The 115,343-nt window shown below is 60.0% G+C and carries 91 protein-coding genes and 4 pseudogenes (1 of these 95 running past the window's edge); 38 read left to right on the top strand and 57 right to left on the bottom strand.

Annotation, left to right across the window (positions count from 1 at the left end; genetic code table 11):
- The first annotated feature begins 367 nt into the window (after positions 1 to 367).
- From GIR22_RS05110 to GIR22_RS05155, 10 genes and pseudogenes are all read left to right on the top strand, one after another.
- Complete coding sequence (locus tag GIR22_RS05110; RefSeq protein WP_154742274.1) at positions 368 to 1,315, top strand: choline ABC transporter substrate-binding protein; 948 nt, start codon at positions 368 to 370, stop codon at positions 1,313 to 1,315.
- A gap of 73 nt (positions 1,316 to 1,388) precedes the next feature.
- A complete protein-coding gene (locus GIR22_RS05115; protein ID WP_154742275.1) occupies positions 1,389 to 2,324 on the top strand; it encodes an alpha/beta hydrolase in 936 nt (311 codons plus the stop codon).
- Between the two features lie 102 nt (positions 2,325 to 2,426).
- Positions 2,427 to 3,398 carry a prolyl aminopeptidase gene (gene pip / locus GIR22_RS05120; protein ID WP_154742276.1) on the top strand — a complete coding sequence of 324 codons (972 nt, stop codon included), beginning with the start codon at positions 2,427 to 2,429 and terminating at the stop codon, positions 3,396 to 3,398.
- A complete protein-coding gene (dtd, locus tag GIR22_RS05125; protein WP_154742277.1) occupies positions 3,395 to 3,832 on the top strand; it encodes a D-aminoacyl-tRNA deacylase in 438 nt (145 codons plus the stop codon). Before pip ends, dtd begins: the two co-directional genes overlap by 4 nt.
- A gap of 267 nt (positions 3,833 to 4,099) precedes the next feature.
- Positions 4,100 to 5,836, top strand: a complete 1,737-nt coding sequence (locus GIR22_RS05130) for a glucan biosynthesis protein G (RefSeq protein ID WP_343039636.1) — start codon at positions 4,100 to 4,102, stop codon at positions 5,834 to 5,836.
- Positions 5,829 to 8,437, top strand: a pseudogene (gene mdoH / locus GIR22_RS05135) (glucans biosynthesis glucosyltransferase MdoH). Before GIR22_RS05130 ends, mdoH begins: the two are co-directional and overlap by 8 nt.
- Positions 8,438 to 8,628: 191 nt before the next feature.
- On the top strand, positions 8,629 to 9,429 hold the full coding sequence (locus GIR22_RS05140) for a transporter substrate-binding domain-containing protein (RefSeq protein ID WP_154742279.1): 801 nt from the start codon (positions 8,629 to 8,631) through the stop codon (positions 9,427 to 9,429).
- A gap of 199 nt (positions 9,430 to 9,628) precedes the next feature.
- Positions 9,629 to 10,426 (top strand): transporter substrate-binding domain-containing protein, encoded by a 798-nt coding sequence (locus GIR22_RS05145; RefSeq protein WP_154742280.1) that lies wholly within the window; start codon positions 9,629 to 9,631, stop codon positions 10,424 to 10,426.
- A gap of 33 nt (positions 10,427 to 10,459) precedes the next feature.
- Positions 10,460 to 11,419, top strand: a complete 960-nt coding sequence (locus GIR22_RS05150; RefSeq protein ID WP_154742281.1) for an amino acid ABC transporter permease — start codon at positions 10,460 to 10,462, stop codon at positions 11,417 to 11,419.
- Positions 11,412 to 12,146 (top strand): ATP-binding cassette domain-containing protein, encoded by a 735-nt coding sequence (locus GIR22_RS05155; protein WP_178122097.1) that lies wholly within the window; start codon positions 11,412 to 11,414, stop codon positions 12,144 to 12,146. The genes GIR22_RS05150 and GIR22_RS05155 overlap by 8 nt, the downstream gene beginning before the upstream one ends.
- Before the next feature lie 60 nt (positions 12,147 to 12,206).
- On the opposite strand, the gene GIR22_RS05160 is transcribed toward GIR22_RS05155, so the two are convergent.
- From GIR22_RS05160 to ubiE, 11 genes are all read right to left on the bottom strand, one after another.
- Positions 12,207 to 14,114 carry a methyl-accepting chemotaxis protein gene (locus GIR22_RS05160; RefSeq protein ID WP_154742283.1) on the bottom strand — a complete coding sequence of 636 codons (1,908 nt, stop codon included), beginning with the start codon at positions 14,112 to 14,114 and terminating at the stop codon, positions 12,207 to 12,209.
- Positions 14,115 to 14,286: 172 nt separating this feature from the next.
- Complete coding sequence (locus GIR22_RS05165; RefSeq protein ID WP_154742284.1) at positions 14,287 to 16,203, bottom strand: methyl-accepting chemotaxis protein; 1,917 nt, start codon at positions 16,201 to 16,203, stop codon at positions 14,287 to 14,289.
- Positions 16,204 to 16,736: 533 nt separating this feature from the next.
- Complete coding sequence (locus GIR22_RS05170; protein WP_178122098.1) at positions 16,737 to 17,444, bottom strand: 16S rRNA (uracil(1498)-N(3))-methyltransferase; 708 nt, start codon at positions 17,442 to 17,444, stop codon at positions 16,737 to 16,739.
- A complete protein-coding gene (gene tatC / locus GIR22_RS05175; RefSeq protein ID WP_154742285.1) occupies positions 17,441 to 18,232 on the bottom strand; it encodes a twin-arginine translocase subunit TatC in 792 nt (263 codons plus the stop codon). The genes GIR22_RS05170 and tatC overlap by 4 nt, the downstream gene beginning before the upstream one ends.
- Positions 18,229 to 18,645, bottom strand: a complete 417-nt coding sequence (gene tatB / locus GIR22_RS05180; RefSeq protein ID WP_154742286.1) for a Sec-independent protein translocase protein TatB — start codon at positions 18,643 to 18,645, stop codon at positions 18,229 to 18,231. The genes tatC and tatB overlap by 4 nt, the downstream gene beginning before the upstream one ends.
- Positions 18,646 to 18,655: 10 nt before the next feature.
- Entirely contained in the window at positions 18,656 to 18,934 is a 279-nt protein-coding gene (locus tag GIR22_RS05185) for a twin-arginine translocase TatA/TatE family subunit (protein ID WP_154742287.1), read from the bottom strand.
- Positions 18,935 to 18,959: 25 nt separating this feature from the next.
- Entirely contained in the window at positions 18,960 to 19,292 is a 333-nt protein-coding gene (locus GIR22_RS05190; protein ID WP_154742288.1) for a phosphoribosyl-ATP diphosphatase, read from the bottom strand.
- A 2-nt stretch (positions 19,293 to 19,294) separates the two neighbouring features.
- Positions 19,295 to 19,687, bottom strand: coding sequence for a phosphoribosyl-AMP cyclohydrolase (gene hisI / locus GIR22_RS05195; protein ID WP_154742289.1), 393 nt, complete (start codon positions 19,685 to 19,687; stop codon positions 19,295 to 19,297).
- 64 nt (positions 19,688 to 19,751) lie between these two features.
- On the bottom strand, positions 19,752 to 21,356 hold the full coding sequence (gene ubiB / locus GIR22_RS05200; protein WP_154742290.1) for a ubiquinone biosynthesis regulatory protein kinase UbiB: 1,605 nt from the start codon (positions 21,354 to 21,356) through the stop codon (positions 19,752 to 19,754).
- On the bottom strand, positions 21,353 to 21,976 hold the full coding sequence (locus tag GIR22_RS05205; RefSeq protein ID WP_154742291.1) for a ubiquinone biosynthesis accessory factor UbiJ: 624 nt from the start codon (positions 21,974 to 21,976) through the stop codon (positions 21,353 to 21,355). The genes ubiB and GIR22_RS05205 overlap by 4 nt, the downstream gene beginning before the upstream one ends.
- Entirely contained in the window at positions 21,976 to 22,746 is a 771-nt protein-coding gene (gene ubiE, locus GIR22_RS05210) for a bifunctional demethylmenaquinone methyltransferase/2-methoxy-6-polyprenyl-1,4-benzoquinol methylase UbiE (RefSeq protein WP_154742292.1), read from the bottom strand. Before ubiE ends, GIR22_RS05205 begins: the two co-directional genes overlap by 1 nt.
- Positions 22,747 to 22,888: 142 nt before the next feature.
- On the opposite strand from ubiE, the gene GIR22_RS05215 reads away from it, so the two are divergent.
- From GIR22_RS05215 to GIR22_RS05225, 3 genes and pseudogenes are all read left to right on the top strand, one after another.
- Complete coding sequence (locus GIR22_RS05215; protein ID WP_154742293.1) at positions 22,889 to 23,164, top strand: polyhydroxyalkanoic acid system family protein; 276 nt, start codon at positions 22,889 to 22,891, stop codon at positions 23,162 to 23,164.
- Between the two features lie 212 nt (positions 23,165 to 23,376).
- Positions 23,377 to 23,789, top strand: a pseudogene (locus GIR22_RS05220) (phasin family protein).
- A gap of 12 nt (positions 23,790 to 23,801) precedes the next feature.
- Positions 23,802 to 24,860: a phasin family protein gene (locus GIR22_RS05225; protein WP_154742295.1), complete on the top strand. Its 1,059-nt coding sequence runs from the start codon at positions 23,802 to 23,804 to the stop codon at positions 24,858 to 24,860.
- Positions 24,861 to 24,956: 96 nt separating this feature from the next.
- Here the strand turns inward: GIR22_RS05225 and GIR22_RS05230 are convergent, their stop codons facing one another.
- The 6 genes from GIR22_RS05230 to GIR22_RS05255 all read right to left on the bottom strand — a co-directional run bounded on the left by GIR22_RS05230 (position 24,957) and on the right by GIR22_RS05255 (position 31,512).
- Positions 24,957 to 25,484, bottom strand: a complete 528-nt coding sequence (locus GIR22_RS05230) for a fimbrial protein (protein ID WP_154742296.1) — start codon at positions 25,482 to 25,484, stop codon at positions 24,957 to 24,959.
- Positions 25,485 to 25,501: 17 nt separating this feature from the next.
- Positions 25,502 to 26,458 (bottom strand): fimbrial protein, encoded by a 957-nt coding sequence (locus GIR22_RS05235; protein ID WP_154742446.1) that lies wholly within the window; start codon positions 26,456 to 26,458, stop codon positions 25,502 to 25,504.
- Positions 26,459 to 26,528: 70 nt separating this feature from the next.
- Complete coding sequence (locus GIR22_RS05240) at positions 26,529 to 29,141, bottom strand: fimbria/pilus outer membrane usher protein (protein WP_154742297.1); 2,613 nt, start codon at positions 29,139 to 29,141, stop codon at positions 26,529 to 26,531.
- 159 nt (positions 29,142 to 29,300) lie between these two features.
- On the bottom strand, positions 29,301 to 30,068 hold the full coding sequence (locus GIR22_RS05245) for a fimbrial biogenesis chaperone (RefSeq protein ID WP_154742298.1): 768 nt from the start codon (positions 30,066 to 30,068) through the stop codon (positions 29,301 to 29,303).
- A gap of 8 nt (positions 30,069 to 30,076) precedes the next feature.
- On the bottom strand, positions 30,077 to 30,853 hold the full coding sequence (locus tag GIR22_RS05250; RefSeq protein WP_154742299.1) for a fimbria/pilus periplasmic chaperone: 777 nt from the start codon (positions 30,851 to 30,853) through the stop codon (positions 30,077 to 30,079).
- A gap of 80 nt (positions 30,854 to 30,933) precedes the next feature.
- A complete protein-coding gene (locus GIR22_RS05255) occupies positions 30,934 to 31,512 on the bottom strand; it encodes a fimbrial protein (protein ID WP_154742300.1) in 579 nt (192 codons plus the stop codon).
- A 319-nt stretch (positions 31,513 to 31,831) separates the two neighbouring features.
- Here GIR22_RS05255 and GIR22_RS05260 point away from each other — a divergent pair, with 319 nt between their 5' ends.
- Entirely contained in the window at positions 31,832 to 32,527 is a 696-nt protein-coding gene (locus GIR22_RS05260) for a response regulator transcription factor (RefSeq protein ID WP_246207867.1), read from the top strand.
- 129 nt (positions 32,528 to 32,656) lie between these two features.
- Here the strand turns inward: GIR22_RS05260 and GIR22_RS05265 are convergent, their stop codons facing one another.
- From GIR22_RS05265 to argS, 5 genes are all read right to left on the bottom strand, one after another.
- Positions 32,657 to 33,034 (bottom strand): gamma-butyrobetaine hydroxylase-like domain-containing protein, encoded by a 378-nt coding sequence (locus GIR22_RS05265; RefSeq protein WP_178122099.1) that lies wholly within the window; start codon positions 33,032 to 33,034, stop codon positions 32,657 to 32,659.
- A gap of 134 nt (positions 33,035 to 33,168) precedes the next feature.
- On the bottom strand, positions 33,169 to 34,506 hold the full coding sequence (gene hslU, locus GIR22_RS05270; RefSeq protein WP_154742302.1) for an ATP-dependent protease ATPase subunit HslU: 1,338 nt from the start codon (positions 34,504 to 34,506) through the stop codon (positions 33,169 to 33,171).
- A 38-nt stretch (positions 34,507 to 34,544) separates the two neighbouring features.
- Positions 34,545 to 35,075, bottom strand: coding sequence for an ATP-dependent protease subunit HslV (gene hslV / locus GIR22_RS05275; protein ID WP_099487781.1), 531 nt, complete (start codon positions 35,073 to 35,075; stop codon positions 34,545 to 34,547).
- A gap of 201 nt (positions 35,076 to 35,276) precedes the next feature.
- Complete coding sequence (locus GIR22_RS05280) at positions 35,277 to 35,984, bottom strand: SPOR domain-containing protein (protein ID WP_154742303.1); 708 nt, start codon at positions 35,982 to 35,984, stop codon at positions 35,277 to 35,279.
- 1 nt (position 35,985) lies between these two features.
- Complete coding sequence (argS, locus tag GIR22_RS05285) at positions 35,986 to 37,722, bottom strand: arginine--tRNA ligase (RefSeq protein WP_154742304.1); 1,737 nt, start codon at positions 37,720 to 37,722, stop codon at positions 35,986 to 35,988.
- Here argS and GIR22_RS05290 point away from each other — a divergent pair.
- Positions 37,721 to 37,909 (top strand): hypothetical protein, encoded by a 189-nt coding sequence (locus GIR22_RS05290; protein ID WP_154742305.1) that lies wholly within the window; start codon positions 37,721 to 37,723, stop codon positions 37,907 to 37,909. The two genes, argS and GIR22_RS05290, sit on opposite strands and share 2 nt — an antisense overlap.
- A gap of 37 nt (positions 37,910 to 37,946) precedes the next feature.
- Here the strand turns inward: GIR22_RS05290 and GIR22_RS05295 are convergent, their stop codons facing one another.
- Entirely contained in the window at positions 37,947 to 40,166 is a 2,220-nt protein-coding gene (locus GIR22_RS05295) for a primosomal protein N' (RefSeq protein WP_178122100.1), read from the bottom strand.
- A gap of 224 nt (positions 40,167 to 40,390) precedes the next feature.
- Here GIR22_RS05295 and rpmE point away from each other — a divergent pair, with 224 nt between their 5' ends.
- From rpmE to GIR22_RS05310, 3 genes are all read left to right on the top strand, one after another.
- Positions 40,391 to 40,621, top strand: coding sequence for a 50S ribosomal protein L31 (gene rpmE, locus GIR22_RS05300; RefSeq protein WP_154742307.1), 231 nt, complete (start codon positions 40,391 to 40,393; stop codon positions 40,619 to 40,621).
- 14 nt (positions 40,622 to 40,635) lie between these two features.
- Positions 40,636 to 41,454, top strand: coding sequence for a thermonuclease family protein (locus tag GIR22_RS05305; protein WP_154742308.1), 819 nt, complete (start codon positions 40,636 to 40,638; stop codon positions 41,452 to 41,454).
- A 168-nt stretch (positions 41,455 to 41,622) separates the two neighbouring features.
- Positions 41,623 to 42,891, top strand: coding sequence for a malic enzyme-like NAD(P)-binding protein (locus GIR22_RS05310; protein ID WP_154742309.1), 1,269 nt, complete (start codon positions 41,623 to 41,625; stop codon positions 42,889 to 42,891).
- A 70-nt stretch (positions 42,892 to 42,961) separates the two neighbouring features.
- Here the strand turns inward: GIR22_RS05310 and GIR22_RS05315 are convergent, their stop codons facing one another.
- Complete coding sequence (locus tag GIR22_RS05315) at positions 42,962 to 45,415, bottom strand: penicillin-binding protein 1A (RefSeq protein WP_377664606.1); 2,454 nt, start codon at positions 45,413 to 45,415, stop codon at positions 42,962 to 42,964.
- A 221-nt stretch (positions 45,416 to 45,636) separates the two neighbouring features.
- Between GIR22_RS05315 and pilM the strand changes: the two genes are divergently transcribed.
- From pilM to GIR22_RS05360, 9 genes and pseudogenes are all read left to right on the top strand, one after another.
- Positions 45,637 to 46,290 carry a type IV pilus biogenesis protein PilM gene (pilM, locus tag GIR22_RS05320; protein ID WP_154742311.1) on the top strand — a complete coding sequence of 218 codons (654 nt, stop codon included), beginning with the start codon at positions 45,637 to 45,639 and terminating at the stop codon, positions 46,288 to 46,290.
- Entirely contained in the window at positions 46,290 to 46,838 is a 549-nt protein-coding gene (locus GIR22_RS05325) for a PilN domain-containing protein (RefSeq protein ID WP_154742312.1), read from the top strand. Before pilM ends, GIR22_RS05325 begins: the two co-directional genes overlap by 1 nt.
- On the top strand, positions 46,835 to 47,824 hold the full coding sequence (locus GIR22_RS05330) for a pilus assembly protein PilP (protein WP_154742313.1): 990 nt from the start codon (positions 46,835 to 46,837) through the stop codon (positions 47,822 to 47,824). Before GIR22_RS05325 ends, GIR22_RS05330 begins: the two co-directional genes overlap by 4 nt.
- Positions 47,825 to 47,966: 142 nt before the next feature.
- Positions 47,967 to 49,223 (top strand): annotated as a pseudogene (locus GIR22_RS05335) (type IV pilus secretin PilQ); the annotation flags it as partial.
- A gap of 4 nt (positions 49,224 to 49,227) precedes the next feature.
- The gene (aroK, locus tag GIR22_RS05340) at positions 49,228 to 49,746 is read left to right on the top strand and encodes a shikimate kinase AroK (protein WP_178122101.1); all 519 of its coding nucleotides are present in this window, start codon (positions 49,228 to 49,230) and stop codon (positions 49,744 to 49,746) included.
- 147 nt (positions 49,747 to 49,893) lie between these two features.
- Entirely contained in the window at positions 49,894 to 50,994 is a 1,101-nt protein-coding gene (aroB, locus tag GIR22_RS05345) for a 3-dehydroquinate synthase (RefSeq protein WP_154742316.1), read from the top strand.
- A gap of 10 nt (positions 50,995 to 51,004) precedes the next feature.
- Positions 51,005 to 52,531, top strand: a complete 1,527-nt coding sequence (locus tag GIR22_RS05350; protein ID WP_154742317.1) for an SPOR domain-containing protein — start codon at positions 51,005 to 51,007, stop codon at positions 52,529 to 52,531.
- A gap of 349 nt (positions 52,532 to 52,880) precedes the next feature.
- Entirely contained in the window at positions 52,881 to 57,326 is a 4,446-nt protein-coding gene (gene gltB, locus GIR22_RS05355; RefSeq protein ID WP_154742318.1) for a glutamate synthase large subunit, read from the top strand.
- Between the two features lie 125 nt (positions 57,327 to 57,451).
- Positions 57,452 to 58,870, top strand: coding sequence for an FAD-dependent oxidoreductase (locus GIR22_RS05360; RefSeq protein ID WP_154742319.1), 1,419 nt, complete (start codon positions 57,452 to 57,454; stop codon positions 58,868 to 58,870).
- A gap of 77 nt (positions 58,871 to 58,947) precedes the next feature.
- On the opposite strand, the gene GIR22_RS05365 is transcribed toward GIR22_RS05360, so the two are convergent.
- Together GIR22_RS05365 and GIR22_RS05370 are read right to left on the bottom strand one after the other, a co-directional pair.
- Positions 58,948 to 62,034, bottom strand: a complete 3,087-nt coding sequence (locus GIR22_RS05365) for a multidrug efflux RND transporter permease subunit (protein ID WP_154742320.1) — start codon at positions 62,032 to 62,034, stop codon at positions 58,948 to 58,950.
- A gap of 3 nt (positions 62,035 to 62,037) precedes the next feature.
- A complete protein-coding gene (locus tag GIR22_RS05370; protein WP_154742321.1) occupies positions 62,038 to 63,204 on the bottom strand; it encodes an efflux RND transporter periplasmic adaptor subunit in 1,167 nt (388 codons plus the stop codon).
- Positions 63,205 to 63,400: 196 nt separating this feature from the next.
- Here GIR22_RS05370 and hemE point away from each other — a divergent pair, with 196 nt between their 5' ends.
- Positions 63,401 to 64,468 (top strand): uroporphyrinogen decarboxylase, encoded by a 1,068-nt coding sequence (gene hemE, locus GIR22_RS05375; protein WP_154742322.1) that lies wholly within the window; start codon positions 63,401 to 63,403, stop codon positions 64,466 to 64,468.
- 49 nt (positions 64,469 to 64,517) lie between these two features.
- On the opposite strand, the gene GIR22_RS05380 is transcribed toward hemE, so the two are convergent.
- Positions 64,518 to 65,738 carry an MFS transporter gene (locus tag GIR22_RS05380; protein WP_246207875.1) on the bottom strand — a complete coding sequence of 407 codons (1,221 nt, stop codon included), beginning with the start codon at positions 65,736 to 65,738 and terminating at the stop codon, positions 64,518 to 64,520.
- 171 nt (positions 65,739 to 65,909) lie between these two features.
- Between GIR22_RS05380 and GIR22_RS05385 the strand changes: the two genes are divergently transcribed.
- The gene (locus GIR22_RS05385) at positions 65,910 to 66,803 is read left to right on the top strand and encodes a LysR family transcriptional regulator (protein WP_154742324.1); all 894 of its coding nucleotides are present in this window, start codon (positions 65,910 to 65,912) and stop codon (positions 66,801 to 66,803) included.
- A 710-nt stretch (positions 66,804 to 67,513) separates the two neighbouring features.
- Here the strand turns inward: GIR22_RS05385 and GIR22_RS05390 are convergent.
- The 20 genes from GIR22_RS05390 to GIR22_RS05485 are packed head-to-tail and all read right to left on the bottom strand — an operon-like array spanning position 67,514 to position 84,870.
- Positions 67,514 to 67,945, bottom strand: coding sequence for a hypothetical protein (locus GIR22_RS05390; protein ID WP_154742325.1), 432 nt, complete (start codon positions 67,943 to 67,945; stop codon positions 67,514 to 67,516).
- Positions 67,946 to 67,971: 26 nt separating this feature from the next.
- Positions 67,972 to 69,198 carry a beta-ketoacyl-ACP synthase gene (locus GIR22_RS05395; protein ID WP_154742326.1) on the bottom strand — a complete coding sequence of 409 codons (1,227 nt, stop codon included), beginning with the start codon at positions 69,196 to 69,198 and terminating at the stop codon, positions 67,972 to 67,974.
- Entirely contained in the window at positions 69,198 to 69,926 is a 729-nt protein-coding gene (gene fabG, locus GIR22_RS05400) for a 3-oxoacyl-ACP reductase FabG (protein ID WP_154742327.1), read from the bottom strand. Before fabG ends, GIR22_RS05395 begins: the two co-directional genes overlap by 1 nt.
- Positions 69,923 to 70,384: a hotdog family protein gene (locus GIR22_RS05405; protein WP_154742328.1), complete on the bottom strand. Its 462-nt coding sequence runs from the start codon at positions 70,382 to 70,384 to the stop codon at positions 69,923 to 69,925. Before GIR22_RS05405 ends, fabG begins: the two co-directional genes overlap by 4 nt.
- Positions 70,381 to 71,559 carry a beta-ketoacyl-[acyl-carrier-protein] synthase family protein gene (locus GIR22_RS05410; protein WP_154742329.1) on the bottom strand — a complete coding sequence of 393 codons (1,179 nt, stop codon included), beginning with the start codon at positions 71,557 to 71,559 and terminating at the stop codon, positions 70,381 to 70,383. The genes GIR22_RS05405 and GIR22_RS05410 overlap by 4 nt, the downstream gene beginning before the upstream one ends.
- Positions 71,556 to 72,038 carry a hypothetical protein gene (locus GIR22_RS05415; RefSeq protein ID WP_154742330.1) on the bottom strand — a complete coding sequence of 161 codons (483 nt, stop codon included), beginning with the start codon at positions 72,036 to 72,038 and terminating at the stop codon, positions 71,556 to 71,558. The genes GIR22_RS05410 and GIR22_RS05415 overlap by 4 nt, the downstream gene beginning before the upstream one ends.
- Positions 72,035 to 72,784: a class I SAM-dependent methyltransferase gene (locus GIR22_RS05420; RefSeq protein ID WP_154742331.1), complete on the bottom strand. Its 750-nt coding sequence runs from the start codon at positions 72,782 to 72,784 to the stop codon at positions 72,035 to 72,037. Before GIR22_RS05420 ends, GIR22_RS05415 begins: the two co-directional genes overlap by 4 nt.
- Positions 72,781 to 74,028, bottom strand: coding sequence for a tryptophan 7-halogenase (locus GIR22_RS05425; protein WP_178122103.1), 1,248 nt, complete (start codon positions 74,026 to 74,028; stop codon positions 72,781 to 72,783). Before GIR22_RS05425 ends, GIR22_RS05420 begins: the two co-directional genes overlap by 4 nt.
- 33 nt (positions 74,029 to 74,061) lie before the next feature.
- The gene (locus tag GIR22_RS05430) at positions 74,062 to 76,374 is read right to left on the bottom strand and encodes an MMPL family transporter (RefSeq protein ID WP_154742449.1); all 2,313 of its coding nucleotides are present in this window, start codon (positions 76,372 to 76,374) and stop codon (positions 74,062 to 74,064) included.
- Entirely contained in the window at positions 76,364 to 77,038 is a 675-nt protein-coding gene (locus GIR22_RS05435; RefSeq protein ID WP_154742332.1) for an outer membrane lipoprotein carrier protein LolA, read from the bottom strand. Before GIR22_RS05435 ends, GIR22_RS05430 begins: the two co-directional genes overlap by 11 nt.
- The gene (locus GIR22_RS05440) at positions 77,035 to 77,460 is read right to left on the bottom strand and encodes an acyl-CoA thioesterase (RefSeq protein ID WP_154742333.1); all 426 of its coding nucleotides are present in this window, start codon (positions 77,458 to 77,460) and stop codon (positions 77,035 to 77,037) included. The genes GIR22_RS05435 and GIR22_RS05440 overlap by 4 nt, the downstream gene beginning before the upstream one ends.
- The gene (locus GIR22_RS05445) at positions 77,453 to 78,997 is read right to left on the bottom strand and encodes an HAL/PAL/TAL family ammonia-lyase (RefSeq protein WP_154742334.1); all 1,545 of its coding nucleotides are present in this window, start codon (positions 78,995 to 78,997) and stop codon (positions 77,453 to 77,455) included. The genes GIR22_RS05440 and GIR22_RS05445 overlap by 8 nt, the downstream gene beginning before the upstream one ends.
- Positions 78,978 to 79,916 carry a lysophospholipid acyltransferase family protein gene (locus GIR22_RS05450; RefSeq protein ID WP_154742335.1) on the bottom strand — a complete coding sequence of 313 codons (939 nt, stop codon included), beginning with the start codon at positions 79,914 to 79,916 and terminating at the stop codon, positions 78,978 to 78,980. The genes GIR22_RS05445 and GIR22_RS05450 overlap by 20 nt, the downstream gene beginning before the upstream one ends.
- Entirely contained in the window at positions 79,913 to 80,647 is a 735-nt protein-coding gene (locus GIR22_RS05455; RefSeq protein ID WP_154742336.1) for a glycosyltransferase family 2 protein, read from the bottom strand. Before GIR22_RS05455 ends, GIR22_RS05450 begins: the two co-directional genes overlap by 4 nt.
- On the bottom strand, positions 80,640 to 82,310 hold the full coding sequence (locus tag GIR22_RS05460) for an acyl-CoA synthetase family protein (protein ID WP_154742337.1): 1,671 nt from the start codon (positions 82,308 to 82,310) through the stop codon (positions 80,640 to 80,642). The genes GIR22_RS05455 and GIR22_RS05460 overlap by 8 nt, the downstream gene beginning before the upstream one ends.
- Complete coding sequence (locus GIR22_RS05465) at positions 82,307 to 82,852, bottom strand: COG4648 family protein (RefSeq protein WP_154742338.1); 546 nt, start codon at positions 82,850 to 82,852, stop codon at positions 82,307 to 82,309. Before GIR22_RS05465 ends, GIR22_RS05460 begins: the two co-directional genes overlap by 4 nt.
- Positions 82,849 to 83,103, bottom strand: coding sequence for an acyl carrier protein (locus tag GIR22_RS05470; RefSeq protein ID WP_154742339.1), 255 nt, complete (start codon positions 83,101 to 83,103; stop codon positions 82,849 to 82,851). Before GIR22_RS05470 ends, GIR22_RS05465 begins: the two co-directional genes overlap by 4 nt.
- 9 nt (positions 83,104 to 83,112) lie before the next feature.
- The gene (locus GIR22_RS05475) at positions 83,113 to 83,382 is read right to left on the bottom strand and encodes a phosphopantetheine-binding protein (protein WP_154742340.1); all 270 of its coding nucleotides are present in this window, start codon (positions 83,380 to 83,382) and stop codon (positions 83,113 to 83,115) included.
- A complete protein-coding gene (locus GIR22_RS05480) occupies positions 83,360 to 84,172 on the bottom strand; it encodes a lysophospholipid acyltransferase family protein (protein ID WP_154742341.1) in 813 nt (270 codons plus the stop codon). Before GIR22_RS05480 ends, GIR22_RS05475 begins: the two co-directional genes overlap by 23 nt.
- The gene (locus tag GIR22_RS05485; protein ID WP_178122104.1) at positions 84,148 to 84,870 is read right to left on the bottom strand and encodes a beta-ketoacyl synthase chain length factor; all 723 of its coding nucleotides are present in this window, start codon (positions 84,868 to 84,870) and stop codon (positions 84,148 to 84,150) included. The genes GIR22_RS05480 and GIR22_RS05485 overlap by 25 nt, the downstream gene beginning before the upstream one ends.
- A gap of 347 nt (positions 84,871 to 85,217) precedes the next feature.
- Here GIR22_RS05485 and GIR22_RS05490 point away from each other — a divergent pair, with 347 nt between their 5' ends.
- Positions 85,218 to 85,988 carry a ParA family protein gene (locus GIR22_RS05490; RefSeq protein WP_154742342.1) on the top strand — a complete coding sequence of 257 codons (771 nt, stop codon included), beginning with the start codon at positions 85,218 to 85,220 and terminating at the stop codon, positions 85,986 to 85,988.
- 160 nt (positions 85,989 to 86,148) lie between these two features.
- Here the strand turns inward: GIR22_RS05490 and trxC are convergent, their stop codons facing one another.
- On the bottom strand, positions 86,149 to 86,583 hold the full coding sequence (gene trxC / locus GIR22_RS05495) for a thioredoxin TrxC (RefSeq protein ID WP_154742343.1): 435 nt from the start codon (positions 86,581 to 86,583) through the stop codon (positions 86,149 to 86,151).
- Positions 86,584 to 86,817: 234 nt separating this feature from the next.
- Here trxC and GIR22_RS05500 point away from each other — a divergent pair.
- Both GIR22_RS05500 and GIR22_RS05505 read left to right on the top strand, forming a co-directional pair.
- A pseudogene (locus GIR22_RS05500) lies at positions 86,818 to 87,088 on the top strand (type II toxin-antitoxin system HigB family toxin).
- 23 nt (positions 87,089 to 87,111) lie between these two features.
- Positions 87,112 to 87,513 (top strand): helix-turn-helix domain-containing protein, encoded by a 402-nt coding sequence (locus GIR22_RS05505; protein ID WP_154742345.1) that lies wholly within the window; start codon positions 87,112 to 87,114, stop codon positions 87,511 to 87,513.
- Positions 87,514 to 87,519: 6 nt separating this feature from the next.
- Here GIR22_RS05505 and selO read toward each other — a convergent pair whose 3' ends face one another.
- The 3 genes from selO to GIR22_RS05520 form a co-directional block, all read right to left on the bottom strand.
- Positions 87,520 to 88,983 carry a protein adenylyltransferase SelO gene (gene selO, locus GIR22_RS05510; RefSeq protein ID WP_154742346.1) on the bottom strand — a complete coding sequence of 488 codons (1,464 nt, stop codon included), beginning with the start codon at positions 88,981 to 88,983 and terminating at the stop codon, positions 87,520 to 87,522.
- A 49-nt stretch (positions 88,984 to 89,032) separates the two neighbouring features.
- Positions 89,033 to 92,416 (bottom strand): mechanosensitive channel MscK, encoded by a 3,384-nt coding sequence (gene mscK, locus GIR22_RS05515; protein ID WP_154742347.1) that lies wholly within the window; start codon positions 92,414 to 92,416, stop codon positions 89,033 to 89,035.
- A 72-nt stretch (positions 92,417 to 92,488) separates the two neighbouring features.
- Entirely contained in the window at positions 92,489 to 94,231 is a 1,743-nt protein-coding gene (locus tag GIR22_RS05520; RefSeq protein WP_154742348.1) for a potassium/proton antiporter, read from the bottom strand.
- Positions 94,232 to 94,669: 438 nt separating this feature from the next.
- On the opposite strand from GIR22_RS05520, the gene GIR22_RS05525 reads away from it, so the two are divergent.
- Both GIR22_RS05525 and GIR22_RS05530 read left to right on the top strand, forming a co-directional pair.
- A complete protein-coding gene (locus GIR22_RS05525; protein ID WP_154742349.1) occupies positions 94,670 to 94,900 on the top strand; it encodes a hypothetical protein in 231 nt (76 codons plus the stop codon).
- Positions 94,897 to 95,199 (top strand): cell division protein ZapA, encoded by a 303-nt coding sequence (locus tag GIR22_RS05530; protein ID WP_154742350.1) that lies wholly within the window; start codon positions 94,897 to 94,899, stop codon positions 95,197 to 95,199. Before GIR22_RS05525 ends, GIR22_RS05530 begins: the two co-directional genes overlap by 4 nt.
- On the opposite strand, the gene GIR22_RS05535 is transcribed toward GIR22_RS05530, so the two are convergent.
- On the bottom strand, positions 95,200 to 97,002 hold the full coding sequence (locus GIR22_RS05535; protein ID WP_154742351.1) for an acyl-CoA dehydrogenase: 1,803 nt from the start codon (positions 97,000 to 97,002) through the stop codon (positions 95,200 to 95,202). It abuts the gene before it with no gap.
- A 330-nt stretch (positions 97,003 to 97,332) separates the two neighbouring features.
- Positions 97,333 to 101,286, bottom strand: coding sequence for a trifunctional transcriptional regulator/proline dehydrogenase/L-glutamate gamma-semialdehyde dehydrogenase (gene putA, locus GIR22_RS05540; RefSeq protein WP_154742352.1), 3,954 nt, complete (start codon positions 101,284 to 101,286; stop codon positions 97,333 to 97,335).
- A gap of 460 nt (positions 101,287 to 101,746) precedes the next feature.
- Between putA and putP the strand changes: the two genes are divergently transcribed.
- The 4 genes from putP (at position 101,747) to GIR22_RS05560 (ending at position 107,153) form a co-directional block, all read left to right on the top strand.
- Entirely contained in the window at positions 101,747 to 103,231 is a 1,485-nt protein-coding gene (putP, locus tag GIR22_RS05545) for a sodium/proline symporter PutP (protein WP_154742353.1), read from the top strand.
- A 207-nt stretch (positions 103,232 to 103,438) separates the two neighbouring features.
- A complete protein-coding gene (locus GIR22_RS05550) occupies positions 103,439 to 105,463 on the top strand; it encodes a type VI secretion system Vgr family protein (RefSeq protein WP_154742354.1) in 2,025 nt (674 codons plus the stop codon).
- 47 nt (positions 105,464 to 105,510) lie between these two features.
- Entirely contained in the window at positions 105,511 to 106,236 is a 726-nt protein-coding gene (locus tag GIR22_RS05555) for a DUF4123 domain-containing protein (protein ID WP_154742355.1), read from the top strand.
- 80 nt (positions 106,237 to 106,316) lie between these two features.
- Complete coding sequence (locus GIR22_RS05560; protein ID WP_154742356.1) at positions 106,317 to 107,153, top strand: 23S rRNA (adenine(2030)-N(6))-methyltransferase RlmJ; 837 nt, start codon at positions 106,317 to 106,319, stop codon at positions 107,151 to 107,153.
- Positions 107,154 to 107,230: 77 nt separating this feature from the next.
- Here the strand turns inward: GIR22_RS05560 and msrA are convergent, their stop codons facing one another.
- From msrA to aceE, 4 genes are all read right to left on the bottom strand, one after another.
- Positions 107,231 to 107,878 carry a peptide-methionine (S)-S-oxide reductase MsrA gene (gene msrA, locus GIR22_RS05565; protein WP_154742357.1) on the bottom strand — a complete coding sequence of 216 codons (648 nt, stop codon included), beginning with the start codon at positions 107,876 to 107,878 and terminating at the stop codon, positions 107,231 to 107,233.
- Between the two features lie 73 nt (positions 107,879 to 107,951).
- Positions 107,952 to 110,645, bottom strand: coding sequence for a putative bifunctional diguanylate cyclase/phosphodiesterase (locus tag GIR22_RS05570; protein ID WP_154742358.1), 2,694 nt, complete (start codon positions 110,643 to 110,645; stop codon positions 107,952 to 107,954).
- 427 nt (positions 110,646 to 111,072) lie between these two features.
- The gene (gene aceF / locus GIR22_RS05575) at positions 111,073 to 112,722 is read right to left on the bottom strand and encodes a dihydrolipoyllysine-residue acetyltransferase (RefSeq protein WP_178122105.1); all 1,650 of its coding nucleotides are present in this window, start codon (positions 112,720 to 112,722) and stop codon (positions 111,073 to 111,075) included.
- Between the two features lie 11 nt (positions 112,723 to 112,733).
- Positions 112,734 to 115,343: the 3' portion of a pyruvate dehydrogenase (acetyl-transferring), homodimeric type gene (gene aceE / locus GIR22_RS05580; protein ID WP_154742360.1), read on the bottom strand. 36 nt of this gene lie beyond the right edge of the window; only the last 2,610 of its 2,646 coding nucleotides appear in the window; its start codon lies off the right edge, out of view; the stop codon is at positions 112,734 to 112,736.

The following is a 115,343-nucleotide window of genomic DNA, read 5'->3' on the forward strand; positions in this document are numbered from 1 at the left end:
GTCGATCACCGATCACTTGTAGCCGCTGGCGCAGCCTGCGATCGGCTGCGCAGCAGTCGTTTGGGCCTTGAGATTGTTGAAGGTCCTGCGGCCCTTATCGCAGCCTCGTACCTCGACAGCGGCTACAGGGACCGCCGACCACCGATCACTTGTAGCCGCTGGCGCAGCCTGCGATCGGCTGCGCAGCAGTCGCCTGGGTTTTGAACGTTGTGTCGATATCGATGACGCGATGACGAGCTCACAGTCGCCTCTGTGCAACAGCCTGTCGCCACAGGTCGCTTTTATCAAGGTCTCCCTGGGTAAGGTTGTGGGTACGGCGCGTCAGACGCCCTCCTCATAAAAACGACTGCCGAGTGAGACCTCTTCGATGAAAAGACTGTTCAACCGTTACCTGTTGATCCTCACCGGCGCCGCACTGATCAGTGCCAACGCCCTGGCCGTCGAACCAGCCTCCTGCAAGACCGTACGCATGGGCGTAGTCAGTTGGACCGACGTGGTCGCCACGTCCGGCATGGCCGACGTGCTGCTCAACGGCCTGGGCTACGACAGCAAACAAACCAGCGCCGTGCAGCAGATCATCTTTGCCGGTATCCGTGACAAGCGCCTGGATATCTTTCTCGGCTACTGGAAACCGGCGATGGACAACAACATCGCCCCATTCCTGGCCGCGAGGCAAGTCAAGGTATTCGACACGCCGAGCCTGTCCGACGCCCAGGCCACCCTGGCCGTGCCGCAGTACGTCGCCGACGCGGGCCTGAAGACTTTCGCCGACATCGCCCGCTTCAAGGATCAACTGGACGGCAAGATCTACGGCATCGAACCGGGTAGCGGCGCCAACACCGATATCCAGGAAATGATCGACAGTAACCGCTTTGGCCTCGGCGGCTTCAAGTTGGTGGCTTCCGGCGAAGCGGGCATGCTGGCGGCGGTGCAGCGGGCGGTGAACCGCAAGGCGTTCGTGGTGTTTGTCGGCTGGAGCCCGCATCCGATGAACATCAACATGAAGATGGCTTACCTGACGGGCAGCGAAGGTATCTTCGGCCCTGATGAGGGCAGGGCGACCGTCTCCACCGTCACCGCCCCGGGTTATGCCGAACGTTGCCCGAACGTCAACCGCCTGCTGGAAAATCTCACGTTCACCTCGGCCCAGGAAAGCCAGTTGATGGTACCCATCATGGAGCGCAAGACCCCGCAGGACGTCGCCAGGCAATGGCTTCGGGACAACCCCGAGGACTTGCAGCGCTGGCTGGCGGGTGTGACGACGCTGGATGGCAAGGATGGCGTGGCGGCAGTGCAGGCCAGCCTCAACCCCTGAGCCAATGACCGCTCCCAGGCTGCGCGTCACCAGTACGCCAGGCTTGAGCCTTGCGCTGATCAGAGGGTGAGAGATGAGTCGGTACCCGATTTCCCCACAGATGGTCGCTTTCGTCGAAAACACCGAGTCCTTCGCCCGCGACGACACGTCGCTGGCCGGACTGCGCCAGGGCTACGACCGCATGTGCCAGGCCTTCACCCCGGCGCTACCGGAAGGGTTGCGGGTGTCGGGCTTCGCCCTGGCCGGTGTCGGCGTGCGCGCTTATCAACCTGTCGCGCCAACCCCGGCAGCCGGCTGGCCGTGCATTCTATATATGCACGGCGGTGGTTGGGTGGTCGGCGGCCTGGACTCCCATGATTTCATCTGCTTTGAGCTGGCCAGTGCATTACAGGTGCTGGTGATTGCCATTGATTACCGGTTGGCGCCTGAACACCCGTTTCCGGCGGCGTACAACGATTGCCGCGCGGTTTGGCAGGCCATCCAGTCAGGCGAAGCCCCCTGCAACATCAATCTTGAGCAGCTTGTGGTGGCTGGCGACAGTGCTGGCGGCAACCTCGCTGCTGCGCTGTGCCTGGGCCTGCGGGACGACCGGCAATCGCTGCCCCGGGGCCAGGTGCTGATTTATCCCGGCCTGGGCGGCCCCGACGGCTTGCCGTCCCGGCGCGACTGCGCCGACGCACCGCTATTGAGTAGCGCCGATACCGAGTACTACCGGGCGCTGTACCTGCACAAGCCGGATAAACCCTCGGCCTATGCCATGCCGCTACTGGCCACGGATTTCAGCGGTTTGCCACCGGCCCTGATCACGGTGGCCCAATTCGACCCGCTCCGGGACGACGGTATGCTTTACGCCGAACGTCTGCGCGCAGCCGGGGTGACTGCCACGCTTTATCCGGGCAAAGGGCTGATTCACGGTTGCTTGAGGGCGCGGGGGCAGGTGGCCGAGGTCGACCGGTTGTACGAGTACCTGCTGGGCCACCTGCGAGAGGTTCTGTCGACCCAGGCCTGAAGCGTCAAGGACATGCTCATTGCACCATTCGGGTTTATGATGCCAGACGGCAACATAATAGACGTCCCCTCAGGGATGACCTCGACCCTTACGGAGCGCGCAATGCAGACTTTGTACCCGCAGATCAAACCCTACGCTCGGCATGATCTGGCCGTCGACGAAACCCACGTGCTGTATGTCGACGAAAGCGGCTCCCCGGAAGGCTTGCCCGTGGTGTTTATCCACGGTGGCCCCGGCGCCGGGTGCGATGCCCAGAGCCGGCGGTTTTTTGATCCGAACATGTATCGGATTGTTACCTTCGATCAGCGCGGTTGCGGTCGTTCCACCCCACGGGCCAGCCTGGAAAACAACACCACCTGGGATCTGGTGGCCGATCTTGAGCGGATTCGCGAGCACCTGGGCATCGAAAAGTGGGTGCTGTTCGGCGGCTCCTGGGGGTCGACCCTGGCCCTGGCCTATGCGCAAACCCATCCCGAGCGTGTGCATGGCCTGATCGTGCGGGGCATTTTCCTGGCTCGGCCCCAGGACATTCAATGGTTCTACCAGGCCGGTGCCAGCCGCCTGTTCCCGGACTACTGGCAGGACTACGTCGCACCTATCGCCCACGAAGAGCGCCACGACCTGCTCAGCGCCTATCACAAGCGCCTGACCGGTAACGACCAGATTGCCCAGATGCACGCTGCCAAGGCCTGGTCCACCTGGGAAGGCCGCATGTTGGGCCTGTGCCCGAACCCGCAGTCGGTCGAGCGTTTTTCCGAACCCCAGCGCGCCCTGTCGATTGCCCGTATCGAATGCCACTACTTCACCAACAACTCATTCCTGGAACCCAATCAACTGATCCGTGACATGCACAAGATCTCCCATCTGCCTGGCGTGATCGTGCATGGTCGCTACGATATGATTTGCCCGTTGGATAATGCTTGGGAGCTGCATCAGGCCTGGCCCAATAGTGAGTTGCAGGTGATCCGCGAGGCGGGTCATGCCGCTTCCGAGCCGGGGATTACCGATGCACTGGTGCGCGCGGCGAGCCAGATGGCACGTCGCTTGCTCGACCTGCCCCCTGAAGAAGCATGAAGGGGCTTTTGCAACGGGTGCGAGGCGCCCGGGTCGAAGTGGAGGGAGAGATTGTGGGGGCGATCGACCAGGGTTTACTGGTGCTGGTGGCCGTCGAGCCTACAGATACTCGGGCCAGTGCCGATAAACTACTGCAAAAGCTGCTTAACTATCGGGTGTTCAGTGACGACGAAGGCAAGATGAACCTGTCCTTGAAAGATATCGGCGGTGGTTTGCTGCTGGTATCGCAGTTCACCTTGGCGGCAGATACCAAGAGTGGCCTGCGTCCCAGCTTTTCCACGGCGGCGGCGCCGGCCTTGGGAGAGGCACTTTTCGACTACCTGCTGCTACAAGCGCAACAATTGCATGGCACGGTAGCCTCGGGGTGTTTTGGTGCGGACATGCAGGTGCATTTGGTCAATGATGGGCCTGTCACCTTCCTGTTACAGACTTGAACGCACTAAAAACGACTTTTAAAGCCTGAAAACGTAGGCTTTCGCTATAAATACTTCGCTCTCCCTGATGCGTTGTCTCGCAGGCTACTAGATAATCGCGCGCTACGGGGTCCAGCGTTGTTTGGTCCATTTTTGACTTAGGTAGAGACTTGTCCGGCAACTATTGGGGAATCATTTTGTCCCACGGGAGTCGGAACAATGCTCGCCAACCTGGCATATAGATAGCTGGCCGTTGGTTTATTGATCTGTTTTCGGCGAGGGTTGCTCGTGATTGTTAGTCCCTGTAATGCACCAAAGTTGTCTGCCAAACGATTACGAAACGCCCTGGTAGCGGGCTCTGCCCTGTTTTGCCTGCTTGGCGCGGGTCAGCTGTGGGCATTCAGTCTGGATGATGTGTCGGCCAAGGCAAAAGAGCTGGCCGGTCAGAAATACGAAGCTCCGCGCAGCAATTTGCCAAACGAATTCCGCGAAATGAAATTCGCTGACTACCAGAAAATTCGTTTTCGCAGCGAAAAAGCCGAGTGGGCCGATCAGAAAACCCCGTTCAAACTGTCCTTCTATCACCAGGGTATGCACTTTGATACGCCGGTGAAGATCAACGAAGTCACCGCCGACAGTGTCCATGAAATCAAATACGACCCGGCGCGTTTCGATTTCGGTGACGTCAAGGTTGATCCCAAGGCAACCGAACAGCTAGGTTATGCCGGTTTCCGTGTCCTGTACCCGATCAACAAGAAGGACAAGCAAGACGAAATCATGACCATGCTCGGCGCCAGTTACTTCCGCGTCGTCGGCAAGGGTCAGGTGTACGGTTTGTCCGCCCGTGGCATGGCCATCGACACTGCATTGCCGTCTGGCGAAGAGTTCCCGCGCTTCACCGAATTCTGGATCGAGCGGCCAAAACCGGGCGACAAGCACCTGGTGATCTTCGCCTTGCTGGATTCGCCGCGAGCGACCGGCGCTTATCGCCTGATCCTGCGTCCGGGCACCGATACCGTGGTCGACGTCAAATCCCAGATGTTCTTGCGCGACAAGGTCACCAAACTGGGCATCGCCCCGTTGACCAGCATGTTCCTGTTTGGCGCCAACCAGCCTTCCAAGGTCCTCAACTACCGTCGTGAGCTGCACGATTCCAGCGGTCTGTCGATCCATGCCGGCAACGGCGAGTGGATCTGGCGCCCACTGAACAACCCCAAACATCTGTCGGTCAGCAACTTCACCGTGGAGAACCCGCGTGGTTTCGGCTTGCTGCAGCGGGGTCGTGACTTCAGCCACTATGAAGACCTCGACGACAACTATGACAAGCGCCCAAGCACCTGGATCGAGCCTGAAGGCGACTGGGGCAAGGGTTCCGTCGACCTGGTGGAAATCCCGACCGCTGATGAAACCAACGACAACATCGTTGCGTTCTGGAGCCCGGAAAAACTTCCAGAGCCAGGCAAGCCGCTGGATGTCAGCTACCGCCTGCACTGGACCCTGGACGACGCGGCCTATCACTCGCCCGACAGTTCCTGGGTCAAGCAAACCCTGCGTTCGACCGGTGACGTCAAGCAGTCGAACCTGATCCGCCAACCGGATGGCAGCGTGGCCTACCTGGTGGACTTCGAAGGCCCTGCCTTGAAGAAGCTGCTGCCAGATGCCCCGGTTCGTAGCCAGGTCAGCGTCGGCGACAACGCCGAGCTCGTCGAAAACAGCGTTCGCTACAACCCGCACACCCAAGGCTGGCGCCTGACCCTGCGTCTTAAGATCAAGGATGCTGGCAAGCCCACCGAGATGCGTGCGGCCCTGGTGCAGGACATTGTCAATCCTGAGCCCGAGAAGGTCTCTAACCAGGTACTCAAGGCTGACAAGGTTTTGGCCAAGCAGGCCAAGAAAGACACCAAAGAGGCGAAAGACAAGGATGCCAAGCAGCCAGAAGCTGCAGCCCCAGCCACACCGGAACCGGCCAAGACTGAACAAGTCCTGAGCGAGACCTGGAGCTATCAGTTGCCTGCCGATGAGTAATTCCCCAGCCCGGCCAGAGACTCTGAGTGAGTACCTGGCGCATCTCCCGATGACCGATGAGCAGCGCGCCGAATTAGCGGGCTGCTCCTCCTTCGCCGAACTGCACGAGCGTCTGTCGTCTGCGACCTTCGATACCCCCCTCGACGCTGCCCAGGCGTCGGTGGGTCGCCGGCTGGTCCTCAACAGTGCCGAAGAGCTGCAAGATGCCGAAATGCTGGTGCTGGATGCCAGTGGTCGGGTCTGCCTCAAGGCCACGCCGCCGATCCGTCGGACCAAGGTGGTGCCTGAGCCGTGGCGCACCAATATCCTGGTGCGTGGCTGGCGCCGGTTGACCGGTCGCACCAATCCTGCGGCGCCGCCCAAAGATGAGCGTGTGCTGCCGGCCGCCCGCTGGCGTACCGTCGGTTCGATCCGCCGCTATATCTTGCTGGTGCTGATGCTTGGCCAGACGATTGTGGCGGGCTGGTATATGAAAGGCATCATGCCTTACCAGGGTTGGTCATTCGTCGATATGGACGAGATCCGCAACCAGACCTTGCTGCAGACGGCCACCCAGGTACTGCCCTACGCCTTGCAGACCAGTATTCTGATTCTGTTCGGCATCCTGTTCTGCTGGGTTTCGGCGGGTTTCTGGACCGCGCTGATGGGCTTTCTGGAGCTGCTCACCGGTCACGACAAGTACCGCATTTCCGGCGCCAGCTCCGGTGATGAGCCGATTCCGAAAGAGTCTCGTACTGCTCTGGTGATGCCGATCTGCAACGAAGATGTGCCCCGGGTATTTGCCGGTCTGCGCGCGACGTTCGAATCGGTCGCCGCCACCGGTGACCTGGATCGCTTCGACTTCTTCGTCCTCAGTGACAGTAACGACGCCGATATCTGCATTGCCGAACAACAGGCCTGGCTTGACGTCTGCCGCGAGGCCGGCGGTTTCGGCAAGATTTTCTATCGCAGGCGGCGGCGTCGCGTCAAACGCAAGAGCGGCAACCTCGACGACTTTTGCCGTCGTTGGGGCGGTGACTACAAGTACATGGTGGTCCTTGACGCCGACAGCGTCATGAGCGGCGAATGCCTGACCAGCCTGGTACGCTTGATGGAAGCCACCCCGGATGCGGGGATCATCCAGACCGCGCCACGGGCGTCGGGCATGGACACCCTGTATGCACGCATGCAGCAGTTCGCCACTCGCGTCTATGGCCCGCTGTTCACCGCTGGCCTGCACTTTTGGCAGTTGGGTGAATCCCATTATTGGGGCCACAACGCGATCATCCGCATGAAGCCCTTTATCGAGCACTGCGCCCTGGCGCCGCTGCCGGGTAAAGGTTCATTTGCCGGTGCGATCCTTTCCCACGACTTCGTTGAAGCTGCGCTGATGCGCCGTGCCGGCTGGGGCGTGTGGATTGCCTACGACTTGCCTGGCAGCTACGAAGAGTTGCCGCCGAACCTGCTGGATGAACTCAAGCGTGACCGTCGCTGGTGCCACGGTAACCTGATGAACTTCCGCCTGTTCCTGGTCAAGGGCATGCACCCGGTGCACCGTGCGGTGTTTCTCACCGGGGTGATGTCTTATCTGTCAGCACCGTTGTGGTTCTTCTTCCTGGTGCTGTCGACGGCCCTGCTGGCGGTCAACACGCTGATGGAGCCGCAGTACTTCATGGCGCCCCGGCAGTTGTACCCGCTGTGGCCGCAATGGCATCCGGAGAAGGCAGTGGCGCTGTTCTCCACCACTGTCGTGCTGCTGTTCCTGCCTAAATTGCTGAGCATCATTCTGATCTGGGCCAAGGGCGCGAAAGAGTTCGGTGGCAAGTTCAAGGTGACCCTGTCGATGCTGCTGGAGATGTTGTTCTCCATGCTGCTGGCGCCGGTGCGGATGATTTTCCACACCCGCTTCGTGCTCGCCGCGTTCCTGGGCTGGGCCGCGACCTGGAATTCGCCGCAACGTGACGACGACTCCACGCCGTGGAGTGAGGCCGTCAAGCGCCATGGTCCACAGACCTTGCTCGGCTTTTTCTGGGCACTGCTGGTGGTGTGGTTGAACCCAAGCTTCCTGTGGTGGCTGGTACCGATTGTGGGTTCGCTGATGCTGTCGATCCCGGTCTCGGTGATCTCAAGCAGAGTCAAGCTGGGCCTCAAGTCCCGTGATGAGAGCCTGTTCCTGATCCCTGAGGAATACAATCCGCCTCAAGCCCTGCTGTCGACCGACCAGTACACCCACGAAAACCGTTGGCATGCGCTCAGCGACGGTTTTGTACGCGCGGTGGTCGATCCCCAGCAGAACGCCCTGGCCTGTGCCCTGGCAACTTCTCGCCATGGCCAGGCGGAGCCGATTGAATGGCTGCGCACCGAGCGACTTCGGCATGCACTGAAGGTTGGGCCTGCCGGTCTCAACAACAGCGAACGCCTTGCCTTGCTCAGCGACCCGGTAGTGTTGGCGCGCTTGCATGATCAGGTCTGGAGCGAAGGTCACGCCGAATGGCTGGCCGCCTGGCGGGCATCGGTCAAGGCTGATCCCCATGCACCGTTGCTGCCTCTGAAACCGCAGTCGTCCCAGGTGCTACCAGCCTGATTCCGACGCCCCCGGGATACCGCCTCGGGGGCGTTTGACGCAGTCTTCCTACAACGCCTTTAGTTGCGCTAACTCATTGTTATCTAGAAACAAAATACCTTTCGTTGAACCACGCTTCCCGGCCGGGGAGTGGGGTAGGATCGCCCCCCAAATCTGACTCGTCCTCTCCTGGTTTGCACCGCAGGGTGCATAGGTGGTGCGCGGGTGCTTAACGCAACAGGGGCATTTCATGATCAGAAGGTATTTGTCGATGCTGCTGGTTGGCATCGTTGTGTTTTCTCACAGTTACCTGGCGCAGGCCGGGGCCATTGATGAGGCTGTTCGGCGCGGGGTATTGAAAGTTGGCACCACGCCCACCTATGTACCCTTCGAAATGACGGATAAACGCGGGCGCATCATCGGCTTTGAAATCGACCTGCTGCGGGAGATGAGCAAGGCCCTGGGAGTGAAGTTGAAACTGGTGTCGGTGGCGTATACCGAGTTGGTCCCGGGGTTGATGGCCAGCCAGTTCGACATGATCGGCAGCGGAATGACGGTGACCCAAGAGCGCAACCTCCAGCTCAACTTCAGCGATTCATTCATCATTGTCGGGCAGACAGTGCTTATACACCCGCGGCTGGCGGGCCTGGTTGACGGCATCGAAGATTTGAACGAAGCGGGTTACCGAATCGTTGCAACCGATGGCACCACGGGAGAAGCGGCGGCGAAAAGGTTTCTTGGCACTGCACAGTTGCGCAGCTTTCCAACCGCCGAAGAGGCGGTTCGCCAAGTGGTCGAGGGTCGGGCCGACGCTTTTATCCATGACGCGCCCTATAACCTGATTGCCATTACCCGGCCGGAAAACAGCCAACTGCTGGCCCTGGAGCAACCCTTCACCTACGAGCCCCTGGCGTTTGGCTTGAAAAAAGGTGATTACGACAGCCTCAACTGGATCAATCACTTCCTTAATCAGATTGCCCAGGATGGCACCTACGATCGTCTGCACGACAAGTGGTTCAAGAACATGGACTGGCTGGGGGAGATTGACTGATCGAGGAAGGGGAGGCTTGCGGGGCAAGTAGCCTGCTTTTTTGGTCGTCACTTTATTTGCGAGTTTTTTCTATCATATCCACCAACAAACTCAGGCTAGACCTTTGTGCTATTGGGCGAGTGAGTTAGCATCGCACCCCTGGTAGGGTGCAGCCCTTTGCGCGCCAACCTCACAATAAAATGAGTTCAGGGGACTTGAGATGAAAAAGTATCTTTCGATGCTATTGCTGGGCGTTTCGGCGCTGGTGGCGGTCAATGCGGCCCAGGCCGGCGCCATCGACGATGCGGTCAAGCGTGGAACGCTTAAAGTCGGCATGGACCCGACCTACATGCCTTTCCAGATGACTAACAAGCGCGGCGAAATCATCGGCTTTGAAGTCGACATCCTCAAGGCCATGGCCAAGTCCATGGGCGTCAAGTTAGAACCGGTTTCCACGGCTTATGACGGCATCATCCCGGCTTTGCTGACTAACAAGTTCGACATGATCGGCAGCGGCATGACCCTGACCCAGGAACGCAACCTGCGCCTGAACTTCAGCGAACCCTTTATCGTCGTCGGCCAAACCTTGCTGATTCGCAAGGAGCTGGAAGGCACTATCAAGTCCTACAAAGACCTGAACAACGAGAAGTACCGCCTGACCTCCAAGCTCGGCACCACTGGCGAGATGGTCGCCAAGAAGTTGATCTCCAAGGCCAAGTACCACGGCTACGACAATGAGCAGGAAGGTGTGCTCGACGTGGTCAACGGCAAGGCCGATGCTTTTGTCTACGATGCGCCGTACAACGTAGTTGCAGAGAAGAAAGTCGGTAATGGCAAGCTGGTGTTTCTCGATGAACCCTTTACCTACGAGCCATTGGCCTTTGGTTTGAAGAAAGGCGATTACGACAGCCTCAACTTCATCAATAACTTCCTGCACCAGATCAAAAGCGACGGCACCTACGATCGTATCCATGACAAGTGGTTCAAGAGCTCCGATTGGCTCAAGGACATGGAGTAAAGCTAATGCGGTTGATCGCTCCCGGAATATGAAATGAAACAGAAAAAAGCCCAATGGCCCTGGCACTTGCTGACCCTGCTGATCCTGGTCGGCCTGGCTGGCGCGTTGTACTACGCTACGACGCTGATGTCCTATGAATGGCGCTGGAACCGCGTGCCGCAATACTTCGTATATGAAGCTGAAGAGCCTCAGCGTGCCGCGGACATTTCCACCGTCGTCGAGTTGGTGCGCAAGGGCGATGTGGCCGAAGTCACACTGCGTAACGATGCAGGCGTCGAGCAACACCTGACCGTGGCTGGTAACAGCCTGCAAGTGTCGAGTGGTGATGATGTGGCCGAGGGTGATGTGATGGGTGTCACCCGGCATTGGGCCGCCGGCCCGTTGATGTGGGGCTTGTGGACCACCCTGTGGCTATCGGTGGTGTCCGGCATTCTCGGTCTGTTGATTGGACTGGCAACGGGGCTGTGCCGCTTGTCGAATAACCCGACCTTGCGGGATCTGTCGACGATCTATGTCGAGTTGGTGCGCGGTACGCCGTTATTGGTGCAGATTTTCATTTTCTATTTCTTCATCGGCACGGTGCTCAACCTGTCCCGGGAATTCGCCGGGATTGCCGCGCTGTCGCTGTTCACCGGTGCCTACGTGGCTGAAATCGTCCGTGCCGGCGTGCAGTCGATCGTCCGTGGACAGAACGAAGCTGCCCGTTCCCTGGGGCTGAGTGCCAGCCAGTCGATGCGCCATGTGGTGCTGCCGCAAGCCTTCAAGCGCGTATTGCCACCGTTGGCCGGGCAATTTATCAGTTTGGTCAAAGACACGTCCCTGGTGTCGGTGATCGCCATTACCGAATTGCTCAAGAGCGGCCGCGAAGTGATCACCACCTCGTTTTCGCCCTTCGAGATCCTGTTCTGCGTTGCAGGCTTGTACCTGCTGATCAACCTGCCGCTGTCAAAAATGGCCAGCCGGCTTGAGCGGAGGCTCGCGCAAAGTGATTGAAGTTCGCGATCTGGTAAAAGTCTTCGATACTCGGGGACAGGTGGTCCGCGCGGTGGATAATGTCACCACCCAAGTGGCCAAGGGCGAAGTGTTGGTGGTGATCGGCCCGTCCGGCTCCGGCAAGTCGACCTTCCTGCGCTGCCTCAATGGCCTGGAGGAGTTCGATTCGGGATCGGTGAGCATCGACGGCCTGCAATTGGCCGACCCCAAGACCGATGTGAACGCCTATCGCCGTGAAGTCGGCATGGTGTTCCAACACTTCAACCTGTTTCCTCATATGACCGTGCTGGAAAACCTCTGCCTGGCGCAAAAAGTTGTGCGCAAGCGCAGCAAGAAAGAAAGCGAGGTCAAGGCCCTGGCCTTGCTGGAAAAGGTCGGGATTGGCCAGAAAGCCAATGAGTTTCCATCGCGGCTTTCCGGCGGCCAGCAGCAGCGCGTGGCGATTGCCCGGGCACTGGCCATGGAGCCCAAGGTGATGCTGTTCGACGAACCCACCTCGGCGCTGGACCCGGAAATGGTCGGCGAAGTGCTGGACGTCATGAAAACCCTGGCCCTTGAAGGCATGACCATGGTCTGTGTGACCCATGAAATGGGCTTTGCCCGGGAAGTGGCGGACCGGGTGTTGTTTTTTGATCACGGCAAACTGCTGGAGGATGCGGCTCCGGCGCAGTTCTTCGATGCGCCGAAGGATCCCCGGGCCCAGGCGTTTTTACGCCAGGTTTTATAAAGCTCGCACATATTCCCTGCGTAGCAGCTGGTGCTCGACAGCTGCAACGGGGCGTAGTCCTCACACCTTGAATTTGCCCACCCACACCTGCAAATCCGCTCCCAGCCTTGCCAACTCAATGCTCGCGGCTGCCGTCTGTTCACTGGCTGCTGCCGTCTGTTCCGAGACATCCCGAACTCTCAACACACTGCGATTGATCTCCTCGGCCACAGCGCTTTGCTCTTCGGCCGCCGCCGCTATTTGTGGGTTCATTTCCTGAATCACCGCCACTGTACGGGCAATCTCGAACAAGGCATCTCCGGCGCTACGGGTCAGGCTGACGCTGTGGTCGGTAAGATTGCGGCTGTTGTCCATGCTGTCGGCCACCTGTTGGGTGCCGTTGTGCAGGCCACCAATCAGTTCTTCGATTTCTTCCGCCGACTGCTGGGTACGCTGCGCCAGGCTGCGGACTTCATCCGCGACCACTGCAAAGCCCTGGCCTGCTTCCCCGGCGCGGGCAGCTTCGATAGCAGCATTGAGAGCCAGCAGGTTGGTCTGTTGGGACACGGACTTGATCACCTCCAATACACTGCCGATCTTCTGGCTTTCCCGTTGCAGGCCTTGCATCGCCAAGCTGGAGCGACTCATTTCCTGGGCCAGGTGTTCGATGTGGGTAATGACTTCGGTGACCACCCGGTCTCCGGCACCTGCCTGCTGGTCGGCTTCTCTGGCGGCAATGGAGGCTTGCTCCGCATGGCGGGCGACTTCCTGGGCAGTGGCGAGCATTTCATTCATGGCCGTGGCCACCTGCTCGGTTTCCTCTTTTTGATGATTGATCCCGGCCCGAGTCTGTTCAGTGACCGCAGATAGCTGCTCGGCGGCACTGGCGATTTGTCGGGCACTGTCACCAATCCCGCTGATCAGGTTGCGCAAGTTGACGGTCATTTGCGAGAAGCTGTTCTGCAATTGACCCAGTTCGTCCCGTCGCCACACCTGTAGGTTCTTGCTCAGGTCGCCTTGGGCGATGCTGTTGGCCATCTGCAAGGTCTGGCGCAGCGGGCTGACGATCTGCCCGGCGATCAGCCAGGCGGCCAACATTGCGAACAGCATCGCGGCACCGCTCTGCGCCAGTATCACATCGCGTGCCTGATTGGCCTCCTGATCGCGTTTTTGTATTTGATCCAGAGTCAGCAGGTCGCTTTGGGCGAGCATCTCGTCCACCAGGCTTTCAATGCTGTTTTGTGCCGTCTCTGTATTGAATTGCGCATCCTTGAGGCTGACTAGCCTGGCCCGGTAGTTGAGCAAGGTGTTTTTCAGGTGGGTGCCATTCACGGGCAATGCCAGTACCGCAGCCTGCGCCTGATCCAGAGCCTGGACCGCGCTCAGGGCCGTCTCGGCATAGCTGTCCAGGGTGTTGGCGGCCCAGGCAGGGATCTGGGCGCGATCCTCGGCCTGCTCCATGGCCTGGCGCAGGTGTTCAATGGCGTCCAGAGCCTTTTCGTCGTTCTGGTCGGGCAGGTCGCTGGCCAGTTCTGCGAGTACCTCGCTGGCATTGCTGGCACTGCGCTTGAGCTGTTCGCGGGCGTTCTCACGCTGGTCCATGGACGTTCCCAGCCCCTGGAGGATGCTCTTGATACCGCTGACCTTGCTGGTGGCGTCCTGCACCTGTTGCAGATTGACCGGGTCCTTCAGTCGCAGGCTCAGTGCTGCCAGCTGTTGGCCGACCTTGTCCATCGCCAGGCCGAATTTATTCAGGCTGGCGGTATGGCCGGTCACCCGGAACACAATGCGTTCGGCGCGCATTTCTTCACCGATCAGGCCCAACTGCGATAAGGCCGTCAACGTCTGTGATCGGTAGAGCGAGGCGTTCAGCGCCTGCCAGCCGATCAAGGTGATGGCCATGCTCAGGAGCAGTACCAGGCCAAAGCCCAGCACCAGTTTGAGGGTGACGCTGACATTACCCAGCAGGTGGGTCAGCCGACGAAACATGATCAACCTCCAGCGAATCAAGTGAGCGGTTCGAGGACCCGCCTCAAGGCAGGGACAGTGAAAAGCTAGTTCGATCCGGCGTCAGACGGGCCAATGGCCGCCTGAAAAGCGCGTAGGAAATTTCAGAAGTTCGTAAAGCGCGGCGCCCATGATTGAGCGCCGCAAGAGAAGGTCAGATGCGGAAACGCCCGACCAGGCTTTGCAGGTAAACCCCCAGGCGGGCCAGTTCTGCACTGGAAGCGGCTGTTTCTTCACTGGCGGCGGACGTCTGTTCGGAGACGTCGCGCACGTTCAGTACGCTGCGGTTGATTTCTTCGGCCACGGCACTTTGTTGTTCGGCGGCGGTAGCGATTTGCTGGTTCATTGCCTGGATAGCCGAGACCGTGCGGGTGATGTTCTCCAGTGCGCTGCCGGCCCGACGAGTCAGTTCGACACTGCTGTCGGTCAAGCCCCGACTGTTGTCCATGACGGTTGCCACCTGCAGGGTGCCGGCTTGCAAGCCGATAATCAGTTCTTCGATCTCTTCAGTGGATTTCTGGGTACGTTGAGCGAGGCTGCGCACTTCGTCGGCGACCACCGCAAAGCCCCGTCCGGCTTCCCCGGCACGGGCGGCTTCGATTGCCGCATTGAGGGCCAGCAAGTTGGTTTGCTGGGCCACGGACTTGATCACGTCCAACACGCTGCCGATCTTGTCGCTTTCGCGCTTGAGATGGCCCATGGCTTCGGTGGAGTTACCCACCTCGTTGGCCAGTCGCTCGATCTGGGCGATGGCTTCGCCGACCACCTTGTCACCTTCGCGAGCCTGCTGGTCAGCGGCGACGGCGGCCTCAGAGGCCTCTTCAGCGTTGCGTGCGACTTCTTGCACGGTGGCGGCCATTTCATTCATGGCAGTGGCAACCTGGTCGGTCTCGTTTTTCTGGCTGTTGACCCCGGCGCTGGTCTGTTCGGTGACCGCCGACAGTTGTTCGGCGGCGCTGGCGATCTGGGTGACCCCATCGCTGATGCCGCCGATCAACTCCCGCAAGCCTAGGGTCATGCTTTGCATGGCCCGTTGTAGTTGGCCCAGTTCGTCGCGGCGTTGGGAGTCCAGGTTATGACTCAAGTCGCCCGAGGCCACGCGCTCGGCGACTTCGAGGGTCTGGTTCAGCGGAATCACGATCTGCCGGGTAATAGCCCATGCCGCCACGATGCCGAAGATCAACGCCAGGGCGGTGACCAGTAACAACAGCTTTTTGGCCTGCGCTGCATCGGTGTCGCGGACGAGGGTTTGTGAAGTCGTGAGTTTTTTACTGTGGTCGAGCAGGATATCGCCTTGCCCGGCCATGATTTGCAACGCTGCCGCACTGGATACCTGTGAGTCTCGGTATTGGCTGACTGCGGCGCGATAAGCCTGGAGCGAAATGCTGGCCTGTTGCAGGTTGGCCTGGTATTGCTCCGGCAACTGGCCGCCCAGGTTGGCAATTGTCTTCAGGGCATTGTCGATGGCGTCCAGGGCAGGCTGCTCAGCCTCAACCTTGCCACTGTAGGTGTAACCGCGGACCTGGAAGCGCGCCTGCTGGATCAACTTGCTCAGGCCGACCACGCTGTTGAATTGACTGATGCTGTCGCCTTGCAGCAGCGACGTTTCAACTTCACCCACCTTGAGCACCGCATTGTCGGCCGTATCACCGAGCTTGCTGCGGGCGTCTTCGCGGCGGGCGCCGGCCTGGGTCATGGCGATAAACGCGCGCTTGTATTGCTCAACGGCGGTCAACTGCCCGTCGATCAAGGCGATACCGGCCGGTTGTTCGATCAGGGTGCGAGCGGTTTTCAGGCCGCTTTCCAGTTGTTCCAGCAAGTTATTGACCGCCGCTGGCCCTTGTTCTCCACGACGCATTTCATAATCCAGGCGCGCCAGGCGCAAGTCTTTGGTCAGCTCGTTGAGGCTGGAAATAAACCCCAGCTTGTCGCCACGGCTGATCACGCCACCGAGGCTGCTCCAGCCAGTTAAGGTGATCAACAGGGTCAATATCAATACCAGGCCAAAACCCATACCCAGCTTGCGCTTGACGCTCACATTCCCCAGTTTTCCGGCTAACCAACGATACATGCTGCGAACTCCCCTGAAACAAGGCTTGGACTTATTCAAGGGCTATCGGCAGGCAGAAGGGATTCTGTAGCCGCTGTCGAGGCACGAGGCTGCGATAAGGGCCGCAGGACCTTCAGCAATTTCAACATCCAGGCGACTGCTGCGCAGCCGATCGCAGGCTGCGCCAGCGGCTACAGGTGATCGGCGTGGTCTTTGTAGCCGCTGCCGAGGCACGAGGCTGCGACAAGGGCCGCAGGACCTTCAGCAATTTCAACATCCAGGCGACTGCTGCGCAGACGATCGCAGGCTGCGCCAGCGGCTACAGGTGATCGGCGTGGTCTTTGTAGCCGCTGCCGAGGCACGAGGCTGCGATAAGGGCCGCAGGACCTTCAGCAATTTCAACATCCAGGCGACTGCTGCGCAGCCGATCGCAGGCTGCGCCAGCGGCTACAGGTGATCGGCGTGGTCTTTGTAGCCGCTGTCGAGGCACGAGGCTGCGATGCGTGTCCGCAGGACCGCCCTCAGGGACAAATCCATCGTGGCAGTTACAAGGGTTAGAACAGCCGTGCGAGCAGTGCGGTGACGGCGGTTTCGACGCGTAGGATCCGTGCACCTAATTGCACCGGCTGTAACCCGGCCTTGGTCAGCAAGTCCACTTCATAGGGAATCCAGCCACCTTCCGGGCCAATGGCCAGGGTGACCGGTTCATCCAGCCCACGGGGGCAGGGTGGATAGTCGCCGGGGTGGCCGATCAGGCCGAGGGTGTTATGGACCAGGGCCGGCAAACGGTCTTCGACGAAAGGCTTGAAGCGTTTTTCGATGACGATTTCTGGCAGTACCGTGTCCCGGGCTTGTTCCAGGCCAAGGATCAACTGTTCACGAATGGCTTGCGGTTCCAGGAACGGTGTTTGCCAGAAGCTTTTCTCCACCCGATAGCTATTGACCAGCACTACCCGTGGCACGCCCATGGATGCCACGGTTTGCAGCACTCGACGGAGCATTTTTGGACGGGGCAGGGCCAGCAGCAGGGTCAACGGAAGTTTCGCCGGTGCCGGCTGATCGAGGCTGACCTGCAACTCTGCCTCATGGGTTTCCAGGCGCAGCAATTGGGCGTTGCCCATCAAGCCACCAATCCGTCCGACGCGCAGACTGTCGCCCACCGCAGCGCGGTGGACTTCCTGCATGTGTATCAGGCGCCGGTCGCGCAGGATCACCCGGTCGGCCGCGATAAAGTCGGCCTCCTCAAGCAGCAACAGGTTCACGGTTGAGTTGCTGGTGGCTGTTCGTCGTCGGCGGGCTGGTCATCCGGATGGTCGCCACGCTTACTGACCAGGCTGCCAAACAGGATGCCAATCTCGAACAACATCCACATCGGCACCGCCAGCAGGGTTTGGGAGAAAATGTCCGGTGGCGTCAGGATCATGCCGACCACGAAGCAGCCGATGATCACGTACGGGCGGATCTTGCGCAGGTATTTGACGTCGACCACGCCGATCCATACCAGCAGCACCACAGCCACCGGAATCTCGAAGGCCACGCCAAAGGCGAAAAACAGCGTCATCACGAAATCGAGATAGCTGGTGATGTCGGTCATCATTTCTACACCGGCCGGTGTGGCCGCCGCGAAGAACTTGAAGATCAGTGGGAACACCAGGAAGTAAGCGAAAGCCATTCCGGTGTAGAACAACAGGATGCTGGACGCCAGCAGTGGCACCGCAATGCGTTTCTCATGCTTGTACAGGCCCGGCGCTATAAAACCCCAGATCTGATGCAGGATCACCGGGATCGCGAGGAACAGCGACACCATCATCGTCAACTTCAACGGCGTGAGGAACGGCGACGATACATCGGTGGCGATCATCGTCGCGCCCGCCGGCAAGTAGTCGCGCAGCGGTGTGGAGACAAAGGTGTAGATCTGCTGGGTAAAGGCAAACAACCCGGCGAAGATTACGAAGATCGCCGCGACACAACGCAGCAGGCGGGTGCGCAGCTCGGTGAGGTGCGAGACCAGCGGCATGTGCTGATCGTTTTCCGGTTTATCAACGCTCATGGGGCTCGCGGCGGCAATGTAGGGTCTTGGGGAGCGGGCGACGAGACGGGCGTCGGCGCAGGTTCTGTCGGTGTAACGGCTGGAGCTGCGGGCGGTGTGATATCCACTGCCGGGGGCGGGGCAATACTTTGCTCGGGAGCAGGCTCAATGGGCGTGACGGCCTGCTGCTGTGGAGCCAGAATCTTCCGGGCTTCCTGCTCCAGAGACAGAATGTGCTCGTTGTGCAGTTGCCGGCGAATCTCGTCGGCACCGATTTCCCGTTCAACTTCCTGTTTGATGGAGTTGAAGCTGCGTTTCAGGCGCCCGATCCACAGGCCGGCCGTGCGCGCAGCGCCGGGCAGGCGTTCGGGCCCCAATACCAATAGGGCGACGAGGCCGACGAGTAGCAGTTCAGTGAAGCTGATACCAAACATTAGTCAGTGCTCACGAGTCTTTACGGGTCGGCTCTTGGACTTTCTCGGCCTGGACATCGAAAGTACGACGCTCGCTGATCGGCTGGGGGGCCTGCGGATGGACAGGCTGCGCCGGGGAAGTCGGGTTGGCGGCAGGGTCGGCCGGCTTTTCATCGTCGTTCATGGCCTTGCGAAAGCCCTTGATGGATTCGCCAACGTCAGTGCCCAGGTTCTTCAACTTCTTGGTGCCGAACACCAGCACAACGACTACCAGAATGACGATCCAGTGTTTCCAGTCAAAAATGCCCATGCTGCAATTCCTCTCTAGAGATTATTCAGGCGGACGGCCGCGAGGCCTTTTCGGCGTGCCCGGACAAGCCGAAGCGACGGTCCAGTTCATCAAGCACGGCCTGCGGATGCTGCCCCAGTTGGGCGAGCATGACCAGGCTGTGAAACCAAAGATCAGCAGTTTCATAGATTACATCGCTGCAGTCGCCGCTGATTTGCGCGTCCTTGGCAGCAATAATAGTCTCGACGGACTCTTCGCCGAGCTTTTCCAGAATCTTGTTCAGGCCCTTGTGGTACAGGCTGGCGACGTAGGAGCTGTCGGCGGCCGCGCCTTTGCGGTCTTCCAGTACCTGGGCCAGGCGGTCTAGGGTATCGCTCATGTTCAGTGTCCTGGCGAATAGATAGCGTGGGGGTCTTTGAGCACGGGCTCGACGGTCTTCCAAGTGCCGTTTTCGAACACGCGGTAGAAGCAGCTATGACGGCCGGTATGACAGGCGATGTCGCCGATTTGCTCGACCTTGAGGATCACCACATCGGCGTCGCAGTCGATACGCATCTCGTGCAAGACCTGCACATGCCCAGACTCTTCACCCTTGCGCCACAGTTTGCCACGGGAACGTGACCAATAGATGGCGCGGTTCTCAGTGGCAGTGAGGCGCAAGGCCTCGCGGTTCATCCAGGCCATCATCAGCACGCGCCCGGTCTTGTAGTCCTGGGCAATGGCCGGCACCAGGCCGTCACTGTCCCACTTGATCTCGTTCAGCCAGTCTTTCATGTTCGACTCCGACAACCAGGGCCTGTCAGCCTCGGCAATTTACGACAGTGTATAACCGGACGGGCTACCGACGCACGATCAGATACACACCCACGGCGGCCATGATCCCTGCAGGCCAGTGTCCCAGTTGGTCCAGCGGCCCGCCGGTGGCGAGTATCGCGCCACCGGTCAGGTGAGCGGCGCCCAAAAGGCGCAGGAACCAGTCGTCCTTGCGTTTATGCCACGCAGGTGCCGGATTCTTGGTATGGGGTTGGGACATGCGTTCCAGCAGGTCGCGGGTCATATTGGCCAGGTGCGGCAGTTGCTCGACCTGGCTTTGCAGGTTGCCCAGCAGGGCCTTTGGGCTGACCCGTTCGCGCATCCAGCGTTCGAGGAACGGCTGGGCAGTGTTCCACAGGTCCAGGTCCGGGTACAGCTGGCGGCCCAGGCCTTCGATGTTGAGCAGGGTTTTCTGTAGAAGGACAAGCTGTGGTTGCACTTCCATATTGAAGCGCCGGGCAGTTTGGAACAGACGCATCAGCACCTGGCCGAAGGAAATTTCCTTTAATGGTTTTTCAAAGATCGGCTCGCACACGGTACGGATCGCCGCTTCGAACTCGTTGAGCTTGGTTTCTGCCGGGACCCAGCCCGAATCGATGTGCAACTGCGCCACACGACGGTAGTCGCGCTTGAAGAAGGCGAACAGGTTGCGGGCCAGGTAGTCCTGGTCTTCAGGCGTCAGGCTGCCGACGATGCCACAGTCGATCGCAATGTACTGCGGGCTCCACGGGCTTACGGTGCTGACGAAGATGTTGCCGGGGTGCATGTCGGCGTGGAAGAAACTGTCGCGGAACACTTGGGTGAAGAATATCTCCACGCCGCGCTCAGCGAGCATTTTCATGTCGGTGCGCTGGTCGGCCAGGGTTGCAAAGTCGGTGACCTGGATCCCGTAGATACGCTCCATCACCAGCACTTTGGGGCGGCACCAATCCCAATAGACTTGCGGCACGTACAACAAAGGCGAGCCTTCGAAGTTGCGCTTGAGCTGGCTGGCATTGGCGGCTTCACGCAGCAGGTCGAGTTCGTCGTAGATGGTTTTTTCGTAGTCGGCGACCACATCCACCGGATGCAGCAGCCGAGCATCGGCGGAGAAACGTTCGGCGGCGCGGGCAAGAATGAACAGCCATGCCAGGTCCTGGCCGATGATCGGCTTGAGGCCAGGGCGGATCACCTTGACCACCACCTCTTCGCCGCTTTTCAGCTGTGCGGCGTGAACCTGGGCTACCGAAGCTGATGCCAGTGGCTCGATGTCGAAGCGGCTGAACACTTCGCTGATCTTCTTGCCGAGCTGTTCTTCGATCAGCTTGACCGATTGCTGCGAATCAAACGGCGGCACACGGTCCTGCAACAGCATCAGTTCGTCGGCAATGTCTTCAGGCAGCAGGTCGCGGCGGGTGGACAGGATCTGCCCGAACTTGATGAAAATCGGCCCCAGGTCCTGCAGCGCCAGGCGCAGCCGGGCACCTCGGCTCAGGTCCAGTGGTTTGCGCGGGAACCAGCGCCACGGCAGTACATAGCGCACGGCCAGCAGCAACCATGGCAGCGGCAGTGCAAACAGCAGGTCATCAAGGCGGTAGCGGATTACGACGCGCTGGATACGAAACAAACGGCGGACGGCAAGCAGCTTCATGCGTGATCGCTTGAATCAAGGGATTGGCTCAGGCGCTCGAAGCGCGCCTCAAGACGTTCCAGGTCGAGTTTGGCCTGGTCGAGTTCACGAAAGCGCGCTTCGGCCTCCCGTTGACCCACCAGGGTGCGCGATTCTTCGCTCAAGTATTCGGCGAGGTTCTGGTTCAGGCTGGCGAAACCCTGCTGGTACCAGCGTGTGCGGCTGCGCAGGTGACCACTGATCAATTGCGTGGCCACCGGGCCGAGCCAGCGGGACAGTTCGTATTCCCAGTCCAGTTCCAGGTCTTGCAACACCGCGGCCAGGTCCATGAGCACCGCGCTGTCACCTTCCAGCGTGACGTCCGGGCCGTGGAGAATAGCCGTTTTGTCCCGGCTCAACGCCAGGCGCAGCAGGCTTGCAGCCGGCGCGCGCAAGGTGCAGTCGGCATCGGCGGCCCATTGGGTCGCCAGCAACAGGCCTTCATCGCTGGGCAGGATATACAGCTGCAACGCGGGGCTGGAGCAGCCGACAGCAATGACCTTGCCGTTCAAGTGCGCCATCCGCGCCAGGGCCGTGCTGTCCAGGCGCAGAACACGGTTGAGGCCGTGTTCTGCGCTGGCGAGAAGGCCTGCGAGCAGCATCAGGGCTTGATGCCGCGGTGCAGGGCAACGATGCCTGAAGTCATGTTGTGATAGGTCACGCGGTCAAAACCGGCGTCTACCATCATCGACTTCAGTGTCTCCTGGTTCGGGTGCATGCGGATCGATTCGGCCAGGTAGCGATAGCTTTCGGCATCATTGGTGATCAACTTGCCCATCAGCGGCATGAAGGCGAACGAGTAGGTGTCGTAGACCTTGGACATCAGCGCATTGGTCGGCTTGGAGAACTCCAGCACCAACAGGCGACCGCCGGGCTTGAGTACTCGCAGCATCGAGCGCAGGGCGTCTTCCTTGTGGGTGACGTTGCGCAGGCCGAAGGCGATGGTCACGCAATCAAAGTGATTGTCCGGGAACGGCAGCTTTTCAGCGTCGGCCTGGACGAACTCGATATTGCCGGCCACGCCTTTGTCCAGCAGGCGGTCGCGACCGACCTTGAGCATCGAGCCGTTGATATCGGCCAGGACTACTTGGCCAGTCGGCCCCACCAGATGGGAAAACTTCGCTGCCAGATCGCCGGTGCCACCGGCAATATCCAACACGCGGTTGCCGGTACGTACGCCGGACAACTCGATGGTGAAGCGCTTCCACAGGCGGTGCATGCCGCCGGACAGCACATCGTTCATCAGGTCGTACTTGGCGGCCACCGAGTGGAAAACCTCAGCGACTTTTTCCGCTTTCTGGCTTTCCGGGACGTTCTTGAAGCCGAAGTGAGTGGTGGGTTCGGCATCGCTGCCTTTGCGCTGATCAGTCATATCGCTGTCACCAAAAGAGAATGCGGGACATTCTAATCCCCAAGGCATGCTTTGTCTTGGCAAGGGTGAAGGTAAGATAGGCGACCACCGAGACCTTTTGCCACATGGAAGGTTTTCAAGTCTTAAAAGAGGAATGATGCCAATGGCCCGTATAACAGTTGAGCGTGCACATACGCTGGGCAAGGAAGCTGCGCGGGCGAAGGCCGAGAAGTTGGCGCAGAAACTGAAAGACCGATACGGCCTGGAGCCTTCGTGGTCCGGCGACACGCTGAACCTCAAACGCTCAGGGGTAAAGGGCAGTGTGAAAGTCGCTGAAGACTCTCTGCGTATCGATGTCGAACTTGGCCTGTTGATGTCGGCCATGAGTGGCACCATCAAGTCTGAAATCGAGAAGGCTTTGGATAAGGCCCTGGCCTGACTCAAACGCGTAGCCGCTGGCGTAGCCTGCGATCGACTGCGAAGCACCTTGAAACCGCTGAAGGTCCTGCGGCCCCTATCGCAGCCTCGTACCTCGGCAGCGGCTGCAGGCTCTCTGTTCTTAGGGTGCCGATTCTAATTTTTCTCCCTACTTTGTGCTCAGGCCCTCAACTCTGTGGGCAGTTCCTCCACCCTTTTATGCGTGAGGTACACATGGCCAACGTTATTTTGAAGAAAAAATTACTGCGTCGACTAGCGCCTTGAGTGACGTTAAAACCTATGCCCGCAAGATCTGGCTGGTGGGCCTGGGGGCGTATTCCAAGGTCGGCAGCGAATACTTCAAAGAGCTCATCAAGACCGGTCAACTTATTGAAGGTAAAGGTAAAAAAGTTGTAGTTGAACAACAGGACGCCGCCAACAGTCAGATTGAACAAGTCGGGCGCGATGTCTCCAACGTCAAAGGTCGAGTCGACAGGCAACTGGTCAAAGTCGAGAAAGCTTTTGATGCGCGTGTTGCAAGTGCCTTGAATCGAATCGGCATTGCGTCTAAACATGATGTGGAGACACTCTCTGCTAAGCTCGATGAGCTGACGGCATTGCTCGAACGTGTCGCGCGTAAACATTAAGGAGACAACGGGATGGCTGTTAAAAAGAATGCTCAGAAAGAAGGCAGCTCGTGGGTCGGGGAAGTTGAAAAATACTCCCGCAAGATCTGGCTTGCTGGTTTAGGCGTGTACTCGAAGGTCAGCAGTGACGGCGGCAAGTACTTCGAGACTTTGGTCAAGGACGGCGAAAAGGCCGAAAAGTTGACCAAGAGCACAGTGGGTAAACAAGTTGATACTGCCAAAGCGACTGCAGGTTCGCGCATCAGTGATGCGAAGAAACAGGTACTGGGTACTTGGGGTGAGCTCGAGGGGGCCCTGGACAAACGCCTCAACAGTGCCATTTCGCGACTGGGCGTACCTAGCCGTACTGAAGTGAAGGCGCTGCACAGCAAGGTCGATACCCTGACCAGGCAAATCGAAAAACTTACCGGTGCCAAAGCGACTCCGGTAAAAACCGCAGCCGCTAAACCTGCTGCCAAGCCTGTCGCTAAATCCGCTGCTTCCAAGCCAGCCGCGAAAACGGCAGCCAAGCCTCTGGTGAAAGCTGCCGCCAAGCCGGCTGCCAAACCAGCGACCAAGGCTCCGGCGAAAGCTGCTGCCAAGCCAGTAGCAAAAACCGCAGCGGCCAAACCAACTGCCAGGCCCGCCGCCAAACCAGTGGCCGCTAAAGCAGTTGCCAAACCAGCCGCTAAACCTGCGGCCAAGGCTGCAGCAAAACCGGCCGTCAAGTCCGCCGCCAAACCTGCGGCTAAAACCGCTGCCGCTAAACCCGCAGCCAAGCCAGCTGCTGCGAAACCTGCAGCTAAGCCCGTCGCCGCGAAACCCGCAGTCAAGCCAGCTGCTGCGAAACCTGCAGCTAAGCCCGCCGCCGTGAAACCCGCTGCCAAGCCTGCTGCCGCGAAACCTGCAGCAACCAAGCCAGCAGCGAAACCTGCTGTGGCGAAGAAGCCAGCTGTAGCGAAAAAACCAGCAGCGCCCAAGCCCGCTGTTGCGGCCAAGCCCGCAACTCCGGCGCCAACCGCTTCGACAGCCAACTCGGTGTCCGCCCCGCCGCCTGCTGCTGCAACTTCGACGTCATCCAGTCAGTCCTGATTTTTCCGGGGCACACAAAAATGCCCGGCCTGCGAAGGTCGGGCATTTTTTCGCGCGCGCGTCGTGTATCTGCTCAGGCGATAACGCCAGAACCCGTCAGTTGTAGGTGATAGAAACGGTAACGGCGCTGGCCAGGGTGCCTTGGGTGATCGCTGCGCCGGTTTTGTAGTACGCCGCTGTGAGCGGTAGCACGGCCTTGTTGCTGCTCGTCGCAATCGTACGGCTGCGCTGGGCGACCGTGCCATTGGCGGGGATCGCATAAGTGGGGGATGCGCGGTGTAACAACCAGAGGGCAGTGCCCCCTGAGGTCCCCGTATTGGAAAACAGCGCGGGGTTCCCCTCGGAGGGTGTCCCCGTGAACAGGAACATGACGTTGCGTATATCCGATTCGCAGTCGGCAGAGATCTCGAAATCGTACGATCCCGCGCTGGGGGCGGCATCGAAGTCTGAAACCTTGATGGTCGGCAGGGTTACGGTGCGGTTCACGTCGCCGGCGGCCAGGTCACATGTACCGGCGTTGACCTGGCCCTCAAAGCGCAGGATGCCCGTTGTAGCAGCCTGTACGGTGTTGGCGGCCAGGCTCGCAGTGATTGCCAGCAGTAGCGGCAGCGTTCGGATGCTCATAAATAATCCTCAGGGCTTCAGTTATAGGTGATGTTGACGGTGGCGGTGCTGACGAGTGTGCCTTGGCTGACCGTGCCGTTTTTGTGATAGGCAGCGCCGAGCGGCAAGACCGCCCGATTGCCGGAAACAACCAGCGTGCGTGCGTTTTCGGTGCCGTTGGCGGGAATGTTCTGGATACCCCCTCCGATGCGTGAATACAGCCACAGCGCTACTCCACCGGCAGTGCCCGTATTGGCGAAGAGTTGGTCATTCCCGGGTGCGGGGGGGCCGGAAAAGCTGAAGGTCACGTTGGAGGCATCGCTGCAGTTCGCGGTGAGCTCGAAGTCGCGTGCGCCTGCGGTGGTGACATTTTGAAATGCGCTGACTTGCACGGGGCCGAGTGAGATCGTGCGATTGACGTCACCGGCCGCCAGGTCGCAGGTGGCGGCGGGGCTGACGAAGCGCACCGGGTTGTTGAGCCGAAGCAGAAAACGGCCTGGAGTACTTGCCCCGACTCTTATTGACCAGCTGAAAAGCGTTGCGGCTGGCACTACCCCGTCTGTTACAGGCCCGGTTTTGATGAAGACTGCCTCCGCATTTGTGAAGATGGGATGCATTCCGGGCGGCTGCACGGCATCACCGCTCTGTAGCCCGTAGTAATGGGTCAATTGGCGGGCATCGGTGATTCTGATTCGAATACCAACGCCTGGCACTTCGGTGCGATGCGATTGGGTTGCCGGGTGTGTAAGTCCGCTATAGCGGCCGTAAATCGATATCAGAGTGGCGGTGGGGCAATTCATGAAGCGACCTGGGACAACGCCGCTGAAAGGCCGCCTGATGATTTCACCTCCCACGGGAAGACTATCCGGTACGGTAATAGTGGCCGGAAGGGTGAGGCCATGTTCGGAGTTCATATAACTGTCGCACGCCGCTTGTGCAGTGATCGGCATACCAAGCGTCAGCAGGGTTGAAATGAGTTTAATCGAGGGCTTCATCTTCGTTCCGGGATAAGAAATAGGGCATGTGCAGCCCGGCATCGCATCGGGCGGGCTTCTCTGTGCTTCATCAACCGTTTGCATCACCCTTCTCTCTCGTGGGTACTTGCTGCACTGCGATAGCTACATCGGCCTGACAAATGTCGGCGTGCAGATGACGCAAACGGTTGGGACCATCCGCTCCACTGCGTGCGCCCGAGTCGTAGTGGAGCCGGCATGCGGCATCGGTATTTGAGCCCCACTTGACGGTCAATTTCCCCAGGGTGCGAGACAGGCGCACAAACGCCTTGCCGCCCTGCCCGACAATCCCGACGCTGGCGCCATCCTCATCGAATACATCCGAACCAAACGGCAACGGGCTGCCATCCTCGCGCAGTGCCGTGATTAAAAAAGCCTGGCCGCTGACGGTCTCGAATTGCAGCTTCACCACCGAACCGGCTCGGGGGGCCACGTGTTGAGCTGCGGTCTTGAGTTCGACATCGACGGACAAGTCTTTGGCGTCCAATTCGACGACGTTCTGGCGATATGGGGTCAGGTGGGGTACCACGGCAAAGCCGCTTTTTCCGACCTGTGCACTGTGATTGCCATTGATCCGCGCGCCCTGGGCGTCGGGCGCCTGGACGATGCCGATGGTATCGCCTAGCTCTGGGGCGAAAATCACGCCGCCGGTATGGGCGACAATACCGCCGGTCATGCCAAGCGATGTCGAACGGTAGGCGTTGCTCTGACCATAACCTGCGGACAGCAGGCCATGGTTTGTCTGGTATTTCATGTCGGCACTGGTGGCGTTGCCGCTGCCCTGAGCCTGGCTGGCATTCACGCTGTAGCTCAACTCACTGCGCTCGCCAAGGCTGCCGCCCAGGCTGACGCGCTCGCCGCTGCTTTGATCGCCGCGGTAGGCCGTGGTGGTCAAGGTTGGCGAACGTGCGCCGTTGCCCAGTGGCAAGCTCAAGGTGAAGTCCACCTGCTTGTCGACTCTTTCGCTCAGCAAATCACGGCTGCGCTGGGCACTGAGGGTGTAATGAAACCCCTTCCAGGTGCCGCTATGCCCTGCGGTGAAGGTCAGGTTGCCATTTGTGCGGTTCCAATAGTTTTGCGAAGAGCCGGTCAGATAGACCGAGCCGTTGCCCAGGCTTTGGTTGAGGCTGATATCCATCCTGTCGCGCAGGTGCCATACCCTGTCCAGGCCCAGCCCGTCGATGGCGAGGTCACAAACGCGTGCGGCATCGCCCACACTCAGGAAGCCTTCAGTGGAGTACCGGTACGCCCCGAGGGCAAAGTGGGTGCCGGTATCCGCGAAGTTCTTGCTGTAGCGCAGTTGTACGCTTTGCCCCTCACGTGAGCCGTGACCCGGCAGATGGGCGTACGAGTGGGTCAGGTCAAAAGACAACGCACCTAATGGGGTATTGAATGCCGCGCCCAGCAACTGCGATTGGTAGTCGTCACCCATTACCGCGCCGGTGTATCCGGTCAGCAGATTGCTCAGGCCGTGCTGATACGTTGCCTGCATCAGTGTGGGTGGGTGACGCAGGCCAATCTCATCCAATTGGCCAACACTCAACGAATAGCGGTGGTAGCCGGGACGCAGCAGGTTGGCGTTAGCGGCGAACGGTACGATGAACTCGCGTTGGCGCCCATCGGCCTCGGTGATCGTGACGTTCAGGTCGCCCCCATAGCCGGTGGGAAACAAATCATTGAGTGCAAAGGGGCCGGGCGCTACAGACACTTCGTCCAATAACACGCCGCGCTGGCGCATACTGACCCGGGCATTGGTTTCGGCGACGCCGCGCACCACCGGCGCAAATCCTGTCAGGGAATCAGGCAGCATCCGGTCATCGCTGGACAGGCTGGCGCCCTGCAGACGCACACTGTCGAACAGCTCCCCCGGGGTGTAGATTTCGCCCACCATCAGCTGTGATTGCAACGTGCTCAATTCGCGCTGCACATAGGTGGCGCTGCTTTGATAACCCGAGGTGGTATCGGACTGGCTGTAGTTGCCGTTGTGGCGCCAGTGCCAATCGCCAAGATTGAGCCCGGTATTCAGGCCCAGGTAATTGGAACTGAGCGAACGACCATGGGCCTGGGTGGAAAATGTATTGGCGTTGTAACGCACAAAGGCGGCATTGATCCCGCCGTCCCAGTGTTGCGGATCGACATAGCCCCGCGCCTTGCGCGCCAGGTAAACCTGCGGCACCTGCAAGTCCAGGTGGGTTTCGCCTGAGTCAAATTGGCTGCTGGCGCCTGGCAGGTAGGTCGCAATATCGGCGCAGTGGGCAAATGGGGGCGTGGGTGGTTTATCGGCTTCGACGGGCTGCTGTTCGACAGTGTCCAAGTCGATGCCGAACCTGAGCAGCGCATCACGCTCCAGGCACAACTGCGCCGCCTTCTGGCCTTCGACCGCGGCGAAGGTCAAGGTTTCGCGCCCGATCCACTGGCCGTTGAGGTGCACGTCTGTACGGTAGCTGCCGGGCAGTACGACATTGCCTTGGCTGAATTTTGCGATATTGACCTGCAAGCCGGCCGCTCCATCCGCAAAGAAGGCCGGATTGAACTCGACATGTTCGGCACTGTGGGCGCCCACGGCATGAGCGCCGCTCACCAGCAGCAGGCTGTGCACCGTAAACTTGAAACGGTGACGTGGCAGGGACCCGCTCCTTACGCTGGCTGGTGTATTCAAACTCATGTTTAGCGTTCCAAAAACAGGTGCTGTCCGAATTTCGGCATCGGGAGGTTCTGCCCCCATAAATGGGCATCGGCCGAAGGTGTGAGATGAAGCGAATAACGTGGCCAGCCGATGGCTGGATGTTGCGAAGCTACGGTGGAATGCAGCGTGTCTGGAGTGTCATGGGGAGACCTTAGCGCTGTGGGGGACCTTTACCCCAAAATCGTCGAGGGTCTGAAACTCTACGGTTGCTGCGGTGTTCAGCGGTGTTTTGAGGCTGGGGAACTCAAAGCGGTTGCGGCCACCGGGCACCACCATATTCTCGGCGCCTGAGGCAACGGCTTCGCGAGCATGGCGTTGCCCCGCTACCAGCACTGCGACCTGTTCGAACGTCACGTGGTAAGGCGTCGGATTGAAGACTTCCAGTGCCTGGCCTTGCGCGGTCGGCGCGTGCCGCCACTGCAATTTTCCAGGCGCTGTCTCGACGTCGTAAGGCAGATTCGGCGGACGTAAAAACAGCTTGATCCGGGAGCGGAAGGCGAGCTGCAACTGATTGCTCTGTTTGGCGCCTGGCGACTGAGAGGGCACCTCCAGCACGTTGAACCAGAACAGGCTTTCCTGCGTTAACGGCAACGTTTCGCCGGTATAGGCCAGGCGCACCACCTGTTGTTTCCCAGGCTCCATGCGAAAGATTGGCGGCGTGGCAACGAAGGGTATTGCAGCCAGCTCCGGCGTTGAGTGTTCATCGCCGCTGTCGAGCCACGCCTGGATCAGCACCGGTGCCAGGCTCTTGTTTTCAAGCCTGATCGTTACCTCCTTGTCGTCCTGCGGGTAGACAATTCGGGTGCTGTTGATGACAACGCTCGCTTGCACGGCGACGGTGCCGAACAGCGCAAGCGTCAACACGATTAACTTGGCTGGCAGGAGTGAAAGGGAAGTCGCGTTCATGCAATAAGTCATCCTGCGGATGAAGGGGTAAGGCTAGCCGAATGACGCACTCGGGCACCAAAGTCGCTGACGGTGGTGAACTCGACTGTGGTTACGCCGCTGGGGCGATTGCGCAGCAGGGGCAATACAAACAGTTTCACGTCACCGGCCGGCATTAACAGGCTGTCATTGGCTGCCCTGTTCGCCGCTTTGCTGAACCGCTTGCCGTCACTCAGCAAGTCGATCGAGGCCAGGGAAATATGGTACGGCGTAGGGTTGGTGGCTTGCAGGGCGAAGCCTTGTTCGTGGGCCACCAGTTTCCATTGCAGTTTTGCCGGGGCGCTGCCGACCGGGTAGGGCAGCACCTGCGGCCGCAGGAACACCCGCAAACGGGTGCGAAACGATAATTCGATCTGATTATTTTGCGCGGCATCCTCGGAGCGCGGTGGCACTTCCAGTACGTTCAGCCAGAACAGACTTTCACGGTCGGTGGGCAGTGGTTCGCCGGAATAGCGCAGGCGCAGTGCCTGTTGCTGGTGAGGCTCAATACGGAAGATCGGTGGCGATAGGGTGAACGGTGTTTGCGCCGTCGCGGGTGTCGAGTGCCTGTCGCCAGTATCCAGCCAAGTTTGCACCAGCGCGGGGCGGGGGCCTTTGTTCTCCAGGCGCACCGCAACCTCCTGCTGTTCAGCCGGATAGATCACGCGTGTGCCATGGATAATTACGCCTGCATGGGAGGGAGGCGCCAGCAGCGATAACAACCCACAAGCACAGGTGGCAAGCACCTGGCAGGCCATCTTTTTCATAGTCTGAAGTCTCTTCGAGTCAGCGGGGAGGGACCTGCGCGGCTACCGCAGGTCCATTACATGAAAGGCCTGCTGCTCCCTTACTCGGCGTACTCGACCAAAAAGCCAACACGGGTGTTGACCGTACCTTCGGTGGCAGGCCCGCTGGCGTACATTTGTGCGGCCAGCGGAATGACTGCCTGGTTGTCGGCGATTACCACGCCTGCCGACTTTTCGGTGTAGACGTTAATCGGGGAGCCATCCCTATTAGTCACTTCGACCTGTACGTTCTTGGCGGTGGTGGTGTCGGACGGGTCATCGTAACCGTCGATGTTCAAACGGCCGGTAGCCACATCGATGGCCGGACTGGTCGGATCAAATGCAACCATAGCGGTGCGACCGTTGGTGCAACTGCCTTCGCCTGGCCCTCCGATACGAATGGTGAAGCCCGTCAGATTGGCGCGACTACCCGCGGTTGCCAGGCGTGCAGCAGAGACTCCACCCAGGTTGACGTCCTTGACCGTTGCGCCAGTGCCCGGTGCTGCACCTTCTATCGTGCAGGTCACATCGGTCACCAGACCGCTGAAATTGATAATGCCATCTGTTGCGTATGCGCAGTGTGATACAGCGGCGGTCAAGGCCAGGGCAGCCGTAACCGTGGATACAGTGTTCCCTTTCATGGTATTTCCAGTCGTGATTCATAGGTGTGGCCCGCCGCAAGTTAAAGCGCTGTTTTCTCGAATGGCGGGGAACCCTAATTTGTCTTGTAACGTGAGTTGTATCTATAGAGAAGTGACGAGTTTTATCTCGTGATTGTTCGAAAACTTATTTTATAAATTTAGGGTTTTTCTGTAGTGCTAAGATTTATCTGTAGGACGTTGCTGTAGGGCTTGAACTTATTGCTTTGTGGTATTGAACCCTGTGTATGGCTGGGTATACCGTGCTCGCAACAATGAAGGTTATTTGTGCGGTGCTGTACTCACTTATGCGGGGCTTTTTATGCCTACTTCAATTGCCAATACGTATACCGTCATGCTGTTGGATGACCATGAGATGGTTCGGCAGGGGATCGAGTTGGGCTTGAGCAAAGAGGCCGACCTCGATGTGATTGGCTCCTTCGGGACGGGTAGGGAATTGCTGGAAGCGTTCGCTCAGAGGTCGGCGGATGTAGTGGTTATGGACTTTATCCTGGCACCGTCGGACAGCGATGGCCTCAGCTTGATCCAGGCACTGATTCGGCGTTTCAGCCAGTGCAGGCCTTTGATTGTGTGTTCGCACTACACACCTGCAACCGTTTCACTGTGTTTGAAAGCCGGATGTTGGGGGATCCTGGGGAAAACTCAAAACCTGACTGCATTGATCACGGCTATCCGAACTGTTGCCCAAGGCCGGATTTACCTGCAACCCTGTATGGTGCCGGCACTGCAGGGTATGCAATCAGTTCTTGATGTCCTGAATATGAAATTGAAAATGGACTTTTCAACCCCGTTGCGGTTGAACGCCTGTCTCACTCCCAAAGAACAGGAAGTGCTGCGTTGTTTTCTTGATGGTATGTCCGTGAACTCAATTGCGGAAAAGTTTTCGCGTAGTGCGAGTACGATCAGTACACAAAAACAATCGGCTTATCGAAAACTGGGTATCGGTAGCGACAGCGAACTTTTCAAGTTCACTCACCAGTTCAGGGAATCTGGATGACCAAAAAGATTAAAGGCTCTGCTCGAGCGGCTAACATAACGCAGCGCCAACAGTGAGCGTTCGTACGCCTGCTCGGATGACCGTTGATACCGCATTAGAAAATGCCCACTAAAGAGCAAAAGGCTTGAGCTAGAGCATCAGCCTGACGACCGATTCGCTCGGGTCTCGGGTTTTTCCGGCGGCCTTGAGCTCGGCGAAATAATCGGCCCACAGCTCATCCTGACGCACGGCGAGCTGATAGAGGTAGTCCCAAGTGAACAATCCGCTGTCATGACCGTCATCGAAGGTCAATTTCAGTGCGTATTGGCCGGCGGGCTCGATCTTGGTCAAGCCGACATTGAACTTGCCGAATTGGAGGATCGGTTTGCCGTGGCCCTGGACCTCGGCAGAAGGGGAGTGCACGCGCAGGAGTTCTGCGGGCAGGTGGTAGACCTCGTCGGGACCGTAGGTCAGCGACAGGGTTTTGGAAGCCTTGTGAAGATTGATGGCGGTAGGAAGCTTGGTCACAGCGTTAATCCTTGTAGCCGCTGCCGAGGCACGAGGCTGCGATGGGTTGGGGTGCGGCATTCCGACAAAACGGTCCCTGAGGGCGGTCCTGCGGACCGCATCGCAGCCTCGTGCCTCGGCAGCGGCTACAGGGGTTACAGAATGTACCTCGACAGATCTTCGTTCTGCGCCAATTCGCCCAGTTGGCTATTGACGTAGTCGGCGTCGATCTTGATGACTTCGCCATTCTGCGCGCTGGCCATGTCGCCAGCGCTGAAAGACACTTCCTCCAGCAGGCGTTCCAGCAAGGTGTGCAAACGACGGGCACCAATGTTCTCGGTTTTCTCGTTGACCTGCCAGGCGATCTCCGCCAGGCGCTTGATCCCGTCCGGCAGGAACTCGATACCCAGGCCTTCGGTTTTCAGCAGCTCGCGGTATTGCTCGGTCAGCGAAGCGTGTGGCTCGCTGAGGATGCGTTCGAAGTCGCCCGGGGTCAGTGCTTTCAACTCCACACGAATCGGCAGGCGGCCTTGCAGCTCCGGCACCAGGTCGCTTGGCTTGCTCAGGTGGAATGCGCCGGAAGCAATAAACAGGATGTGGTCGGTCTTGACCATGCCCAACTTGGTGTTGACGGTACAGCCTTCGATCAGCGGCAGCAGGTCGCGTTGTACGCCTTCGCGGGATATATCGACGCCACCGGAGTTGCCGCGCTTGGCGACCTTGTCGATCTCGTCGATAAACACGATGCCATGCTGCTCGACCGCTTCCAGGGCCTTGGCCTTGAGTTCTTCCTCATTGACCAGGCGCCCGGCCTCTTCGTCACGCACCAGTTTCAGCGCGTCCTTGACCTTGAGCTTGCGGCTTTTCTTCTTGCCCTTGCCCATGTTGGCGAACAGGCTCTGCAACTGGTTGGTCATTTCTTCCATGCCAGGTGGCGCGGAAATGTCGACGCCGGCGACTTCGGCGACTTCGATATCGATTTCCTTGTCGTCCAACTGGCCTTCACGCAGGCGCTTGCGGAACAGCTGACGGGTGTTGGAGTCCGAGGCAGGCGCTGCGTCTTCGTTGAAACCTGTGCGTGCCGGTGGCAGCAGGGCGTCGAGGATACGCTCTTCAGCGGCATCTTCGGCGCGGTGGCTGACCTTGGTCATTTCCTGTTCGCGCAGCAGCTTCAGGGCGGCGTCGGCCAGGTCACGAATGATCGATTCGACGTCACGGCCCACATAGCCGACTTCGGTGAACTTGGTCGCTTCGACTTTGATGAACGGGGCGTTGGCCAATTTGGCCAGGCGGCGGGCGATCTCGGTTTTACCGACGCCGGTAGGACCGATCATCAGGATGTTCTTGGGGGTCACTTCAACACGCAGTTCTTCGGGCAGTTGCATCCGGCGCCAGCGATTACGCAAGGCAATGGCAACGGCGCGCTTGGCATCGTCCTGGCCGATGATATGGCGGTTGAGTTCGTGGACGATTTCGCGGGGAGTCATGGACATAGTAGTTGGCGGTCCTCAAGCGTGTATAAGCCAGCGGCTTATTCCGCGAGGTCCTGCTCCTCAATGGTGAAGTTGTGGTTGGTGAAGACACAGATGTCGCCGGCGATACCGAGGGCCGTTTCGACGATTTCCCTGGCCGACAGATCGGTTTTCTTCAATAACGCACTGGCCGCGGCCTGGGCGTAGCCACCGCCGGAGCCCATGGCGATCAGGCCTTGCTCTGGTTCTACTACGTCGCCATTACCGGTGATGATCAGCGAGGCATCTTTGTTGGCCACGGCCAGCATGGCTTCCAGTCGGCTAAGGGAGCGGTCGGTGCGCCACTCTTTGGCGAGTTCTACGGCGGCACGAACCAGGTGACCCTGATGTTTCTCAAGCTGGCCTTCGAAGCGCTCGAACAGGGTAAAGGCGTCAGCAGTAGCACCGGCAAAACCGGCGAGGACTTGGCCGTGGTACAGGCGACGCACTTTTTTTGCGTTGCCTTTCATCACGGTATTGCCAAGAGAAACCTGGCCGTCGCCGCCCATGACGACTTTGCCGTGGCGACGAACTGAAACGATGGTGGTCAAGGGGAGAGTCTCCACACTGCGGGGCGAAAATGCCCTGATGGAACTCATATGGGGGTGGTGGGGAATATTTCAACCGTAGGAAGGGAGGGCGGACGAGTGGCGTTTGTGGGAAATGATCGTTTCCAGGCTCTGAATCGACGATCCATATCTCGCTGGTTGCTCGTTCCCACGCGGAGCATGGGAGTGAGCAACCAGGCTGGATCAGCGGTTTTGGCGCTGTTGTAACAACAGGTTGCTAAACCCCGCGCCGGCCAACTGTTTTTGAGCCACAGTCAGCTGTTCCCGGTTGCTGAACGGGCCTACCAGCACTCGATACCAGGTCGCTTCCTTCACCGTTCCGGATTCCACCGTCACCGATTGGCCGAGCAGAATGATCTGCGCCCGCACCCGATCAGCGTCTGCCTGCTTGGGGAACGAACCCGCCTGCAGGAAGAACTTGGTCACCGGCGCCGCCTGGGTGGCAACCGGCGGTGCCGGTGGTGGGGTAATCCCGGCCAATGCGGCCTGAGCCCGCGCCGTGTCGATTTTTGCCGCTTGCGCGGGTGTCACAGGGGTGGTTGGAATCACCGGTACCTGCGGCGTTGGCAGGGTTTTCTCCGGTACGGCCTCCTGCGGCACGATCACTTCCGATTCCGGCAGCAGCGTGTAGAAGTCGTATTTAGGCTTCACGGGCGCAGTCGGGCTCGGTGCTGTCTTGTTCGCTTCGGCCATTCTCGTGGCTTTCTGCTGTTCTTGCTTGACCCGCTTGACGTCATCGCCTTTGCCCGGCTCCAGCTTCATCAGGAACACGATAAAGGCACCGACGGTGAGGCCGATGGCCAGCCATAACCAGCCCGGGATCGGTTGCTTTGCCGGGGCCTGGTAACGGCTGGCGCCGCGCTTGGGTGCAGGTTTTTTCTTGGCGGCCAACTTACATACGCTCCAGAGTTTCCAGGCCCAAGAGTTCCAGGCCTTGCTTGAGGGTCCTTCCAGCCAGTGCGGCGAGGCGCAGGCGGCTTTGCTTTTGTGCTTCGTCGTCTGCGGTCAGGATCGGGCAGTTCTCGTAGAAACTGGAGAACAATCCGGCGACCTCGTACAAATAGGTGCAGAGGATATGCGGTGTGCCTTTCTCGCCCACGCTGTTGAGCACTTCGCCGAACTGCGCCAGCTTGGCCGCGAGCTCGTGTTCCTGTGGCGCTTGAAGGTTGATCTGGCCTTCGACTTCGCTGAAATCCTTGCCCAGCTTGCGGAATACACCGGCTACCCGAGTGTACGCATACAACAGGTATGGCGCGGTGTTGCCTTCGAAATTGAGCATCAGTTCAAAGTTGAAGCTGTAGTCGCTGGTGCGGTGTTTGGACAGGTCGGCATATTTCACTGCGCCAATGCCCACCACGCGAGCGATATTGCGCAGGTCGACCTCGGCCAGCTCCGGGTTTTTTTCCTTCACCAGGGCGTAGGCGCGGTCCTGGGCCTCGTTCAGCAGGTCGATCAACTTCACTGTGCCGCCGTCGCGGGTCTTGAAAGGGCGGCCATCGGCGCCGTTCATGGTGCCGAAGCCCATGTGTTCCATGTGCATCGGGTGGGTGACGAAACCGGCGCACCGGGCCACTTCGAACACTTGCTGGAAGTGCAAGGCCTGGCGCTGATCGACGAAATACAGGGCGCGGTCGGCTTTCAACACGCCGCTGCGATAGCGCACGGCGGCCAGGTCGGTGGTGGCGTACAGGTAGCCGCCATCGGCCTTGACGATGATCACCGGCAGTGGCTCGCCATCGGCGGTCTTGAACTCTTCGAGGAACACACACTGGGCGCCGTTGCTTTCCACCAGCAGGCCCTTGGCCCTGAGGTCGTTGACCACGTTGATCAGGTCGTCGTTGTAGGCGCTTTCGCCCATCACGTCGGCCATCGTCAACTTGACGTTGAGCAGTTCGTAGATTTCCTGGCAATGGGACAGTGAGATGTCGCGAAAGCGCGTCCACAGTTCCAGGCATTCGGCGTCGCCGGCTTGCAGCTTGACCACCAGGCTGCGGGCACGGTCGGCGAATTCTTCGGACTCGTCGAAGCGTTTCTTCGCGGCGCGGTAGAAGTTTTCCAGGTCGGCCAGTTCGTTACTGGTGATCGGGTTTTCCTGCAGGTACGCCATCAGCATGCCGAACTGGGTGCCCCAGTCGCCCACGTGGTTCTGGCGGATCACGGTGTCACCGAGAAACTCCAGGACCCGCGCCACTCCATCGCCAATGATGGTCGAGCGCAAGTGGCCGACGTGCATTTCCTTGGCCAGGTTGGGGGCTGACAGATCGACGACCACGCGTTGGGCAGGACCGGCCTTGTGCACACCAATCCTGGCGTCGGCCAGGGCGGCGTCAAGGCGCAAAGCCAGGGCCTGGGTGTTCTGGAAGATATTGATAAAGCCTGGGCCGGCGATTTCGGCCTTGCTGACCTGCGGGTCGACCGGCAGTGCGGCGATGATTTTTTCTGCCAGGTCGCGAGGTTTCATGCCCGCGGGTTTTGCCAGCATCATTGCGATGTTGCTGGCGAAGTCGCCGTGGGTCTTGTCGCGGGTATTCTCCACCTGGATCGCCGGCGTCAGGCCTTCAGGCAACACACCTTCGTTGACGAGTTGGGTGAGGGCTTGTTGGATCAACTGGCGAATGGTGTCTTTCATGGTCTTCTCTTTCGACCGCAAGCGGCGGCGCGTCGATGCGCAGGTGGAAAAACTGGGCATTATCCGTGGCGAGGGCGGGCTTGCCAACCGTTCCGGACCTGCGGAGCCTTTTAAGGTGACACTGCTCACTGTAGGAGCGGGCTCGCCCGCGAAGATCGTTAACGATAACGCAGGTTTCCTGATTTAACGCGGCGCTCTCGGGTTTTTCGCGAGCAAGTGGAGAGTTAGTACAAATCTACCGGGTCTACATCCAGCGACCATCTCACTTGGCGACCGCTGGGCATTTGCTCCAGCGCAAGCAACCAACTACTTAATAGGCGATGCAGCGGCGCGCGCGCCGTTGCTTGCAAGAGTAGCTGAGCGCGATAACGTCCGGCGCGCCGTTCCATCGGTGCCGGCACAGGGCCGAGCAATTCGATGCCGGACAGACCCAGTTCACCGAGCAAACGTTCAGCCTCGCTGCATGCTTCATCGAGAAAACCCTCGGCCTGCCCTGGTTTATGGGCTTCGGCCCGCAGCAATGCCAAATGGGCGAATGGCGGCAAGCCGGCGGAGCGGCGTTCGCTCAGGGCCTGCTCGGCGAAGGCGAAATACCCTTGCTCGGTCAGCTGGATCAACAGTGGATGGTCAGCCAAGTGGGTCTGGATGATCACTTTGCCGGGCTCTTCGGCACGCCCGGCGCGGCCGGCGACCTGGACGATCAACTGCGCCATGCGCTCGCTGGCGCGAAAGTCCCCGGAAAACAGCCCGCCGTCGGCATCCAGGATCGACACCAGGGTTACCCGCGGGAAGTGGTGCCCTTTGGCGAGCATCTGCGTACCCACCAGAATGCAAGGCTGGCCCTTCTGGATGGTGGCGAACAACTGATTCATCGCATCTTTGCGCGACGTACTGTCGCGGTCGACCCGCAGTACCGGGTAGTCCGGGAACAGAATTCCCAGCCGTTCCTCGGCGCGCTCGGTGCCGGCGCCGACGGGACGCAGGTCGACCTTGCCGCACTGCGGGCAATGGCGCGGCACCCGCTCCACATGGCCGCAGTGGTGGCAACGCAACTCGCCGGAGCGTTGGTGCACGGTCATCCGCGCATCACAACGGTTGCACTCGGACATCCAGCCGCAGTCGTGGCACAGCAGCGTCGGCGCAAAGCCCCGGCGATTGAGGAACACCAGCACTTGCTGGCCAGCCGCGAGGGTCTGGCCGATGGCTTGTTGCATGGGGCCGGAAATCCCGCTATCCAGCGGACGGCTTTTGACGTCCAGGCGCAGGAACCTCGGTTGCTTGGCCCCGCCAGCCCGTTCATTCAGGCGCAGCAGGCCGTAACGTCCGGTGTAGGCGTTGTGCAGGCTCTCCAGGGAGGGCGTTGCCGAGCCCAGCACAATCGGGATGTTTTCCTGGCGCGCCCGCACCAGAGCCAGGTCGCGGGCGTGGTAGCGCAGGCCTTCCTGCTGTTTATAGGAGCCGTCGTGTTCTTCGTCGATGATGATCAGCCCCGGGTTTTTCATCGGGGTGAACAGTGCCGAGCGGGTGCCGATAATAATGTCGGCCTCGCCGTCGCGCGCCGCCAGCCAGGATTCCAGGCGCTCGCGGTCGTTGACGGCTGAGTGCACCAGGGCGATGCGCGCGTTGAAGCGTTGTTCGAAGCGCGCCAGGGTTTGTGGGCCCAGATTGATCTCCGGGATCAGCACCAGTGCCTGTTTGCCGGCTTCCAGGGTTTCACGAATCAGTTGCAGATAGACCTCGGTCTTGCCGCTACCGGTGACACCGGCCAGCAGGAACGCGTGGAAACTATCGAAACCTGCACGAATCGCCTCAAAGGCCGCACGCTGTTCCGGGTTCAGCGGCAGTTCTGGCTGGGCCAACCAGTGTTCGTGGCGTTCCCTTGGCGCGTGTTTGCGGATTTCCACCTGCACCAGCCCCTTGGCGAGCAGCAGGTCGAGGCTGTCCTTGCTCAGCATCAGCTTGCTTAATAGCTGATGGGCGACGCCATGGGGATGCTGGGCCAGGGTGGCCAGGGCATCACGCTGACGCGGGGCGCGGGCGATGCGTGGGTCGTCCAGGCGGGCGCCGGGAACCATCGACCAGAAGCGTTCCTGGCGGGCCTCGGCCAGTTCACCCTGACGCAACAGTACCGGCAGCGCCCAGCTCAGGGTATCGCCCAGGCTGTGCTGGTAATACTGGGAGGTCCACAGGCACAGCTTGAACAGCGAAGGCGGCAAGGGTGGCGCGGTGTCCAGCAGGGCCAGGGCCGGCTTGAGCTTTTCGGCAGGCACTTCGCTGTGATCGGTGACCTCCACCAGAATGCCAATCATCTCCCGCCGACCGAACGGTACCCGTACGCGCATTCCCGGCTGCAGTTGCGAGCGCATCACGCCTGCAGGCGCGCGGTAATCGAACAGGCGACGCAGAGGCGAGGGCAGGGCGAGGCGCAAAATGGCGTCGGGCACGCGGGGGATTCTCATATGGCGGGCGGTGAAGAAGGGCGCGAGCCTAGCAGACGGGGTGTGCGTTGGGTATGGCGCGCTTTTCTGACGAAAGGGGCTTTTCTGAACAAAGGGCCAGGGGGTTGCCGCTTGCGCGTTTGGAAAGGTCTGGTAGAATCCGCGGCCTAATTACGTGCGGTATTCAACAATAGTGTTGGGTGGCGGCACGCTAGCCTGAGGAATACACCATGAAAGCCGATATCCATCCAGCGTACGAAACCATCGCAGTTACTTGCAGCTGTGGCAACAAGTTCGAAACCCGTTCGAACCTGTGCAAGCCACTGGGTACTGACGTATGCAACGAGTGCCACCCGTTCTACACCGGTAAGCAGAAGACTCTGGATACTGGCGGTCGTGTGCAGCGCTTTGCTGATCGTTTCGGTGCTTTTGGCAAAGCCAAGACTCCTGCAGCAGAGTAAGGTCGAAGAGTCCGATGGACTGTTCCCGGCTGTTAAAAAAGGCGTCCCTTGCGGGCGCCTTTTTTGTGTCCGCGATTTGGCTTTCGGCCACCCAGGCGCAAGTGTTTTGTCCGGCGCCAGCCTCCCTCGACAGCTTTGAGGTGCAGCGGGTGGTGGATGGTGACACGCTGCGCCTCAAGGATGGCCGCAGTGTGCGCATGATTGGCATCAATACCCCGGAAACCGGCAAGAAAGGCCGTTCCGATGAACCCTTTGCCATGGCGGCTCGCCAGCGCTTGCAGGACTTGGTGGACGCCAGTGCCGGTCGGGTGGGCGTGGTGCTCGGCCAGGAGAGCAGGGACCATTATGGGCGTACCCTGGCCCATCTTTATGGCGCCAATGGAGCGAACCTGGAGGCGCAATTGCTCGCTGCAGGCCTGGGTTTCCAGGTGGCTGTCGCGCCCAACGTGGATCTGGTTGCCTGCCAGCAGGCCGCCGAACACAGCGCCCGGCAGGCACGGCTGGGCCTGTGGCGCCAGTCGCCAGTACTGAATGTTGCGCAGCTCAAGCGTCCCGGATTCGTCATGGTCAGTGGCCAGGTCAGCAAAGTCGAACGCAATCGCGGTGGTATCTGGATTGAATTGCAAGGCTCTCTGGTATTACGCATTGCACCCAATTTGCTCGGCCGTTTCGACAATGCCCTACTGAAGCTTTTGCCAGGTCAGCAAGTCGAGGCGCGTGGCTGGGTGGTGGATCGTTCCCGTCGCGGCGGCCTGGGAAAAAACCAGGCTCGCTGGCTCCTGCCACTGACGGATCCCGGCATGTTGCAACTGATGAAACAAGAAAAACTGTAGACATTTTTTATTGTGATTGTGAACAGTTAAACCCTTGTATCTCGTGGCTCTTGGCCAAAAGTCGTAGGGCAGGGCTCTTGACACCTGTGACTGCCCAGTCTTGTAGGGACTTTACGACACGCGTATCCTCGGCGGTCCGTCGTCCAACAGTAAAAGCGGAATGCCGATATGTCTGATTTGAAAACTGCCGCTCTCGAATATCACGCCAATCCTCGTCCAGGAAAGCTGAGTGTCGAGCTCACCAAAGCCACCGCTACCGCCCGCGATCTGTCGCTGGCCTACAGCCCCGGTGTAGCCGAGCCCGTGCGTGAAATCGCCCGCGACCCTGAGCTGGCCTACAAATACACCGGCAAGGGCAATCTGGTTGCAGTCATTTCTGATGGCACCGCGATTCTCGGTCTGGGTAACCTTGGCCCATTGGCTTCCAAGCCCGTCATGGAAGGCAAGGGCGTGCTGTTCAAGCGCTTCGCCGGCATCGACGTATTCGACATCGAAGTCGACTCCGAAAGCCCGCAGGCGTTCATCGACACTGTAAAGCGCATCTCCATCACCTTCGGTGGCATCAACCTGGAAGACATCAAGGCACCTGAGTGCTTCGAAATCGAAAAGGCCCTGATCGAGCAGTGCGACATCCCGGTATTCCACGATGACCAGCACGGCACCGCGATCGTCACCGCAGCCGGCATGATCAACGCCCTGGAAATCGCTGGTAAAACCCTGTCCGAGGCCAAGATCGTCTGCCTGGGTGCCGGTGCTGCGGCCATCTCCTGCATGAAGTTGATCATCAGCATGGGCGCCAAGCTGGAAAACATCTACATGGTCGACAGCAAGGGCGTGATCCAGTCCGAGCGTACTGACCTGAACCAGTACAAGGCGATGTTTGCCCATCCATCCTCCAAGCGCACCCTGGCTGACGCCCTGGACGGTGCTGACGTGTTCGTCGGCTTGTCCGGTCCGAACCTGCTGAGCGCTGAAGGCCTGAAGTCCATGGCGCCGAACCCGATCGTGTTCGCCTGCTCCAACCCTGATCCTGAAATCTCTCCGGAGCTGGCTCATGCCACCCGTAGCGACGTGATCATGGCCACCGGCCGTTCGGACTACCCGAACCAGGTCAACAACGTGCTGGGTTTCCCGTTTATCTTCCGTGGTGCCCTGGACGTTCGCGCCAAACGCATCAACGAAGAAATGAAAGTGGCTGCCGCCAACGCCTTGCGCGAGCTGGCCAAGCTGCCGGTACCTCAGGAAGTATGTGACGCCTACGGCGGCGCCAAGTTGGAATTCGGTCGTGAGTACATCATCCCCAAGCCAATGGATGTCCGCCTGATCACCCTGATCTCGGATGCTGTGGCTAAAGCAGCCATCGAGACTGGCGTGGCAACCCTGCCGTATCCTAAGAACTACCCGCTCAAGAGCGTGGATGATGTGTTCAACGGCTAAGCCGTTGTAGCACACCAAAAAAAGCCCGTATCTCACGATACGGGCTTTTTTTTGGCAACTCTATTCTCTGTCAGAACAGATCGAACGGCGCCGCCTCATCCGCCGGTAGCGGGCTACCGGGTGCCGGGCCATTGCCCAGTTCATTGACCGAGGGTGGCGTATCTTCGCTTTTGAACAGTTCGAAGTAGGCATTCGGCGTGCCTGGCGCTGCGGTGCGACCGCTGACCGGGTCGATCCGCAGGCTGAGTATGCCTTCCGGTTCAGGCTGGCTGTGGACCGGCTTGTCCTTGAGGGCTGCGCCCATGTAGTTCATCCAGATCGGCAGCGCGACGGTGCCACCGAATTCGCGACGGCCCAGGCTTTCCGGCTGGTCGTACCCGGTCCACACGGTGGTCACGTAATCGGCGTTGTAGCCGGAGAACCAGGCGTCCTTGGATTCGTTGGTCGTACCGGTCTTGCCCGCAATATCGGCGCGGCCCAGCGCCAATGCACGGCGGCCGGTGCCCCTCTTGATCACGTCTTCGAGGATGCTGTTGAGGATATAAGTGGTCCGGCCGTCCACCACGCGCTCGGCCACTGCTGGAGCTTGCGGGGCGGGTGCGGCAGGGGTTGGGGTCTCGCCCGGCGTCGGCTCGATGGTAATACCTGCATTGGCCGGCGCCGCCAGGCCGTCGGTGGCAGCGACATCATTGACCGCTTCACTCGGCACACTGGGTGGGTTGGCGGTGAACAGGGTCTCGCCATTGCGGCTTTCAATCTTGTCGATCAGGTACGGTGTGATCTTGTAGCCGCCGTTGGCAAACGTGCTCCAGCCGGTGGCGATTTCCATCGGTGTGAGGGTCGCAGTACCCAGGGCCAGGGACAGGTTGGGCGGTAAATCCTGCTTGTTGAAGCCAAAACGGGTGATGTAGTCGATGGTTTTGCCCACGCCCATCGCCTGCAACAGTCGGATAGACACCAGGTTGCGTGATTTGTACAGCGCCTCGCGGATCCGGATCGGACCGAGGAAGGTGTTGGTATCGTTCTTCGGTCGCCAGACTTTGTCCAGATAGTTGTCAACGAATACGATCGGCGCATCGTTGACCAGGCTGGCGGCGGTGTAGCCGTTATCCAGGGCGGCACTGTAGATGAACGGCTTGAAGCTGGAGCCTGGCTGGCGCTTGGCCTGGATGGCGCGGTTGTAGTTGCTCTGTTCGAAGGCAAAACCGCCTACCAGGGCACGGATGGCGCCGTTTTTCGGATCCAGCGATACCAGGGCGCCCTGGACTACGGGTACCTGGCTGAATTTCAAACTGTCGTCTTTCTGGCGCTGTACACGGACCAGGTCGCCGATCTGGGCCACATCCGACGGCTGCTTGGGCGCGGGGCCCATGCTGTTGGTGTTGAGGAACGGGCGAGCCCATTTCATGCTGTCCCAGGGCACCTGCTCTTCGCCGGTGCGGGTCAGTACCTGCACGCCATCTTTCTTCACCTGGGTGACGATGGCCGGTTCAAGCCCGCTGATCGTGCGCTGCTTGCCCAGTTCTAGGGTCCAGGCGCTCAAGGTCTTGCCCGGCAGGCGCGATTCGGGTCCGCGGTAGCCGTGGCGCTGGGCATAGGTGATCAGGCCTTCGTGCAGTGAGTGGTTGGCGATTTCCTGCAGGTTGCTAGGAATAGTCGTGGTAACGCGGAAACCTTCGGTGTAGGCATCGCTACCATAACGGCCGACCATTTCGGCCCGGGCCATTTCGGCGATGTACGGCGCGTTCACCTCGGGTGTCGGTACGTGATAGCTGGCGTTCAGCGGCTCGGCAACCGCGCTTTCGTAGGCCGCCTGATCAATCTTGCCCAGCTTGTACATGCGCCCTAGGATCCAGTCGCGACGCTCTTTGCTGCGTGCCGGATTGGCCAGGGGATTAAAGCGTGAAGGGGCCTTAGGCAGGCCGGCAATCATCGCCATCTGCGCCAGGCTGGCATCACGAATCGACTTGCCGTAGTACACCTGGGACGCGGCCTCGATGCCGTAGGCGCGGTTGCCCAGGTAGATCTTGTTGACGTAAAGCTCCAGGATCTCGTCCTTGGTCAACTGCCGTTCGATCTGCAACGCCAGGAGGATTTCCGTGGCCTTGCGGGAAAAGCTGCGTTCGCTGGTGAGGAAAAAGTTCTTCGCTACCTGCATGGTGATGGTGCTGCCGCCAGACTGAATGTGTCCGCTTTTTATCAGTTGCGTGGTGGCACGCAGCAGGCTGCTGGGGTCGACACCATAGTGATGGGCGAAATTATCGTCTTCGGCCGACAGCAAGGCATTGATGAAATTGGGCGGAATATCGGCGAAACGGATCGGGGAGCGGCGCATTTCGCCGAACTCCGCGATCAGTTTTTCGTCGCTGCTGTAGATCCGCAAAGGAATCTGCAACTGGATACTTCTCAGGGTCTCTACCGAGGGCAATCCCGGACTAAGGTAGAGATAGGCCCCGCTGAGAGCGAGCATCGGCCCGCAGACGATAGCGACAATGGAGTACCCGAAAAACTTCAGCAGACGAATCAAGGCTTTTGGATTTCCAGAGAAAAGAAAGAGTTAGGCGTCGGGGCGTGCATTGCAAGCGATGAGGCGACCCGGCCTGCGGATAAAAAGCGGGAAAAAACGCTGGGCATTAAAGCATTTTTCGGCTTGGGGCGTCATTCACGCCTCTCGCACAAACCGACCGACTGCATCGCACTCGGCAGCAATCAGGCTGTATGACAGGGAAAGTTTTGAGGAGTTTTATGAAAAATGGATTTTTCAGGCGCAGGGCTAAAATTGTCTTGGGTGTCGACATCAATGATGCAGGCGTCAGGCTGGTGGAATTGGGGCGATCAGCCAGTGGCTACACCGTCCAGTCTTATGCAATGCAGCACCTGCCAGCTCATGCGGTGGTCGACAGCACACTTGTGGATCTTGAGGGTGTGGCAAGCGCAATTTCCAGTGCGTTGTCGCGAATGCGCACCTCCCTTAGATTTGCGGCGGTAGCGGTGGCGGGATCTTCAGTCATTACCCGCATGATTGAAATGGACAGCGGGCTCAGCGATGACGAAATGGTGCGTCGGATCAATCTGGAAGCGGACCAATATATTCCCTATCCGCTGGATGAGGTGGCCATCGACTTTCAAATCCAGGATATTTCGGCCCACGATCCGTCGCGAGTCGAGGTGCTGCTGGTGGCCTGTTTGAGGTCGCAGGTCGAAGCCCGCGAAGCGGTCTTGGGCTTGGCCGGGCTGGTCACGCGGATCGTTGATGTCGAAGCGTTTGCATTGAGTCGCGTGAGCGGGCACGCTTTGACCAGCATCGCGCCGGGCCATCGAGTCGATGGTGCGCAGTGGGTCTTGGATGCTCAAGGGATGGGAGTTGCTTGCGGGCTAGCCCTGAGGAGTTTCGACTGATGACACGAATCAACCTGTTGCCTTGGCGCGAAGAGCGCAATGCACGGCGGCGCACCGGGTTCCTGATTTTCCTGGTCGGTATGGCCGGTGCGGCACTGGGCACGATTTGGCTGGCCGACCAAGTGATCGATCAGGCGATTGATCGGCAAGTGGCTCGCAATAACCACTTGAGCAAGGATATCTCGGTACTGGATTCGCGGATCAAGGCCATTGGCCAATTGCAGGAACAAAGTCAGCAACTGACGGAGCGCATGAAGGTTGTCCAGACCTTGCAGGATGATCGTTCGGTGGGTGGCCGGCTGCTCAATCAGTTGGTCCGCGCCGTGCCGGAGGGTGTGCAGTTGCAGGACATGGTTGTGGAGAACGGCTCGATCAGGATCAGTGGTACAGCCGAATCGAACCATGATATCGCCCGGTTGATGCGCGGCCTTGAAGCGGCTGAAGGCATGCAGGCGCCCCGCCTGTTGCAGGTGCAGGGCGAACAGGAAGGCGGTAACGGCTTCCAGATGATGGTTCGCCAGGAAGAGTCCGGCGGGGCGAGGCAATGAAGCTGTTGTCCGGGCTGGCAGGACTCGTCTATCGAAACGCGACCAGTTGGCCGTTGCCGGGCAAGGTTCTGCTGGGTTGCGGGGTTGTCTGCCTGTTGGTGCTGCTGGGCAACACCTTCTACCTGAGTGCATCCCGGGAGCAACTACGCCAGCAGGAGGCCCAGGAGGTGGCGTTGCGCGAGCAAATCGCCGAGAAAACCAAGGCGGCTGCCCAACTTAAAACCTTGACTCGCCAGTTCCAGGCGACGCAGGGCGCATTTGCCCAGCTCTTGCGGCACCTGCCCCTCGACATTGAGGTGCCTGGCCTGCTTGAGGATGTTACCCGGCTTGGTAACGCCAATGGTTTGGAGTTGGGGGCGATCAAGCTGCTGGATGAGCAGTCGCGGCCGCTTTATATCGAGCTGCCCATGGAGATTGGCCTGGTGGGCGGCTTCCACGACGTGGCGGGCTTCATCAGCGGTTTGGGTGGTTTGTCGCGTATTGTTACTGTGCAAGGTTTTACGGTCCGTGCGGACGAGTCTCGGGTACGCCTCAAGCTGCTGGCGAAGACTTACCGCTACAACCATCAGGATGGCGGTGATTTGCGGGCACTGATGGCTGATGTGACCCAATCGTCACCACCGCGCCTTGCCTATGATCCTGCATCCCTGCGAGATCCTTTCCAGCCGCCGTTTCGACAGCTTGAACGTGTCTTGGGGCGCCCGGCTGCCGCGCCGGACCCCGGACGGCAGCGCGGCTTTCTCGAAGGCTTTGCCATTGAGCAATTCGAGATGGTCGGGACTGTTTCCCGTGGGGCCCAGACCTTTGCCCTGCTGCGGGCAGCTTCGGCTGTCTATCGCCTCGCCATCGGTGATTACCTGGGGCCGGACTATGGACGGGTCACGGCCATTGATGACGCTCATATCGAACTGGCCGAGCTATTCCCAGGTGGCCAGGGCGCGTGGTTGGAACGCTCGAGAACCCTTGCCTTGAATGTGAATTCATAACGGAAGCAAACAAATGAAAAGGACTTTATCGTCCTGCGGTGTGGCGCTATGGATAGCGTTAACAGCACCGTCGGTCATGGCTGTGCCCGCTCGAATCGACCTGATCAATCTGCCGCCGCCGGTCAGGGTCCCAATAGGCCACGCATTCAGTGGCGAAAAGCTCACCCTCAATTTCCAGGACATCGAGATTCGTACCGTTCTGCAACAGATCGCCGACGTTGCCGGGCTCAATCTGGTGGCGAGTGACGAAGTACAGGGTTCGATTACCTTGCGTCTCAAGGATGTGCCCTGGGATCAGGCTCTGGACCTGGTGCTGCAAACCAAGGGTCTGGATAAACGGGTGACGGCGAATGTAATGCTGGTAGCCCCTGCGGACGAGTTGGCCGCGCGCGAGTTGCTGACGTTGGAGTCGCGCCAGCAGATGGCGCAGTTGGCGCCTTTGCGCCGGGAGTTGTTGCAAGTCAATTACGCCAAGGCGGCGGACCTGGCCAGGTTGTTCCAATCGGTAACGGGACATGAAGGCACGACCGATGAGCGTGGTTCGGTGGCCGTGGATGAGCGTACCAACAACATCATCGCCTACCAGACCCGAGAACGCCTGGAAGAGCTTAGGCGGATCGTGGCGCAATTGGATGTTCCAGTGCGCCAGGTAATGATTGAGGCGCGGATTGTCGAGGCCAACGTCGATTATGACAGAAGCCTGGGGGTTCGCTGGGGAGGGGTGGCCAATCGGGGTAAATGGAGCGCAGGTGGTCTGCGCAAGCCGCTGGCAGAAGGCGCTGAGCCACCTGAAAATCCGCCCAGCTCGCCGTTTGTCGACCTGGGAAGCTTCAACGGTGCCTCCGGGCTGGGCATCGCCTTCATCACCGATAACGTCTTGTTGGACCTGGAACTGACGGCCATGGAAAAAACCGGCAACGGCGAAATCGTCTCGCAGCCCAAGGTGGTCACTTCTGATAAGGAAACCGCCCGAATCCTCAAGGGGACCGAGATTCCCTACCAGGAATCCAGCTCCAGCGGGGCCACGTCAGTGTCGTTCAAGGAGGCCTCGCTGTCCCTGGAGGTCACGCCACAGATCACCCCTGACGACTGGGTGATCATGGAGGTCAAAGTCACCAAGGATGAGCCTGACTACCTGAACAAACTCAATGATGTGCCGCCGATCAAGAAAAACGAAGTCAATGCCAAGGTGCTGGTCAAGGATGGCGAGACTATTGTCATCGGCGGAGTTTTCTCCAATACCCAGAGCAAGGTGGTAGATAAAGTGCCTTTTTTGGGCGATCTGCCGTATCTTGGCCGCCTTTTCCGGCGGGATGTGGTCTCGGAGAAAAAATCCGAGCTGCTGGTATTCCTGACTCCGCGTATTATGAATAACCAGGCGATTGCTGTGAGTCGTTGATTCTGTGCGAAATTTGATTCTTGTAGGACCGATGGGGGCTGGAAAGAGCACCATCGGCCGTTTGCTGGCCAAAGAGCTGCGCCTGCCATTCAAAGACTCCGATAAGGAAATTGAATTGCGCACGGGCGCCAATATCCCGTGGATCTTCGATAAGGAAGGCGAATTGGGCTTTCGTGACCGCGAGCAGGCAATGATTGCCGAGCTATGTGGCTGCGACGGCGTAGTATTGGCCACTGGCGGCGGTGCGGTGATGCGCGATGAAAACCGCCGGGCGTTGCATGCTGGCGGTCGGGTGGTCTATCTGCATGCGTCAGTTGAGCAGCAGGTGGGTCGCACTGCCCGCGATCGTAATCGCCCGCTGCTGCGTACGGCGGATCCGGCGAAAACCTTGCGGGATTTACTGGCGCTGCGGGATCCGTTGTATCGGGAAATCGCCGATCTGGTGGTAGAAACCGATGAGAGGCCGCCCCGAATGGTCGTCCTCGACATTCTTGAGCGCTTGCAGGGTTTGCCTCCCCGTTAAAGCCTGGCTTGAAATGCGCTATCCTCGGCGTCGTGCCATGATCTTCCAGGTATGGCGTAGAGCCATCAGGCAGCATCGGATCCCGACGTTGCCAACAAACGTTAATGTAGGGCAGGACGCCTGCTTCCATCTTCAACGCGGGGACACATGCAGACACTTAAGGTCGATCTTGGCGAGCGTAGCTACCCGATCCATATTGGCGAAGGTTTGTTGGACAAACCCGAGTTGCTCGCGCCGCATATTGCCGGTCGGCAAGTGGCGATTATCTCCAACGAGACAGTGGCGCCGCTTTATCTTGAGCGTCTGAGCCGCAGCCTTGAGGCGTTTTCCGTCATTTCGGTGGTGTTGCCCGATGGCGAGGCCTTCAAGAACTGGGAAACTCTGCAATTGATCTTTGATGGCCTGCTGACTGCCCGCCATGACCGTCGTACCACTGTGATCGCCTTGGGGGGCGGTGTGATCGGCGACATGGCCGGTTTTGCTGCGGCCTGCTACCAGCGTGGCGTGGACTTCATCCAGGTGCCAACCACCCTGTTGTCCCAGGTCGATTCGTCGGTGGGCGGCAAGACGGGTATCAATCATCCGTTGGGCAAGAACATGGTGGGAGCGTTCTATCAGCCCAATGTGGTGCTGATCGATACCGCTACCCTCAACACCTTGCCACCCCGCGAGCTGTCGGCGGGCCTGGCGGAAGTCATCAAGTATGGTCTGATTTGCGATGAGCCGTTCCTCACCTGGCTGGAGGAGCACGTCGACGCCCTGCGCGCCCTGGACCAGGTGGCGCTGACCGAGGCGATTTCCCGTTCCTGTGCCGCCAAGGCACTGGTGGTCAATGCTGACGAGCGCGAGTCCGGCGTGCGGGCCACCCTGAACCTGGGGCACACCTTCGGCCATGCGATCGAAACACACATGGGCTATGGTGTGTGGTTGCATGGGGAGGCCGTCGCGGCTGGCACAGTCATGGCGTTGGAGATGTCACAGCGCCTGGGCTGGATCAACGCCCAGGAGCGGGATCGCGGGATCCGCTTGTTCCAGCGTGCCGGGTTGCCGGTCATTCCTCCTGCGGAGATGACCGAGGCTGATTTTCTCGAACACATGGCGATAGACAAGAAAGTGATCGACGGTCGACTACGACTGGTACTGTTGCGCCAAATGGGCGAAGCAGTCGTGACCGACGATTATCCGAAAGAGATTTTACAGGCCACGCTGGGAGCGGATTATCGCGCCCTGGCCCAGCTCAAAGGTTAATAAGATCCCGATGACTAGTTTGCATGCCGACGAGGCTTTCCTCGGCCATTACCAGTTGAACCATGACCCTTTTGCTCCACGGGTACCTGGCTTCAAATTCTTCCCCGCGCAACGCAAGCCGGTGCTGGGGCAGCTACACCACCTGGCGCGCTACAGCCAACTGTTGCTGGTGGTCACAGGGCCCCTTGGCAGCGGCAAGACATTGCTGCGCCAGGCGCTCGTCGCCAGTACCAACAAGCAATCGGTACAGAGCGTAGTGGTTTCGGCGCGTGGTGCCGGTGATGCGGCCGGGGTATTGCGCCAAGTGGCCCAGGCCCTGGACGTGGCCAATGCCGAGCCGAGCGCGATCCTCAAGCAAGTGGTGCAACTGGGCCTGACCGGCCAGGAAGTCTATCTGCTGGTGGATGATGCCGAGCAGCTCGATGAGTCCGCCCTGGACGCGCTATTGGCGCTGGCAGCAGGTACGCCTGAGGGCCGTCCGCACGTATTTCTGTTCGGTGAGTCGTCGCTGATTGCTGAGCTTGAGCAGCTCAGTGGCGAGGAAGAGCTCTTCCATGTCATCGAATTGCAGCCTTACGAAGAAGAGGAAACCCGCGAATACCTGGCCCAGCGTCTTGAGGGCGCAGGCCAGGGTATCGAACTTTTCTCCGCCCAGCAGATCTCTGATATTCACGAAAGCTCCGACGGCTGGCCTGGCACCATCAATCAGGTTGCCCGGGATGCCATGATCGAAACCATGATTGCCAGCCGCTCAGCGGTGAAGCGTCCAAAGATGGGGTTCACCATGCCGAAGAAACACGTATTGGCGATTTCCGCAGTTGTTGTAGTTGCAATCGCTGCTGCCTGGTTGATCCCGGGCCGCAGCAAGGCGCCGACCACCGATGCGCCAACCGAACAGGCGCAATTGCCACTGGGCAAGCCAACCCCGGACGGAGCGCCCTCCGTTGAGTTTGCGGGTTCAGGCCAACCCACCAATCTGCCAATGGTCGGCCAGCCAGTGATGCGCGAGCCGCTTGCCGAAGCGGCTGGCGGTATCTCTGAAGGTGATGACGGCGTACCGGTGGAAGGCTCCAGCGCTACACCGCCGACCGTTACCACCTCTGCGCCACCTGCTGACACTCCTGCGAGCCCGGCACCGACGCCAGCGGCCAAGCCGACCCCGGCACCTGCCCAGGTCGCCACTGCCAAGCCCGCGCCTGTGGCCAAGCCTGTTGATAAACCGGCCACCGTTGCCAAGGCTGCTACCAGTGGCGGCAGTTGGTACGCCAGCCAGCCAGCCGGGCATTACGTGGTGCAGATCCTCGGCACCAGCTCCGAAGCCAACGCACAGAACTTCGTCAAGGAGCAGGGCAGCGGGTACCGTTATTTCAAGAAAGCCCTCAACGGCAAGCCGTTTTACGTGATCACTTACGGCAACTTTGCTAACCGTGCAGCAGCCGATACCGCTATCAAGGCCTTGCCAGCGAAGGTTCAGGCTGGTAAACCTTGGCCTCGCACTGTCGCCAGCGTCCAACAGGAACTGGCAACTGCTCGCTGAAGATTCGGCGGCCTTACCCAGGCCGCCCTCTTGGCAACCTCAAAAAAACCGCAAGTGCGTGCTGCCCTCCAGGCCGCGCGCTTTGTGGTGTCTGCGCACGTCGCTTTTGAGTCGTAGCGGTCAGAATTAAAAAAGTTTTGACTAGCACAGCATATCGCTTTAAACCTTTCATAAATGCGACATAGATTTGCGACATTTCGTCGCTAAATTTGTGAGCGTCTGTGTCGGTGTGTACAATGACCTCCCTTTTGCCCCCGCTAAGCTGGCGTACGTTCGGCGCGGATAGTAACTGGTTGAATTAAAAAGAAATTTGCCTCGGTCAAAGAGGCAGCCTGGTGAGAAAGTGTCTATGAAAGCAGGTCTGTACCAACCCGATGAATTCAAGGATAACTGCGGTTTCGGCCTGATTGCCCATATGCAGGGCGAGCCCAGTCATACCCTTTTGCAAACGGCCATCGAGGCCCTGACCTGCATGACCCACCGCGGTGGGATCAACGCCGACGGCAAGACCGGTGACGGTTGCGGCTTGCTGATTCAAAAGCCCGACCAGTTCCTGCGCGCTATCGCCAAGGAAACCTTCGGCGCCGACTTGCCCAAGCAATACGCCGTGGGCATGGTGTTTTTCAATCAGGACCCGGTCAAAGCCCAAGCCGCTCGCGAGAACATGAATCGCGAGATCCTGGCCGCCGGCCTGCAACTGATCGGCTGGCGCAAAGTGCCAATCGACACCAGCGTGCTCGGCCGCCTGGCCTTGGAGCGCCTGCCGCAGATCGAACAAGTGTTCATCGCAGGTGACGGCCTGAGCGACCAGGACATGGCGATCAAGCTGTTCACGTCCCGTCGTCGCTCGTCCGTGGCCAACGCCGCCGACACTGACCACTACATCTGCAGCTTTTCCCACAAGACCATCATCTATAAAGGCCTGATGATGCCGGCGGACTTGACCGCCTTCTATCCAGACCTGAGCGATGAGCGCCTGCAAACCGCAATCTGTGTGTTCCACCAGCGCTTCTCCACCAACACCCTGCCGAAATGGCCACTGGCCCAGCCATTCCGCTTCCTCGCCCACAACGGCGAGATCAACACCATCACCGGCAACCGCAACTGGGCTGTGGCCCGTCGCACCAAGTTCGCCAACGATTTGATGGATCTGGAAGAGCTTGGCCCGCTGGTCAACCGCGTAGGCTCCGACTCCTCCAGCATGGACAACATGCTGGAACTGATGGTCACCGGCGGCATTGACCTGTTCCGTGGCGTGCGCATGATCATTCCGCCAGCGTGGCAAAACGTCGAGACCATGGACCCCGACCTGCGGGCGTTCTATGAGTACAACTCGATGCACATGGAGCCATGGGATGGCCCGGCCGGAGTGGTGATGACCGATGGTCGCTACGCGGTATGCCTGTTGGACCGTAACGGTCTGCGCCCGGCGCGTTGGGTCACTACCACCAATGGTTTCATCACCCTGGCTTCGGAAGTCGGCGTCTGGAACTACCAGCCTGAAGACGTCATCGCCAAGGGCCGCGTAGGCCCTGGCCAGATCCTCGCTGTGGACACCGAAACCGGGCAGGTCCTCGACACAGACGCCATCGATAACCGCTTGAAGTCTCGTCATCCATACAAGCAATGGCTGCGCAAGAATGCCCTGCGCATCCAGGCGACCATGGAAGACAACGACCATGGTTCGGCTTTCTACGATGTCGACCAGCTCAAGCAGTACATGAAAATGTACCAGGTCACCTTCGAGGAGCGTGACCAGGTGCTGCGCCCGTTGGGTGAGCAAGGTTATGAGGCGGTAGGCTCCATGGGCGATGACACGCCAATGGCTGTACTGTCCCAGCGCGTGCGCACACCGTACGACTATTTCCGCCAGCAGTTCGCCCAGGTGACCAACCCGCCGATCGACCCGCTGCGTGAAGCCATCGTGATGTCCCTGGAAGTCTGCCTCGGTGCCGAGCGCAATATCTTCCAGGAGTCGTCAGAGCACGCTTCTCGCGTGATCCTCAGCTCGCCGGTCATTTCCCCGGCCAAGTGGCGTTCGTTGATGACCCTGGAACGTCCAGGTTTTGACCGGCAGATCATCGACCTGAACTACGACGAGAGCCTGGGCCTTGAAGCCGCGGTGCGTAACATCGCCGATCAGGCCGAAGAAGCCGTGCGTGCCGGTCGCACCCAGATCGTGCTGACCGACCGGCATATTGCGCCGGGCAAACTGCCGGTCCACGCTGCGCTGGCGACCGGTGCGGTCCACCATCGCCTGACCGAAAAAGGCCTGCGTTGCGACTCCAACATTCTCGTGGAAACCGCCACCGCCCGTGACCCGCATCACTTTGCGGTGCTGATCGGTTTCGGCGCCTCGGCGGTGTACCCGTTCCTGGCCTATGAAGTGCTGGGCGACCTGATTCGTACCGGTGAAGTGCTGGGCGACCTCTATGAGGTGTTCAAGAACTACCGTAAAGGCATCACCAAGGGCCTGTTGAAGATCCTGTCGAAGATGGGTATCTCCACCATCACCTCATACCGTGGTGCGCAGTTGTTCGAGGCCATCGGCCTGTCGGAAGAAGTCTGCGACATGAGCTTCCGTGGCGTGCCGAGCCGCATCAAGGGGGCGCGCTTCGTCGACATCGAAGCCGAACAGAAAGCCCTGGCTGCCGAAGCCTGGAGCGCGCGCAAGCCGATCCAGCAAGGCGGCCTGCTGAAGTTCGTCCACGGTGGCGAATACCACGCCTACAACCCGGATGTGGTCAACACCCTGCAAGCCGCCGTGCAGCAGGGCGACTACGCCAAGTTCAAGGAATACACCGCGCTGGTGGATAACCGCCCGGTGTCGATGATCCGCGACCTGTTCAAGGTGAAAACCCTGGACACGCCGCTGGCCATCAGCGAAATCGAACCACTGGAATCGATCCTCAAGCGTTTCGACTCCGCCGGTATTTCCCTGGGCGCCTTGTCGCCTGAGGCTCATGAAGCCCTGGCCGAAGCCATGAACCGCCTGGGTGCGCGTTCCAACTCCGGTGAAGGCGGTGAAGACCCGGCGCGTTACGGCACCATCAAGAGCTCGAAGATCAAGCAAGTGGCCACTGGCCGCTTTGGTGTGACTCCAGAGTACCTGGTCAACGCCGAAGTGCTGCAGATCAAGGTAGCCCAAGGCGCCAAGCCTGGTGAAGGCGGGCAATTGCCCGGCGGCAAGGTCAACGGCCTGATCGCCAAGCTGCGTTACGCCGTACCTGGCGTGACCCTGATCTCGCCACCGCCGCACCACGACATCTACTCCATCGAGGATTTGTCGCAGCTGATTTTTGACTTGAAGCAAGTCAACCCGCAGGCCCTGGTCTCGGTGAAACTGGTGGCAGAAGCTGGCGTCGGCACCATCGCCGCTGGTGTGGCCAAGGCCTATGCCGACCTGATCACTATCTCCGGCTACGATGGTGGCACCGGCGCTTCGCCGCTGACCTCCATCAAGTACGCCGGCGCGCCATGGGAGCTGGGCCTGGCTGAAACCCACCAGACCCTGCGGGGCAACGACCTGCGCGGCAAGGTCCGGGTACAGACCGACGGTGGCCTGAAAACCGGCCTCGATGTGATCAAGGCCGCGATCCTCGGCGCCGAAAGCTTCGGCTTCGGTACCGCACCGATGATTGCCCTGGGCTGCAAATACCTGCGCATCTGCCACCTGAACAACTGCGCCACCGGCGTCGCGACTCAGAACGAGAAGCTGCGCAAGGATCACTACATCGGCACCGTCGACATGGTGGTGAATTTCTTCACCTACGTTGCCGAAGAGACCCGTGAGTGGTTGGCCAAGCTGGGCGTGCGCTCCCTGGAAGAGCTGATCGGCCGTACCGATCTGCTGGACATCCTCGAAGGCCAGACCGCCAAGCAACACCACCTGGACCTGACGCCGCTGTTGGGCAGCGATCACATTCCGGCCGACAAGCCGCAGTTCTGCCAGGTTGACCGCAACCCGCCGTTCGACAAAGGCCTGCTGGCCGAGAAAATGGTCGAGATGGCCGGCTCCTCGATCTTTGAGGCCAGCGGTGGCGAATTCGCCCTGGATATCTGCAACTGCGACCGCTCCATCGGTGCGCGGATCTCCGGGGAGATTGCCCGCAAGCATGGCAACCAAGGCATGGCCAAGGCGCCGGTCACCTTCCGTTTCAAAGGCACAGCGGGCCAGAGCTTTGGCGTGTGGAACGCCGGTGGCTTACACATGTACCTGGAAGGCGACGCCAACGACTACGTCGGCAAGGGCATGACCGGTGGCAAGCTGGTGATCGTTCCGCCGATGGGCAGCGTCTACAAGACCCAGGAAAGTGCCATTATCGGCAACACCTGCCTGTACGGTGCGACTGGCGGCAAGCTGTTCGCTGCCGGTACTGCCGGTGAGCGTTTTGCCGTGCGTAACTCCGGTGCCCATACCGTGGTGGAAGGCACGGGCGATCACTGCTGCGAGTATATGACCGGTGGTTTTGTCTGCGTCCTGGGCAAGACCGGCTACAACTTCGGTTCGGGCATGACCGGCGGTTTCGCCTACGTGCTGGACCAGGACAACACCTTCGTCGACAAGATCAACCACGAGTTGGTGGAGATCCAGCGGATCAGCGGCGAAGCGATGGAGTCCTACCGTAACCACCTGCAACACGTGCTGGACGAGTACGTTGAGGAAACCGGCAGCGAATGGGGGCGTAACCTCGCCGAAAACCTCGATGATTACCTGCGTCGTTTCTGGCTGGTCAAACCGAAGGCAGCGAGTTTGAAATCTCTGCTTTCCAGCACTCTTGCGAGTCCGCAGTAACGACGCAGCTGCAAGCGGCAAGTTTCAAGCCGCAAGTTAAATGCAGTGCGCGATGTGCCTGCTACGGTGATTGTCCTGCAGCTTTAAGCGTGTAGCTTGAAGCTGTCGTAACGAGGTTCAACAGCATGACCGAACGTCTCAGCAACGACTTCCAATTCCTCGATGTCGGGCGCAAAGATCCGAAGAAGAAACTGTTGCGTCAACGCAAGAAAGAGTTCGTGGAAATCTACGAACCCTTCAAACCCCAGCACTCGGCCGACCAGGCCCACCGTTGCCTGGGTTGTGGTAACCCGTATTGCGAATGGAAGTGCCCGGTGCACAACTTCATTCCCAACTGGCTGAAACTGGTGGCCGAGGGCAATATCCTCGCCGCCGCCGAGCTGTCGCACCAGACCAACACCTTGCCGGAAGTCTGCGGCAGGGTTTGTCCCCAGGACCGTCTGTGCGAGGGCGCTTGCACCCTTAATGACGGTTTTGGTGCAGTGACCATCGGTTCGGTGGAGAAGTACATCACCGACACTGCGTTCGCCATGGGCTGGCGCCCGGACATGTCCAAGGTCAAGCCGACCGGCAAGCGTGTCGCGATCATCGGCGCAGGCCCTGCGGGCTTGGGCTGTGCCGACGTGCTGGTGCGTGGCGGCGTGACCCCGGTGGTGTTCGACAAGAACCCGGAAATCGGTGGCTTGCTGACGTTCGGCATCCCCGAGTTCAAGCTGGAAAAGACCGTGCTGAGCAACCGCCGCGAAGTCTTCACTGGCATGGGTATCGAGTTCCGCCTCAATACCGAAGTCGGCAAAGACGTGACCATGGAACAACTGCTCGAAGAATACGATGCCGTGTTCATGGGCATGGGTACCTACACCTACATGAAGGGCGGCTTTGCCGGTGAGGACCTGCCGGGCGTCTACGACGCCCTGGATTTCCTGATTGCCAACGTCAACCGCAACCTGGGCTTTGAAAAGTCGCCGGAAGACTTCGTCGACATGAAAGGCAAGAAGGTCGTGGTGTTGGGCGGTGGTGATACAGCCATGGACTGCAACCGTACCTCGATCCGCCAGGGCGCCAAGTCGGTGGCCTGTGCCTACCGTCGTGACGAAGCCAACATGCCGGGTTCGCGCAAAGAGGTGAAGAACGCCAAGGAAGAAGGCGTGAAATTCCTCTACAACCGTCAGCCGATTGCCATCGTCGGTGAAGATCGCGTCGAAGGCGTGAAAGTGGTCGAAACCCGTCTTGGCGAGCCGGACGCGCGTGGCCGTCGCAGCCCTGAGCCGATCCCGGGTTCCGAAGAGATTATCCCGGCCGATGCCGTGGTCATCGCTTTCGGTTTCCGCCCAAGCCCGGCGCCGTGGTTCGAGCAGTTCGAAATCCAGACTGACAGCCAGGGCCGTGTTGTAGCGCCGGAACAAGGCCATTACAAGCACCAGACCAGCAACCCGAAAATCTTCGCCGGTGGCGATATGGTGCGCGGTTCTGACCTGGTGGTGACGGCGATCTTCGAAGGCCGCAATGCCGCCGAAGGGATCATGGATTACCTGGGCGTTTAATCTTCAGTACGCTAAAACGCAAAAGCGGGCTTGTTCCTTACGGACAAGCCCGCTTTTGCGTTTTAGCGGCACTATTTTCAGCCACTACGCTGTTTCACGCGTTTCATCACCACCCAAAAAAACACCGGTACAAACACCACTGCCACTGTCGCCGTGATCATCCCGCCGATTACGCCCGTGCCGATGGCCTGTTGACTTTGCGAACTGGCGCCGGTGGCGATGGCCAGCGGCACCACACCCAGGATGAATGCCATTGAGGTCATCACAATCGGCCGCAAGCGCAACCGTGCGGCTTGCAGCGTGGCATCGACCAGGTCGTGGCCCTCGTCGTAAAGTGTTTTGGCGAACTCAATGATCAAGATCGCGTTCTTCGCCGACAGCCCAATGATGGTGATCAAGCCAACCTTGAAGAACACGTCGTTGGGCATCTCACGCAGGGTGACCGCCAGCACCGCGCCAAGCACCCCGAGGGGTACTACCAGCAACACTGAGGCCGGAATCGACCAGCTCTCGTACAGCGCTGCCAGGCACAGGAACACCACCAGGAGTGACAGGCCAAACAGGATCGGCGCCTGGTTTGTGGACACATGCTCCTGCAATGACTGCCCCGTCCACTCCTGACCCAGCCCTGCTGGGCCTTGTGCTACCAAACGTTCGATTTCTGCCATGGCTTCACCCGTGCTGTAGCCGGGTGCCGGTTCTCCGGAGATGCTGACCGAGGGGTAGCCGTTGTAGCGGTTCAATTGCGCAGGCCCCTGGATCCATGTGGCTTGGACGAAGGCTGACAGAGGCACCATTTGTCCCTGGTTGTTGCGTACGTGCATCTTCAGCAGGTCTTCAACTTGGGTGCGCTGCTCGCCTTCAGCCTGGACTACCACCCGCTGCATTCGCCCCTGATTGGGGAAGTCGTTGATATAGGCCGAACCGATGCTGGTGGACATGACGTTGCCAATGTCGGCGAAGGATACGCCCAGTGCGTTGGCATGGCGGCGGTCGATTTGCAGTTTGACCTGAGGCGCTTCGGCCAACGCGCTTTCGCGTACGTTGGTCAGGACCGGGCTGGTTTGAGCGGCTTCCAGCAAATCGCTGCGCGCCTGCATCAATGTTGCGTATCCAAGGCCGCCCCGGTCCTGCAGGCGCAATTGAAAACCGCCGGAAGTGCCGAGGCCGCTGATCGGAGGTGGCAAGACGACGAACACTTGCGCCCCTTTGATCTGGCCCACGACCGCGTTCGCCCGTTCAGCGATGGCTGCCGCTGTGTCGCTGCTGCCCCGTTGAGACCAGTCTTTGAGTACCGTAAAACCCAAACCGGCGTTCTGCCCGCTGCCGGAAAAACTGAAACCGAGTACAAACGTGGTGTTATCCACACCCGGTTCAGTGGCGTTATGCGCCTCAATCTGTTTGATGACCTCGACTGTGCGACTTTGGCTCGCCCCCGGGGGCAGTTGAATATCGGTAATCGTGTAGCCCATGTCTTCGACCGGAACAAACGAGGAGGGCAGGCGGCTGAAACTCACTACCAGCACGATGAGGAGCGCGCTATAGATGAACATGTAGCGCCCACTGCGCCTCAACGCGTGTGCGACCCAACTTTGATAGCCCTCGGTCAGTTGTTCGAATTGGCGGTTGAACCCTGCGAAGAAACCGCAGGTAGTGTGATCCGGTGCAATGGGTTTCAGCAGCGTTGCGCATAGCGCCGGGGTCAGAGTCAAGGCGAGGAATGCCGAGAACAGAATGGACGTGGCCATGGTCAGGGAGAACTGTTGGTAGATGATCCCGACAGAGCCTTGCATGAAGGCCATCGGGATAAACACGGCAACCAGCACCACGGTAATACCGACGATAGCCCCGCCGATTTGTTTCATCGCCTTGCGCGTGGCCTCCTTGGGTGAGAGCCGTTCCTGGAGCATGATGCGTTCGACGTTTTCCACCACGACAATGGCGTCGTCCACCAGGATGCCGATCGATAGCACCATGCCAAACATGGTCAGCACATTGATGGAGAATCCCAGCACCTGCATGATCGCCAAAGTGCCCATCAAGGCTACCGGTACAACCAGGCTGGGAATCAACGTGTAGCGGATGTTCTGCAGGAACAGATACATCACGGCGAACACCAGCACCATCGCTTCGAGCAATGTGTAAACCACTTTGGTGATCGAAACCTTGACGAAGGGCGAGGTGTCGTAGGCGATCTGGTACTTCATGTCCGACGGGAAGTAGCGCGTCAACTCATCCATCTTCGCGCGCACCTGCGTCGCCGTGCTCAAAGCGTTGCCGCCGGGTGTCAGTTGCACGCCCAGTTCGCTGGAGGGTTGGCCGTTGAGTCGTGTGCCGAACTGGTATTCCTGGCTGCCTATTTCGACTCGTGCGACATCGCCTATGCGCACAATGGCGCCATTGGCTTCGGCGCGCAGCACAATGTCGGCAAATGCTTCAGGGCTCGATAGTTGGCCTTCAACGAGGATGCTTGCGGTGATTTCCTGGCCGTCGGCGACCGGCAACTCTCCAAGGTTGCCGGCGGCTACCAATGCGTTCTGAGCGAGGATCGCCGCATTGACGTCTGCGGGTGTCAAGTTGAAGGCGATCAGCTTTTGCGGGTCGACCCAGATACGCATGGCGCGTTCGGAGCCGAACATCTGTACCTTGCCGACGCCTTCCAGGCGTTTGATTTCGTTGACCACGTTGCGCGCCAGGTAATCGCTGAGGGCAACGCTGTCGACGGTACTGCCGGTGCCGATCAGTGAAATGAACAGCAGGTAACCCGTGGAAACTTTCTCGACCCGCAAGCCCTGTTGTATCACTGCCTGTGGGAGGCGTGATTCGATGACTTTCAGGCGATTGAGGACGTCGATCTGGGCAAGCTCAGGGTTGGTGCCTGGCTTGAACGTTGCGGTGATCGTGGCAGAGCCTTGGCTGCTGTTGGATTCAAAGTACAAAAGATGATCGGCGCCGCTGAGTTCTTCTTCGATCAGGCTGACCACGCTTTGATCCATGGCCTGTGTGGAAGCACCGGGGTAGTTGGCCACGACTTCGATTCTGGGCGGCGCAATGTCAGGGTATTGAGCAACCGGTAACTGCGGAATTGCCAGTACACCGGCCAGCAGAATAAACAGGGCAATGACCCAAGCGAATATGGGGCGCTCGATAAAGAACTGCGGCATAAGCTAGTGTCCTGCTGACTGACCAATCGCCTGGTCGAGTGGAAGAGGAGAATTATCCAGCGCGACTATTTCGCCGGGGCGGGCGTGTTGAATGCCTTCGACGACGATGCGGTCACCCGATTTAAGGCCGTCGGTGACGACCCATCGATTGTTAATCACTGGACCCAACTGCACCGTTTTCAGGCTCACACGCAACTCGTCATCAACCAGCAGCACCTGGGCCAGCCCTGCGCTGTTTCGCAGGATCGAGCGCTGCGGCACGCTGATCCCTTGTTGATCAATGGCGTGCTCCAGGCGTACGCGCACAAAGCTGCCGGGCAACAAGTCGAGATCGGGGTTGGGGAATTCGCTGCGCAGCAGGATCTGGCCGGTCCCTGGGTCGACGGTGATGTCGCTGAACAGCAGTTTGCCGGGCAACGGATACGCGCTGCCGTCGTCCTGCAGCAACGTGGCTTTGGCCTGATCCGTGGCCAGTTGCTGCAACTGGCCGGAGCGGAAGGTGCGACGTAGTTCGTTGAGTTCGCGAGTCGATTGCGTCAGGTCGACATGCACCGGGTCCAGTTGCTGAATCAGGGCCATTGGGGTTGACTCGTTCTGCCCGACCAAAGTGCCTTCAGTGACCAGGGCACGTCCGATGCGCCCGGAGATAGGGGCGGTAACGGTGGCGTAGCTCAAGTTTAGACGCGCACGTTCTGCCACTGCCCGGTTGGCCGCAACGTCCGCCTCGGCCTGCCGGGTGGCTGCGCGTGCGTTGTCATATTCCTGAGCACTGATCGCATCGCCCGAGATCAACTGGCGGTAGCGCTGCTCTTGTCGATGCGTACGCATAGCGCCGGCCTGAGCCTTTTTCAACCCAGCCAGCGCGCTGTCCAGATCCGCCTGGAGTGGCGCCGGGTCGATGTGGAACAGGACGTCGCCTTGTTGCACTTCACTGCCTTGCTCGAACACACTTCTGAGCACCACCCCCGCCACTCGAGCGTTTACCTGGGCCATTCGCGGCGGCGCTATGCGCCCGCTGAGCTCGCTGCTGATGGAAAGGGGCCCGGCCTCCAGCGTTTCGGTAATCACCTTTACGGGGGCGGACTCCTGGGTGTCGGATGCCGGTGTACAGCCGCCAACGGCAATGGCCAGCATCAGTGCACCTGATGCGAAACGCAGTGCTCTAAACATCGACATGCCTCCATAAAGAGGTGTGGATGCTAAGAATGAGCAGTTAATTTGCAGTTAAACTGATCTTCAAAAGTGTGAGAAAATGTGATACCGAGATCCGCGACAAATTGACCCGATAGACAAAAGGCACGGCTCATACCGTGCCTTTTGCGTCCGGCTCTGAGAAAATGCCCGCACTTTTTTTGCGGATGCCGACATGACTGCCCTCAAGAACGACCGTTTCCTGCGTGCCCTGCTCAAGCAGCCTGTGGACGTCACCCCTGTGTGGATGATGCGCCAAGCTGGTCGCTACCTGCCGGAATACCGCGCCAGTCGCGCTCACGCCGGCGATTTCATGAGCCTGTGCATGAATCCTGCGTTCGCCTGCGAAGTCACGATGCAACCGCTGGACCGTTATCCACAGCTGGATGCGGCTATCCTCTTCTCCGATATCCTGACCATTCCGGATGCCATGGGCCAAGGCCTGTACTTCGAAACCGGCGAAGGCCCGCGTTTCAGGAAAGTCGTCAGTACCCTGGCCGACATCGAAGCCCTGCCGATCCCCGACCCTCACAAGGACCTGGGCTACGTCATGGACGCGGTCAGCACCATCCGTCGTGAGCTCAATGGCCGCGTGCCGCTGATCGGCTTCTCCGGCAGCCCGTGGACCCTGGCCACCTATATGGTCGAAGGCGGTTCGTCGAAAGACTTCCGCAAGACCAAGGCCATGCTCTACGACAACCCGCAAGCCATGCACCTGCTGCTGGACAAGCTGGCCCAGTCGGTCATCTCCTACCTCAACGGCCAGATCATGGCCGGCGCGCAGGCGGTGCAGATCTTCGACACCTGGGGCGGCAACTTGTCGGCGGCGGCGTACCAGGAGTTCTCCCTGGCCTACATGCGCAGGATTGTCAGTGGCCTGATCCGCGAGCACGAAGGTCGCAAGGTGCCGGTGATCCTGTTCACCAAGAACGGCGGCCTGTGGCTGGAAAGCATCGCCGACGTCGGCGCCGATGCCCTGGGCCTGGACTGGACCTGCGACATTGGCGAAGCCCGTCGCCGCGTGGGCAACCAGGTTGCGCTGCAAGGCAACATGGACCCGACCGTGCTGTATGCCAAGCCGGAGGCTATCCGCACTGAAGTCGGCCGCATCCTGGCCAGTTATGGCAAGGGCAGTGGCCACGTGTTCAACCTCGGCCATGGGATTACCCCGGAAGTCGATCCAGAGCACGCCGGTGCCTTCCTGCGGGCGGTGCATGAGTTGTCGGCGCAGTATCACGAGTGATCGTCACCGAATAAAAAAACGCCCGGTAAATACCGGGCGTTTTGGTTTATCAGGCGTGTGTCAGCGGCGGCAACTTCGCCAACTTCAACGCTACCAGCAACGCCCCCACCAGCAGCGCCACGATAAACGCACCAATCCCGTTCCAGCCAGCGTAGTGCCAGAAGAACCCACCGGCCGTCCCGGCAATGCTCGACCCCGCGTAATAACTGAACAGATACAAGGATGATGCCTGGCCCTTGGCTTTCAGCGCCCGACGACCAATCCAGCTACTGGCCACCGAGTGGGCGCCGAAGAAGCCGAAGGTGAACATGAGCATGCCAACGGCTACCAGCACCAGCGGGGTAAACAAGGTCAGGGCGATGCCCGCGAGCATTAGCACGATGGTCGCCCAGAGCACGCGGCGACGACCCAGGCGGTCGGCCAAAGAGCCGATTTTCGCTGAACTGTAGATACCCGAGAGGTACACCAGCGATAACAAACCGACCACGGCCTGGCTCAGGTCATACGGATCGGCTAGCAAGCGATAGCCAATGTAGTTGAACAGCGTCACGAACGCGCCCATTAGCAGGAAGGCTTCGAGAAACAACCAAGGCAGGCCCGCATCCTTGAAGTGCATGACAAAGCCGTCCACCAGGCTGCGTGGTTTGAGGCTGCTGGCGCGGAAGTTGCGCGATTCGGGGAGGATTTTCCAGAACACCGTCGCGGCGATCAACGCCAGGGCGCCGATGATCAGCATCGCTGTGTGCCAACTGACGAAGTCGATCAACACGCCAATGATCAAGCGCCCGCTCATGCCGCCAATGGCGTTGCCGCCGATATACAGGCCCATGGCCAGGCCGATGTGTTGCGGATGAATCTCTTCGCTCAGGTAGGTCATCGCGACGGCGGCCAGTCCACTGAGGGACAGCCCCACCAGCGCGCGCATCAACAGGATACCTTCCCAGGTCGGCATCAAGCCGCTGGCAATGGTGCACAGCGCGGCGCAGAACAACGCCGCCACCATCACGGGCTTGCGCCCGAGGCGGTCTGAAATCGGACCGGTGACCAGCAGGCCACAGGCAAGCATGGCGGTCGCTACCGAGAGAATCAGGCTGCTCTGCGCCGCATTGATGGAAAACTCGTGGGACAGTGCCGGCATCATCGGCTGTACGCAGTACAGCAGCGCGAACGTGGCAAAACCACCGGAAAACAGCGCCAGCACCGTGCGCATGAACATCGGGGTGCCTTTTTCGATGTACTGCTCGTTGAGCTGTGCCACTACCTCATCCAGGGCAGTGGGCGGGAGTTCTTGAGCAAGTGGAGCGACAGCAGATTTCACGCGGGACCTCGGGGAGCAAAGGCAACCAGGGCGGTTATGCAAAAAAGAATATAGCTCGCTAATGATTCTTTCCAATATATTGTTCGACTTGTTTGATAGTTTTTACGACCTAATGAGGTTTCCATGGAATTGCGTCATCTGCGTTATTTCATTGCCGTGGCTGAAGAGTTGCACTTTGGCCGCGCCGCGCAGGTGCTGGGCATCTCGCAACCACCGTTGAGCCAGCAGATCCAGGCGTTGGAGCAAGAGGTCGGTGCGCGGCTGTTCGAGCGTACCAATCGTCGGGTTGAGTTGAGCGAGGCAGGTCGACTGTTCCTGCAGGAGGCGCGGCTGGTGTTGGCCCAGGTCGATAAAGCGGCCGATGTGGCGCGACGGGCACAGTTGGGTGAACTGGGGGAGTTGAAGATTGGCTTCACATCTTCCGCCCCCTTCAACTCCGGCATCCCGCAGGCGATTTTCGCCTTTCGCCAGGCCTTCCCTGCGGTGCACTTGAACTTGCAGGAAATGAGCAGCACCGAAGTGGCCGAGTCGCTGGTGGATGAGTCGATTCAAGTGGGATTGATGCGGCCGTTGCCGTTGCCTGATTCGTTGAGCGTCGTGGAGTTGATGCGCGAACCTTTGGTCGCCGTGCTCAGCGCAGGACATCCGTTGGTAGAAGGTAGCGAACGTGGCCTGCACCTGGCGCAATTGGCCGAAGAGCCTTTTGTGTTTTTTCCGCGTACTTACGGCAGTGGGTTGTACGCACAGTTGCTCAACCTGGCCCGCGATGCAGGCTTCAGCCCGCATTTCGCCCAAGAGGCGGGAGAGGCGATGACCATCATTGGTTTGGTGGCAGCAGGGTTGGGGGTTTCGGTATTGCCGGCGTCCTACCAGCGGATGCGCATCGATGGCGTGGTCTACCGCACATTACTGGATCCGGAAGCGGTGACGGCCGTGTGGCTGGTGCAGCGCAAGGACCAGCAATCGCCGATGGCCAAGGCGTTTGTCGAGTTACTGACGCGTAAGGCGTTGGTGTAGCCGCGAATGATCGGTCCCACTCCGCGTGGGAATGCCTCCCGCCATACGCGCATGACTGAAGCCTTGCGCAAGATGTGACGCAGAGCGTCACGGGCTGCATGCGAACGTGGGAACGATCCATATCTTGCGGCCCCGCTCGTTCCCATGCTCCGCGTGGGAATGCCTCTTGGGACGCTCCGCGTCCCGCCATACGCGCACGACTCAAGCCTTGCGCAAGATGCGACGCAGAGCGTCACGGGCTGCATGCCCACGCAGAACGTGGGAACGATCCATATCTTGCGGCCCCGCTCGTTCCCATGCTCCGCGTGGGAATGCCTCTTGGGACGCTCCGCGTCCCGTCATACGCGCACGACTCAAGCCTTGCGCAAGATGCGACGCAGAGCGTCACGGGCTGCATGCCCACGCAGAGCGTGGGAACGATCTATATCTTGCGGCCCCGCTCGTTCCCATGCTCCGCGTGGGAATGCCTCTTGGGACGCTCCGCGTCCTGTCATACGCGCACGCCTCAAGCCTTGTGCAAGGTGTGACGCGAAGCGTCACGGGCTGCATTCCCACGCAGAGCGTGGGAACGATCCATATCTTGCGGCCCCGCTCGTTCCCATGCTCCGCGTGGGAATGCCTCTTGGGACGCTCCGCGTCCCGCCATACGCGCACGACTCAAGCCTTGCGCAAGATGTGACGCAGAGCGTGGGAGCGATCAATGCTGCTGTTCAGTCTTGTTTCGATGCCCCGGCCTGCGCCGCCGAACCCGCTTCACTCACGGCATTGGAGCGCAGCCCCGCCATAATGTCCCGATCCAGCATGCTGATCCAACGGTTGTAGTTGCGATGAATCTTGCCGTCCTTGTAGCCCAGTTCGCGACTGTCGCGGTAGGTGATGGCGTAGTGGGTGCGGGTGTAGCGGATGTCGATTTCAGCGTGGAATTGATTGCGCACGGTGATCTCGGCCTGGACCAGTTGCGGACTCAGGCGCTGAACGGTCCACTCGCGTTTCTCCAGGGCGGCGACGATGGCGTGTTTCATCTTTTCTTCACTGACCTGCACCGGCAGGTCGTGCTGGGTATTGAGTACCGGTTTGCTGGTGCAGCCGGCAACAGTCAGCAGGGTCAGGGCAATCAAGGTAGCGCGTAGCAAGGAAGACATTCCATTTCTCCAGTCAGTTAAAGGGCTTACTGCCAGCGGCGAAAGATCAGCGAAGTGTTGACGCCGCCAAAGGCAAAGTTGTTGTTCATCACATAATCGTTGTGCATCTGGCGAAACGTGCCTTGCAGGTAGTCCAGCTCGCCACAGCGCGGGTCGACGTGGTCAAGGTTGAAGGTCGGCACGTACTGGTCGCTGTTCATCATCTCAATGCTGAACCAGGACTCCAGCGCGCCACAGGCGCCCAGGGTGTGACCGAGGAAGCTCTTCTGCGAACTGATGGGCATGCGGCTGCCGAACAGGCTGCTGGTGGCTTGGGTTTCGGCAATGTCACCTTGTTCGGTGGCGGTGCCGTGGCCGTTGACGTAGCCGATAGCGGAAGGTGCAAGGCCGGCGTCTTCCAGCGCCAACTCCATGGCCCGGCGCATGGTGCTCTGCTCGGGGCGGGTGGTGTGCTGGCCGTCGGCATTGCTGCCAAAACCCACCACTTCGGCGTAGATGTGTGCACCACGGGCCAGGGCGTGCTCCAGCTCTTCCAAAACCAACATGCCGCCACCTTCACCGATCACCAGGCCATCGCGGCCGCTGTCGTAGGGGCGCGGGCTGGTTTGCGGGGCGTCGTTTTTCAGGCTGGTGGCGTAGAGCGCATCGAACACCATGGCTTCGGTGGGGCACAACTCTTCGGCACCACCGGCGAGCATCAGCGGCAGGCGGCCGAACTTGATAGCTTCATAGGCATAGCCGATGCCCTGGCTACCGCTGGTGCAGGCGCTGGACGTCGGGATCAACCGCCCGGTGAGGCCGAAGAAGATACTGATATTCGCCGCTGTGGTGTGGGGCATCATCCGCACATAGGAATTGGCGTTCAGCCCTTCGGCTACCGAGTTGAGCAGCATGTTGCCGAAAGCCTTGATCTCGTCGGTGCTGCCGGTGGACGAGCCGCACGCGACGCCCATGCGTCCGTCCTTGATCGATTCGTCACCAAGCAAGCCGGCGTCCTGCAACGCCTGCTCCGCCGCCCACACCGCCAGCCGGGAAACCCGCCCCATGCTGCGCAGTTGTTTGCGGGTCCAATGGGCTGGCACGACGAAATCATCAATCGGCCCGGCCAATCGCGTATTCAGTTCGCTGAAGCGGTCCCACTCATTCATGCGCCGAATGCCGCTACGGTTGGCGCGAAAGTTGGCGGCGATGCTGTCCCAATCGCGGCCTAGAGAGGTGATGCCGGCCATGCCGGTGACGACCACGCGCTTCATCAGCACAGGCCTCCATTGACGGCCAGCACCTGGCGGGTGATGTAGCCGGCTTCTGCCGACATCAGGAAATTCACCGCGCCGGCGACTTCTTCCGGGGTTCCCATGCGTTGGGCCGGGATCATCTTCATCAGCTCTTCTACCGGCACGTTTTCATCCAGCATCGCCGTGTCGATCAGCCCGGGAGCCACGCAGTTGACGGTGATCTTGCGCTTGCCCAACTCGATGGCCAAGGCCTTGGCCGCACCGATCAGGCCAGCCTTGGAGGCGCTGTAGTTGACCTGGCCGCGATTGCCGATCAGCCCGGAAACCGAGGTGATGCACACAATCCGTCCGGCGGCGCGACGGCGAATCATCGGCATCATCACCGGGTGCAGCACGTTGTAGAAACCGTCGAGGTTGGTGCGCATCACCACGTCCCAGTCTTCTTCCGACAGCGCTGGAAACGCGCCGTCGCGGGTCAGCCCGGCATTGAGCACCACGCCGTAGTAGGCGCCATGGGCCTGGACATCGGCTTCCAGTATTGCCTTGCAGGTGGCGCGATCCGAGACATCGAATTGCAAGACCCGAGCCTTGCGCCCCAGGGCTTCAACTTCGGCCTGGACGGCGTCCGCCTCGGCCCGACCGCTGCGGCAATGCAATACGATGTCGTGGCCGGCCTGGGCCAGGCGCAGGGCAATGGCGCGACCGATACCACGGCTGGAGCCGGTAACCAGAACGGATTCAGTCATGGCGTTAAGTCCTTCGATTCATCTAAATAGGTGGCCGCCTGGGGCGGTCGAAATACGTTCAGGCGTGCACTGGCCTGGATGCCGGGCCCGGTGAGGTGGCATTCGAACACACCCATGCCGTTGTCGTCTTCCAGTGAGCGCAGACCATGGATAGTCAGTTCGGTGCCGGCGGGAAAGTGCTCGACATTGCATGCATATTTGCGGGTACCCAGCAGAAAACCCAGCTCCACTTCTTTACCCTTGCGACGGGCATGACAGCCAGCGTAAGCGGCAACGCTTTGCGCCATCAACTCCACGCCAAACCAGGCTGGCAAGCTGCCGTCTGGGCGGTTGAAGAGCCCGCCGGGCTTGACGGTGAGGCGGGTGTGAACCTGCTCTTCATCGAACGCCAGGACCTGATCGATCAGGATCATGTCACCGGCGTGGGGCAGCAGTTCGGCGAGCGGCCAATCAATCATGGGGCATCTCCGATAATCAGGCTGACGTTATTGCCACCAAAGGCGAAGGAGTTACTCATCAGGCAGCGTTTTTTCAACCTGTCTTCGGGCGTGACCCACTGCAAGGCCGGCAGCGCCGGGTCGGCCTGAGCGTCCCATATGTGGGGCGGCAGGGCGTGGGCGGTGTTGTCGGCGGCCAGGCTCAGCCAGCAGAATGCGGCCTCCAGTGCACCGGCTGCGCCCAGGGTATGGCCGGTCATGGGCTTGGTCGACGAGCAGGCTACGCCGCGGGGAAACAGGCTGGCCACCGCCAGGCTTTCCATGGCGTCGTTATGCTGGGTCGCGGTGCCGTGCAGGTTCAGGTAGCCGATCTGTTCAGGATCCAGCCGGGCGCAGGCCAAGGCCTTGTCCATCGCCAGCCGTGCGCCTTTGCCAGTAGGGTCCGGGGCAGAAATATGGTGGGCGTCGCAACTGGCGCCACTGCCCAGCAAAGCGATGGGGCCCCGCACGTTGCTCATCAGGAACAGCGCAGCGGCTTCACCGATGTTGATACCGTTGCGATTGACCGAGAACGGATTGCAGCGCTGCCCGCTGACGGCTTCCAGGGACGAAAAACCATTGAGGGTCAGCTTGCACAGGCTGTCGACACCACCGCACAACACGGCATCGCACACCCCGAGATCCAACAGGCGCTGGGCGCTCATCAGTGCGCGGGCACCGGAGGTGCAAGCGGTGGAAATCACATAGGTCGGGCCACTCAGTTGCAGCCAGTCGGCGAGAAATGTGGCCGGGGCGCTGAGTTCCTGTTGCTGGTAGTCGTAGTTGCCGGGGAACTGCTTGTCTTGCAGGAAGTGAGCGATGCCGCGGCTGGCTTCGTCTATCCCCGAGGTGCTAGTGCCCAGGACGACACCGACCCGCGAGGGGCCAAAGGTCTGGATCACCTGCTGGATCTCGTCGTGGATTTGCAACGCCGCTTCCAGCAACAACTGGTTGTTGCGGCTGCTTTGCTGCTCCAGGCCCGGCGGAATTGCCGCCAGTTCGCCGTGCACGCCCGCTACCGGTAACACGCGTTCCGGCACCCAGCCGCCTTCATCGCGCATGCCTGAACAGTCACCGGCAAACAGGTTGCGGCTGACTTCTCGCTTGCCGCGCCCCAAGGCACAAATGACGCCGAGGGCATTGAGGTAGGCGGTCATCGGGCGGCCTCAAGCGGGGTGACGTGATAGATCAGGTTTTGCCCCGGCAGGTTTACGCGAAACGCCAGGGATGAGTGATAGGTGATCTGCCAGCGGGGTGGGAGGGTGCGCGTCAGGTCCATTGCCTGAGTGCCAGGATAGAGCGTGGAGACCTCCGCCGCCGGAGTCAGGGCAAACAGCAAGGCGGCGAACAGTTCGCGGGCCTGTGGGTTGGGCGGCAACAGGCCGTCAGCCTGCCAGGCACCGTTCAATAGTTTTTGCCGGGCCAGGGGGATCCCCAATGGGTCCATCATTGACCAGCGGATCCCGCCGTCCTCACGCAGGATCACCAGTAACCAGTCCTGGCGCTGGCCATCCTGCTCGCGTATCACATGCAATTGCAGGGGCAAGGACAGGGTAGGGTTGTGGGCCGGCAAGGGTGGCCGGCTGGCGCACGCGCTCAGCAACAACAGACACGCCATCAGCAGCGCGCGAATCATTGCCCGACGCCTGCCAGGGGTTTGCGGGCGACCACATTGACCAGGGTTTCTTCCCGCTCGCCAGCAGGCTTGGGGCGTCGCAGCCCCCAGCGCTCAAGCAAGCCGAAATCAGTCGAGCGGCTCCACCACAGGTATGGATACGAGACGTTCTGTGGGCCGAATTCGAAGCCCTGTTCGCGAATCATCGCCAGATACTCCCCAGCACTTTTTTGCACGTGCATGGGATGACGGAACAGCCAGCGAATCACCCAGGTATCGATATAGGCCTCGGTGGATTCGGCAAACAACAGGTAACCACCGGGCTTGAGCACCCGGAAGAACTCCGCCAGCGCCCGTTGCTGTTCTACCAGGTGGTGGAAGGTCTGGTGGCAGAACAGGATGTCGACGCTGGCGTCGGCCACCTTGAGGGTGGCGCAGTCACTGCCGATCAGTTCGATGGCCAGGCCCTGGCGTGTGGCTTCGTCGCGACTCAGGTCGAGGCTGTGGGGGTCGGCGTCCAGGCCAATCAGGCGTTGGGGGGCGAACACCTGATGCAAGTATTGGAACGACCTGCCCTGGCCACAACCGGCATCCAGCAACACTGGCGCCACCGGCAGCGGGTCGCTGAACAGGCTGCGCAGGTCATTGATCGCTACCCGTAATACATGGTGCTGCCAGGTGTGGCTGCGCAGGAACCAGAAGCCGAACCTGGTTTCCTCGACGTAGTTTTTGCTCAAGTACTCTTTATGAAAAGAAGGGTTGCTCATGCCACATCCCCAGCACATATTTCTGACAACATCCGCAACCGCCGCTTTGGTTCGCTGACAAATGGATTGCGTTCATCCCAGGCGTAACCGGCGAGGATCGCACTGATCATCCGGCGAATCTCCGGCGAACTGCCGGGATGGAAAATGACATCCTGGAAGGTCCCGGCGTACCAGCCTTCGACATAGCAACGGAAGGTGTCGACACCACGTTTCAAGGGTTCGGCGAACTGGGTTTGCCAGTCGATGCTTTCACCCTGCAACTGGCGATGCAGCAGCCCTGCGGCCATGCTCGCCGAACGCATGGCAATGGTCACGCCAGAGGAAAATACCGGATCGAGAAACTCCGCCGCGTTGCCCAGCAAGGCAAAGCCCGGGCCGTGCAGGGCTTTGACGTTGGCCGAGTAGCCGCCGATGCTGCGGGCGGGCGTGTCCCAGACGGCATGTTGCAGTACAGTGGACAGGCTTGGGGTCTCGTCGATAAAGCTGCGCAAACAGACGTCGAGGTCGGTATCGCGGCCATCGAAGTGTTCTTTCGCAGCCACCACGCCCACCGAGCAGCGACCGTTGCTGAACGGGATGGTCCAGAACCAGATATCGCGTTGTGTCGGGTGGGTGGTGATGAGGATTTTAGTGCGGTCGAAGCCTGGGTGTTCGATGCGGTCTTCGACATGGGTAAACACCGCTTGGCGCAGCGGGAAGTTTGACGGTGCTTCCAGGTCCAGCAGGCGTGGCAATACACGGCCGTAGCCGCTGGCGTCGAGGACGAAACCGGCCTTGAGGTGGTATTCGCTGCCGTTCTCCCGGCGCACATGCAGGTAACGACTGCCTGCGGCAGAGTCGACACCGACAATGGTTTCTCCGTAGCGGATTTCCACCCCCTGCAACGCAGCCTGGTCCGCCAGCAGCTTGTCGAAGTCGGCACGCTGCACCTGGAAGGTGGTGGGCTTGCCGTTGCTGAAGGTGTCGCCAAAATCGAAGGCGCTGTAGCGCTCGCCCCAGGCAAACGCGGCGCCATTCTTCATCTGGAAACCGGCTGCTTGCACGGCGTCGAGCATGCCGGCTTCTTCGATAAAGTCGATGCAATGGGACAACAGGCTTTCGCCAATGGAGAAGCGCGGGAAGTGCTGGCGCTCAATGATCAAGACATCATGCCCGTTACGTTTAAGCAGTGCGGCCGCGATGGTACCGGCCGGGCCGGCCCCAATTACCACCACCTGGCGACGTTCCATTTCAACTGTGGGCACGAGGGCTCCTTGCCGCTTTGGCGATAATCGAATTCATGAAGTATGTGCCTGGCGAGCAGCCCATGGCGCCAGGATAAAACTGAAGGCCAGCCCCAGGCTCACCGACAGGCCGAAGTTACTCACCGCCGGCGTGCTGGAGATCGCCAGCAGGCCGAACGACAGCCATGTCGTGACGGCCGCCAGCAGGGTGCCGAGTAAACTCACGGCGGCGCCGCCGATCTGTTCGCGCATCAGGATCGCATAATCGACGCTGATGGCCGTCACCAGTAACAGGCCGAACAGGCTGAACAAGGTCAGTGGCTGTCCTAGCCAGCCAAGGCTGGCCAGGCTGCACAGTGCAGCGAGCAGCGGCAAGGTAACGATCCGCAACGCGCCGCCGAAGCCGAAGGGCAGAATCAGCAGCAGCACGATCAGTACACAGGACATCAGCTTCAATTGCGCGGCGCTGACCTGGGTGGCGGCGAATACCTGGTTCAAGTCGCCCAGGCGATCGATCAATTGCACACCTGGCAAATCCAGGGCCTGGACGCGCAGTAGCGCCGGGTTATTCAACCCTTGCAAGCTGACCATCGCCGCTACGCCCGTGTCGGTCGGGCCGAGCCACAGTGCCCGCCAAGGTTCGGCCAGCGGGCCGCCCAGCGCGGCGTCGATGTCTTCGGTGGGCAGGGTTTGCAGTTGCGCCAGTTCGGCTTGCAGGGCGCTGGCCGGTACGCCAAGGTCCAGCAGCGGTTGCCAGAATTGCGGTAGTTGGCCCAGGGCTTCACGCAGTCGCTGTTGCTCGCTTGGGGGGCTGACCAACTGACTCAATGCCAGGTAGCCCTGGAGCTTGTCCATATTTACCAACTGATCCAGACGCTGCCCCAGCGCCGCCTCACGCTCCAGCAACTGCTGCTGATTGTCCGCCCGTACCAGGAAAAACTGGCTGGTGGGTTGATAACCGGTAATTCGCGCAATCGCCTGGGCTTCCTGCAATAACTGCGGGGGGGCACTGATCCATTGGCGAATATCGTTTTTGCTGCTCAGGTGCCACAGGCCGCCGGCGCAAAACAGCAATAGCAGCACCAGTAGCACCGGGCTCGGTAGACGCTTGAGCAGGGATTCGCGCACGCTCAACAAGAACTGCGCAATATGCAGCGGCCATTGAGCAGGGCGCAACTCGACACCTTTGAGCAATGCCGGCAACAGGCACACCGCCGCCAAATATGCACCTACAAGGCCGGCGGCAGAGAACGTGGCGATCTGGGTCAGGGCCGGGAACGGCGTCCAGGCCAGGGCCAGGTAGCCGATGCAACTGGTGGCCAGGCTCAGGCTCAAGCCCGGCAGGGTCAGGCGCAAGGCCGGCCAACTGCGCCAAGGGTTCATGCTCCAGCTCTTGGACAAATAATGCAGCGGGTAATCGATCGCCACGCCGATCAGGCTCGAACCCAGCACCAAGGTCATCACATGCATATGCCCGAACAGTGCGACACATGCCACCGCCCCAAAAAGCATGCCCGCCAGCACTGGCACAAACGCCAGTAACACCCGCCAACGACGGAATGCCAGTAACAGCAGCAACAGGATCCCGGCCGTCGCGCCACCGCCGACCCAGGTGATTTCCCGGGTGGCCTGCTGCTGACCATTGGCCGCGTACAACAAGCCGCTGGCTGCGAGCAATTGCACGCCTTGCTGGCTGGCCTGCTCCCGACTGACCTGGAGCAATTGGGCCACCTGCAGCGGCAATTTCATATCGAAGGCATTACCTGCGGTGCGCGCGCGCAGCAGCACCCAGTTGTTGCCATCGGCCTCGGCGATCAAGGCGCCGCTGCCGATATCCAGTTGCACTGAGCCGTGCTGCGGTTGGCTGTTCTGGATACGTCCGGTCAGGCCCAGCCAGTCCTCCTGGCTGGGCACCAGGCTGAAGCCGGTAAAGGGATCGAATAGCGCCTGCACCTGCTGCTGAATGAACGCCTGTGGGTGTTCGATCAACTGCTCGCGATCCTTGGCCGAGAACATCGCCAGTCGCCCTTGCAGCAATTGCCGGCGCAGGGCTGGCAGGTCGGTTTGCAGGTTCCATTGGACCTTTTCAAACAGGCCGCTGGCTTGCCAGCGTTCACCCAGTTGCTGGGCCATGGCCAGCGCCTGCTGGCGCTCGGCATGCCCTACCAGCACCAGCATCTCGCGGTTCAGCGGCTCCTGCATGCGCTGTTCGGCACGCAGCTCAAGGGCATCCGGCGTGGTGCCGGGTACCAGTTCCATCAGGTTGGCCGACAGGGGCGCGCCATGGCGCCATTGCCAACCAGCCAGGGCCAATACCGCCACCAGCAGGATCAGGAACAGACGCGGCAACCAGCGCTCACTGGGCAAAGTCATGCTGCTCCGCATCGCTTAACGGTTGGCTGCTGGTGCTGTCCTGCATGTGCATTACGGTGCTGTCACCCTGGGTTTCCAGCAGTTCGATTTTCTGCACCAGTTCGCCGCCGTTGATATTGATCCGGGTGAACACTTGCTTGAGCAACAGCGAACGTGGGATCAGGGTCAACGTCCACTGCCGGGCCTCGCCTTGCAATTGCAGCTCAAAGTCCCGCTGCAAGCCGCTGCTGTCACCTTGCAGTACGGCAAGGAACAAGCGGTTCTGCTCGGCCCCGGCGCTCTTGCCGGGTAGCAACTGCCAGCCACTGGCGTCCCGTCGGGCAATGCCTTGGGCACTGATGCGGTAGTCCTGTTGCAGTGGGGTTTTGAGCAGCCACAGCAAACCGTGATCCTTGGCCAGGACAAAGGTGCCTTTGCTGATCAGTGGTTGTGGCAGGGCGCGCAGGTGTTTTTCCTGGGTGAAGTTGCCATGGATAACGCTGGGTTTTGCCAACTGATCGCTAAGTTGTTGCAGGTCAAACGCGTGAGCCACTCCTGGAACGCCCAGGAGCACGCAGTACACTGTAGGCGCGAGCTTGCTCGTGAGAAACCTGAGGACGCGGCCCGCGTTATCGTTGATGATTTTCGCGAGCAAGCTCGCTCCTACAGGAAGCATCATGGCAGGGCCTTCTCGACAGCTTCGATGAACACTTTGGGTGAGGCTAGCTGCATCTCACGACTGGCGATATCCACCGCCACCTGCACAGTACTGGCGCGAGTCAGGCGCTCGCCGCTGGCCAGGTCGCTAATCAGGTAATTGACCTTCAACCGGTTCTCCCACTCCACCAGACTGGCACGCACATTGATCGTCTGGCCGAATGTGGCGCCGCGCACATAACGCAGTTGCAGGTCGATCACCGGCCAGGCGTAGCCCGACTCGAGCATCGCCGCGTAGTTGTGGCCGATCTTGTCCAGCAAGGCACAGCGGGCCACTTCCAGGTATTTGACGTAATGGCCGTGCCAGACCACGTTCATGGTGTCGATGTCGAAAAACGGCACGAGGATTTCGGTATCGCTGTGCAACACGCCCTGGCTACGCATGCAACCTCCAGTGTTGCTCGGCGATGCGTTGCAGGCACAGGCGCAGTTCGCCTTCCAGGGCGCGGTCTTCGATGATCGGCGGGAAGTCCTTGGCCAGCGCTTCATGCATCGCGGCCAGGGCTGGCGGCAGCGGGCGGGCGTCTTCGGCCTGGGCCCGCAGCCACACACCCTGGTTGGCTGCAAGCAAGGCGGCGGCGGCGACCTGCTCGGTCAGTTCCAGCACACGAATCGCGTCCCGTGCGGCGATGGTGCCCATGCTGACCTTGTCCTGGTTATGGCATTCGGTGGAGCGTGAGAACACGCTGGCGGGCATGGTGTTTTTCAGGGCTTCGGCGGTCCAGGCGCTGGCGCCGATCTGCACCGCCTTGAAACCATGGTTGATCATTGCCCGATCAGCCGGGGCGCCCGACAGGTTGCTCGGCAAACCATGGTTGTAACGCACGTCTACCAGCAGCGCCAGTTGCCGGTCCAGCAGGTCGGCGACATTGGCCACCAGGGTCTTGAGGCTGTCCATGGCGAAGGCGATATGGCCGCCGTAGAAATGCCCGCCGTGCAGCACGCGTTCAGCGTCGGCATCGATGATCGGGTTGTCGTTGGCACTGTTGAGTTCGATCTCGATAAACGAACGCAGCCAGTTCAGGCTGTCGGCCAACACGCCGAGGACATGGGGCGCGCAGCGCAGGGAGTAGCGGTCTTGCAGGCGATGCAGGGGCGCGGTCGGTGCGTCGATGGCCAAGTCCTTGCGCAACCATGCAGCGACTTGCATCTGCCCCGGGTGCGGCTTGGCGGCAAACAGGCGTTCGTCGAAGTGTTCCGGGTTGCCTTGCAACGCAACTACATTCATCGCCGTGATGCGGGTGGCCAGTTGCAGCAGGTAGTCGGCACGGGCGAAGGCCAGGCAGGCGAGGCCGGTCATCACTGCGGTGCCGTTCATCAGCGCCAGGGCTTCTTTCGGGCGTAGTACCAGAGGGGCCCAGCCCAGTTCGCGGTGTACCTCGCAGGCAGTGCGACGTTCACCACGGAACATCACTTCGCGTTCGCCGGAAAGGGTCGCGGCCACGTAGGACAACGGTGTCAGGTCGCCACTGGCGCCCACCGAGCCTTCTTCCGGGATCAGCGGCAGTACATCGAATTCAAGGAAGGCGTGCAGCCGTTCCAGCAGTTCCACACGCACGCCGGATACGCCATGGCACAGCGACTGCAAACGCGCTGCCAGCACCGCACGGGTGGCCTGGGCATCCAGTAGCTTGCCCAGGCCGCAACCGTGGAAGGTGTAGAGATGACGGGGCAGTGCCTCGACGTGCTGCAACGGCACCGCCACCACGCAGGAATCACCGTAGCCGGTGGTCACGCCGTAGATCACCCCTTCCTTGTCCAGCAGCGAATCAAGGAACTGCGCACCCTTGGCGATGCGCTGGCGATAGTCGGTATCGTCTTGCAGCGTTGCCTGCGCCTGACGGTTGGCCAGGGCCAGCACGTCCTCGATGCGCAAGGGGAGTTCGCCGAAGGTTACCGGCTCAAGCGGATGCGTCGTCATCGGTCTTCCAGAAAGGGTAAAAGTTGAACCATTGTTGGGGCGCTTGCAGGCAGAACTGGCCCAGGCGCTCGGCGTAGCGGGCGGTCCACTGGGCGATCACTTGCTGGCGGTTGCTGCGTTTCCATTCGATCAATTGGGCGAAGGGTTCGATGAACAAGCGATACCGACCTTCGTGCTTCAGGCACATCAACAAATTGACCGGGCATTTCAGCAGGCCAGCCAGTAGCCATGGGCCTTGAGGGAATGCAGCGTCGTGGCCGAGAAAATCCACTCGCACCGTGCGTGTACCGTGCAGCGGCACGCGGTCGCCGGCAATCGCCAGCCACTCGCCGTCGTCCAGGCGCTGGCTGAGCAGCAGCATGGTCGCCGGGTCCAACTCACTGACCTGGATCAGCCGCAAGTTGGTCGCACCGGCCTCGCCCAGCAGGCGGTTGAAGTGCTCGGCGTGCTTGGTGTGCACCAGCACATTCATGGTGACTTGCTCCCCCAGTTCGGCCAGGGCCCGGCACACTTCCAGGTTGCCCAGGTGCGCGCCCACCAGCATCTGTCCGCGTTCGCCGCGCAGTTGTTGGCGCAGCAGGGCCGGGTCGATGATTTCAATCTGTTCGATGCGCAGTTTGCCGTTCCATACGTCGAGCTTGTCCAGCAGTGCATCGGCAAAGGCCATGAATTGGCCGAACACCCGCCAATGGCTGGGGCGCAAGTCGTCGCGCCGGCTCCAGTCTGCCAGGCGCTGCTGGTACTGCCAGGCGCTCTGGCGGGCGGTGCGGCCGAACAGGAAAAAGTATAGGACGATACCGTACAGGATCGGGCTCAGCAGCCTGCGGCCCAGAACCTTGGCGCCGAAGGCGGTGAGCCTCATCAGCCAGAAACTGCCGCGCTCCTGGCGGTCGGCCCAGTGTCGGGTGCTGTCACTCATGCCTGCCACCGTCGCCAGAGGATCATCGGTGCGCGCACCAGCATGCCGAAGAACAGCCGGGCGTGCATGGAGGAGATCAGGGCGTTGTCGTGGAACATCCGGAAGTGCGACAGGCCATCGGCGGGGTAATGCACTTTCGTGGGCAGCCAGCGCATCGGCTGGTTGCGCCACGACAGGCGCACCAGGATGTCCGAGTCGAAATCCATGCGCTTGCCGATCCTGGCCGAATCCATCAGCGCCAGTACCGGCGGCAGCGGGTACACGCGAAAGCCGCACATCGAATCGCGGATTTGCAACGACAGGCTGTTGATCCACACCCACACGTGGGTCAAATAGCGGGCGTACAGGCGGCCCTTGGGCACGCTGTCGTCGTATTGCGGGTAGCCGCAGATCAGTGCGTTGGGGTGGGTGCGCGAGGCCTCGAGGAACGTGCTGACTTCCCGCAGGTCGTGCTGGCCATCGGCGTCCACTTGCAGGGCGTGGGTATAGCCCCGGCGCGCGGCCTCGCGAAAGCCGATCATTACGGCGCCACCCTTGCCCTGATTGGCAGGCAGGGTCAGCAGCGCCACTTTGTCCAGGGTTGCCAGTTGCGCCAAAACCGTCGCGCAGGCCGGGCTGCTGCCATCGTCCACCAGCAGGCACGGCAGGCCGCTGGCGAGCAGGCGATGGACCACGGCGGGCACGGCGGCCTCGTGGTTGTAGACCGGGATCAGGGCGCAGGGGTTATGCATGCTCGCTCTCCAGCACTATCCGGCCGCTGGAACAGGCGGCGGTGTCATTGCGGTAGGCGAAGTACAGCTTGCCGCGTTCCTGATCGAAGCGCAGGTGCAGTTCGATGCGGTCGCCGGGGCGTACCAGTTGCTGGAACTTGAGCACTTCCATCCCGACGAACTTGCCTGGCAGCTTGAGCAGTGGCTGGCCCAGGCTCAGGGCCCAATCCACTTGAACTACGCCCGGCAGCACCGGGGTGTGTGGGAAATGGCCGCTGAAATACGCCAGGTCCGGCGGGATCGCCAATTGCAGGGTCCACTCATTGTCGGCTTCGACTGTTTCGAGCACTTCCGGTGTTTTGGGCCGAGGCGCCAGCAGCAAGGCTTCGATATCGGCCTGGGGCAGTTTGCCTTGGGCATTGAACGGCAGTTGGCGCAGCAGGCGCCAGCGACGGGGAAGGGCCAGGGCTTCGCAGTGTTGGCTCAAGTGCTGGCGCAGGGTTTGGGTGACGCTGCGACGGCCTTGGTTGCGCAAGGCATGCAGGCCTGCGGGGCTGAGCACCACCAGGGCACCGAGGGAGGCACGGTTTTCCCGCACCACGCCCAGACGCGTTTCCGCGACCCAGGAGTGGTCCATCAAGGCGTGTTCCAGCATCGGCAGGGAGATGCGTTTCTCTTCCAGTTTGACGATCCGATCCAGACGGCCCAGCAGTTCGAAGCGCCCGTCGAGGTGGATCTTCGCGGCGTCGGCGGTCTGCTCCACGTGACCTGCTGGCAGGTACGGTGAGCGGATGCGCAGGGCTCCGTCGGCATTCTGGCTCAACTGTACGTCGGCAAATGGCTGCCAGGGTTGTTCGCCCTGGCGCCAGGCGATGCCGCCGGTTTCCGAGCTGCCGAGGATTTCTGTCGGCCATTGCTGCAAGCGTTGATGCAGACTGCCGGCGGCTTCCACCGGCAAGGCCCCACCGGAAGAGAACACCCGTTTGACTACGCTCAGCGCTGGCCAGTCGAGGTTGTCGCCCATACGCTTGAGCAGCGCCGGGCTGGCGATCCAGGCGAACTGCGGCGACTCGCGGCTGGCTCGCTGCATGTCTTCTGGAAAGGCCAGTTGCTGGCGCACGAAGGCCCGACCGGCACACAGCGGCCACAACACCCGGAACAGCAGGCCGTAGATATGCTGGGTACCGACACTGCCGATGATGCAGGCTTCGCCGAGATCGGCGCCCCACAGGGTTTCCAGGGCCTGGACTTCATTGGCCAGTTGCCGCAGGGTTTTGTCGATGCGCTTGGGTTCGCCGCTGGAGCCGGAAGTGCACAAGGTCAGGTAGCAGTGATCGAGGTCAAGTGCTGCCGCCGCCAGTGGTGTCTGGTAGAGCGCCTCGAGATCTGCCGCTGTGGTCAGCCAGCCGTCCACCTCATTCGCCCAGCGTTGGCGGGTCTGGGGTTGCAGGTCTGCCGGCAACAGTACGCTGACTCCGGCACGCCAGGCGCCCAGGAGGACGATCGCCAACACCCCGGCATCTTCCAAATGCACGGCCAGGCGCTGGATACCACGGGCTTGCAACCCGGCAGCAAGGCTCAGGGACTGCTCGTACAGCTGTGCGTGATTCAACGCGGGCTCGGTGGTGATCGAACGCTGCGCCACAGGCTCAAGCAACAAGTGCTCAAGATTCAACCAATTCATACGCGGCCTCGAACCCTTTGTCGTACCAGCCATTCCACGGCAAACAACAACCCCATCAGCCCGTAGGCGATCAAGCCGTTGTACAACGTCCACCAGCTCAGCGGCGCCCACAAGGTGAGGGCGGCGGCGAGCAGCCCGTTACACAAAAAAAACACACTCCAGACCACAGTGACCTGGCGGGTATATCGAATCGCCACGTCGGGCAATTGTGGCTCGCTCAAGCGCGCCAGGCGCTCGACCATCGGTGGGCCATGTTTCAGGCTCAAGCCGAACAACGCCAGCATGAAGCCGCTGACCAGGCTCGGGTACCAGCGCAAGAGCTGCGGGTTGTCGAACCAGGCCAGCACCAGGCAAAACATGACGGCCACGCCAGCCATCCAGCGCGCACCGGGGCGTCGGGCACCGGTCAGTGCTCGCAACAGCCACAGGCTGGCCAACAACAGGCCAAATTGCCAGGGTGCAAAATGCCCGGTGCCGAAATATACCGCAAAAGGGTACAGCAGCCCCGCCAGTAGCAGGCCAAGGCCGATCAACCGGTTCATGCGCCCGGTTGGACCAGGCGGTAGACCGCCTCGACCACGTCATTCACGGTACGCACCGCCTTGAATTCTTCGGCGGCGATTTTCTTGCCGGTCTGGCGCTTGATGTGGTCGATCAGGTCGACCGCATCAATGCTGTCGATTTCCAGGTCCTGGTACAGATTGGCGTCAAGCGTGACGCGTTCGGGTTCCAGTTCAAACAGTTCCACCAAGGCATCGCGCAGGGTGTTGAAGATATCGTCACGAGTTTGCATGGTCCGGTCTCAAGCTACCTGTCTGGCCGTGACGAACGCCGCTAGGCTGGCCACGTTGGTGAAGTGATTGCGCGTGTCCTTGGCGTCGGCGTCGATCTTGATGCCGTACTTTTTCTGGATCGCCAGGCCCAACTCCAGGGCGTCCACTGAATCCAGGCCGAGGCCTTCGCCGAACAGGATCTGCTCGTCACCAATGTCATCCACGCTGATATCTTCAAGGCCTAGGGCCTCGATGATCAGTTCTTTTATGTCGTGCTCAAGGCGGTGTTGGTTGCTCATCTTCGGCGAGCTCCTTAATGAAATAGTGATGCAGGTAATCGTTGAGCTTGCGCGAAGCCTGGGGAGCAGGCCCAAGTGCTGCAAAAGCCTGTGGTTCTATATCGGCACCAACGCGCAAACTGAAATGCACGCGGCGCTTTGGGATGCGGTACCAGGGTTCGGCCTTGGTCAGGGTAGTGGGGCTGACCTTGATCACTACCGGGGTAATGATATTCGCACCTCGCAAGCCGATGGCTGCACCACCGCGATGAAAGGCCGGGGCCTGGCCTGGTTGGGTGCGGGTGCCTTCCGGGAAAATGATCAGGGTCTGGCCAGCCCGCAACGCCTGGGCGGCGGCATCGAGCATGTCCAGGCTGCCGTCGTTGCTGATGTAGCCGGCATCGCGCACCGGGCCACGGGTAAAAGGGTTCTGCCACAGGCTCTGCTTGACCACGCAGTTGGCTTGGCGCACCAGGCCGATCAGGAACACCACGTCGATCAACGACGGGTGGTTGGCGATGATCATCTGGCCGGGGCGGCCGAGTTTTTCGGCACCTTCGACGCTGTAGGTCAGCACGCCGGCGCGCTGCATCAGGCGGATAAAGCACCAGAACAGCCAACTGATGGTGTGTCGGGCGCGTTGTTGGTGCTGATGAGCGCTCCCAGGCAGGCAACTGAGCAGCGGAAACACCAGCAATCGCAAGCACAGGCCGCCAATGCCAAACAAGGCGAAGCTTACAGCGGTGGCCAGCAGGCGCCAGTAGTAGGCGTCCCGAGGCTTGTCGGTCAGGGCTTGCGTTGCCAATTCCATACTCGGTTCTTCCAGGCATGTTGGCAGGCACCCTGCTTATTGAGCAAGGTGCGCAGCAGGTTCAGGGCGTGGGGCCACTGGGCTTTAGTGGTGGATTGGACAGTGGTGGCGGTGAGTTCCAGCTGCCATTCGTCGCCCGGTGTCAAGAGCAGGCCGAGGGCGTAGGGGAATGGCACGTCGTCGATCCAGTTGGCGTAGGCCTCGGGCGGCTGTTCTTCGGTAATCACCAGTAATACGGCGTTGGCACCTTCGTTCAGCAGGGCCGCGGCCTCCAGGATGCCGTGTTCCAGGCCATCGCCAGCGGCGGCGAGGGCGGTCATTTCGCTGGTTTCATTGCGCAGGATCGACCACAGGCCAATCACTGCGTTGTGCACCGACAGGCTGAACTGGGTAGGCGATAGCGGCTGATCGTTGGCCAGGTCGCTGAGAATATTCAGGGTTCGCGGGGTTTCGCCGTGGCGGGAAACAAATACCAGCGGCAGGTTTTGCAGGCCTTGCGCCAATGGCCAGCCAACACTGAATGCCATCCGCGCCAGGCGGCTGAGGCGCCTGCGCTGCATGGCGGGCAGGAACGATACGTCGGGGGCAGCATCGCTACAGGGCAGCAACACGGGGGCCTGGCACCAGGTGTGCCAGTCGTCCACGCTTTCGAGCCCGGGGGCCCACGCGCGCCATTGGGCAATGTTGAAATGGGTCACTGAGAAGATATCCCGCCCCTGCGGGCTTCCTTATGCGGCCGTTGGCCCGGGATACCGGGACGGGAAGCAAGAGCCGAGTGGCGCGCATTATCCCGGTGCGATTGGGTTCTAGCAAATTTTGGTGAAAAAATGTTCACGAGAAATTACAGAATTACTGAAAAGAATTACCGATTGTCCGCTATCGGAGCAGGGGTATGGGTGTCGGGTATTTCCTGCTTTGTGGCGGGAGAGAGAGATTATTCTGCGAGATAGGGCTGTCGATGCTGTAGTGCAGGAGTGATCAAGGTAGCTAACCGGCGCTTTTGCCCTCTACACTCGGTCATTCATTGATACACGGAGGTTTTTCCATGCGGCGCGTGGTGTTCAATCAGAAAGGCGGTGTCGGCAAGTCCAGCATTGCCTGCAACCTGGCGGCGGTCAGCGCCAGTGAAGGCTATCGAACCCTGTTGGTGGACCTCGATGCCCAAGCCAACTCGACCCAGTACCTCACAGGGCTGACGGGCAATGATATTCCCATGGGCATTGCCGATTTCTTCAAGCAAACCCTGTCTTCCGGGCCGTTTTCGAAGAAAAACCAGGTAGATATCTACGAAACGCCGTTCGACAACCTGCATGTGGTCACCGCCACGGCGGAACTGGCGGACCTGCAGCCCAAGCTTGAGGCCAAGCACAAGATCAACAAGCTGCGAAAACTGTTGGATGAGTTGAGCGAGGACTACGACCGGATTTACCTCGATACGCCGCCGGCCCTGAATTTTTATGCGGTTTCAGCGCTGATTGCCGCTGATCGTGTACTGATTCCCTTCGATTGCGACAGCTTTTCCCGACAGGCGTTGTATGGCCTGCTGGCGGAAATCGAAGAGTTGAAGGAGGATCACAATGAAGGCCTTGAAGTGGAAGGGATTGTGGTCAACCAGTTCCAGGCCCGAGCGAGCCTGCCGCAGCAAATGCTGGATGAGTTGATTGCCGAAGGCCTGCCGGTGCTGCCGGTGTACCTGGGCAGTTCGGTGCGCATGCGCGAGTCGCACCAGGCGAACATGCCGCTGATCCACCTGGACCCACGGCATAAGCTGACGCAGCAGTTTGTGGCGTTGCATAACCTGCTGGAAGACGCGTGATCCCACAGGTACCGCACCCCTTGTAGGAACAGCTTGCTCGCGAAGAACGTCAACGATAACGCGGCGTGCCTGGATGCATGCGGCGCTCTCGGGTTCTTCGCGAGCAAGCTCGCTCCTACAAACGGATGAGCCAGTTCATGGACCGAGAGGCTCCCTTGGCTCAGACGCCCTGACTACGCAACCAACTGATCAATTGCGGCAGCGGGAACGCCCCGCTCTGGCGCGCCACTTCCCGGCCATTCTTGAACAGAATCAGGCTGGGAATCGACCGAATACCCAGTTGCGCAGAAAGCTGCTGATTGGCCTCACTGTCGAGCTTGGCCAATCGGCATTTGCCCGCCAACTTCTCGGCCGCCTGTTCAAACACCGGTGCAAACGACTTGCACGGCCCGCACCAGTCGGCCCACACGTCCACCAGCAGCGGCAAATCCCCTTTGATCTGGCTGGCGTAGTCGCCCTGTTTCAGCTCAAAGGGTTTACTCAGCAGCACCGGCTGCTTGCAGCGCCCGCACTTCGGCGTATCGCCCAGCCGTTCGGTAGGGATGCGGTTGAGGCCATTGCAATGGGGGCAGGGGATTACCAGAGGATCGGACATGGTGGGCTCCGTTGAAGTGGCCAATAACTCTATTTGGAGCCAAGGCAAGAGATTATCAAGGTTCGACGGTAATGACGCATGCGCTCATATTTTCGTCTATGCCGACTCTGGCCGACGTATCTAGGCTGTTAAAGCGAGTTTGGATTGGCCCATTGGTCTACGCGAAATTATCGCATATTGCGATAATTCGGTATTGGGATTAACCTTCATAGCAAGATGCGATAAGGATGTTGCATGCGAGTGATCAGCGAAAAAAAGGATTTGGGAGGCTAAGGAAAAATGGCCGCGTTCAGCGACTGCACTGGATGAGTGGTATCGCCGAATGAAGCGCAACAGCCCCGCGGACTTCGCGTCGATGAAAGGAATGTTTCCCGCCACGGATAAAGTAGGGCAATTCCATGTATTTGACATCGGGGGCAACAAACTGAGACTGATCGCCTTCATGCATTACCAGGTGCAGCGAATTTATATCAAGTACTTGTTCGATCACCGCGAATATGAATAGGGTAAATGGAAGGAGAAAATCAGATGAGCGTGCTCATTAAGCTGGCTGCCGAGCACTGGCAATTTGTTTCACCATTGCTGCGCAAGCCAAAAAGCGAGGCGGACTACGATGTACTGGTCAACGCTCTCGACGAGTTGTTGGACCTGATCGGCGAAGACGAATCCAGTCCGCTCATGAGTCTGGTGGACATTCTCAGTGACTGGATCGAGGCCTATGATCTGGAGCACCGCCCGATGCCTGTCGCCAGTGGCGTCGACGTACTGCGCGCAATGATGCGAGAGCACGGCCTGACCCAAAGTGACCTGCCAGGCGTTGGTGCGCAGTCGGTGGTTTCGGAGATACTTGGCGGCAAACGCCAACTGAACCTGCGGCAGGTTCGTTGGTTGGCGAAGCGTTTTGGGGTTTCAGTGGAGACCTTTATCTAGATGGCTCTATGAAGAGCAACTGATCTCCAAATGCTTGCCCCAATCCGGTGGCCGCTGGGCGTACTGCTCCATTCCCGGCTGCTCCTCAAATGGTTTGCTCAGCACTTCATGCAGCCGGCGCACTTCGTTGTAGTCACCTGACTCGGCAGCGGTGATAGCGTTTTCTGCGAGGTAATTGCGCAGGATATACAGTGGGTTCACTGCATGCATCCGCTCGCGCCTTTGCTCTTCGCTACCATTGGCGTCCCGCTCGACACGGGCCTTGTACAACTCAGCCCAGGCATCAAACGCCTTGATATCCACAAAATCATCGCGCAACCGCGTCACGGCCAATACCGCCGATTCATCCCCCAGTCGGCGCAAGAACAGGGTGTAGTCAACGCCACTGCCCTGCATCAGTTGCAGGAGGCGTTCCACCAGCTTCTGGTCATCTTCCTCGGCAGTGGTAAAGCCCAAGCGACGACGCATCAGGTCCAGGTAATGAGCCTGGTACAGGGGTAGGTACAAGCCAAGGGTTTCGCGCAAGGCTTCGACGCTGATGAATGGCGTCAGTGCCTGGGCCAGCGCACTGAGGTTCCACTGGCCGATAGGCACCTGATTGCTGAACGAATAACGCCCCTGGTCATCGGAATGGTTGCAGATGAACTGCGCATCGAAGTCGTCGAGGAAGGCGAACGGCCCGAAGTCGAACGTAATGCCGAGGATCGACATGTTGTCGGTATTCATCACCCCGTGACAGAACCCATAGGCCTGCCACTTGGCGATCAGTTCGGCGTTGCGCTCAACGATCTCGTGGAACATTGCCAAGTACGGCTCGGGTTGTTCCTGGCACTCGGGGAAGTGTAGTTTCAAGACATGTTCGGCCAGTTGCTTTTGTTGTTCGGGTTTCTTGGTGTAGTAGAAGTATTCGAAGTGACCGAAACGTATATGGCTTGGCGCCAGGCGCAGAACCATGGCGGCTCGCTCCTGTTTCTCACGCCACACCGGGGTGCTCGAGCCGATCACGCACAGGGCTCGACTGCTGGGAATGCCCAGGGCATGCAGAGCTTCGGAGGCGAGAAACTCACGAATCGAGGAACGCAGCACCGCACGCCCATCACCCATGCGCGAGTAAGGCGTCTGTCCGGCACCCTTGAGGTGCAAGTCCCAGTGTTCGCCAGCCTCGTTGTACACCTCGCCCAGGAGCAAGCCGCGACCGTCCCCCAATTGCGGGTTGTAGGAACCAAATTGATGCCCTGAATAGACCATCGCCCGCGGCTCCGCCTCGGCCCACAGCTTGTGCCCGCTGAACAGTTCGGCAAATACCGGGGTTTGTGCAACAGCAGGGTCAAGGTCAAGCAGGGCCATGGCCGCCTTGCTGGCGACGACCAGGCGCGGTTCGTCGATGGGCTCAGGCAGCACATGGGTTGAGAAGCCGTCGCCCAGTCGGGCGAAGCGGTTATCGAAGGTCAGTTCGTCGAGGGCTTTCAACGGCCATCTCCCAGCAAAATGTCCGACCATTCTGCTGGGGATAGTGCATTTAGTCGAGCTTGGTGGGCGGCGGCTCTGGCGCGTCCTCGACTTTACCAGGGGGTGGTTCGGGGGGCTCCTGGTCCTTGGCGGGAGGTTGGATGGTTTTGTGATTTTCTTCCACCGGTGCCAACTTGTATTCCTGGCCGTTAAGGTTTTTCAGGTAGATCTCCATCTGTCGGAACGAGATGTTGATGTGCTGCTTCTTGAACTCGCGGTTGATAAAGCGGTTGACCTCATCGAGTACCGGATTACGGTCCCCGAGGTCGCGTACGTGCATGCGCAGTTCGTGGTCGAGGGTGCTGTCGCCGAAGTTCAGGAAGTACACAAGGGGTTCCGGCTCTTTCAATACCCTGGGGTTTTCCCTGGCCGCCTTGAGCAGTAACTCCTTCACCAGGTCCAGGTCGGACCCGTAGTCCACCCCCAGTTTCAGGGTGACCCGCGTGACGGTATCGGTCAGTGACCAGTTGATCAGTTGCCCGGTAATGAACGTCTTGTTCGGGACGATGATGTCCTTGCGGTCGAAGTCGGTAATGGTGGTGGCGCGGATGCGGATCTTACTCACCGTGCCCGACAGATTACCGATGGTGATGGTGTCACCGATCCGTACCGGGCGCTCGAACAGGATCATGATGCCGGAGATGAAGTTGGCGAAGATCTCCTGCATGCCAAAGCCGAGCCCCACTGATAGTGCTGCCACCAGCCACTGCAACTTGTCCCAGCTCACGCCGAGGGTGGACAGGGTGGAGACAAAACCCACGCCGGCAATGACGTAGGACAGCAACGTGGTGGTGGCGTAGGCGCTGCCTTGGGCCAAGTCCAGCTTGGACAGCACCAATACTTCCAGCAGGCCAGGCAGGTTACGTGCGAGGGCGAAGGTGATACCGATGATGATCAACGCCCCCAGCATGTCGCCGATGCTGATGGGCACCATGCTGATGTTGGCGCCGGTGCCGCTGGTGTATTCGTAGAGGGTGACATTATCCAGATAGGAGAATACCGAAATCAGGTCCGACCAGACCCAGTACAGCGCGGCGATAAAACCGCCGAGCAAGGCCAGGCGGATCAGTCGCATCGACTGTTCGTTGACCTGTTCGATGTCCAGGGTTGGCTCTTCGATCACCGCTTCGCCGTCGCCGGCCTCCTTGGCGGCTTGGCGCTTTGCCAGTGCCCGGGAATAGGCCAGGCGTCGCGCGGCAACGCCCAGGCCCCGGACGAAGGTGGCCTCGATCACCAGCCAGAACATCAGCAGGTACAGGGTGTTGATCAGCCGATCACTGAGTTTGAGGGCGGTGTAGTAGTAGCCAAAACACACGGCCAGGAACAGTGCGATGGGCAAGGCGGTGAACAGCAAGCCGAGGGCCTTGCGAAACAGCGAGGCTTTTTCATGGGTCGGACTTTTGAGCAACAGGCGGCTGAGCAACCATGTCATCAGCGCGTAGCAGGCCAGCACCACGCCGATGCCCAACACGTCATCCGCCAGTGCAGCCGGTTGATGTTCGGCAATGGCCACCACGGCCACTAAGGCCAGTACCACCAGTCCCAGCTTGCGGATCCAGCCCTGGAGGAATTCGACCTGGGGTTTTTCCCAGCGAAAGTGCAGCTCGGCCACGCCGCCCGGCGCGAGAATCCGATAGGCGGTGTAGAACACCAGCCACGCCTGGGCAGTCTGCAGCAGCGCTGCGCCCAGGTTGGCGTTTTGCCCACGGGCGTCGATTTGAAGGGCATAGCCGCACAGTGCCAGGCCCAGCGCCACTGGCATCGCCAGCAGTATATTCACCAGAATCGCCACAGGCGTGTGCCATTGGCTGTCGCGCTTGAAGTGACCGATGTCCAGGTGGATTTTCTTTAGGCGGGTGTACAGGGAGCTGCGCCGCCATAGCAAGGCGCCGATCAGTAGCAACAGGGGCAGGAACAGTAGCGGGCGTTGGGTCAGGCCATCGTACAGCTCGCTGACGCTGGAGGCCCAGGGCAGGGTGGTGACCTGTTTATCCAAACGCTCCGGCACGACCTCCAACCACTCGGTGTCCAGCGGTTTGTTGCTGGGGATCCAGAACATCTGCTCGTCGAGGGTTGCCCGCAAATTGGTGGTGGTACTGAGCAGTTGTTTCTGGTTCAACTGCAGGGTGATGGATTCGTTGAGCAGCGCACTCAACTCGCGGTTCAGGCGTTCCAGCAGGTCGCTACGGGTAATCGCCAGCTCCAGCAGAGTCCGGCGCAGCTGTGGCGTGACCTGGTCCGCTGGCTGGGAGGCCAGCAAATTATCCACGTAAGTGCTGGGGGTGGTGATCAGTTCGCGTTGTTGGTTGACCTCGAACTGGTACAGGCGAATGTTGGCGATGTCGTCCGCCAGGTCGCGATCCACCGCCAGGCGTGGCAGCGCCTGTTTTTGCTGATAGAGGATCTTCGACAGCAACAGGCTGCCCTTGAGCACGTTGATCTGCTCGTCCAGGGCCGAGTCGCTTTGGGTCACGCTGTCCAGTTGTTGCTTGGTCTGCAGGTTCTTCTGGGTCAGCTCGTTGAGCCGGTCAGTACTTTTGAGCAAGTAGTCGGAAAGTTTCAGGTTGGCCGTGCTTTCCGTGGCGAGCAGGCTGCTGCCGCCGGCTTTCTGCGCTTCGATGGATTGCTGGGTTACGGTCTCCTGGGACTGAGCAAGGCGTTTCTGGTTGATCAGGGTTTGCAAGTCCTGGATTTCCTGCTCCAGGCGCGTGGCTTTTTCCACTACCAGGTCGTGCTGGCTATTACCCAGGTCTTGCAGTTGGCTGTTGCCGGCCAATTCCTGGCGACGCAATGGGATCAGGGCATTGAGGGCTGCCAGTTCGGCATTCAGTTGGTTGCGCTGGTCACCGTTGAGGGTTTTACCATCGTCTTTGCCTGCCTTGAGAATGGCATTGATCTGCTGAATACGGGTCTGGCTGCTGCTGATTTCGGTTTGGGCGCGTTCGGGGCGGGTCTGGGCGGCGATGGTCAGGCTGTTGGCATCGGCCAGTTCCTTTTGCAGGTCGCCTTGTTGGGTGCTGCGCTGCACCAGCAGTTGCTCAAGCTGTGGTATTGGCAGGGTGGCATAGCGTTGAGCGACCGGAATGACCTTGGTGGCCTTGAGGCGGGTCAGTTCACGCTGGTTTTCCGTGGTTCGGCGCGGGGCGTCTTCCAATTGGCGCTTGAGGTCGGCCAGGCGCTGCTGGTAGTCCTGCTGGTTGCCCAGGAAGGTCAAGGTCTGCTGCAGAATGCTCTGCAGTGCCTTCATATCGGCATCCGGCAGTTTGCGCTCGGGCAGTTTATCCAGGGTTTGCTGGACTGCGTCGACGTTGGGCGGGTCGGCGGCTTGCACGGTACCGACACAAAGGCTCAGGCCCAGCAGGGCAGTGGCTAAAAAAGTGCGCAGGATTGTCATGGATACCGGTCGAACAAGAAGAAGAGATCGGGAGGCGCCCTGACGTCAAATGGCACGCCATCACTCGGCAGTTTAGAGGAAGAGTCCGGGGCCCGGGCGACTTCCTTCGGGGAATCTGACGCCCACTTTGCCGATCTTGTTCCCGTCCATGACGGCGACGGTCCAGATGGTGTTGTTCCATTCCACCTGGTCGCCCACCACCGGTGCACCCCCCACTTTCTGGGTGATGAAGCGGCTCAATGGCAGGTCCGGGTCGATGCCCTCGAGCTTGAGCCCGTACAGGGCCGAAACCGCGCCCAGGTGGGCGTCGCCCTCCAGCACGAAGTCGCCGAAGAAGCGCAGGTCGAGGCCTCGTTGAGGCGCCTGGCTGAACAGTTTGCCGAGGGCTGGCAGGTTGTGTTCGTGGCCGATCACACAGAGTAAATCGTCGACTTCCAGTACTGTACTACCCGACGGATGGAGCAATTGTTGGCCGCGAAACAGCGCGGCGATACGAGTGCCTTCGGGCATTTTCAACTCACGAAGGGCGGCGCCGATACACCATTTCTCTGCACCCAGGCGGTAGACGAACAGCTCCCACTCGCTGGTGACATGGACTTCCAGGGCCGCTCGGGAAATCGGTGCAGGTTCTGGCGGTACCGTCACTTTCAACAATTTGGCGACCCACGGCAGGCTGGTGCCCTGGACCAGCAACGACACCAGCACGATAAAAAACGCGAGGTTGAAGTACAGCTGGGCGTGGGGCAGGCCGGCCATCAGGGGGAACACCGCGAGAATGATCGGCACCGCACCGCGCAGGCCAACCCAGGCAATAAAGGCCTTTTCCCGACTGTGGAAGGCCTTGAATGGCAGCAAGCCAACCATCACCGACAGTGGCCGCGCGAACAGGATCATCCACAGCGCCAGGCCCAGGGCCGGCAAGGCAATTGGCAACAAATCATGGGGAGTAACCAGCAGGCCCAGTACCAGGAACATACCGATCTGTGCCAGCCAGGCCATGCCGTCGAGCATATGCAGGATACCGTGGCGGCTGCGCACCGGGCGGTTGCCGATTACCAGGCCGCACAGGTACACCGCGAGGAAGCCGCTGCCGTGCAGGGTGTTGGTCAGGGCGAACACCGCCAGGCCGCCGGCAATTACCAGGATCGGGTACAGGCCGTTGGCCAGGTTGATACGATTGACCATTTGCAGCATCAACCAGCCGCCGCCCAGGCCGATGATGCCGCCGATACCAAACTCGCGGATCAGATGGCCCAGCAGGCTCCAGTGCAGGCCGGTCTGGCCGCTGGCGAGCATGTCGATCAGGGTGACGGTGAGGAACACTGCCATCGGGTCGTTGCTGCCGGATTCGATCTCCAGGCTGGCGCTGACCCGCTCGTTCAGGCCCTTGCCGCCCAAGAGCGAGAACACGGCAGCGGCGTCGGTGGAGCCAACGATGGCGCCGATCAACAAACCTTGAATGATGTTGAGGTCGAACAACCAGGCCGCCGCCATGCCCGTGAGGCCGGTGGTAATCAACACCCCCACGGTGGCCAGCGACAAAGCTGGCCACAGTGCCACGCGAAAACTCGTCACCCGTGTGCGCAAGCCACCGTCCAGCAAGATCACGGCCAGTGCCAGGTTACCCACAAGGTAGGCCGTCGGGTAATTATTGAAGATGATGCCGCCGCCATCGACGCCGGCAAGCATGCCGACGGCCAGGATGATTACCAAAATCGGGATGCCCAGGCGGGACGAAAGGGAACTCACCAGAATGCTCGCACTTACCAGCAACGCGCCGATCAAGAACAGGCTGTTGATGGTCGTTGCATTCAAGGGCTGTACTCCGTGGGCAAGAAAAGCGAGACGCAAACTGACCATGCAGTCTACGTGCCAGTGATTCTAACCTGTTGAAATGCTGCGTTGTCAAAAAGCTTTTTTGAGTGGTGAAGATCAAATGCGGGAGCTGGCTTGATGCACATATTTCTTGCACCTGATCATAGCCATCGTCGGTATCGATCAGTTTTTCGTAGATGCCTTGGGCGGTGGATCTTGCTCATCGGCCATACGACTAACGTTTTGAGGGGGACACCCTTTTGTCGCAATTGGCGTGAATATGGGTGGGGCCTGGAACCAGATGACGCAAAAGCAGTCACTAAGGCTTGAAAGCGTGGCCTGCCCTGTAAAATCAAGGCCGCGCGCCAGGATAACCCTGGCATCCGAGGTGAATTTTCTTTATCGTCACCGCCCTTTTTAAATGCCCGAGAAATCAAAATGTTAGAAGCATCCCTCAGCCAATTGGAACAACTGGTCAATGACTTGGTACAGCAGAACCAGGACTTGTTGGGCAGCAACGAATCCCTCAAGGAAGAACTGGCCCGCGCCAAGGATGAAAACGACAGCTTGCAGCTGAACCTGATGGAACAGGAAGAAAAGCAGGGCACTACTGCCGCGCGTATCCAGGCGTTGGTTGAGCGTGTAAGCGCAGGCCCTGTCAGCGCATGAGTCAAGGCACCGAGGGGGTAAAAGTCGTTTCGATTCTCGGTGAGGATTACTCGATCAAGGCACCGGAGGGGGAAGACACTATCCTGATGAGCGCCGTGACGATGTTGAAGGCGTCTTTGGCCATCACCAAGAAAAAGTACCCAACCCTGATTGGTGACAAGTTGCTGGTACTGGCGGCGCTGAACCTGTGCGCCGAACAGATTGAAATGCAGCAGCGCCACCAGCAGGAGCTTGACCGTTACCAAGAGCAAGTCAGCGCCACGGTCGAGGTGATTTCCAAGGCGATCGGTCAGTCCTGACTAGAACCACTCGTCCTGCATGCTCAGGCACGTATCGTCCCGTGCCTCAAGAATCGCCAGCTCATGATGGCAGCTCGGTATTTCCCAGGTCAGGAAGTACCGGGCGGCTTGCAGCTTGCCTTTATAAAAGGCGACATCCGCAGCGTTATTCTTGGCCAACCCTTCTTCGGCGCGGATCGCCTGTTCCAGCCAGCGCCAGCCAATTACCGTATGCCCGAACACTTTCAGGTACAGCGCAGAGTTCGCCAGACCGCTGTTGACCTTGCCTTGGGCGAGATCGGTCAATAGCCCGAGGGTGACGCTTTGCAAGCGTGCCACCAGCTGTTCCAGGGGGTCCCTTAGTGCAATCAGCGTAGGGTAGGCCTGCGCCCGTGCGCCGGTTTCAGCGATCAGGCGAATCAGTTGCTTCAAGCCCGCGCCACCGTTCTGAGCGAGTTTGCGGCCCAGTAAATCCAGGGACTGAATGCCATGGGTGCCCTCGTGGATCGGGTTCAGGCGGTTGTCGCGGTAGTATTGTTCTACCGGGTATTCGCGGGTGTAGCCGTGGCCACCGAGGACCTGGATCGCCAGTTCGTTGGCTTTCAGGCAGAACTCCGATGGCCAGGACTTGACGATGGGAGTCAGCAGGTCGAGCAGCTCATGGACCTGTTTGCGGGCGGTTTCGGTTTCAAGGGTCGTGGTGTCGTCGAACAGGCGGGCCGCATACAGACCCAGGTCGAACGCGCCTTCTACATAGGCCTTTTGGGTCAGCAGCATGCGTTTGATATCGGCGTGATGAATGATCGCTACCGGTGCGGTGTTCGGGTCCTTGCTGTCTGGCAGGCGGCCTTGGGGGCGCTGCCGGGCGTACTCCAGCGAGTAAAGGTAACCGGCGTAACCGAGCATCACTGCACCCATGCCGACACCAATCCGCGCCTCGTTCATCATTTGGAACATGCAACTCAGGCCTTGGTGCGGCTTGCCTACCAAATAGCCGACGCACTCCCCGTTATCGCCGAAATTCAGCGCCGTCGATGTGGTGCCGCGCCAGCCCATCTTGTGGAACAACCCGGCCAGCAACACGTCGTTGCGCTTGCCCAGGCTGCCGTCATCATTGACCAGGAACTTGGGCACGATAAACAGCGAAATGCCTTTCACCCCGGCCGGCGCCTCAGGCAGCTTGGCCAGCACCATGTGCACGATGTTTTCCGACAGTGGGTGGTCGCCGCCGGAGATAAAGATCTTGTTGCCCTTGAGGCGATAGGTGCCGTCAGTCGCCGGTTCCGCGCGGGTACGGATATCTGAAAGGGACGAGCCGGCATGGGGTTCGGTCAGGGCCATGGTGCCGAAGAAGCGGCCCTCGATCATCGGTTGCAGGAAACGCTGTTTCTGTTCCTCGGTACCGAAGCTTTCGATCAGGTTGGCGGCGCCCATGGTCAAAAACGGATAAGACGTGGAGGCGGCGTTGGCTGACTGGAAATGGGCAAAACAAGCCTGGGACAGCAAGGTGGGCAATTGCATGCCACCTGCTTCGAAGCTGCGGGCAGCGTTGAGAAAGCCGGCTTCAAGGAAGGCATCGACAGCGGGTTTCACTTCTGGAATCAGAATCGCCTGACCCTGCTCAAAGCGTGGCTCGTTTTCGTCACCCTTGCGGTTGTGTGGGGCGAAATACTTTTCGGCAATGCTGCGGGCGGTGCCAATGGCGGCGTCGAAGGTTTCGCGATTGTGTTCGGCAAATCGCTCGCGTTGGGTCAGGCCCTCGGCATCGAGGACTTCGTACAGCTCGAAAGCCAAATTGCGGGAACTGAGCAACGTCTCGGACATGGCGGCTTACCTGTGGGGGAGTGTGCCGAGTCTAAGCGCGCAAATAGAGGCTGGATAGCAAGATTGATCTGGGTGATGGAGAGGCAGAACGCAGGGGGAGGAGATCGCTCCCACGCGTGGGAACGAGCGGGGCCCGTGAGATATGGATCGTTCCCACGCTCTGCGTGGGAATGCAGCCCGTGACGCTCTGCGTCGCTCCTTGCACAAGGCTTGAGTCGTGCCCGTATGGCGGGACGCGGAGCGTCCCAAGAGGCGTTCCCACGCGGAGCATGGGAACGAGCGGGGCCGTGAGATATGGATCGTTCCCACGCGTGGGAACGATCAGTGTGATCAGCCGATGGTCATCAAACTGGCATTGCCTCCGGCAGCAGCCGTATTGACGCTCAACGCCCGCTCGATCACCAGGCGCTCCAGCGCAATGTTGGTCTCGCCTTGCGACAGCCCATGAACTCCAACAATCGCACCTGCACGCTTGGCCACTTGCTGGCAAACCTCGCGTAACTGATCGGAGTGGCCATGATGCAGAACCGCATCAAACACCACCTCGTCCTTGTTCCAGTCGGCCACCAGTTTGATGCGCGCCTGAACTTCCTTCGGGAGACGTGCGAACAATGCCTTGGTCACGTCAGCTTCCGGCCAAACCGCCGAACCGCCTACGGCCAGTACCGCCGCCAGTTGGGTCAGCAGGTCGCCTTCCACTTCCGCCAGGCACAGCACGTGCTCGCGGGGCAGGATGGCGTAGCTGTTGCGCTCACCGGTTGGGCCGGCCAATTGGCGGGTGATGCCACTTTGGGATTGGGCAGCGAACTGCACGCACAGTGCGCTCAAGTCGCCAAGCTTGCTGCTGTCGGCCCAGGCTTGCAGGGCCGTCGCTGGCTTGCTCATGGCATCCCGCAGGCGTACATCCGGTGCGGCCAATGCGTCACCGCGCACGAAGGACTGCTCGATGGCATCCGTCGGTCGAGTCGACAGCAGGCGGTACAGGTACAGCGGACCGCCGGCCTTCGGACCCGTCCCCGACAGGCCTTCGCCGCCGAAGGGTTGCACGCCGACCACGGCGCCGACGATGTTGCGGTTGACGTAGACGTTACCGGCATTGACGTTGTCGATCACCTTGGCGATGGTTTCGTCGATACGGGTGTGCACGCCCAGGGTCAGGCCGTAGCCGGATGCATTGATCTGGCCGATGAGTTGGTCGATCTCTTTGCGCTTGTAGCGCACCACGTGCAGCACCGGGCCGAAAATTTCCCGTTGCAGCTCGTCGAAGCTTTCCAGTTCGATCAGGGTTGGGGTGACAAAAGTGCCTCGTTTGGTTTCTTCGCTGTCGGCAATGGCCATCTGGTACACATTGCGGCCTTTGTCGCGCATGGCCTGGATGTGCTTCTCGATGCCGGCCTTGGCATCGGCGTCGATGACTGGGCCAATGTCGACCGACAGGCGCTCAGGGTTGCCGAGACGGCATTCAGCCATGGCGCCTTTGAGCATTTCGATCACACGGTCTGCCGAATCTTCCTGCAAGCACAGCACGCGCAGTGCCGAGCAGCGTTGCCCGGCGCTGTCGAAGGCCGAAGACACCACGTCGATGACCACTTGCTCGGTCAGCGCCGAGGAGTCAACGATCATCGCATTCTGGCCGCCGGTTTCGGCGATCAGCGGAACCGGACGGCCCTGGGCATCCAGGCGACCGGCGACGTTACGTTGCAGCAAGCGTGCAACTTCGGTGGAGCCGGTGAACATCACGCCCTTGACGCGATCGTCACCCACCAGGCGGGCACCGACGGTTTCGCCCTGGCCCGGCAGCAGTTGCAGCACGCCTTGCGGAATCCCGGCTTCGAGCAGCAGGCGCACGGCCTGGGCGGCGACCAGCGGGGTTTGCTCCGCTGGCTTGGCCAGTACCGGGTTACCGGCAGCCAATGCCGCAGCAACTTGGCCGCTGAAAATCGCCAGCGGGAAGTTCCACGGGCTGATGCACACCACCGGGCCCAGTGGGCGGTGGACGTCGTTGGTGAAATCGTTGCGGGCCTGTACCGCGTAGTAACGCAGGAAGTCCACGGCTTCACGCACTTCGGCGATGGCGTTGGCGAAGGTCTTGCCGGCTTCGCGGGCCAGCAGGCCCATCAGTGGCTGGATCTCGCCTTCCATCAAGTCGGCGGCACGTTCCAGGATCGCGGCACGTTCGGCGGGCGGGGTGGCCTGCCAGATCGGTGCGGCGTTCAGGGCGCACTGCAGAGCGTTGTCGACGTCTTCGACGGTGGCTTCCTGGACATGGCCGACCACGTCACGCAGGTCGGACGGATTCAGCACCGGCGCAGCGGCTTGATTGCTCGACGCACAGCCGAGCATCGGCGTGGCTGTCCAGTTGTTGTGGGCTGTGGCCAGCAAGGCGCAAGACAGCGACGCCAGGCGGTGTTCGTTGGCCAGGTCGATACCTGCAGAGTTGGCGCGTTCGCTGCCATACAGGTCGCGAGGCAATGGGATGCGCGGGTGCGGCAGGCCGAAGCCGCCTTCCAGCGTAGCCATTTGCTCGATGCTGGCCACTGGATCGGCCACCAACTCCTGGATCGAGATGGACTGGTCGGCGATGCGGTTGACGAATGAGGTGTTGGCGCCGTTTTCCAGCAGGCGGCGAACCAGGTAGGCCAGCAGTGTTTCGTGAGTACCTACCGGTGCATACACGCGGCACGGACGGTTCAACTTGCCATCGGCAATCTTGCCTACAACCTGCTCGTAGAGCGGCTCACCCATGCCGTGCAGGCACTGGAACTCGTACTGGCCGGGGTAATAGTTCTGACCTGCGATGTGGTAGATGGCCGACAAGGTGTGGGCGTTGTGCGTAGCGAACTGCGGGTAGATGACTTCCGGCACCGACAGCAGTTTGCGTGCGCAGGCAATGTAGGAAACATCGGTGTACACCTTGCGGGTGTACACCGGATAGCCTTCCAGGCCTTCGACTTGGGCGCGTTTGATTTCGCTGTCCCAGTACGCGCCTTTCACCAGGCGGATCATCAGGCGATGGCGGCTGCGGCGCGCCAGGTCGATCACGTAGTCGATCACGTATGGGCAACGCTTCTGGTAAGCCTGGATCACAAAACCGATGCCGTTCCAGCCGGTCAGTTGCGGCTCGAAACACAGGCGCTCGAGCAGATCCAGCGAGAGCTCCAGGCGGTCGGCTTCCTCGGCATCAATATTCAGGCCGATGTCGTATTGCTTGGCCAGCAGGGTCAGGGACAGCAGGCGCGGGTACAGCTCCTCCATGACGCGCTCGTACTGGGCGCGGCTGTAACGCGGGTGCAGGGCCGAGAGCTTGATGGAAATGCCCGGGCCTTCATAAATGCCGCGCCCGTGGGAGGCTTTGCCAATCGAGTGGATGGCTTGTTCATACGAGGCCAGGTACTTCTGGGCATCGTGTTCGGAGAGGGCGGCTTCACCGAGCATGTCGTAGGAATAACTGAAGCCCTTGGACTCGAATTTGCTGGCATTGGCCAGGGCTTCGGCGATGGTTTCGCCGGTGACGAACTGCTCGCCCATCAGGCGCATGGCCATGTCGACGCCCTTGCGGATCATCGGTTCGCCGCTTTTGCCGATGATGCGGCTCAGGGACGAGGTCAGGCCGGCTTCGTTATGGGTCGAGACCAGTTTGCCCGTCAGCAACAGGCCCCATGTGGCGGCATTGACGAACAGCGACGGGCTGTTGCCCAGGTGTGGGTGCCAGTTGCCAGTGCTGATCTTGTCGCGGATCAGCGCATCACGGGTGCCCTTGTCCGGGATACGCAGCAGCGCTTCGGCCAGGCACATCAGTGCCACGCCTTCCTGGGACGATAGGGAAAACTCTTGCAGCAGGCCCTGGACGATGCCAGCACGTCCGCCGGTGTTCTTCTGGTTGCGCAGTTTTTCGGCAATGGAGGCGGCGAGCTTGTTGGTAGCCTCGGCCATTTGCGCTGGCAGGCGAGCCTGCTCGATCAGCATTGGTACCACTTCCGGCTCGGGGCGACGGTAAGCGGCAGTGATCGAGGCACGCAGCACCGATTGCGGCAGGATGCTCTCGGCAAACTCCAGGAAGCATTGGTGGGCGTGGTCGGCCTGGACCTCGCCAGCATCCTCCGCGTCCTTGCTGCCCAAGCCGTTGAGCTCGTTCAGGGTTGCACCACCCTCGAGTTTCTCCAGGTAATTGAAAATCGCCTGCTTGATCAGCCAGTGTGGCGTGCGATCAATGGAGGTCGCGGCAGCCTTGAGGCGTTCGCGGGTCGGGTCATCGAGTTTGACCCCAAGGGTGGTCGTAGCCATATTTTTATCCTCATGGGTGCCACGACTGCGTGGCATCAGCTGCCGCAAGATTAGCTTTGCGCTCGAAGAGGTGCAACCGGGTGCAACCCATTTTTTTCATGAAAAGTCGCGCAGCTCGTCAGGAAAACCATTTTGCCCAACGGAATCGGCTGCGTACTGATGCATTTGCTTCTGGAGTCGACTGTTTTTGCTCCGAAAAGGAGCAAAAACAGGCCGTTTGCCGAAAAACATACTTGGGTGCAACTAATTCTCTCGAAACTGGTTGCACCTTATTTGGTTTGTTGAATAGCATTCGTGCCCAAGGTGCAACCACCTGCAAGGTAGGGTTCATCGGCTGATGGCTTTCCTGGGGAAACGTCAGTCATAAATGCGCGGCACGCAGCTCCGTCTAACAAGCTACTCTTTTGTTGACGGTCTGACAGACCGCCGCTACATAAAAACAAAGCCAGGGCGTAACTCAATGAGCGTAAGTAATCCAACCCTGATCACATTTGTGATCTACATCGCGGCAATGGTGCTGATTGGTCTCATGGCCTATCGCTCCACCAATAACCTTTCCGATTACATTCTGGGTGGTCGCAGCCTCGGTAGCGTTGTCACCGCACTCTCGGCTGGCGCCTCGGATATGAGCGGCTGGTTGTTGATGGGCCTGCCAGGTGCCATCTACATGTCGGGCCTGTCGGAAAGCTGGATCGCCATCGGCCTGATTATCGGTGCTTACCTGAACTGGCTGTTTGTTGCCGGTCGCCTGCGGGTGCAGACCGAACATAACGGCGACGCGTTGACGCTGCCCGACTACTTCTCCAGCCGTTTTGAAGACAAAAGCGGCCTGCTGCGGATTATCTCTGCGGTCGTGATCCTGGTGTTCTTCACCATTTACTGCGCTTCCGGCATCGTCGCCGGTGCCCGCTTGTTCGAAAGCACCTTCGGCATGTCCTACGAGACGGCGCTGTGGGCCGGCGCTGCTGCCACGATTGCCTACACCTTCATTGGTGGTTTCCTGGCAGTGAGCTGGACAGACACCGTACAAGCCACGTTGATGATCTTCGCGTTGATCCTGACGCCGATCATCGTATTGCTGGCTACCGGTGGTGTCGACACCACGTTCCTGGCCATTGAAGCGAAGGATCCGACCAGCTTCGACATGCTGAAAAACACCACCTTCATCGGGATTATCTCGCTGATGGGCTGGGGCCTGGGCTATTTTGGCCAGCCGCACATCCTGGCGCGCTTCATGGCGGCGGATTCGGTGAAGTCGATTGCCAAGGCGCGTCGCATTTCCATGGCCTGGATGATCCTGTGCCTGTGCGGCACCGTGGCGGTGGGCTTCTTCGGTATTGCCTACTTCTCGGCACACCCGGAAGTGGCGGGGCCAGTGACCGAGAACCCAGAGCGGGTGTTCATCGAATTGGCCAAGCTGCTGTTCAATCCATGGATCGCCGGTGTGCTGTTATCGGCCATCCTCGCAGCAGTGATGAGTACCTTGAGCTGCCAGTTGCTGGTGTGCTCCAGCGCCCTGACCGAAGACTTCTACAAAGCATTCCTGCGCAAAAATGCTTCCCAGGTTGAACTGGTGTGGGTCGGTCGGGCCATGGTGCTGTTGGTGGCGTTGATCGCTATCGCGATGGCGGCCAACCCGGAAAACCGCGTACTGGGCCTGGTGAGTTACGCCTGGGCCGGTTTCGGCGCAGCCTTCGGTCCTGTGGTGCTGATCTCGGTCATCTGGAAAAACATGACCCGCAACGGCGCGCTGGCCGGCATCCTGGTGGGTGCGATCACCGTGATCGTGTGGAAACACTTCGAGCTGCTGGGCCTGTACGAAATCATCCCGGGCTTTATCTTTGCCAGCCTGGCGATCTACTTCGTGAGCAAGCTGGGCGCACCGACTGCTGGCATGGTCGAGCGTTTTGATGCGGCCGAGAAAGACTACAACCTCAACAAGTGATTCGTGAGGGCGTTGATCGCCCGCTCAATTGAAAAACGGCCCGCATCCTTTGGATGGCGGGCCGTTTTTTTATGGGCGTGTCAAGGCGAGGCAAAGAAGGACTCAAGCATTCACGATGTAGGTATTTACTGATTTGCCAGCGGCGCATCCAACTCGGCAAATGGCTGGTGCAGAATCGTTCGCCCACCCTTCGCAGAGAAACACCGGATGTTCGCTCCTGCCAATCAAAGTACTTTCACCTTGACCCTCGAGGGCGTGCCCAGCGAACTCAAGGTCCTTGAGTTCAGCGGTATCGAGGCCATCAGCCAGCCTTACTGTTTTGACCTTGAACTGCTCAGCGAGCAGCCGGATCTCGACTTGGAAAGCTTGCTGCATCGTCAGGCGTTTCTCAGCTTCGATGCTTCGGGCCGTGGCGTTCACGGCTTGGTTTACCGGGTGGCGCAGGGTGATTCTGGGCACCGCCTGACGCGTTATCGGGTCAGTCTTGTGCCGCAGTTGGCGTATCTGCAACACAGCAGTCACCAGCGCATCTTCCAGCACAAGACGGTGCCGCAGATCATCGCGCTGGTCTTGGTGGGGCAGGGGCTGCAGGGCGACAGGTTCGAATTTCGCCTGAGCGGTACTTATCCCCAGCGTGAGTATTGCGTGCAGTTTGGCGAAACCGACTTGGCTTTTGTCCAGCGGCTGTGCGCTGAGCTGGGTATGCACTACCACTTCCAGCATTCGCCTGATGGGCACCTGCTGGTGTTTGGCGATGACCAGACGGTGTTTACCCAAGCTGATCAGCCTACCCCTTATACGCCCGGTTTGGGGATGGTGGCTGATACGCCTGCGATAAAGCGGTTTTCGGTGCAGTTGGAAACTCGCACCACGGGGGTGAACCTGCGGGATTACGATTTGCGTAAGCCGCGCCTGGAGCTGGAAAGTGCAGTGGCTGGCGAACAGCTTCCAAGCCTTGAAGAGCAGGATTACCCCGGTCATTTTACCGATCGCTCCCAGGGCAAATACCTCGCGCAGCGTGCGTTGGAACGTCATCGCAGCGACTATCGCCTGGCCTATGGCAAAGGTGATCAGCCAGGGTTGGCCAGTGGCCGGTTCCTCAAGTTGGCCGGGCATCCGCGCGAAGAATGGAATGACTTGTGGCTGGTGACGCAAGTGACCCACGAGGGCAAGCAACCCCAGGTGCTGGAGGAAGCTGTGATTGAGGTGGCAGGGGGGGATTTTCGTCAGGGTTATCGCAACGACTTTGTCGCCGCGCCTTGGGATGTGATTTTTCGCCCTCCTTTGCCGAAGCAGGCGCGCCCGATGATCTCCGGCTATCAGAATGCGGTAGTCACCGGGCCCGCTGACAGTGAAATCCATTGCGATGAGTTCGGCCGAGTCAAGGTGCAATTGGCTTGGGACCGCGCTGGAGAATATAACGAGCATTCCAGCTGCTGGCTGCGGGTGGCCAGTGCCTGGGCCCATGACCGTTATGGTTCAGTGTTGATCCCGCGGGTTGGCATGGAAGTGCTGGTGGGCTTCGTCAATGGTGACGTCGATATGCCGTTGGTTGTGGGCTGCCTGGCCAATGCAGCCACCCCGGTGCCGCTTGATCTTCCGGCGGACAAGACCCGTAGTATCTTTCGCAGCCAGAGCAGCCCTGGCGGGGGTGGCTATAACGAGTTACGTATCGAGGACCGCAAGGGCGCCGAGGAAATCTACCTGCGCGCCCAGCGCAACTGGACCCAGCACGTATTGCATGACCAGCAGGTGCAGGTCGACAACCAGCGTAGCGTGCTGGTCAAAGGTCTCGACCGCCACGAACTGCAAGGTGAAGAACAGCGCGTTACCCATGGCAACCGGCTGACCGAACTCAAGCAGGATGACCATCTGGTGATCGCCGGATCGCAGCAAATGCGCGCCGGCCGAAGCATTCAGGTCAGTGCCGGGCAAAGTATCGTCATCGACGCTGGCGCCACCGTGACTCTTCAGGCAGGTGGGCAGTCGATCACGCTTTCGGCGGGCGGTATTTTCAGTAGTGTTCCGATCCAGGTGGGCGGCGCCCCTGCTCCTGGCGCCACGCCGTTGATGCCAGGGCTACAGGAAAAGCTGCTGGCGCTCATCCCGGCCCCCCTAAGCGCCGTGCAAGTGTTTAGCCTGAAACGCAGCGCGCCGTTTTGCGAAGAGTGCGAGCGCTGCAAGGGTGGCCAGTGCGATATCACCCAAGTCCAAAGAGCCAGCGCTCAATAAAACCAATTATCCATCCGCGACTCGCCCTGAAAGGAATCTCCCTCCCAATGCCGAAACACTTATCACCCCGCACCTGGCTCACCCATCACCCCCTGCAACCCACCGAACACCTTTTCGTTATCCTCGGCAACGCCAGCGATGCCAAGCCATTCGACGCCTGGCGGGCAATGGCAGCAGGAGTGTTGCCCCAACCGATTTGGGCAGGCACAGCCTACGCCGCGTGGGATGAGGTGATGCCTTACGTAGGTGTCGTTGAGCCAGACAGTGGCTTCCTCGATTGGGTTGCGACCACCGAGGCGACGGATTGGGGGTGGCTGGCGGTGTCATCCAGTCCGCTTGAGACGGTGCTCGCCCACCTCAAAAGCTTGACCAAGGCGTATATGCCCGACGGGCAGGAGGTGTTTTTGCGCTTTTGGGATGGCGTTCATTTTCTGTCGATCGTGCAGGGGCTGGGCGAGGAGATGGGGAAAGTATTGCCGGTGTTTCGGCGTTATCTGGTCAATGGTCAGCCTCTGGTGGTTGAGGCTGGCCCGGTCACTGCGGCAAAGGCCTGCCCTTGGTGGAAAATGCCGCCTTCATTGCTTGCATACCTGGGAGAGCAATCGCCCGATACCTTGATCGACAACCTGCTGCAATGGCTGGAAGAAGAGCGTGCGCAGCTACACACAACCTTTGCGCCTGCGACCCTGAGGCACAAGGTCGCGTACTTCACGCGCAGGCAGGATGGCAGCCAGCAGGCGCTGGCTGCGTACCTGGGATCGGAATCGGCGTAGCCCCGGCAGCACCGCCTGGCATGCGCCCCTGCACCTTTGCCCTCGCAGAAGGTAAACTTCGCTTCTGCGCAGGAGCAACCATGAATTATCGTCACGCCTTTCACGCCGGCAACCACGCCGATGTCTTCAAACACCTGACCTTGACCCGCCTCATCGCCCTGATGTCGCGCAAGGAACAGCCGTTTGCCTATCTCGACACGCATGCCGGGATTGGCTTGTATGACCTGCAGGGCGACCAGGCCAACCGCACCGGTGAGTACCTGGAAGGTATCGCCCGCTTGTGGGGGCAAACCGACCTGCCGCCGCTGACCGACGACTACATGCGCGTACTGCATGAAATGAACCCGGATGGTCAGTTGCGTTATTACCCCGGCTCACCTGAACTGGCGCGGCGCCTTACACGCCCCCAGGACAGGGTGCTGCTCAACGAGAAGCACCCGGAAGACGGCGTGCTGCTCAAGGACAACATGAAGGGTGATCGTCGGGTCAAGGTTCATCTGGGCGAAGGCTGGCACGTGCCACGGGCGCTGTTGCCAGTGCCGGAGAAGCGCAGCCTGATGCTGATTGATCCGCCGTTTGAAAAGCTCGACGAAATGCAGCGCTGTGCCGCATCCCTCAAAGAGGCCATCGGCCGCATGCGCCAGACCGTGGCGGCGATCTGGTACCCGGTGAAGGACCAGCGCATGCTGCGACGCTTCTACCAGGACCTGGCCGGTACCGGTGCGCCGAAGTTGCTGCGGGTGGAGTTGTTGGTGCACCCGCTGGATACCCCCAACAGCCTGAACGGCTCGGGCCTGGCGATTGCCAACCCGCCTTGGGGGCTGGAGGAAGAGTTGCGTGAGCTATTGCCGTGGTTGTCCAAGCAGCTTGGGCAGACCCAGGGTGGGTGGCAGATGGATTGGCTCATTGCTGAGTAGCGATAATCTGCAAGCTACAAGCTACAAGTAAGCGCTGGAGTACACCTCTTGAAGCTTGAAACTTGCAGCTCCGATCTTTAGATCGGACAGGTCACGCCGGTGCCGCCGATGCCGCAGTAACCCTGCGGGTTTTTAGCCAGGTATTGCTGGTGATAGGCCTCGGCGAAGTACACCGTCGGGGCCTGATCGATTTCGGTAGTGATATCGCCCAGGCCCGCTTTGGTCAGTTCTGGCTGATAGGCCTGCGCACTGGCTTGCGCCGCTGCGAGTTGCTCAGGCGTAGTGGCGTAGATCACCGAACGGTACTGGCTGCCGATGTCGTTGCCCTGACGCATGCCCTGGGTTGGGTTGTGCAGTTCCCAGAACATTTTCAGCAGGTCTTCGTACTTGACCTTGGCCTGGTCATACACCACCAGCACCACTTCGCTATGGCCGGTCAGGCCGGAGCAGACTTCTTCATAGGTCGGGTTCGGCGTGTAGCCGCCGGCATAGCCGACCACGGTGCTGACCACGCCGTCGCGCTGCCAGAATTTGCGCTCGGCGCCCCAGAAGCAACCCAGGCCGAAGATCGCGAAACCTACGTCATCGAGGAAAGGGCCCAGCAGTGGGTTGCCATTGACGAAGTGGGTCTCGGGCAAGGCCATCGGGGTTTCACGGCCAGGCAAAGCTTGTTCTTGAGTGGGCAGCACGTTTTTGTTCACCAGGATTTCCGAGCGCAAGACCATGATCAGTCCTCTCGTCAGGTTGAGTTAACAGTAAGTAGTCAGACAGCCAGTGTGCCCGAGTGTTACAGCGATGTCAGGCGATTGGCCCGCGCGGGTAGCGTTTAAGCTTTTCAAGCAGCTCTGCACCGGGGATTGGCCGGTCGAACAGATAGCCCTGGCCAACGTCGCAACGGTGGCGGCGCAGGAACGCCAACTGCTCGGCGGTCTCGATGCCTTCGGCCACCACCTTGAGCTTGAGGTTGTGGGCCATGGCGATGACTGCGGAGGTGATTTCCATATCGTCCTGGTTATCCGGGATTTCATGGATAAAGCTGCGATCAATCTTGATGATGTCGATGGGGAATTTCTTCAGGTAGCTCAGCGACGAGTACCCGGTCCCGAAGTCGTCCATGGCCAGGGTCAGGCCGAAGCTTTTCAATTGATCCAGCTGCAGGCGTGTGTCTTCTGTGGCTTCCAGCAGCAGGCCTTCGGTCAGTTCAAGTTCCAGCAGATTGGCTGGCAGTTGTTCTTCCTTGAGGATCGTGGCAATCGACGCCACCAGATCCGGGTCGGAAAACTGCTTGGGCGACAGGTTGATCGCGACCTGCAGATTGCCCATGCCCGCGGCGCTCAGTTGTCTGCTCATGCGACAGGCCTGGCGGGCGACCCACTTGCCGATGGGGATGATCAGCCCGGTTTCTTCGGCCACGCTGATGAACTGATCCGGGCGGATCATGCCTTTTTCCGGATGGTTCCAGCGCAACAGCGCTTCCATGCCCAGCAAGCGGCCGCTGCGCAGACACAATTTGGGCTGGTAGAACACGTCCAGTTCGTTCTGGGTCAGGGCGCGGCGCAGGTTGTTCTCGACAAACAGCTTGTAGCTGGCCTCGGCGTTCAGTACTTCGGTAAACACCTGTACCTGATGTTTACCGTTGGCCTTGGCCTTATGCAGTGCGAGACCTGCGTTGCGCATCAGGGTCTGCGGGTCACGGCCGTGCAGCGGCGTACAGGCCAGGCCCACGGAGCCGGTAACGCTGATCAGTTGGTTGTCGACGAACATCGGTTTGTCGAGGGTCATCAGCAGTTGGCTGGCGACCTGCTGGCCGGTCTCCAGGTCAGTGTCGTCCAGCAGCACCGCAAACTCGTTACTGGCAAATCGCGCCAGGCTGCCACTGCTGCTCAGGCTGTTGCGCAAGCGTCGAGCCAGGCTGATCAGCAGCTTGTCGCCGGTCTGGTGGCCGAGGCTGTCGTTGATCCGCTTGAAGTTGTCGATGTCTACCAGCAGCAGGCTGATGGGGGTGTCGCTGTCCCGGGCAAAGCGCTCATCGAGGTTGCGGATGAACGCCGGACGGTTACCCAGGTTGGTCAGGTTGTCGGTGTAGGCCAGGCGCTCGATGCGCTGCTGAGCCAGCTTGGCCTGGGTGATGTCTTCGTAGATGCCGATGTAATGGGTCAGCTCGCGGTTGTCGCCATAAACCTTGGAGATCGACAACTGGCCCCAGTAGGGCTCGAGGTTTTTGCGTCGGCTTTTGAACTCACCCTGCCAACTGTTGCTCTTGGCCAGACTCGACGGCGCGTCGAACAGCAACTCGCTGAGATTCTCCAGGGCTGGTAGTTCCGACAGCTTGTGGCCGTGGACTTCGTCAGCGCTGTATTGGGTGATCGCGGTAAAGCTGGGGTTGACGTACTCCACAACGCCTGTGCAATTGACCAGTAGAAAGGCGTTGGCACTTTGCTCTACGGCCCGCTGGAACAGGTGCAAGGCGCTGGTGGCAGTGCGCCGGTTGTGGTTGTTGATGACCAGGGCAAACTGATCGGCCAACTCGCCGGCAAAGGCGATTTCATCGGATTGCCAAGTGCGGGTACTGCCTCGTTGCTCCAGGCACAAGACGCCGACCACCTGACCATCGACACGAATGCTGGCGTCGAGCATGGCGTGTATGCCATTGGCCCGCAGGCTTTGGGCCATTTCCCGGGTGCGAGGGTCACGCATGGCATTGTTGGCGTCGATGGCCCGGCTGGTCTGTAGGGCTTCCAGGTAATCCGGGAAGCTGCTGGCATCAATGAGCTCAGGCAAGTGGTGTTGCTGCTTGGCACGCTGGTAGGCCGAGATCGGCACCAGGCGCTGATCTTCCAGGTTCCAGATACTGGCGCAGTCAATCTGATAGATATCACAGGCACTGCGGGTAATCAGTTCGGCGGCTTCCTGCAGCGAATTGTTGGTGCTGTAGCGCTGACGGGCCAGCAGCAGGATCAGCTCCTGTTGGGCGCGTACACGCCCCAGGTGCTGCAATTGTTCCTGTTGCGCCTGTTGGTTGAGCTCCAGGGCGATTTGCAGGCGGCTGTTCTGGTTTTCCAGGTCGGCGGCAGGAGTGCTGGTGTCGGTATCCCTGAGCAGGCCATCGACGACCATCAAGTAACCACGCAGCAAGTGACGATTGTGTTGTTTGTAGGCTTCACCCAGCTCCAGCAGGCTCAGGGAGCCGTCATGTGTATGCAAGGTGTAGTGCACCCGATAATGGGGACTGACGCTTAACTGCTGTTGAATCGCGTCATGCAACTGATAGCGGGCCTGGGGTTCCATCAGGCTGGCATAGGGCGAACCGATCAGGGCGCACAGTTCTACCGCTGGCAGGCCGAACTGGCGTTCGCAATTGGGATCGAGGTACAGCAGGGCCCAGCTTGCCTCATTAAACCGTTCGAAACGCAGCATGCCGAGGCGCGAAGGCACCGGTAATTGCGTCACGACCTCGGCCGCCGTTCGGACGACATCGGGTTGGCTTTTCATGGGGGAACTCGCTTGGAAAAATGCGCACGGAGCCGGGCTCACGCCCTCTTTACTATTGCCTGCGGCAAGGTTGCATCATGTGGCACGGGCTGACAAGAGAGGATGAAGGCTAAGTGCTATATGTGGGTTATCGGCCGGGCTGTGGATTTCTGCAGTCGGCGCGATGGGTGGTTCTTCCCGGTTCACAAATGTGCCCCTGTAGGAGCGAGCTTGCTCGCGAAGCACTCATAGGCGACGTGTTTATCCAGGATGCACAGGTTCTCGTTAAGGTTTTTCGCGAGCAAGCTCGCTCCTGCAAGAGTGCGTGTTCCAGCGATTAAAGAACAGGCAAAAAAAGCCCCGCCAATTGGCGGGGTTGAGGTACGAGCGTGGCGCTCGGAAAACACTGCAGCCAGGCCTTCTGCATGAGCAGAAGGCCTGTTGTTGCTTAAAGCAGGATGGTGCGGATGTCCGCCAGCAGGTCGCTTAGACGCTTGGTGAAGCGTGCAGCAGCGGCGCCGTTGATCACGCGGTGATCGTAGGACAGCGACAGTGGCAGCATCAGCTTCGGCTGGAAGGCTTTGCCGTCCCACACAGGCTGGATGGTGGCCTTGGAAACACCAAGGATCGCCACTTCCGGCGCGTTGACGATTGGCGTGAAGCCAGTGCCGCCAATGTGCCCCAGGCTGGAGATGGTGAAGCAAGCACCCTGCATATCGTCTGCCGTGAGCTTCTTGTCGCGGGCCTTGGCGGCCAGCGCAGCAGCCTCGGCGGCAAGCTGCAGCAGGCTCTTCTGATCAACGTTCTTGATCACAGGCACCAGCAGGCCATCCGGAGTATCGACCGCGAAGCCGATGTTCACGTACTTCTTGCGAATGATCGCCTTGCCGCTTGGGGCCAACGAACTGTTGAAGTCCGGCAGCTCCTTGAGCAGGTGAGCGCAGGACTTGAGTAGCAGTGGCAGGATGGTCAGCTTGACGCCGGCCTTTTCCGCCACGGCTTTCTGGGCAATACGGAACGCTTCCAGCTCGGTGATATCCGCCGAGTCGAATTGGGTCACGTGCGGGATGTTCAGCCAGCTGCGGTGCAGGCTCGACGCGCCGATTTGCATCAGGCGAGTCATCGGCACTTCTTCGGTTTCGCCGAAGCGGCTGAAATCCACCACCGGGATCGGTGGAATACCAGCACCACCGGTTGCGCCGGCAGCAGCCGGGGCTTCCTTGGCCTTCTGCATCATGGATTTGACGTAGACCTGCACGTCTTCCTTGAGCACACGGCCGTGAGGACCGCTGGCAGTTACCGCGTTCAGCTCAACGCCGAACTCACGGGCCAGTTGGCGCACGGCAGGGCCGGCATGCACTTTGGCACCGCTTGGCGCAGGCGCAGCAGCAGGGGCCGGTGCGGCCTCGGCTTTTGCAGCCGGCGCAGGAGCGGCAGCAGCAGGTGTAGCTTCAGCCTTGGCCGCCGGCGCAGCAGCGGCTGGAGCCGGTGCTGCAGCAGGGGCCGCGCCGGCAACTTTCAGCTTGAGGATGAAGTCGCCAGTGCCGACTTCGTCTTCGAGCTTGACCGCGATGCTTTCCACCACACCGGCAGCCGGCGATGGAATTTCCATGCTGGCCTTGTCGGATTCCAGGGTGATCAGCGACTGGTCGGCTTCGACGGTATCGCCGACCTTGACCAGCAACTCGATGATCTTGGCCTTGCCCGACGAACCGATGTCCGGAACATGAATGTCCTGGACGGTCGCAGCGGCGGCAGGTGCAGCAGCCGGGGCCGCTGGGGCCTCGGCAGCAGCAGGTTTTTCAGCCGCAGGGGCTGGAGCGGCAGCCGCAGGCGCGGCAGCCTCAGGAGCCGTCGCGGCGGCGCCTTCGATTTCCAGTTCCAGCAGTTCGTCGCCTTCTTTCAGGCGGTCGCCCAGCTTCACTTTCAGGCTCTTGACCACGCCGGCTTTGGGAGCAGGGATTTCCATGCTCGCCTTGTCCGATTCCAGGGTCAGGATGCTCTGGTCGGCTTCGACAGTGTCGCCGACCTTCACAAACAGCTCGATTACTTCACCTTCACCGCTGCCGATGTCAGGTACGCGAATGAGTTCGCTCACAAAAAAACTCCTCAGCAGTCCAGTGGGTTGCGTTTTTCCGGGTTGATCCCGAACTTGACGATAGCCTCGGCCACCACCTTGGGTTCGATATCACCGCGGTCAGCCAAGGCTTCCAGGGCTGCCAACACCACGAAGTGACGGTCTACTTCGAAGAAGTGACGCAGCTTCTTGCGGCTGTCACTGCGGCCGAAACCATCGGTGCCCAGGACTTTGAATTCCTTGGACGGGACCCACTGACGAATTTGTTCAGCAAACAGTTTCATGTAGTCGGTGGAGGCGATAACCGGACCCTTACGACCCGTCAGGCACTCTTCGACGTAGCTCAGCGCAGGCTTCTGGCCCGGGTGCAGGCGGTTGCTGCGCTCCACGGCCAGGCCGTCGCGACGCAGTTCGTTGAAGCTGGTAACGCTCCATACGTCAGCACCGATGTTGAACTCTTCACGCAGGATCTTCGCCGCTTCACGCACTTCGCGCAGGATGGTGCCGGAGCCCATCAGTTGTACGTGGTGTGCCGCTTCCTTGGTGTCTTCTTCGAGCAGGTACATGCCCTTGATGATGCCCTCTTCCACGCCGGCCGGCATGGCTGGCTGCTGGTAAGACTCGTTCATCACGGTGATGTAGTAGAAAACGTCCTGCTGCTCTTCGGTCATCTTCTTCATGCCGTCCTGGATGATCACCGCCAGCTCATAGCCGTAGGTTGGATCAAAGGTGCGGCAGTTCGGGATGGTGGCAGCCAGGATGTGGCTGTGACCGTCTTCGTGTTGCAGGCCTTCGCCGTTCAACGTGGTCCGCCCGGCGGTACCGCCGATCAGGAAACCACGGGTACGGCTGTCGCCGGCAGCCCAGGCCAGGTCGCCGATACGCTGGAAGCCGAACATCGAGTAGAAGATGTAGAACGGCAGCATCGGCTGGTTATGGCTGGAGTACGAGGTACCGGCAGCGATGAAGGAGCTCATGGCGCCCGCTTCGTTGATGCCTTCTTCGAGGATCTGGCCCTTCTTGTCTTCCTTGTAGAACATCACCTGGTCTTTATCGACCGGATCGTAGAGCTGGCCGACGGAGGAGTAGATGCCCAACTGGCGGAACATGCCTTCCATACCGAAGGTACGGGCTTCGTCCGGGATGATCGGAACGATACGCGAGCCGATTTCCTTGTCCTTGACCAGTTGCGCGAGGATCCGCACGAAGGCCATGGTGGTGGAGATTTCACGGTCGCCCGAGCCGTCCAGGATAGCCTTGAGGGTATCGAGTGGCGGTGTCGGGATGCTGCTGCTCTTGGCGCGACGCTGAGGCACGAAACCGCCCAGTGCGGTGCGACGCTCACTCAGGTAACGGGCTTCGGCGCTGTTTGGCTCAGGCTTGAAGAACGGCAGGTTTTCCAGCTCTTCGTCCTTGACCGGGATGTCGAAGCGATCGCGGAACAACTTCAGGCTGTCGACATCGACTTTCTTGGTGTTGTGCGCAGTGTTTTTCGCTTCGCCGGCACCGGTGCCATAACCTTTGATGGTCTTGGCCAGGATGACAGTCGGTTGTTCTTTGTGGTTGACCGCTTCGTGGTACGCCGCGTAGACCTTGTACGGGTCGTGGCCGCCACGGTTGAGTTTCCAGATCTCGTCGTCGGACAGGTCTGCAACCATCGCCTTGAGTTCCGGCGAGTTGAAGAAGTGTTCACGCACGAACGCGCCGTCTTTGGCCTTGTAGTTCTGGTACTCGCCGTCGATGACTTCATCCATCCGGCGCTGCAGGATACCGTCGACGTCCTTGGCCAGCAGTGGGTCCCAGAAACGGCCCCAGATGACTTTGGTCACGTTCCACTGAGCACCGCGGAATACGCCTTCGAGTTCCTGGATGATCTTGCCGTTGCCGCGAACCGGGCCGTCGAGGCGCTGCAGGTTGCAGTTGATGACGAAGATCAGGTTGTCGAGCTTCTCGCGGCCAGCCAGCGAGATCGCGCCCAGGGATTCGGGCTCGTCGCACTCGCCGTCGCCCAGGAAGCACCAGACTTTCTGCTTGCCTTCAGGGATGAAGCCACGGGCTTCCAGGTACTTCATGAAACGTGCCTGGTAGATCGCCTGGATTGGGCCCAGACCCATGGATACGGTCGGGAACTGCCAGAAATCAGGCATCAGCCAAGGGTGCGGGTAGGACGAGAGGCCCTGGCCGTCGACTTCCTGGCGGAAGTTGTTCATCTGGTCTTCGGTGATGCGGCCTTCCATGAACGCACGGGCGTAGACGCCTGGCGAGGTGTGGCCCTGGAAGTAGATCAGGTCGCCGCCGTGCTCTTCGGTCGGGGCCTGGAAGAAGTAGTTGAAGCCAATGTCATACAGGGTTGCGCTGGAGGCGAAGCTGGAGATGTGACCGCCCAGGTCAGAATCTTTCAAGTTCGTGCGCATGACCATTGCCATCGCGTTCCAGCGTACCAGCGAGCGAATGCGGCGTTCCATGAACAGGTCGCCAGGCATGCGTGCTTCGTGGGTAACTGGGATGGTGTTGCGGTATGGCGTGGTGATGGCGTAGGGCAGTTGCGAGCCGCTGCGGGTCGCGAGTTCGCCCATACGGGTCATCAGGTAGTGAGCACGGTCTTCGCCTTCTTTGTCGAGAACCGATTCCAGGGCGTCCAG

The organism is Pseudomonas karstica (genome assembly GCF_009707515.1).
Lineage (GTDB): Bacteria > Pseudomonadota > Gammaproteobacteria > Pseudomonadales > Pseudomonadaceae > Aquipseudomonas > Aquipseudomonas karstica.

Bases quoted from the DNA above. Each gene is read 5' to 3' on its own strand.
- dtd (WP_154742277.1), top strand. From the start codon at position 3,395: ATGAAGGGGCTTTTGCAACGGGTGCGAGGCGCCCGGGTCGAAGTGGAG.
- GIR22_RS05445 (WP_154742334.1), bottom strand. From the start codon at position 78,997: ATGACGACGCATCCGCTTGAGCCGGTAACCTTCGGCGAACTCCCCTTG.
- GIR22_RS05570 (WP_154742358.1), bottom strand. From the start codon at position 110,645: ATGAAAAGCCAACCCGATGTCGTCCGAACGGCGGCCGAGGTCGTGACG.
- GIR22_RS05235 (WP_154742446.1), bottom strand. From the start codon at position 26,458: ATGAAGCCCTCGATTAAACTCATTTCAACCCTGCTGACGCTTGGTATG.
- hemE (WP_154742322.1), top strand. From the start codon at position 63,401: ATGACTGCCCTCAAGAACGACCGTTTCCTGCGTGCCCTGCTCAAGCAG.
- GIR22_RS05480 (WP_154742341.1), bottom strand. From the start codon at position 84,172: ATGGAATTGGCAACGCAAGCCCTGACCGACAAGCCTCGGGACGCCTAC.
- ubiE (WP_154742292.1), bottom strand. From the start codon at position 22,746: ATGACTGATCAGCGCAAAGGCAGCGATGCCGAACCCACCACTCACTTC.
- GIR22_RS05165 (WP_154742284.1), bottom strand. From the start codon at position 16,203: ATGTATCGTTGGTTAGCCGGAAAACTGGGGAATGTGAGCGTCAAGCGC.
- GIR22_RS05305 (WP_154742308.1), top strand. From the start codon at position 40,636: ATGGACTGTTCCCGGCTGTTAAAAAAGGCGTCCCTTGCGGGCGCCTTT.
- GIR22_RS05465 (WP_154742338.1), bottom strand. From the start codon at position 82,852: ATGAACCGGTTGATCGGCCTTGGCCTGCTACTGGCGGGGCTGCTGTAC.
- msrA (WP_154742357.1), bottom strand. From the start codon at position 107,878: ATGGTCTTGCGCTCGGAAATCCTGGTGAACAAAAACGTGCTGCCCACT.
- GIR22_RS05475 (WP_154742340.1), bottom strand. From the start codon at position 83,382: ATGAGCAACCAACACCGCCTTGAGCACGACATAAAAGAACTGATCATC.
- pip (WP_154742276.1), top strand. From the start codon at position 2,427: ATGCAGACTTTGTACCCGCAGATCAAACCCTACGCTCGGCATGATCTG.
- GIR22_RS05250 (WP_154742299.1), bottom strand. From the start codon at position 30,853: ATGAAAAAGATGGCCTGCCAGGTGCTTGCCACCTGTGCTTGTGGGTTG.
- GIR22_RS05205 (WP_154742291.1), bottom strand. From the start codon at position 21,976: ATGCTGCTCGCAGGCCTTCTCGCCAGCGCAGAACACGGCCTCAACCGT.
- GIR22_RS05310 (WP_154742309.1), top strand. From the start codon at position 41,623: ATGTCTGATTTGAAAACTGCCGCTCTCGAATATCACGCCAATCCTCGT.
- GIR22_RS05470 (WP_154742339.1), bottom strand. From the start codon at position 83,103: ATGCAAACTCGTGACGATATCTTCAACACCCTGCGCGATGCCTTGGTG.
- GIR22_RS05110 (WP_154742274.1), top strand. From the start codon at position 368: ATGAAAAGACTGTTCAACCGTTACCTGTTGATCCTCACCGGCGCCGCA.
- GIR22_RS05385 (WP_154742324.1), top strand. From the start codon at position 65,910: ATGGAATTGCGTCATCTGCGTTATTTCATTGCCGTGGCTGAAGAGTTG.
- GIR22_RS05255 (WP_154742300.1), bottom strand. From the start codon at position 31,512: ATGAAAGGGAACACTGTATCCACGGTTACGGCTGCCCTGGCCTTGACC.
- GIR22_RS05145 (WP_154742280.1), top strand. From the start codon at position 9,629: ATGAAAAAGTATCTTTCGATGCTATTGCTGGGCGTTTCGGCGCTGGTG.
- GIR22_RS05435 (WP_154742332.1), bottom strand. From the start codon at position 77,038: ATGATGCTTCCTGTAGGAGCGAGCTTGCTCGCGAAAATCATCAACGAT.
- GIR22_RS05525 (WP_154742349.1), top strand. From the start codon at position 94,670: ATGTTAGAAGCATCCCTCAGCCAATTGGAACAACTGGTCAATGACTTG.
- GIR22_RS05535 (WP_154742351.1), bottom strand. From the start codon at position 97,002: ATGTCCGAGACGTTGCTCAGTTCCCGCAATTTGGCTTTCGAGCTGTAC.
- tatB (WP_154742286.1), bottom strand. From the start codon at position 18,645: ATGTTTGGTATCAGCTTCACTGAACTGCTACTCGTCGGCCTCGTCGCC.
- GIR22_RS05390 (WP_154742325.1), bottom strand. From the start codon at position 67,945: ATGTCTTCCTTGCTACGCGCTACCTTGATTGCCCTGACCCTGCTGACT.
- putA (WP_154742352.1), bottom strand. From the start codon at position 101,286: ATGGCTACGACCACCCTTGGGGTCAAACTCGATGACCCGACCCGCGAA.
- GIR22_RS05160 (WP_154742283.1), bottom strand. From the start codon at position 14,114: ATGTTTCGTCGGCTGACCCACCTGCTGGGTAATGTCAGCGTCACCCTC.
- GIR22_RS05505 (WP_154742345.1), top strand. From the start codon at position 87,112: ATGAGCGTGCTCATTAAGCTGGCTGCCGAGCACTGGCAATTTGTTTCA.
- putP (WP_154742353.1), top strand. From the start codon at position 101,747: ATGAGCGTAAGTAATCCAACCCTGATCACATTTGTGATCTACATCGCG.
- argS (WP_154742304.1), bottom strand. From the start codon at position 37,722: ATGAAAGACACCATTCGCCAGTTGATCCAACAAGCCCTCACCCAACTC.
- tatC (WP_154742285.1), bottom strand. From the start codon at position 18,232: ATGAGCGTTGATAAACCGGAAAACGATCAGCACATGCCGCTGGTCTCG.
- GIR22_RS05230 (WP_154742296.1), bottom strand. From the start codon at position 25,484: ATGAGCATCCGAACGCTGCCGCTACTGCTGGCAATCACTGCGAGCCTG.
- GIR22_RS05290 (WP_154742305.1), top strand. From the start codon at position 37,721: ATGGTCTTCTCTTTCGACCGCAAGCGGCGGCGCGTCGATGCGCAGGTG.
- GIR22_RS05350 (WP_154742317.1), top strand. From the start codon at position 51,005: ATGACTAGTTTGCATGCCGACGAGGCTTTCCTCGGCCATTACCAGTTG.
- aroB (WP_154742316.1), top strand. From the start codon at position 49,894: ATGCAGACACTTAAGGTCGATCTTGGCGAGCGTAGCTACCCGATCCAT.
- GIR22_RS05360 (WP_154742319.1), top strand. From the start codon at position 57,452: ATGACCGAACGTCTCAGCAACGACTTCCAATTCCTCGATGTCGGGCGC.
- GIR22_RS05140 (WP_154742279.1), top strand. From the start codon at position 8,629: ATGATCAGAAGGTATTTGTCGATGCTGCTGGTTGGCATCGTTGTGTTT.
- GIR22_RS05330 (WP_154742313.1), top strand. From the start codon at position 46,835: ATGAAGCTGTTGTCCGGGCTGGCAGGACTCGTCTATCGAAACGCGACC.
- GIR22_RS05185 (WP_154742287.1), bottom strand. From the start codon at position 18,934: ATGGGCATTTTTGACTGGAAACACTGGATCGTCATTCTGGTAGTCGTT.
- hisI (WP_154742289.1), bottom strand. From the start codon at position 19,687: ATGAAAGACTGGCTGAACGAGATCAAGTGGGACAGTGACGGCCTGGTG.
- GIR22_RS05450 (WP_154742335.1), bottom strand. From the start codon at position 79,916: ATGAGTGACAGCACCCGACACTGGGCCGACCGCCAGGAGCGCGGCAGT.
- GIR22_RS05410 (WP_154742329.1), bottom strand. From the start codon at position 71,559: ATGACCGCCTACCTCAATGCCCTCGGCGTCATTTGTGCCTTGGGGCGC.
- GIR22_RS05395 (WP_154742326.1), bottom strand. From the start codon at position 69,198: ATGAAGCGCGTGGTCGTCACCGGCATGGCCGGCATCACCTCTCTAGGC.
- GIR22_RS05490 (WP_154742342.1), top strand. From the start codon at position 85,218: ATGCGGCGCGTGGTGTTCAATCAGAAAGGCGGTGTCGGCAAGTCCAGC.
- mscK (WP_154742347.1), bottom strand. From the start codon at position 92,416: ATGACAATCCTGCGCACTTTTTTAGCCACTGCCCTGCTGGGCCTGAGC.
- GIR22_RS05225 (WP_154742295.1), top strand. From the start codon at position 23,802: ATGGCTGTTAAAAAGAATGCTCAGAAAGAAGGCAGCTCGTGGGTCGGG.
- pilM (WP_154742311.1), top strand. From the start codon at position 45,637: ATGAAAAATGGATTTTTCAGGCGCAGGGCTAAAATTGTCTTGGGTGTC.
- gltB (WP_154742318.1), top strand. From the start codon at position 52,881: ATGAAAGCAGGTCTGTACCAACCCGATGAATTCAAGGATAACTGCGGT.
- GIR22_RS05215 (WP_154742293.1), top strand. From the start codon at position 22,889: ATGGCCCGTATAACAGTTGAGCGTGCACATACGCTGGGCAAGGAAGCT.
- GIR22_RS05325 (WP_154742312.1), top strand. From the start codon at position 46,290: ATGACACGAATCAACCTGTTGCCTTGGCGCGAAGAGCGCAATGCACGG.
- GIR22_RS05440 (WP_154742333.1), bottom strand. From the start codon at position 77,460: ATGCGTAGCCAGGGCGTGTTGCACAGCGATACCGAAATCCTCGTGCCG.
- GIR22_RS05560 (WP_154742356.1), top strand. From the start codon at position 106,317: ATGAATTATCGTCACGCCTTTCACGCCGGCAACCACGCCGATGTCTTC.
- GIR22_RS05245 (WP_154742298.1), bottom strand. From the start codon at position 30,068: ATGAACGCGACTTCCCTTTCACTCCTGCCAGCCAAGTTAATCGTGTTG.
- GIR22_RS05555 (WP_154742355.1), top strand. From the start codon at position 105,511: ATGCCGAAACACTTATCACCCCGCACCTGGCTCACCCATCACCCCCTG.
- GIR22_RS05115 (WP_154742275.1), top strand. From the start codon at position 1,389: ATGAGTCGGTACCCGATTTCCCCACAGATGGTCGCTTTCGTCGAAAAC.
- GIR22_RS05370 (WP_154742321.1), bottom strand. From the start codon at position 63,204: ATGTTTAGAGCACTGCGTTTCGCATCAGGTGCACTGATGCTGGCCATT.
- GIR22_RS05365 (WP_154742320.1), bottom strand. From the start codon at position 62,034: ATGCCGCAGTTCTTTATCGAGCGCCCCATATTCGCTTGGGTCATTGCC.
- GIR22_RS05260 (WP_246207867.1), top strand. From the start codon at position 31,832: ATGCCTACTTCAATTGCCAATACGTATACCGTCATGCTGTTGGATGAC.
- fabG (WP_154742327.1), bottom strand. From the start codon at position 69,926: ATGACTGAATCCGTTCTGGTTACCGGCTCCAGCCGTGGTATCGGTCGC.
- ubiB (WP_154742290.1), bottom strand. From the start codon at position 21,356: ATGAAGCTGCTTGCCGTCCGCCGTTTGTTTCGTATCCAGCGCGTCGTA.
- GIR22_RS05405 (WP_154742328.1), bottom strand. From the start codon at position 70,384: ATGATTGATTGGCCGCTCGCCGAACTGCTGCCCCACGCCGGTGACATG.
- GIR22_RS05530 (WP_154742350.1), top strand. From the start codon at position 94,897: ATGAGTCAAGGCACCGAGGGGGTAAAAGTCGTTTCGATTCTCGGTGAG.
- GIR22_RS05455 (WP_154742336.1), bottom strand. From the start codon at position 80,647: ATGCATAACCCCTGCGCCCTGATCCCGGTCTACAACCACGAGGCCGCC.
- GIR22_RS05415 (WP_154742330.1), bottom strand. From the start codon at position 72,038: ATGATTCGCGCGCTGCTGATGGCGTGTCTGTTGTTGCTGAGCGCGTGC.
- GIR22_RS05550 (WP_154742354.1), top strand. From the start codon at position 103,439: ATGTTCGCTCCTGCCAATCAAAGTACTTTCACCTTGACCCTCGAGGGC.
- hslU (WP_154742302.1), bottom strand. From the start codon at position 34,506: ATGTCCATGACTCCCCGCGAAATCGTCCACGAACTCAACCGCCATATC.
- rpmE (WP_154742307.1), top strand. From the start codon at position 40,391: ATGAAAGCCGATATCCATCCAGCGTACGAAACCATCGCAGTTACTTGC.
- GIR22_RS05190 (WP_154742288.1), bottom strand. From the start codon at position 19,292: ATGAGCGATACCCTAGACCGCCTGGCCCAGGTACTGGAAGACCGCAAA.
- GIR22_RS05420 (WP_154742331.1), bottom strand. From the start codon at position 72,784: ATGAGCAACCCTTCTTTTCATAAAGAGTACTTGAGCAAAAACTACGTC.
- GIR22_RS05460 (WP_154742337.1), bottom strand. From the start codon at position 82,310: ATGAATTGGTTGAATCTTGAGCACTTGTTGCTTGAGCCTGTGGCGCAG.
- GIR22_RS05240 (WP_154742297.1), bottom strand. From the start codon at position 29,141: ATGAGTTTGAATACACCAGCCAGCGTAAGGAGCGGGTCCCTGCCACGT.
- trxC (WP_154742343.1), bottom strand. From the start codon at position 86,583: ATGTCCGATCCTCTGGTAATCCCCTGCCCCCATTGCAATGGCCTCAAC.
- GIR22_RS05150 (WP_154742281.1), top strand. From the start codon at position 10,460: ATGAAACAGAAAAAAGCCCAATGGCCCTGGCACTTGCTGACCCTGCTG.